General features: G+C 60.3%; 81 protein-coding genes. 39 read left to right on the forward strand and 42 right to left on the reverse strand.

The genetic code is table 11. The annotated features are described in order from the left end of the window. A partial coding sequence (locus IU397_RS18815; protein ID WP_204416748.1) for a hypothetical protein occupies positions 1-180 on the forward strand: 180 nt, incomplete at its 5' end. 203 nt (positions 181-383) lie between these two features. Here the strand turns inward: IU397_RS18815 and IU397_RS18820 are convergent. The 6 genes from IU397_RS18820 to IU397_RS18845 form a co-directional block, all read right to left on the reverse strand. Next, entirely contained in the window at positions 384-1,370 is a 987-nt protein-coding gene (locus tag IU397_RS18820) for an NADPH:quinone oxidoreductase family protein (RefSeq protein WP_204416876.1), read from the reverse strand. Further along, the gene (locus tag IU397_RS18825) at positions 1,370-2,089 is read right to left on the reverse strand and encodes an ABC transporter ATP-binding protein (protein ID WP_239479921.1); all 720 of its coding nucleotides are present in this window, start codon (positions 2,087-2,089) and stop codon (positions 1,370-1,372) included. The genes IU397_RS18820 and IU397_RS18825 overlap by 1 nt, the downstream gene beginning before the upstream one ends. After that, entirely contained in the window at positions 2,086-2,853 is a 768-nt protein-coding gene (locus IU397_RS18830) for an ABC transporter ATP-binding protein (protein WP_204416750.1), read from the reverse strand. Before IU397_RS18830 ends, IU397_RS18825 begins: the two co-directional genes overlap by 4 nt. Continuing rightward, a complete protein-coding gene (locus IU397_RS18835; protein ID WP_204416752.1) occupies positions 2,850-4,118 on the reverse strand; it encodes a branched-chain amino acid ABC transporter permease in 1,269 nt (422 codons plus the stop codon). Before IU397_RS18835 ends, IU397_RS18830 begins: the two co-directional genes overlap by 4 nt. Next, positions 4,115-5,047, reverse strand: a complete 933-nt coding sequence (locus tag IU397_RS18840) for a branched-chain amino acid ABC transporter permease (protein WP_204416754.1) — start codon at positions 5,045-5,047, stop codon at positions 4,115-4,117. Before IU397_RS18840 ends, IU397_RS18835 begins: the two co-directional genes overlap by 4 nt. Before the next feature lie 149 nt (positions 5,048-5,196). Then, positions 5,197-6,432: a branched-chain amino acid ABC transporter substrate-binding protein gene (locus IU397_RS18845; RefSeq protein WP_204416756.1), complete on the reverse strand. Its 1,236-nt coding sequence runs from the start codon at positions 6,430-6,432 to the stop codon at positions 5,197-5,199. A gap of 131 nt (positions 6,433-6,563) precedes the next feature. On the opposite strand from IU397_RS18845, the gene IU397_RS18850 reads away from it, so the two are divergent. From IU397_RS18850 to IU397_RS18915, 14 genes are all read left to right on the forward strand, one after another. Continuing rightward, positions 6,564-7,754, forward strand: a complete 1,191-nt coding sequence (locus IU397_RS18850; RefSeq protein WP_204416878.1) for an acyl-CoA dehydrogenase family protein — start codon at positions 6,564-6,566, stop codon at positions 7,752-7,754. Positions 7,755-7,758: 4 nt separating this feature from the next. Beyond that, on the forward strand, positions 7,759-8,874 hold the full coding sequence (locus tag IU397_RS18855; RefSeq protein WP_370541730.1) for an acyl-CoA dehydrogenase family protein: 1,116 nt from the start codon (positions 7,759-7,761) through the stop codon (positions 8,872-8,874). Between the two features lie 11 nt (positions 8,875-8,885). Beyond that, positions 8,886-9,707, forward strand: coding sequence for an SDR family NAD(P)-dependent oxidoreductase (locus IU397_RS18860; protein ID WP_204416760.1), 822 nt, complete (start codon positions 8,886-8,888; stop codon positions 9,705-9,707). Further along, a complete protein-coding gene (locus IU397_RS18865) occupies positions 9,704-10,195 on the forward strand; it encodes a MaoC family dehydratase (protein WP_204416762.1) in 492 nt (163 codons plus the stop codon). The genes IU397_RS18860 and IU397_RS18865 overlap by 4 nt, the downstream gene beginning before the upstream one ends. Further along, positions 10,188-11,384 (forward strand): acetyl-CoA C-acyltransferase, encoded by a 1,197-nt coding sequence (locus IU397_RS18870; protein ID WP_204416764.1) that lies wholly within the window; start codon positions 10,188-10,190, stop codon positions 11,382-11,384. Before IU397_RS18865 ends, IU397_RS18870 begins: the two co-directional genes overlap by 8 nt. Before the next feature lies 1 nt (position 11,385). Continuing rightward, on the forward strand, positions 11,386-12,393 hold the full coding sequence (locus IU397_RS18875; RefSeq protein WP_204416766.1) for a nitronate monooxygenase family protein: 1,008 nt from the start codon (positions 11,386-11,388) through the stop codon (positions 12,391-12,393). Then, positions 12,390-13,625, forward strand: a complete 1,236-nt coding sequence (locus IU397_RS18880; RefSeq protein ID WP_204416768.1) for an acyl-CoA dehydrogenase family protein — start codon at positions 12,390-12,392, stop codon at positions 13,623-13,625. The genes IU397_RS18875 and IU397_RS18880 overlap by 4 nt, the downstream gene beginning before the upstream one ends. Continuing rightward, positions 13,626-14,276 carry a histidine phosphatase family protein gene (locus IU397_RS18885; protein ID WP_204416770.1) on the forward strand — a complete coding sequence of 217 codons (651 nt, stop codon included), beginning with the start codon at positions 13,626-13,628 and terminating at the stop codon, positions 14,274-14,276. Next, entirely contained in the window at positions 14,257-15,291 is a 1,035-nt protein-coding gene (locus IU397_RS18890) for a phosphotransferase family protein (RefSeq protein ID WP_204416772.1), read from the forward strand. The genes IU397_RS18885 and IU397_RS18890 overlap by 20 nt, the downstream gene beginning before the upstream one ends. Next, entirely contained in the window at positions 15,284-16,045 is a 762-nt protein-coding gene (locus IU397_RS18895; RefSeq protein ID WP_204416774.1) for an SDR family NAD(P)-dependent oxidoreductase, read from the forward strand. Before IU397_RS18890 ends, IU397_RS18895 begins: the two co-directional genes overlap by 8 nt. Positions 16,046-16,057: 12 nt before the next feature. Continuing rightward, entirely contained in the window at positions 16,058-16,855 is a 798-nt protein-coding gene (locus IU397_RS18900) for an IclR family transcriptional regulator (protein WP_204416776.1), read from the forward strand. Then, positions 16,852-17,274, forward strand: coding sequence for a PaaI family thioesterase (locus tag IU397_RS18905; protein WP_204416778.1), 423 nt, complete (start codon positions 16,852-16,854; stop codon positions 17,272-17,274). The genes IU397_RS18900 and IU397_RS18905 overlap by 4 nt, the downstream gene beginning before the upstream one ends. Positions 17,275-17,278: 4 nt before the next feature. After that, complete coding sequence (locus IU397_RS18910) at positions 17,279-17,656, forward strand: hypothetical protein (RefSeq protein WP_204416779.1); 378 nt, start codon at positions 17,279-17,281, stop codon at positions 17,654-17,656. A gap of 70 nt (positions 17,657-17,726) precedes the next feature. Continuing rightward, on the forward strand, positions 17,727-18,170 hold the full coding sequence (locus IU397_RS18915) for a hypothetical protein (protein WP_204416781.1): 444 nt from the start codon (positions 17,727-17,729) through the stop codon (positions 18,168-18,170). A 3-nt stretch (positions 18,171-18,173) separates the two neighbouring features. Here IU397_RS18915 and IU397_RS18920 read toward each other — a convergent pair whose 3' ends face one another. From IU397_RS18920 to IU397_RS18940, 5 genes are all read right to left on the reverse strand, one after another. Next, the gene (locus tag IU397_RS18920) at positions 18,174-19,223 is read right to left on the reverse strand and encodes an acyl-CoA dehydrogenase family protein (RefSeq protein WP_204416783.1); all 1,050 of its coding nucleotides are present in this window, start codon (positions 19,221-19,223) and stop codon (positions 18,174-18,176) included. Next, positions 19,224-20,411, reverse strand: a complete 1,188-nt coding sequence (locus tag IU397_RS18925; protein ID WP_204416785.1) for an acyl-CoA dehydrogenase family protein — start codon at positions 20,409-20,411, stop codon at positions 19,224-19,226. Position 20,412: 1 nt separating this feature from the next. Then, positions 20,413-22,494 (reverse strand): 3-hydroxyacyl-CoA dehydrogenase NAD-binding domain-containing protein, encoded by a 2,082-nt coding sequence (locus tag IU397_RS18930; protein ID WP_204416787.1) that lies wholly within the window; start codon positions 22,492-22,494, stop codon positions 20,413-20,415. 10 nt (positions 22,495-22,504) lie between these two features. Further along, entirely contained in the window at positions 22,505-24,007 is a 1,503-nt protein-coding gene (locus IU397_RS18935) for a class I adenylate-forming enzyme family protein (RefSeq protein WP_204416789.1), read from the reverse strand. A 79-nt stretch (positions 24,008-24,086) separates the two neighbouring features. Next, a complete protein-coding gene (locus IU397_RS18940) occupies positions 24,087-24,773 on the reverse strand; it encodes a D-lyxose/D-mannose family sugar isomerase (protein WP_204416791.1) in 687 nt (228 codons plus the stop codon). A gap of 94 nt (positions 24,774-24,867) precedes the next feature. Between IU397_RS18940 and IU397_RS18945 the strand changes: the two genes are divergently transcribed. The 6 genes from IU397_RS18945 (at position 24,868) to IU397_RS18970 (ending at position 32,176) form a co-directional block, all read left to right on the forward strand. Further along, entirely contained in the window at positions 24,868-25,902 is a 1,035-nt protein-coding gene (locus IU397_RS18945; RefSeq protein WP_204416793.1) for a LacI family DNA-binding transcriptional regulator, read from the forward strand. A gap of 28 nt (positions 25,903-25,930) precedes the next feature. Beyond that, positions 25,931-27,277 (forward strand): ABC transporter substrate-binding protein, encoded by a 1,347-nt coding sequence (locus IU397_RS18950; protein ID WP_239479922.1) that lies wholly within the window; start codon positions 25,931-25,933, stop codon positions 27,275-27,277. Between the two features lie 95 nt (positions 27,278-27,372). Further along, positions 27,373-28,605 carry a carbohydrate ABC transporter permease gene (locus IU397_RS18955; RefSeq protein ID WP_204416797.1) on the forward strand — a complete coding sequence of 411 codons (1,233 nt, stop codon included), beginning with the start codon at positions 27,373-27,375 and terminating at the stop codon, positions 28,603-28,605. Continuing rightward, positions 28,605-29,834: a carbohydrate ABC transporter permease gene (locus tag IU397_RS18960; protein WP_204416799.1), complete on the forward strand. Its 1,230-nt coding sequence runs from the start codon at positions 28,605-28,607 to the stop codon at positions 29,832-29,834. Before IU397_RS18955 ends, IU397_RS18960 begins: the two co-directional genes overlap by 1 nt. 3 nt (positions 29,835-29,837) lie before the next feature. Continuing rightward, positions 29,838-31,106, forward strand: a complete 1,269-nt coding sequence (locus tag IU397_RS18965; protein ID WP_204416801.1) for a trehalase family glycosidase — start codon at positions 29,838-29,840, stop codon at positions 31,104-31,106. A 17-nt stretch (positions 31,107-31,123) separates the two neighbouring features. Then, the gene (locus tag IU397_RS18970) at positions 31,124-32,176 is read left to right on the forward strand and encodes an ABC transporter ATP-binding protein (protein ID WP_204416803.1); all 1,053 of its coding nucleotides are present in this window, start codon (positions 31,124-31,126) and stop codon (positions 32,174-32,176) included. A 79-nt stretch (positions 32,177-32,255) separates the two neighbouring features. On the opposite strand, the gene IU397_RS18975 is transcribed toward IU397_RS18970, so the two are convergent. Together IU397_RS18975 and IU397_RS18980 are read right to left on the reverse strand one after the other, a co-directional pair. Next, entirely contained in the window at positions 32,256-33,299 is a 1,044-nt protein-coding gene (locus IU397_RS18975) for a succinylglutamate desuccinylase/aspartoacylase family protein (RefSeq protein WP_204416805.1), read from the reverse strand. 24 nt (positions 33,300-33,323) lie between these two features. Continuing rightward, positions 33,324-35,786: a penicillin acylase family protein gene (locus IU397_RS18980; protein WP_204416807.1), complete on the reverse strand. Its 2,463-nt coding sequence runs from the start codon at positions 35,784-35,786 to the stop codon at positions 33,324-33,326. An 85-nt stretch (positions 35,787-35,871) separates the two neighbouring features. Between IU397_RS18980 and IU397_RS18985 the strand changes: the two genes are divergently transcribed. From IU397_RS18985 to pgi, 4 genes are all read left to right on the forward strand, one after another. Beyond that, positions 35,872-36,747: an NAD(P)-dependent oxidoreductase gene (locus IU397_RS18985; RefSeq protein WP_204416810.1), complete on the forward strand. Its 876-nt coding sequence runs from the start codon at positions 35,872-35,874 to the stop codon at positions 36,745-36,747. 175 nt (positions 36,748-36,922) lie between these two features. Beyond that, positions 36,923-38,377: a glucose-6-phosphate dehydrogenase gene (gene zwf / locus IU397_RS18990; RefSeq protein ID WP_204416811.1), complete on the forward strand. Its 1,455-nt coding sequence runs from the start codon at positions 36,923-36,925 to the stop codon at positions 38,375-38,377. Continuing rightward, positions 38,374-39,045, forward strand: coding sequence for a 6-phosphogluconolactonase (pgl, locus tag IU397_RS18995; RefSeq protein WP_204416813.1), 672 nt, complete (start codon positions 38,374-38,376; stop codon positions 39,043-39,045). Before zwf ends, pgl begins: the two co-directional genes overlap by 4 nt. A 3-nt stretch (positions 39,046-39,048) precedes the next feature. Beyond that, positions 39,049-40,656 (forward strand): glucose-6-phosphate isomerase, encoded by a 1,608-nt coding sequence (gene pgi / locus IU397_RS19000; RefSeq protein ID WP_204416815.1) that lies wholly within the window; start codon positions 39,049-39,051, stop codon positions 40,654-40,656. 12 nt (positions 40,657-40,668) lie between these two features. Here the strand turns inward: pgi and IU397_RS19005 are convergent, their stop codons facing one another. Continuing rightward, a complete protein-coding gene (locus IU397_RS19005; RefSeq protein WP_204416817.1) occupies positions 40,669-42,321 on the reverse strand; it encodes a VWA domain-containing protein in 1,653 nt (550 codons plus the stop codon). 182 nt (positions 42,322-42,503) lie between these two features. Here IU397_RS19005 and uvrA point away from each other — a divergent pair, with 182 nt between their 5' ends. Then, complete coding sequence (gene uvrA / locus IU397_RS19010; RefSeq protein WP_204416819.1) at positions 42,504-45,368, forward strand: excinuclease ABC subunit UvrA; 2,865 nt, start codon at positions 42,504-42,506, stop codon at positions 45,366-45,368. Between the two features lie 4 nt (positions 45,369-45,372). Beyond that, positions 45,373-46,296 carry a patatin-like phospholipase family protein gene (locus IU397_RS19015; protein WP_204416821.1) on the forward strand — a complete coding sequence of 308 codons (924 nt, stop codon included), beginning with the start codon at positions 45,373-45,375 and terminating at the stop codon, positions 46,294-46,296. 207 nt (positions 46,297-46,503) lie between these two features. Here the strand turns inward: IU397_RS19015 and IU397_RS19020 are convergent, their stop codons facing one another. The 5 genes from IU397_RS19020 to IU397_RS19040 form a co-directional block, all read right to left on the reverse strand. Further along, a complete protein-coding gene (locus tag IU397_RS19020; protein ID WP_204416823.1) occupies positions 46,504-46,698 on the reverse strand; it encodes a hypothetical protein in 195 nt (64 codons plus the stop codon). A gap of 66 nt (positions 46,699-46,764) precedes the next feature. Continuing rightward, entirely contained in the window at positions 46,765-46,902 is a 138-nt protein-coding gene (locus IU397_RS19025) for a hypothetical protein (RefSeq protein WP_204416825.1), read from the reverse strand. Then, positions 46,902-47,774, reverse strand: coding sequence for a 3-hydroxyisobutyrate dehydrogenase (gene mmsB, locus IU397_RS19030; RefSeq protein WP_204416827.1), 873 nt, complete (start codon positions 47,772-47,774; stop codon positions 46,902-46,904). Before mmsB ends, IU397_RS19025 begins: the two co-directional genes overlap by 1 nt. A gap of 1 nt (position 47,775) precedes the next feature. Next, a complete protein-coding gene (locus IU397_RS19035) occupies positions 47,776-48,813 on the reverse strand; it encodes an enoyl-CoA hydratase/isomerase family protein (protein ID WP_204416829.1) in 1,038 nt (345 codons plus the stop codon). Continuing rightward, the gene (locus IU397_RS19040; RefSeq protein ID WP_204416831.1) at positions 48,810-49,949 is read right to left on the reverse strand and encodes an acyl-CoA dehydrogenase family protein; all 1,140 of its coding nucleotides are present in this window, start codon (positions 49,947-49,949) and stop codon (positions 48,810-48,812) included. Before IU397_RS19040 ends, IU397_RS19035 begins: the two co-directional genes overlap by 4 nt. A gap of 165 nt (positions 49,950-50,114) precedes the next feature. Here IU397_RS19040 and IU397_RS19045 point away from each other — a divergent pair, with 165 nt between their 5' ends. Continuing rightward, positions 50,115-50,312 carry a hypothetical protein gene (locus IU397_RS19045; protein ID WP_204416833.1) on the forward strand — a complete coding sequence of 66 codons (198 nt, stop codon included), beginning with the start codon at positions 50,115-50,117 and terminating at the stop codon, positions 50,310-50,312. A 9-nt stretch (positions 50,313-50,321) separates the two neighbouring features. On the opposite strand, the gene IU397_RS19050 is transcribed toward IU397_RS19045, so the two are convergent. From IU397_RS19050 to IU397_RS19065, 4 genes are all read right to left on the reverse strand, one after another. Then, complete coding sequence (locus IU397_RS19050; RefSeq protein WP_204416835.1) at positions 50,322-51,194, reverse strand: DMT family transporter; 873 nt, start codon at positions 51,192-51,194, stop codon at positions 50,322-50,324. 5 nt (positions 51,195-51,199) lie between these two features. Continuing rightward, the gene (locus IU397_RS19055) at positions 51,200-51,613 is read right to left on the reverse strand and encodes a Fur family transcriptional regulator (protein ID WP_204416837.1); all 414 of its coding nucleotides are present in this window, start codon (positions 51,611-51,613) and stop codon (positions 51,200-51,202) included. 56 nt (positions 51,614-51,669) lie between these two features. Next, complete coding sequence (locus IU397_RS19060) at positions 51,670-52,647, reverse strand: ester cyclase (RefSeq protein WP_204416839.1); 978 nt, start codon at positions 52,645-52,647, stop codon at positions 51,670-51,672. A gap of 290 nt (positions 52,648-52,937) precedes the next feature. After that, positions 52,938-53,966 (reverse strand): alpha/beta fold hydrolase, encoded by a 1,029-nt coding sequence (locus tag IU397_RS19065; protein WP_204416841.1) that lies wholly within the window; start codon positions 53,964-53,966, stop codon positions 52,938-52,940. 136 nt (positions 53,967-54,102) lie between these two features. On the opposite strand from IU397_RS19065, the gene IU397_RS19070 reads away from it, so the two are divergent. After that, positions 54,103-55,122, forward strand: coding sequence for an AraC family transcriptional regulator (locus IU397_RS19070; RefSeq protein WP_204416843.1), 1,020 nt, complete (start codon positions 54,103-54,105; stop codon positions 55,120-55,122). Between the two features lie 9 nt (positions 55,123-55,131). Here the strand turns inward: IU397_RS19070 and IU397_RS19075 are convergent, their stop codons facing one another. Continuing rightward, a complete protein-coding gene (locus tag IU397_RS19075) occupies positions 55,132-55,878 on the reverse strand; it encodes a hypothetical protein (RefSeq protein ID WP_204416845.1) in 747 nt (248 codons plus the stop codon). Beyond that, positions 55,829-56,668 (reverse strand): MoxR family ATPase, encoded by an 840-nt coding sequence (locus IU397_RS19080; protein WP_204416847.1) that lies wholly within the window; start codon positions 56,666-56,668, stop codon positions 55,829-55,831. Before IU397_RS19080 ends, IU397_RS19075 begins: the two co-directional genes overlap by 50 nt. Positions 56,669-56,846: 178 nt before the next feature. Between IU397_RS19080 and dksA the strand changes: the two genes are divergently transcribed. Both dksA and IU397_RS19090 read left to right on the forward strand, forming a co-directional pair. Further along, a complete protein-coding gene (gene dksA / locus IU397_RS19085; RefSeq protein WP_204416849.1) occupies positions 56,847-57,269 on the forward strand; it encodes an RNA polymerase-binding protein DksA in 423 nt (140 codons plus the stop codon). A 69-nt stretch (positions 57,270-57,338) separates the two neighbouring features. Further along, a complete protein-coding gene (locus tag IU397_RS19090) occupies positions 57,339-58,508 on the forward strand; it encodes an FAD-dependent monooxygenase (RefSeq protein WP_204416851.1) in 1,170 nt (389 codons plus the stop codon). Between the two features lie 100 nt (positions 58,509-58,608). On the opposite strand, the gene IU397_RS19095 is transcribed toward IU397_RS19090, so the two are convergent. Continuing rightward, complete coding sequence (locus tag IU397_RS19095) at positions 58,609-59,178, reverse strand: YSC84-related protein (protein WP_204416853.1); 570 nt, start codon at positions 59,176-59,178, stop codon at positions 58,609-58,611. Between the two features lie 134 nt (positions 59,179-59,312). After that, positions 59,313-60,308 (reverse strand): porphobilinogen synthase, encoded by a 996-nt coding sequence (gene hemB, locus IU397_RS19100; protein WP_204416854.1) that lies wholly within the window; start codon positions 60,306-60,308, stop codon positions 59,313-59,315. A 237-nt stretch (positions 60,309-60,545) separates the two neighbouring features. Here hemB and IU397_RS19105 point away from each other — a divergent pair, with 237 nt between their 5' ends. Both IU397_RS19105 and mfd read left to right on the forward strand, forming a co-directional pair. Continuing rightward, the gene (locus tag IU397_RS19105; RefSeq protein WP_204416880.1) at positions 60,546-61,070 is read left to right on the forward strand and encodes a component of SufBCD complex; all 525 of its coding nucleotides are present in this window, start codon (positions 60,546-60,548) and stop codon (positions 61,068-61,070) included. A gap of 124 nt (positions 61,071-61,194) precedes the next feature. Further along, positions 61,195-64,641: a transcription-repair coupling factor gene (mfd, locus tag IU397_RS19110; RefSeq protein ID WP_204416855.1), complete on the forward strand. Its 3,447-nt coding sequence runs from the start codon at positions 61,195-61,197 to the stop codon at positions 64,639-64,641. Positions 64,642-64,692: 51 nt separating this feature from the next. On the opposite strand, the gene IU397_RS19115 is transcribed toward mfd, so the two are convergent. Genes IU397_RS19115 through IU397_RS19125 form a run of 3 tightly spaced genes read right to left on the reverse strand, consistent with a single transcriptional unit; the run spans position 64,693 to position 68,105 of the window. Continuing rightward, positions 64,693-65,925, reverse strand: coding sequence for a multidrug effflux MFS transporter (locus IU397_RS19115; protein WP_370541731.1), 1,233 nt, complete (start codon positions 65,923-65,925; stop codon positions 64,693-64,695). Then, positions 65,922-66,566 (reverse strand): DsbA family oxidoreductase, encoded by a 645-nt coding sequence (locus IU397_RS19120; RefSeq protein WP_204416856.1) that lies wholly within the window; start codon positions 66,564-66,566, stop codon positions 65,922-65,924. The genes IU397_RS19115 and IU397_RS19120 overlap by 4 nt, the downstream gene beginning before the upstream one ends. A 51-nt stretch (positions 66,567-66,617) precedes the next feature. After that, entirely contained in the window at positions 66,618-68,105 is a 1,488-nt protein-coding gene (locus IU397_RS19125; protein ID WP_204416857.1) for a class I adenylate-forming enzyme family protein, read from the reverse strand. 78 nt (positions 68,106-68,183) lie between these two features. Between IU397_RS19125 and IU397_RS19130 the strand changes: the two genes are divergently transcribed. Together IU397_RS19130 and IU397_RS19135 are read left to right on the forward strand one after the other, a co-directional pair. Continuing rightward, the gene (locus IU397_RS19130) at positions 68,184-68,804 is read left to right on the forward strand and encodes a helix-turn-helix domain-containing protein (protein ID WP_204416858.1); all 621 of its coding nucleotides are present in this window, start codon (positions 68,184-68,186) and stop codon (positions 68,802-68,804) included. 16 nt (positions 68,805-68,820) lie between these two features. Further along, positions 68,821-69,588, forward strand: coding sequence for an SDR family NAD(P)-dependent oxidoreductase (locus IU397_RS19135; protein WP_204416859.1), 768 nt, complete (start codon positions 68,821-68,823; stop codon positions 69,586-69,588). A gap of 60 nt (positions 69,589-69,648) precedes the next feature. Here the strand turns inward: IU397_RS19135 and xth are convergent, their stop codons facing one another. Beyond that, on the reverse strand, positions 69,649-70,428 hold the full coding sequence (gene xth / locus IU397_RS19140; RefSeq protein ID WP_204416860.1) for an exodeoxyribonuclease III: 780 nt from the start codon (positions 70,426-70,428) through the stop codon (positions 69,649-69,651). A 292-nt stretch (positions 70,429-70,720) separates the two neighbouring features. Between xth and IU397_RS19145 the strand changes: the two genes are divergently transcribed. Continuing rightward, positions 70,721-71,257: a porin family protein gene (locus IU397_RS19145; RefSeq protein ID WP_204416861.1), complete on the forward strand. Its 537-nt coding sequence runs from the start codon at positions 70,721-70,723 to the stop codon at positions 71,255-71,257. A 187-nt stretch (positions 71,258-71,444) separates the two neighbouring features. On the opposite strand, the gene IU397_RS19150 is transcribed toward IU397_RS19145, so the two are convergent. Both IU397_RS19150 and IU397_RS19155 read right to left on the reverse strand, forming a co-directional pair. Then, positions 71,445-72,110: a class I SAM-dependent methyltransferase gene (locus tag IU397_RS19150; RefSeq protein ID WP_204416862.1), complete on the reverse strand. Its 666-nt coding sequence runs from the start codon at positions 72,108-72,110 to the stop codon at positions 71,445-71,447. A gap of 306 nt (positions 72,111-72,416) precedes the next feature. Continuing rightward, complete coding sequence (locus tag IU397_RS19155; protein ID WP_204416863.1) at positions 72,417-72,734, reverse strand: iron-sulfur cluster assembly accessory protein; 318 nt, start codon at positions 72,732-72,734, stop codon at positions 72,417-72,419. 100 nt (positions 72,735-72,834) lie between these two features. Between IU397_RS19155 and IU397_RS19160 the strand changes: the two genes are divergently transcribed. After that, a complete protein-coding gene (locus IU397_RS19160) occupies positions 72,835-73,971 on the forward strand; it encodes a deoxyguanosinetriphosphate triphosphohydrolase (protein WP_204416864.1) in 1,137 nt (378 codons plus the stop codon). On the opposite strand, the gene IU397_RS19165 is transcribed toward IU397_RS19160, so the two are convergent. Further along, the gene (locus IU397_RS19165) at positions 73,960-74,439 is read right to left on the reverse strand and encodes a hypothetical protein (protein WP_204416865.1); all 480 of its coding nucleotides are present in this window, start codon (positions 74,437-74,439) and stop codon (positions 73,960-73,962) included. The two genes, IU397_RS19160 and IU397_RS19165, sit on opposite strands and share 12 nt — an antisense overlap. A 118-nt stretch (positions 74,440-74,557) precedes the next feature. Here IU397_RS19165 and IU397_RS19170 point away from each other — a divergent pair, with 118 nt between their 5' ends. Further along, the gene (locus IU397_RS19170; RefSeq protein ID WP_204416866.1) at positions 74,558-74,962 is read left to right on the forward strand and encodes a SufE family protein; all 405 of its coding nucleotides are present in this window, start codon (positions 74,558-74,560) and stop codon (positions 74,960-74,962) included. Positions 74,963-75,096: 134 nt separating this feature from the next. Here IU397_RS19170 and IU397_RS19175 read toward each other — a convergent pair whose 3' ends face one another. The 5 genes from IU397_RS19175 to IU397_RS19195 all read right to left on the reverse strand — a co-directional run bounded on the left by IU397_RS19175 (position 75,097) and on the right by IU397_RS19195 (position 78,421). Beyond that, entirely contained in the window at positions 75,097-75,729 is a 633-nt protein-coding gene (locus tag IU397_RS19175) for a DUF1638 domain-containing protein (RefSeq protein ID WP_204416867.1), read from the reverse strand. Between the two features lie 6 nt (positions 75,730-75,735). After that, positions 75,736-75,924, reverse strand: coding sequence for a hypothetical protein (locus IU397_RS19180; protein WP_204416868.1), 189 nt, complete (start codon positions 75,922-75,924; stop codon positions 75,736-75,738). Between the two features lie 22 nt (positions 75,925-75,946). Then, a complete protein-coding gene (locus tag IU397_RS19185) occupies positions 75,947-76,564 on the reverse strand; it encodes a glutathione S-transferase family protein (protein ID WP_239479923.1) in 618 nt (205 codons plus the stop codon). A 3-nt stretch (positions 76,565-76,567) separates the two neighbouring features. Beyond that, positions 76,568-77,272, reverse strand: coding sequence for a B12-binding domain-containing protein (locus IU397_RS19190; RefSeq protein ID WP_204416869.1), 705 nt, complete (start codon positions 77,270-77,272; stop codon positions 76,568-76,570). A gap of 285 nt (positions 77,273-77,557) precedes the next feature. Then, positions 77,558-78,421 (reverse strand): SGNH/GDSL hydrolase family protein, encoded by an 864-nt coding sequence (locus tag IU397_RS19195; RefSeq protein ID WP_204416871.1) that lies wholly within the window; start codon positions 78,419-78,421, stop codon positions 77,558-77,560. Between the two features lie 109 nt (positions 78,422-78,530). Here IU397_RS19195 and IU397_RS19200 point away from each other — a divergent pair, with 109 nt between their 5' ends. Continuing rightward, positions 78,531-79,613 (forward strand): PA0069 family radical SAM protein, encoded by a 1,083-nt coding sequence (locus tag IU397_RS19200; RefSeq protein WP_204416872.1) that lies wholly within the window; start codon positions 78,531-78,533, stop codon positions 79,611-79,613. Positions 79,614-79,620: 7 nt separating this feature from the next. On the opposite strand, the gene bmt is transcribed toward IU397_RS19200, so the two are convergent. The 3 genes from bmt to IU397_RS19215 all read right to left on the reverse strand — a co-directional run bounded on the left by bmt (position 79,621) and on the right by IU397_RS19215 (position 83,099). Then, positions 79,621-80,649: a betaine--homocysteine S-methyltransferase gene (gene bmt / locus IU397_RS19205; protein ID WP_204416873.1), complete on the reverse strand. Its 1,029-nt coding sequence runs from the start codon at positions 80,647-80,649 to the stop codon at positions 79,621-79,623. Positions 80,650-80,746: 97 nt separating this feature from the next. Beyond that, positions 80,747-82,711 carry a phosphatidylglycerol lysyltransferase domain-containing protein gene (locus tag IU397_RS19210; RefSeq protein ID WP_204416874.1) on the reverse strand — a complete coding sequence of 655 codons (1,965 nt, stop codon included), beginning with the start codon at positions 82,709-82,711 and terminating at the stop codon, positions 80,747-80,749. A gap of 73 nt (positions 82,712-82,784) precedes the next feature. Next, a complete protein-coding gene (locus IU397_RS19215; protein WP_204416875.1) occupies positions 82,785-83,099 on the reverse strand; it encodes a DUF1476 domain-containing protein in 315 nt (104 codons plus the stop codon). Between the last annotated feature and the right edge of the window lie 649 nt (positions 83,100-83,748).

Consider the following 83,748-nt stretch of genomic DNA (forward strand, 5'->3'; position numbering starts at 1 on the left):
GTAAAACAACCGAGCCGGAGCTTCCTGAACACCCATCATCGTCAAATCCCTCCTCATCCGACAAAAGGAAGTGAAGCAAACGAATTGGCCCAAAACAACAAAGACTTCTTCAACAAAATAAGCTCTTTGAAGACGTTTTTCGCAAGTGCAAAGACCTATCCTCACGCCAGTGGTGGATGAGATGCTCAAGAGGTTAACAAGGCCTAACCGCTCGGTGTGTTAAAGGGGCGTCTCAGCGCAAATCGTATGTATGGTTTGTGCATTGGTTGTGCCTCGCCAAAACCGCTAGGTTTCAGGCGTTTGCCGGTTGGATCGGGGGTAGGCCGTGGCGCCGTTGGCTATGCACCGGGTGCCCCGTTAACGGTGGGGCGCCTTGGGCACCGCTAGAGGGTTAGGACGATTTTGCCTTGGGCTTGGCGGGTCTCGATCAGTTCCAGGGCTGCGGCGGCGTCTTGCAGGGGGAAGGTCTTGCTGATGCGGGGTTTGATCTGGCCCGCCTCGTACATCTGGAATAGCTCTTGTGTGAGCAACTCGTGCCGCGCGGGGTCTCGCCGCACGAAGGCACCCCAGAACACACCGACGATTTGGCAATTCTTCAGGAGGGGGAGGTTCAACGGAATTTCCGGGATGCCCGCCGGGAAACCGACCACCAGGAAGCGACCCTCCCAGCCCAGGCAGCGCAGGGCGGGTTCGGCGTAAGCGCCGCCAACAGGGTCGTAAACAACGTCAACCTCGCGGCTTATGCCTTTGATCTGCTGAGAGAAGTCCTTTTGCGCGGCCTTGTCCATCTGCCGCGGATAAACGATCGTATGATCCGCCCCGAGGTTGTCACAAAACGCCGCCTTTTCGGGGGAGGAGACAGCGGCGATGACCTTGGCGCCCATGGCGTTGCCCAGTTCCACGGCAGAGGCGCCGATCCCGCCTGCGGCCCCCAGGACCAGCAGGGTTTGGCCGTCGCCCAACTGCCCGCGATCCTTTAGTCCGTAATAGGAGGTGCCATAGGTGAAGATGAAGCAGGCGGCCTCGTCAAACGGCATCGCATCGGGGATTTTATGGGCAGAACCGGTGGGAACGCAGATATGGCTGGCAAAGCCGCCAAAGATCGGCAGGGCCAGGACGCGGTCACCTACGGCAAAGCCAGCGACACCGCCGCCCACCGTATCCACCACGCCAGCCACCTCACCGCCTGGCGCAAAGGGACGGGGCGGTTTGAACTGATACATGTCACGGATGATGATCGTGTCGGGGAAGTTGACGCCTGCGGCTTTGACGGCGATCCGGATCTCGCCCTTTTTTGGCTCCGGCATCGGCAGGTCGGTCATTTCCAGCGTCTCGGGCCCACCCACCTGGGTGCTGAGCAAGGCGCGCATCAGACCTCCAGCCATTCGCGCCGGATATCCTCACGGCCCCTAAAGTCGTCCGGCGTGCCGGTGTAAACAATTTCTCCATGCCCCATGACATACACCCTTTGTGCGATCTTCAGCGCGATCGACAGTTTTTGTTCCACCAACAAGATCGACACACCGGCCTGGGCAATCTGGGCAATCAGCGCGCCGACCTGGGTGACGATCTTGGGCGCCAACCCCTCGGTCGGCTCGTCGATGATGATTAGATCGGGGTCGCCCATCAAGGTCCGACAGATGGTGAGCATCTGTTTTTCGCCACCAGACAGGACGCCCGCGGCGGTATCGGCGCGGGATTTGAGGTTCGGGAACATCTCCAGCATGTCCTCGATCTGCCAGCGGCCCGGAGTGTTGACATCCTTGAGGCCCAAAAGAAGGTTCTGGCGGACGGTCATCATGGGAAAGATGTCGCGGTTTTCCGGCACATAGCCGAGGCCCAGATGGGCGATGCGGTGGCTGGGTTGGCCCGCTATGTTATGGCCATGGAACCAGACCTCGCCTTGCGGTGCGACCTCACCCATGATTGCCTTGGCAGTGGTGGAGCGGCCCACACCGTTGCGGCCCAGAAGTGCTGCAACCTCGCCCCGGCCCACGCTCAGGTTCACGCCGCGCAGAACGTGGCTTTTGCCGTAAAAGGCATGCAGGTCGCGGACGTCCAGCATGGGATTTGGGGCGGTGTCCTTCATGCGACCGCTTCCGGCAATTCGGCTTCGTCACCCAGATAGGCTTCCTTCACGCGTGGGTCGCCCCGGATTTCCTCGGGCGCGCCTGTCGCTATGATCTCCCCGTAAACCAGCACGCTGATCCGGTCGGACAGGCCAAAGACGACGCCCATATCGTGTTCGACAATCAGCAGTGTTTTGCCCGCCGTCGCCTTTTGGATCAGGGCGATGGCGCGGTCGGTTTCAGAGTGGCTCATCCCCGCCGTGGGCTCATCAAGCAGGATCACATCCGCGCCCCCGGCAATGGTGATGGCAATCTCCAATGTCCGTTGGTCGGCGTAAGGCAGCAGGGCGGCGGGGCTGTCGGCCTTGTCGATCAACCCAACGGAATCAAGGATGTGTGCAGTCTTTTCCTGCACCAGTTTCAGATTCCCGATATTGCGCCAAAAGCTGTATCCCTGGCCCATGGACCACAGAACGCCGCAGCGCACATTCTCCCGCACGCTCATATTGCTGAAGATGTTCGACACCTGGAAGCTGCGCGACAGGCCCATCCGGTTGATCCGGTAGGGTCTGATCCCGGCAATCGACTGACCGCGCAGGCGGATATCGCCCGCGGTGGGGCGGTAAAGACCCGAGATCAGGTTGAAGAGCGTCGACTTGCCCGCACCATTGGGGCCGATGATGGCATGGCGTTCGCCCTGCGCGATCTCTAGTGAGACACCTTGGATGATCTTGGCGGGGCCGAAATCCTTGCGGACCTCCCGGAGGCTAAGGGCAGTCGTCATGACGCGAACCGTTGGGACAGGTGCCGGATGGCCCAGCCGCCGCCGATCAACAGCGCCAGTCCCAGCGCCCAGCTCAGCGGGCTGGACGGTGGCAGGGGTAGGCCACCCGGCGCAAAGACATGGCCGGACGTGCGGCTGACAGCGACTTCCGTAAGCAGGATCACCCCGGCGAAGGTAACCATCGCCGCGGCGGATAGCGCACCCCAGCGGGTCAGGCGCGGCGCTGCATCGGGTTGGATGATGCCGCGGGCAAAGCCCAGCACCATGCCGAACAGGCCGCCCGGCGCATACATCACGATGGCAATGAACATCAGGCCCAGATACAGCAGCCAGGCTTCGGAAAAGTCTGACAGGTTTGACTGCATCCAGGTCAGAACGATGGCCCCCAGCAGTGGTCCGGCGAAATAACGGATGCCGCCGATATAGGCCATCAACAGGACAAAGCCCGAGGGCAGGAGAGACAGGCTTTCGGGGGTGATAATCTCGTAATTCACGGCCGACATGCCGCCTGCCAACCCTGCGAACCCGCCCGATGCGATGAAGACCAGATAGCGGACGCGCTGCGGATCGTAGCCCACGAATTGCACGCGTTCCGGGTTATCGCGCACGGCTTGGCCCATCTTGCCCAGGGGCGTGCGCGTGAACGCATACATGCCGACGACGCCGATCAGGGTCCAAAAGACGATGAACCAATAGACCTCTGAGATCGGGCCAAGGGACAGACCAAATGCCTCGATCCCGTTCATCCGGTCGGCAGAGATGCCTTCCTCACCCCCGAAAATGCTGACGAACATGAACCCGGCCGCGGCGATCAGTTCCGCGATCCCGAGGGAGATCATGGCGAAGGGCACACCCGCATTGCGGCAAGACGGCCAACCGATGACGGCCCCCGCCAAAGCGCCACCTGCGAAGCCAAGGACGGGCAGCGCAAAGACCGGCATCAGGGCCCAGGTCCCACCGTCGAAACTCGCCGCCTCAATCGCGTTCATCCCATGCATTGCGGCATAGGCGCCAAGGCCGAAATAGACGGCATGGCCGAAACTCAGCAGCCCCGTCTGGCCCAGTAGCATGTTGTAGCTGAGTGCGAAGACGATGTTGATCCCGATGGCGTTGAGCAGCGAATAGGCCGTGCGGGACGGCCCCAGCAACGGGATGATCAGCAGCACGGCAGCGAACAGGATCAGCGGCAACAGACGCGTCGTGAATTTCTGGGCACTGGTTGGGGCCAGGTCGATGAGGCCGGGGTTTTGGGTCTGGTCGCTCAAAACTCACGCTCCCCCATCAGGCCACGGGGGCGCAGCATCAGCATCAGGACCAGCAGCAGAAAGGGCAGCATCGGCGCCAGCGACGCGATGGTGATGCGCCCGACCTCCGACGTAGCTTGTAGGCCAAGCCAGCCAAAGAAATCCGCGAAATTGGCGTCAATCGATATGGCAAAAGTCTGCAGGAACCCGATCAGCAGGGAGGCGATGAAGGCCCCTTCCAGACTTCCCATGCCGCCCACCACCACGACGACAAACACGATGGGGCCGATGGCAAAGGCCATGCTGGGCTCCGTCACCAGGTAGTTGCCGCCGATCACACCCGCCAGACCTGCCAGGGCACAGCCCGCCGCGAAGACCAGCATAAAGATCCGCGGTACGTTATGGCCCAGGTGAGAGACCATATGCGGGTGGGTCAACGCGGCCTGGATGATCAGGCCGATCCGGGTGCGTTTCAGCAGATACCACAGGCCCACCAGCATCAGGATCGAGATCAGCAACATAAAGATCCGGTAGGCCGGGTATTGCGACCCGAACAGCTCAAATAATGGGAAATCCAGCGCGCTTGGCACTTGGTAGGGCACGGCAACCTTGCCCCATGTGATCTTGACGATCTCTTCGATCACATAAGCCAGACCGAAGGTGAACAGCAACTCCGCCACATGGCCATTGGCATGGACGGGCCTGAGCCCCCAGCGTTCCACCGCCGCACCGGCCAACCCCACTAGGATTGGCGCCAGGAACAACGCCACCCAAAAGCCCGTGAAATTGCCCAGGGTGAAGGCAAAGTATGCGCCCAGCATGTAAAAACTCGCATGGGCAAAGTTCAGCACGCCCATCATCGAAAAGATCAGCGTCAAACCACTGGACAGCATGAACAGCAAAAGCCCGTAGATCAGGCCGTTCAGTAGCGCGAAAGCGATGGTTTCCAACGTCTGGGCTCCAAGGGGCGAAGGGTGAGGCCGTTCGAACGATGAGATCGATGGCGGTGACGCGGGCTTTGACGGGGCGATCTCATTGCCCCTCCAAAACACCGCCTGGCCGTTCAGTCAGACGGTGCACTGGATCGATGCGCAGGGCGTTAACTTGGGCGGCGCATCTTACAGGTTGTCGGCGTCGCTGTGGCAGCGGCCGGGATCTCGACATCCGTTTTAAAGCCAAAGCCGGTGCCTTCCACATCGCGCGTCACGTCATCGGTGAAGGTCGAGATAAAGAGCGGTTGGATCAACTGGTGATCATCCGCGCGCATCTCGACCGTGCCATACGGCGTCTCGAACGTCATGCCTTCCAGCGCCATGGCAATGGCGACCACATCTCCGCCGCCCACTTCGTCCGCAGCCTTGTCGAGCATGCCCATCGTGGTGAAAACGCGCTGGTAATAATAGTCGACATCCGGGTGCTTGGCCTCGAACGCGTCCATCTTGGCGATTTGCTCCGGCGTGGTCTCGATGTTTTCGTGAAATTCGGTGATCTGCTTGACCTTGTCGACGCCCGCAGCCCCCATCGCTGTTGGCGTGCCCAGCCCACCGCCGTAATAGGTCAGATACGGCACCTCATGTCCCGCATCGGCAGCGGCCTTGATCAGCAGCGTCATGTCGGTGCCCCAATTGCCGGTGATCACCGCATCCGCCCCGGCACCCATTATCTTTTGGACGTAAGGCGTGAAATCCTTGACTTTGCCGATCGGGTGCAACTCGTTGCCGACAATCTCGATGTCCGGGCGTTTCTCGGTGATCATGCTTTGGGCCGCGGCGGACACCGCTTTGCCAAAGGAGTAATCCTGACCCAGGATGTAAACGCTCTTGATATCGGGCTGTTCGGCCAGCCAATCGGTCATCCCGGCCATTTTCATGTCGACATTGGCGTCGAACCGGAAATGCCAGAAATTGCATTTGTCATTGGTCAAGGCGGGATCCACGGCGGCGTAATTCAGAAAAATCACCTCTTCGCCGGGATTGCGTTTGTTGTGCTTGTTCACCGCATCGGTCAGGGCATTGGCGACGGAGGATCCATTGCCTTGCGCGATGATCCGGATGCCCTGGTCGATGGCCTTTTGCAGTTGAACCAGGCTCTCCTTGGGGTTGGTCTTGTTGTCGAACGGCACAATCTCGACCGTCAGGCCCCCGGCACCGCCATCCGCATTGATCAGTTCAGCGGCATAGCGAAAGTGTTTCAGCCCCGCATCGCCGACATTGCCGAAGGCACCTGACAGTGGATCGATATAGGCGATCTTGAGCGTGTCGACGGCCAAAGCAGGCCCCGCGACCAAGGCGAAAAGCGCCGCAACAATAGCCGATTTGACGGTGGTCCCGTTCATCGCGCATCCTCCCAATTTTTACGATATGACCCGTCTGACGCGGGATTTCATTCTCATTATTGATCCATTCGGTCCGGCTCTTGTCAACCTAAATGTGGAATGCAGTTTTGCATTGCGAAACTCGGCTGGCGATGGTTCAAACAAGGCGGGGAGGGCAGGGCTTGGACGATCTGACATCATTCCGGCAGGAAACACGCGACTGGCTGGCGACGAACTGCCCCGCCGCCATGCGTGGGCCGACCGATGGCGATGCGGATATCTGCTGGGGCGGTTGCAACTGGCAGTTTCAAAGCGATGCGCAGCGCGACTGGATGCACGCCATGGCCGATCAGGGTTGGACGGCGCCCACCTGGCCGACAGGCTATGGTGGTGGCGGGCTGACTCGCGCCCAGGAAAAGGTGCTGACCGAAGAGATGGCGCGGATCGAAGCGCGCTCGCCCCTCGACAGTTTCGGCCTTTGGATGCTGGGGCCAGCCCTTTTGCAATTCGGATCAGAGGTGCAGAAACGTCACCACCTTCCGCAGATCACACGCGGCGAAATCCGCTGGTGCCAGGGTTATTCCGAACCCGGTGCGGGCTCGGATCTGGCCAATGTCCAGACCCGGGCGGAGGATGCGGGCGACCACTATGTCGTCACGGGCCAGAAAATCTGGACCTCCTACGCCGACAAGGCTGACTGGATCTTTGCCCTTGTGCGTACAGATCGGGACGCGCCCAAGCACCAGGGCATCTCTTTCCTGTTGATCGACATGGCAAGTGCCGGTGTCAGCACCAGACCGATCAAGTTGATCTCCGGCGCGTCGGTCTTTTGCGAGACGTTTTTCGACGGCGTGAAAGTACCGAAAGACCAGTTGGTCGGGCAGACGGGGCAGGGCTGGGAGATTGCCAAATACCTGCTCACCCATGAACGTGAGATGATTTCGGGCGGCGCGCAAGGCCTGCTGGGCGGTCGCTCGGTCATGAAGGTTCTGGCAGATGCCGAGGCCGACCTTAAAGATGCCACCCTGCGCGCCGAGGCTTTAGCCTGCGAGATTGACACCCTTGCTGTGGAACTGACCCTTGACCGCTACAAAGACATGGCCGAGGGCGGGCAAGGCGTGGGCGATGCCTCTGCCATGCTCAAATATATCGGTACCGAACTCAACAAGCGCCGCCATGAGGTGATGATGCGGGCGGGCGGCAGCGATGCCCTTGAATGGGACGGCGTGCATGGAACCCTCGCGGCGGAGTGGCTGCGGACCAAGGCCAACTCCATCGAGGGCGGCACGTCCGAGGTCATGTTGGAGATCATCTCGCGCCGCATCCTTGGGCTGCCGGGATAGCGCCGTGGTCAGCCTGTTGCCCACCGAAGACGAAATCATCTTGGCCGACAGCGCCCGGAGCTTTCTGGACGAGGTCGCCCCGGTCTCTCGCCTGCGGGCGATGCGCGATGCCGGGCAGGGCCACGATCATGACCTTTGGCAGGACATGTCCAAGCTGGGCTGGGCCGGGGTTTTGATCCCCAAAGCCGCCGGTGGTGCCGATATGGGCTATGCCGCGGCGAACATCCTGTCTTTCGAGATGGGCAAGACACTCGCCGTGTCACCTTTCATCTCTACCTCCGTCATCGCAGCGACCGTGCTCCGCCAATTGCGCACCGACCGGGCCAACCGCCGTCTGACCGAGATTGCGAAGGGCGATCTGGTCTATGCCCTGGCATTCGATGGGGCCCCGAAGCATCTGCAAAACACCCCGGATGTCATGGCGAGGCCGTCTCGCGACGGCTTTCTTCTGTCTGGGCCGAAAACCCTCGTGATGGAAGGCGGGGTCGCGGACCGCCTGTTGGTCTCAACCAAGGTGAAGTACGGCTATGCCGTATTCGATATCGCGGCCACGCAAACGGGGCTCTCGTCCTCTCCGATGAACCTGATCGATGGCCGCGATGCGGTGCGCCTTGGTTTCAAGGATGTCTGGGTGTCTAAGGATGATCTGTGTGGTGAGATCGACCAAGAAGAACCCATCCTGAAGCGGGCGCTGCTCGCCGGGTATGCGGCCGTCGCGGCCGAGCTTTCGGGCATCGCCGCCGGGGTCTTTGCCCTGACCATAGCTTACCTGAAAGATCGCCAGCAATTCGGGCGGCCCATCGGCAGCTTTCAGGCGCTTCAGCACCGCGTGGCGCATCTGTGGTGCGAGATGGAGGTCACGGCCTCGACCATCCTCAATGCTGGACGGATGCTGGACAGCGATCCGGACAACGCGGATCTGGCCGTTTCGCTGGCCAAGGTGCGGGCCATCCGCACGGCCCGGCTTGCGGTCGGAGAGGCCATCCAGATGCATGGCGGGATCGGCATGACCGATGCGCTGGATCTGGGGTTTTACATGAAACGCGCCCGGGTTGCCTCTGAATGGTTGGGTGATGAAAGCTATCACACGGAACGGGTCGCGCAGCTGCGTGGGCTTTGACAGGGGGATCCATGACGCCAGACACACTCTTTTCGCTTGCGGGCAAAACCGCCCTCGTCACCGGCGGCGCGACAGGCATCGGCCATATGGCCGCGACGGGGCTGGTCGCTGCGGGTGCCCATGTGATGATCGCCAGCCGCAAAGGCGCGGCCTGTGAGGAGGTCGCCGAAGACTTGAATGCGATGGATCTGCCCGGCAGCGCCGAAGGGTTTGCAGGTGATGTTGGCACCGAACAGGGCGTAGCCGATCTGACCGCCAAGGCTGCAGCCAAAACCGACAAGCTGCATATCCTGATGAACAATGCGGGCACCACCTGGGGGGAGCCCATGGGCAAATTCCCTTACCACGCGTGGGACAAGGTGATGTCGGTGAACGTGGCGGGGCTGTTTCACCTGACGCAGTCGCTGCTGCCGCAACTCAGCGCGGCGGGGGAGCGAGGTGACCCGGCCCGCGTGGTCAATGTGGGCTCTGTCATGGGGGAGGTGCCCATGGGTGACGGCGCCTATAGCTATGCCGCCTCCAAGGCTGCAGTCCATCATATGACCCGGATCATGGCCAAGGAACTGGCGGGCCGACAGATCACGGTCAATGCGCTGGCGCCGGGGCCCTTCGTCAGCAACATGACCGCCTTCGCCACCGCGGACGAGACCCGTCGCGCCAAGGTTGGTGAAGGCGTGCCACTGGAACGGGTCGGTGCGCCCGAAGATATCGCCGGCTGCGTGACCTTCCTGACCAGCCGTGCAGGCGCCTATGTCACCGGCGCCATCATCCCCGTGAGTGGTGGCATCAACGTCATGACCGGCCCGTCGCTGTTTGAGCGCGCGTTTCAATGACCGTGACCGTCGATCAACTGGCGGCGCGCGTGGGCGAAGAGGTGGGCATCTCGCGCTGGTTCCCCATCACCCAGGCCATGATCGACGCCCATGCCGACACGACCCTCGACCACCAGTTCATCCACACCGACCCCGCCCGGGCCAAGGCCGAAACCCCGTTCGGCGGCACGATTGCCCATGGGTTCCTGACGCTCAGCATGGTGTCGGCCATGGCCTATGATGCGTTGCCTGACCTGGCGGACGCGCGCATCGGCGTAAATTATGGCTTCAACAAATTGCGGTTTGTCGCTCCTGTCCCCGCGGGGACAGACCTGCGCGCGCGGTTCACGCTCACCGCGCTCGACCGGGGCAAACCTGGCGAAGTGACCCTCACATGGGACGTTACCATTGAGATCAAGGATCACGAGAGGCCCGCCCTGGTCGCCGAATGGATCACCCGCCGTTACCTTGAACAGACAGCCGACCTGAAAGGACATCTCAATGCGTGAGGCCCTGATCGTCTCCACCGCGCGGACCCCGATTGGCAAAGCCTATCGTGGCGCCTTCAACGATACCACGGCCCAGGCGATGGCAGGTCACGCGATCAGCCATGCTGTGCGGCGGGCGCAGGTCGCCCCGGCGGAGGTTGAGGACGTGATCCTGGGTGCGGCCTTGCAGCAGCATTCGACCGGTGGCAATGTCGCGCGGCAGGCGGCGATGCGGGCCGGGTTGCCGGTGACCGCGGCGGGTATGTCAGTCGACCGGCAATGCGCCAGTGGCATGATGGCCATCGCAACGGCGGCCAAGCAGGTCGTACAGGACGGGATGCAAGTGGCCGTGGGGGGCGGGGTCGAATCCGTCAGCCTGGTGCAGACGCCCGAGATGCGCCGCCATGCCGATCCGTGGCTCACGGAACACGTGCCCGCTATCTACATGTCCATGCTAGAAACGGCAGAGACGGTCGCCGACCGCTATGGCGTGACGCGGGAGGCGCAGGACGAATACGCCCTCCGCTCCCAACAACGCACCGCCGCCGCGCAACAGGCCGGGGCCTTTGACGAAGAGATCGTGCCGCTGCCCACCACCATGAAGGTTAAGGACCGAGAAACCGGGGCCATCAGCGACCGCGACATCGTGCTGGACAAGGATGAAGGCAACCGCCCCCAGACGAATGCCGAAGGTTTGGCGAGCCTTGAGCCGGTCTTCAAGGACGGTCTGACCATCGCCCAAGGCGGTTACATCACGGCCGGCAATGCCAGCCAGTTGAGCGACGGGGCCTCCGCCGCCGTGGTCATGGAGGGCAAACTGGCCGAGCGGCGCGGGCTGGAACCGCTGGGTCGCTATGTCGGCGTCACCGCTGCAGGATGCGCACCGGATGAGATGGGGATCGGCCCGATTTTTGCCGTGCCCAAGCTGCTGGCGGCCCATGGCCTGAAGATGGACGATATCGATCTGTGGGAGCTGAACGAGGCGTTCGCGGTCCAGGTCCTGTATTGTCGCGATACGCTGGGTATCCCTGACGAGATCCTGAATGTGAATGGCGGAGCGATTTCCATCGGTCACCCCTACGGCATGTCGGGCGCCCGGATGGTGGGCCATGCCTTGATCGAGGGCAAAAGGCGGGGTGCCAAATACGTCGTTTGCACCATGTGTGTGGGGGGCGGCATGGGGGCCGCCGGATTGTTTGAGGTGCTGTGATATGCTCGATACCCAACGCCAATTGCCGGACATCCTGACCGGGCTGCGGATCCCGGCGGTGGCGGCACCGCTGTTCATCATCTCGGTCCCAAAGCTGGTCATCGCCCAGTGCAAGGCCGGGATCATCGGCAGTTTCCCGGCGCTGAATGCCCGCGAAGCCGAGGGCGAGCCACCGCTGCTGGACGCATGGCTGACCGAAATCCGCGAGGAACTGGACCGACATAACCAGGCTAACCCCGACCGGCCCGCCGCACCCTTCGCCGTCAACCAGATTGTCCACCGCTCAAACGTTCGGCTAGAGCGCGACCTGGAGATCTGCGCCCGTCACAAGGTGCCGATCTGGATCACGTCGCTAGGCGCCCGGGTCGAGGTCAACGACGCCGCCCATTCCTGCGGCGGCATCGCGCTGCACGATATCATCAACAACACCTTCGCCCGCAAGGCCATCGACAAGGGTGCCGATGGTCTGATCGCCGTCGCTGCCGGGGCCGGGGGCCATGCCGGGCCGCAATCGCCCTTTGCCCTGATCCAGGAAATCCGCGACTGGTTCAACGGGCCGATCCTGCTGTCGGGCTCCATCTCAACCGGCAGGGCCATCCTGGCTGCCCGCGCCATGGGGGCCGATCTGGGCTATATCGGCTCGCCCTTCATCGCGACGGAGGAGGCCAACGCGGCGGAGCCTTACAAACAGATGATCGTAGATGGCGGGGCGGAGGATATCGTGACCTCCTCGCTCTTCACCGGCATCTCGGGCAATTACCTCAAACCCTCGATCACCGCGGCGGGTATGGACCCCGACAATTTGGCGGAAGCCGATCCGACCTCCATGAATTTCTCCAAAGGCTCCTCCAAACCCAAGGCCTGGAAGGAGATCTGGGGTGCCGGCCAGGGCATCGGCGCGGTGCAAGCTGTTGAACCTGTCGCCGCTTTGGTAGACCGTCTGGATCGCGAATATACGGCGGCGGGCCAACGCCTGGCCGCCGACTTTACCCAAGGAGTGAGCCCGTGAACCTAGGCATAACAGACCGCGTGGCCCCCCTGATCGACAAGGTGCGCACGATGATCAGCGATGAGATCGCGCCGCTGGATGCCGAGTTCCACGCCGAGGTGGGGAAGCATCCGTCGGGCGACCGGTTCCGCCATACCGACCGGCAGCTTGCGATCCTGGATGGGCTGAAAGCCACCGCCCGCGACCGGGGCCTGTGGAATTTCTGGCTGACCGACAGCGACAAGGGCTATGGCCTGACGACGGTCGAATACGCTTACCTGGCCGAGGAGATGGGCAAGGTCGGCATCGCCGCAGAGGTCTTTAACTGCTCTGCGCCGGACACTGGCAATATGGAAGTGTTCGAGCGCTACGGGACCGATGCCCATAAGGAGCGCTGGCTGAAGCCGTTGCTCGCGGGCGAGATCCGCTCTGCCTATCTGATGACGGAGCCCGATGTCGCCTCTTCGGACGCCACCAACATTTCGTTGAATGCCGTGCGCGATGGTGACGATTACGTCCTGAATGGGGAGAAATGGTGGGCCTCTGGCGCCGGTGACCCGCGTACCCAGGTTTATATCGTCATGACCAACACCGACCCGGAGGCGGCAAAGCATGCGCGCCATTCGATGTTTGTTGTCCCCGCGGGGACAGACGGGATCGAGATCCTGCGCGCCATGCAGGTCTTTGGCGCCGATGACGCGCCCCACGGCCATATGCATATCCGGTTCACCGACGTTCGCGTGCCCGCCGCCGATCTGATCCTGGGCGAAGGGCGCGGTTTCGAGGTCGCCCAGGGCCGCCTGGGCCCGGGCCGCATCCACCACTGTATGCGCGCCATTGGGCAGGCCGAGGCCGCGCTGGAGATGATGTGCCGCCGTGCCGTGAGCCGCGAGGCGTTCGGAAAGCCGTTGGCCCAGCTTGGCGCGAACCACGACATCATCGCCAATGCCCGGATGGAGATCGAGCAGGCCCGCCTGCTCTGCCTGAAAGCCGCCTGGATGATGGACACGGCCGGCGTGCGGGAGGCGCAGCCTTGGATCAGCCAGATCAAGGTGGTGGCCCCGCTGATGGCACTGAAGGTGATCGACGAGGCGATGCAGATGCATGGCGGCGGCGGCATCAGTCAGGACACGCCGCTGGCCCATATGTGGACCCATGTCCGCACCCTGCGTCTGGCCGATGGCCCCGATGCCGTCCACCGCCGCCAGGTCGCGCGCGCGGAGTTGAAACGCTACACCAATGCAGGTGCCTGAATGGGGGAGGTCACGCTGATCCGCCACGGCCAGGCCAGTTTCGGGACCGATGACTACGACCGGCTAAGCCCCCTGGGCCATGCCCAGGCGGAGTGGCTGGGCGACTACATCAATGCCCAGGGATGGCAGTTCGACCATGCTTTGCGCGGTGGGCTTCGGCGGCACAGGGAGACGGCAGAAGGGATCGTCAAGCATCTGGATCTGCCGAAGCTGCAAGAAGATCCGCGCTTTGACGAGATGCATTACGACCCGCTGGAGCAGCAATATGTGCGGGAGACAGGCTCGACCGCCTCGAAATCCCGCAGCGATTTCATCACGACTTTCCCGGAAGTGTTTTGCGGCTGGGGTGAGGGGCGCCTTGGCGAGGGCGAGACCTTTGCCAGCTTTGAGGGCCGTGTCCTGGCTGCCCTGGATGCCGCGACCCAGAAGGACCGCAGGACGCTGATCGTGACGTCGGGCGGGGTGATCGGGGTGATCCTGCGCCGGACGATGGGGCTGTCTTTACGGGCCACTGCGGACCTTTTGTTGAACATCCACAATGCCTCGGTTCATCGGCTGACATTGGAGGAAGGCCGTCTGCGCCTGTCGCTGTTCAATGCCAGCCCGCACCTGGACCCGGAGGAGCGTGCCCATGCCCGCACCTATATCTGACCTGCTGCCGCTGGACCGGCTGACCCCCTACCTGGAAGCCAATCTGCCGGGCTTTGACGGCTTGATCGAGGCAAAGAAGTTTGAGGGTGGACAGTCAAACCCAACGTTTCTGCTGGTCACTCCCGGCAAGAGCTACGTGTTGCGGCGCAAGCCTTCTGGCATGCTGCTGAAATCGGCCCATGCCGTTGATCGCGAATACCGGGTGCAAAGGGCCTTGATCGGGAGCGATGTGCCGGTCGCCGATATGCTTTTGCTTTGTGAAGACGACACGGTGATCGGTGCGGCCTTTTATGTGATGGAACATGTGGAGGGCCGGATCTTTTTCGACCCGCGCCTGCCGGATCAGACCAACGATGAACGCCGCGCGATGGTGGACGAGATGAACCGCGTTCTGGCTGCCCTGCATTCGGTTGATGTCGACGCCGTTGGCCTGTCGGATTATGGCCCGCCGGGCAATTACTTCGAACGGCAAGTCGGGCGCTGGTCCAAGCAATACCGTGCGTCCGAGACAGACAGCATCGCCGATATGGACAATCTGATCGATGCACTGAATGCCCGGATGCCCGAGGATGATGGGCAGCGGACCCTGGTCCATGGGGATTACCGGATCGACAATATGATCTTTGCCCCCGACAGTGCCGATTGCCTGGCCGTGCTGGATTGGGAATTGTCCACCATCGGCCATCCCTATGCCGATCTGGCCGCCGTGATCATGCAATGGCAGATGCCGACGGGGAGCGAGGGGCGCGGGCTGGCGGGCGTTGACCGTGCCGCCCTGGGATTGCCCGGCGATGGCCAGTTCATCAAGAGCTACTGCGAGCGGCGGGGGATCGCGGCGATCCCGGATTTCGGGTTTTACCTGGCATTCAACTTCTTTCGTATGGGGGCGATCCTGCAGGGTGTGAAGAAACGGGCACTGGATGGCAATGCATCGGATCCCGAACGCGGGTTGCGGATGGGGGCCTATGTCGCGGCGTTTGCCGGTGGCGGGCTCAAGGCGCTGAACCATGGCTGACGGCCGGTTCACCGGGCAGGTCGTGCTGATCACTGGGGCGGCCAGCGGCTTTGGCGCGGAGGCGGCGCGCCGGTTCGCGGCAGAGGGCGCGCGGCTGGTCTTGTCAGACCTTGACCCCATCGCCGACCCGCCCATCGATGTTCTGGACCACCCCGCCGATGTGAGTGATGCGGACCAGATGGCGGCGCTGCACGAGGCCGCCTTGGACCGGTTCGGGCAGATCGACGTGGCGATCAACAATGCCGGGATCGGCCATGATCTGGCCCCACTGACGGATATCCCAGTCGAAGCGTTCGACCGGATGATGGCGGTCAATGCGCGCGGTGTGTTCCTGGGGATGAAGCACCAATTGCCCGGCATGATTGCCCGCAAATCGGGTGTTATCCTGAACGTGTCATCGGCAGCCGGGCTCCTGGGCGCATCGCACCTATCGGCCTATGCCGCCTCGAAACATGCCGTTGTGGGCCTGACGCGGGCCGCGGCGGATGAGGTCGCGCGGGCCGGCGTGCGGGTGAATGCTGTCTGCCCGTCCTTCGCCGCGACGCCGTTGTTTAACGAAATGGCGGATGACATCGCGACCAAGCGCGGGATGGACCGGGAGACGGCCTATACCCATATCGCGGCGCGGATCCCGATGCGCCGTGTCGCCCGGGTGGAGGAAGTGGTGCAGGCCATGGTGTGGGCCTGCGATCCGGCGAACAGTTTTATGACCGGGCAGACCATTTCCATTGATGGTGGTCTGACAGCAGTATGAGTGGGATAGGGTATGGATGATGGCGTCGATGCAAAAGATCGTAATTTTGTCAGTGCGTTAGCGCGCGGACTTGATGTGCTCAGCTGCTTTCGACCGAATGAGACCGTCTTGTCGAACCAGGATATCGCCGCGCGCACCGGGTTACCGAAACCGACCGTTTCCCGACTGACCTACACCCTATGTAAGCTGGACTATCTGGCATTGGACCCCAGGACGCGAACCTATCGGCTGAGCGCCGGGGTGCTGTCCCTGGGTTTTGGCGTGCTCTCCGGCCTGCCGGTGACGGACCGGGCGGCGGTTACCATGCGGTCGCTTTGTGACACGGGTCCGAACCGCTATGTCACCTGCGCGTTGGCCGAACGCCACCGGTTCGACATGATCTATGTCGCGGTGCAACGCTCGACCGAGGATGTGTCCCTGACCATGAGCGTGGGATCGCGCCTGCCGCTGTTCTTTTCGGCTATCGGGCGGGCGGTTCTGGTGGCCATGGATGCGGCTGACCGTGACGCGATCTTTAACGCGGCGCGTGAGGCCGACCCGTCGGGTTTTGACCGGATCAAAGCCAGCTTTGACAAAGCGCGCGCGGATCATGAGACCCTGGGCTATTGCCGCGGCTTTGGCGACTGGCGCGAGGATGTGAACGGAATTGCCGTACCTGTGCGCGCCTTGGGCTCATCTGCGATTTACGGGTTGAACATTGGTGGCCCGGCCTTTCATGTGACCGCAGATGAGCTTGAAGCCCGGTACGCGGCACCGTTGCAGGAGGCTGCACGCGTCATCAGCATGAGCCCGGGGCAAGGAACGACATGAAATTTGAGGCGGAAAATACTGATATCCTTGAAGAACCCTATGAGTTTCAAAAGCTGTTGGGGTTTCGTATGGTGGATTGGACGGCAGAGCGGGTGATCATCCAACTGCCGATGCGGGGCGAACTGACCAACCGTTATGGTATTCCCCATGGGGGCGTCCACGCGGCGATGCTGGATACGGTGATGGGCTATGCGGGCTGCTATACCGGCGACCCTGACCATATCAGGCAGGCCATGACGCTGACCCTGAACGTCAACTATCTGTCGCGGCCCAAGGGCGATGTGCTGATTGCCGAGGGGCGCAAAGTGGGCGGCGGCAAGCGATCCTTCTTTGCCGAAGGGACGGTCCGCGATGAGACCGGGGAACGGATCGCAACCGGCAGCGGGGCGTTTCGCTATCGCAGTGACAGTGTGGGATAGTTGGGTGCGGGCCTTTTTGATCGCCTTAATCGTGGTGGGCCTGCCTTCGGTGCTTTCTGCCCAGGCGAGCTGCGCTGAGGCCAAAGCCTATGAGGCGCAGATCCAACCCACGATCCCGCGCATGATCGACAAATATACCGAGATTACCGGCTTTTCCGTCGATTGTGACACAAGGGTCGTGGAGTTTCGCAAGCGGTTATTGGTGTCCTCAGCGGTGATGGAGCCCGGCGTTTTTGCGCGCAAGCAACAGCAGCACACGGCCTTGCACTGCAATCATCAGGGGTTGGCATCGGTGTCTGGCTGGACGGCCGTGGACAAGATCCATGAGCCGACCAATGAATTGGTCTTTACCTTTGTCACCCGGCCCGATGATTGCCCATGAGCGGCGGTTCATTGCCGATCTCGCTGGAATGTCACTGGTCGCGGGACAGGGCATTTGCGATCTTTGCCCCATGAAAAAAACACTGTTGGCCTTGGCCCTATCGAGCTTGTCTTTTGCTGCGCTGGCGCAGGAAACGGATACATCTGAGACTGAAATACCGCAAGATGATGCGGCATTGGCGGAACAGCAATGCACCGAGCTGAAAGCTTTTGAGGCGGACATCAACCCGAAATTGCCCCAGCGGGTGGACAACCTCACGGAAGTGTTTCGGATCCTGGTGAATTGTGAAACAAAATCGGTCACCTATGAAAAGCGGGTGGCGGCGGACCGTCGGAGCATCGCCGTCGGGTTTGGAGCGCGCAAGCAGCCTGAACATACCGCTTTGCATTGCAGTGAAAACGGGTTGGCCCGGGCACAGGGCTGGACGGCCATTGACGTATTGTACGACTCGCAGGCCAGTCGTTTGGCGACCCTTGTGACGGCGCCAAAGGATTGCCCGGCTGTGGAAGAATAGGCGTTAGCCTGCGATGACGCGTTCCAGGTGGGTGTCGGTATCGCCCAGTTGATGATCGATCATGATCAGCCGCTTGGCATAGTGCGAAACCGGATATTCCCAGGTCATTGCGATGCCGCCATGGAGCTGTATCGCCTCTTCTGAGACCAGCTTGCCCGCGCGCCCGATCAGGTTTTTCGCCATGGAGGCATGGCGCGGGCCGTGCGGTGTGCCCAGGCTGTCGGCAGCCTGAATTGTGATGGAGCGGGCCTGTTCGATCTCGATCGTCAGGTCGACCATGCGGTGTTGCAGCACCTGGAAATCGCCGATAGCGCGCCCGAACTGCTTGCGGGTTTTCAGGTAGTCGAGGGTCTGGTCCTTGAGGACCTCCATCACGCCCACCGCTTCGGCACATAGGGCGACGATCCCTGCGGTTTCGGCATGGGCCAGCGCGGGGCCTGCGTCAGCCAGCAGCCGGGTGGCGGGCGTGTTGTCCAGAAACACTTCTGCCGCGCCGCCGCCATCGACCATGCCGAACGGGGTAATCTGGGTATCGGATGCCGCAACCTGATAAAGGCCGATGCCTGCCCCATGCCGCGCGGTGACCAAAAGGGTGTCAGCAACGCCGCCGCCATAGACGACGCTTTTGCGCCCCGTCAGGCGGTCGCCGGTTGCGGTGGTCGCAATGTCCGACGAGCTGTAGGGCGCGTCGAGTTCGCCTGTGGCCAGGGCGATGCGGGTTTCTCCGGCAATGATCGGATCCAGCTCTTGGTCGGTGTGGGACAGGGCGGTCAGGCCCATCAGGGCGGCCAGCATGGGCTCGGGACACAGGGCACGGCCCAACGCCTCGAACACCACGGCGATGTCGAAACCAGTGCCGCCAAAGCCGCCTTTGGCCTCTGGTACCAACGCTCCGATCACGCCCAGTTCGGCGAGTTCGGCCCATTTCGCGGGGTCATGGAACGGGGCGGCATAGGCGACCGTGTTACGGTGTTCGATCGGATATTGATCCGCCAGATACCGCGCGAGCGTGTCGGCCAGCATCCGGCGGTCGTCGGTCAGAGAGAAATCCATTTACAGACCCAAAGCGTGCTTGGCGAGGATGTTGCGCTGGATCTCGTTCGAGCCGCCAAAGATCGATAGTTTGCGGTTGTTGAAGTACCGCGCGGCGCCGTTGGCAAAGTCGGGCGGGACGAGGGCCGCGTTGCCCTCCAGATCTTCGGACGGGAGGGGGGCGGCGGCGGGGCCAAGCGCGCGGCGGGCCAGGTCGTTTAGCGCCTGCCGGATGACCGTCCCTTTGATCTTGAGCATCGAGGTTTCGGCCCCGGGGGCACCCTGTGCCTCAGCCTGGGCCAGCATACGCAGGTTGGTGATTTTCATCGCTTCCAGGTCGATCTCGATCTCGGCCATGCGGGCGGCGAAATGGGGGTTTTCGGATAGCGGCTTGCCACTGCGGCGGACCTGCTGGGCCAGGCGTTTGACCTCGGACAGTGCTGTCATGGAGAAGCCGACGCCGGCGATGTTCGTGCGTTCGTGGCTCAAAAGGAATTTGGCGATGGTCCAGCCCTCATTCTCGGTGCCAACCAGATTGGCGACGGGGACGCGGACATCGGTGAAAAAGACCTCATTCACCTCGAACCCGCCTTCGATGAGCTTGATTGGCCGCATCTCGATCCCCGGCGTATCAAGGTCCAGCAGGACGAAACTGATCCCTTCCTGCGGTTTGCCCTCGGCCTTGGTGCGCACGAGGCAAAAGATGCGGTTGGCGTGTTGGCCGAGCGTGGTCCAGGTTTTCTGGCCGTTGATGACGTAATGGTCCCCGTCGCGCACCGCACGGGTTTTCAAGCTGGCCAGGTCCGATCCTGCGCCGGGTTCGGAATAGCCCTGGCACCACCAGTCGCGGCCATCCAGGATGCGCGGCAGGTATTCGGCCTGCTGATCCGTCGTGCCAAAGGCTATCAGCACCGGACCCAGCATGTTCAGGCCAAAGGGCACGGTGCGCGGGGCAAACGCGCGGCAGCATTCTTCTTCAAAGATATGGCGTTTGACGGGGCCCCAACCCGGGCCGCCATGTTCCGTGGGCCAGGTGACGGCGAGCCAACCGCGCGCGTTCAATATGCCGTGCCAGTTTTCCATCTGGGCCTTGGTCAGGTCGGTTCCGGCACGGACCTTGGCCGACATCTCGGGCGGCAATTCGGCGTCAAGAAAGGCGCGCACCTCTGACTGGAAGGCCAGTTCATCTGCGGAATAACTCAGATCCATCTCAGCTCTCCTTGTTCAGATCGGCAAAAGCGGTCCCATTGCGGGCCATTTGGTGCAGTATATCGGGAACCTGCCAGTAATGCGCGTCCTCTTCGGCATAGGTGTGGATGCGTTCAACAAGGGTCGCGGCGCCGATCTGGTCAGCGTAAAAGAGTGGGCCGCCCCGGAATCGCGGAAAGCCATAGCCAAACAGGTAGACTGCATCGACGTCGATAGGGCGCAAGGCGATGCCGTCTTCGATGACACGGGCGGCCTCACTGATCATGGCGGTCATGTAGCGGTTGACGATTTCGTCATCGGTGAAGTCACGCGGGGTGATGCCAGCGGCCTTGCGTTCGGCCTCAACGATCTGGTCGACGACCGGATTGGGGCTGCTGTCGCGTCCATCATGGACGTAATAGCCCTTGCCGGTCTTGCGCCCGAACCAGCCGTTTTCGCAGATGCGGTCGGCGATGACTACGTCGCGCTCTTCGGGTGGTTTGGTGGCTGCAAGCCGCTTGCGGGTGGCCCAGCCGATATCGAGGCCTGCGAGGTCCGACACGGCGAAAGGACCCATGGCGAACCCGAAATCCTCAAGTGCCGAATCCACCTCCCACGGCGAGGCGCCATCCATCACCAGATAATCGGCGACCTTGCGGTAATGGGCGAGGATCCGGTTGCCGATGAAGCCGTCGCAAACCTCGGCGCGGACGCCGACTTTGCGCAGTTTCTTGGCCAGCGCAAAGCCGGTGGCGACAACGCCGGGATCGGTTTGGGCGCCCACCACGACTTCGAGCAGCCGCATGATATGGGCCGGAGAAAAGAAATGCAGGCCCAGCACGTCAGCCGGGCGGGAGGTCCCAGCCGCGATTTCGTCAATATCCAGGAAGGAGGTGTTCGAGGCGAGGATCGCGCCGGGTTTGGCGATGGTGTCGAGGCGGGCAAAGATCTCTTTCTTGATCTCCATCTCTTCAAACACGGCCTCGATGATCAAATCCGCCGTGTTGAGGGTGGCGAAATCCGTGGCGAGAGTTAGGCGATCTGCCAGGATCGTATCGCGGGTGGCAGCGGTCATCTTGCCGCGTTTGACGGCGCCATCCAGGTTGCCGGTGATCGTGGCGGCGGTTTTGTCCATGGCCTGTTGATCACGCTCGATCAGGGCCACGGGCAGTCCGGCCATCAGCGCCGCTGTGGCTATGCCTGATCCCATGGTGCCGCCGCCGATCACGCCGATGCTGGCGATGTCGCGGGAAGTGGCCGTCGCCTCGGGGATCTTGGCCACGGCGCGTTCGGCGAAAAAGGCGTGGATCAGGCCCGCGCGCTGTGGGCTGTCCATGCAGTCGGTGAAGAGGCGGCGTTCCTCGGCCATGCCTTCCGCGATGGGCAGGGTCGCGGCGGCGACACCATCGACACATTTGAGCGGAGAGATCAGGTTTGGGTGCTTGGCTGCCATCCTGGTGCGCCACTCGGTGATGGCGGCCTCGTCGGGGGTAACGGCAATCTGGCCCGTGCGGCGGGTTTCCAGTTTGCCGTCCAGCACATCCTGGGCGGCGCTGAGGGCAGCGGCCCGGGGCTCCAGATCCACCACCTGGTCGAGCAGACCAATCTTGTGCGCCTCCTCCGTGGGCACGTGGCGACCGGATGTGATCATGTCGAGCGCGGCTGGAACGCCGGTCAGGCGGGGGGTGCGTTGCGTTCCCCCGGCGCCGGGCATAATCCCGATCAAGACTTCCGGCAGGCCGACTTTGACACCTGTGATGCCGATGCGGGCATGGGTGGCCTGTGCCACCTCCAGCCCGCCGCCAAGGGTCGTGCCGTGGAGGATGGAAATCACGGGTGTCGCGCAGTTTTCGATCTGCGTGCAAAGATTGGGCAGGTGCGGTTCCTTTGGTGGCTTGCCGAATTCGCGGATATCGGCGCCGGCAATGAATGTCCGGCCCTTGCCGTAGATCGCGATCACCTTGACCTCTGGATCTGCGTCCAGTGTGGCAATCGCGTCTTGAATGCCGTTGCGCAAGGCATGGCTCGCGGCGTTCACCGGCGGGTTGTCCAGCGCGATCAAAGCCACCGCGCCCACGCGTTCTGTCGTTACCACCTCTGACATCTATCCCCCTTCAGGCGCTGGCCATCGCATCCCGTTCGGCCAACAAATCGGCAAAATGCGCGACCAGTTTGTGTTTGAGTATCTTGCCCGTCGCGGCCACCGGATAGGCATCGACGATCAGAATGTGCTGCGGGATCTTGTAGGCTGCAAGCTGTTCCTTGAGCCATGCGCATATGGTCGCCTCGGTGACGTTGCCGTTGGTGATGACGAAGGCCAGGACCTCCTCATTGCCGGGCACGTGACGCCCGATGACAGCGGCCTGGTAGACGTCATTATGGCGGGTCAGCATGGCTTCAATCTCGGGCGGGTAGATGTTGAAGCCGGAGCGGATGATCAGTTCTTTCAGCCGCCCGACGATATGCAGCGCGCCGTCCGGGCCGATGCGGGCCAGATCGCCAGTGCGGAAATAGTCATCATCGGTCATCACCTCGGCGGTTCTGGCCGGGTCGCGGTAATAGCCTGCCATGATGTTGCGGCCGCGAACCTGCAATTCGCCGATCCCTTCGGCGTTTGGCTGGTCTACCCGAACGTCGACATCGGACAGGGGGTCACCCACGGCGCAATCGCCGCGCGGGCTTGCAGAGCGGGTGACCGAGACGGTGGGCGCGGTTTCCGTCAGGCCATAGCCGTTGTTCAGCGGCAGGCCGAACATGTCTTGCACGCGGGTTTTCAGGTTGGGATCCAAGGGCGCGCCGCCGGTGGCCAAAAGGCGCAGGCGCGGGCAATCGGGGCTTTCGCCGACTGCGTGAAGATGCGCGATAATGGCGGCCAACATCTGCGGCACAGCGGGATAGTGTGTGATGCCGTGGCGCAGGTGGTGAATCGTTTGCACCGGATCAAAGCGGGGCACGAACCGGACCGAAGCACCGCCCCGCATCGTCGGCAGAAAGAGCGACGCGAAACCATAGACATGGGTGCCCGGCAGCACGGCCAATACCTGATCGCCCGGTTGCTGCTTGCTGATCGACTGGCTGCCCTGGGCGTTGAAGATCAGGTTGTCATGGGTCAACATCACACCTTTGGGTGCGCTGGTGGTGCCGGTGGTGTAAAGCAGCGCGGCGACCTGGCTGGCATTCGGTTTGACGGGTTCCACCTGCACATTGCGCACCGGGCTGACGCGGACCGGATGGCGACCGATCGTACCCAGTGAAACGGCGCCCATCCGATCGGCATGGTCCAGGGCGGCGGCAGAGACGACGGTGGTAAAGATCGCGCAGCGGGCCCCGGAATGGGCCAGCACCGCGTCGAGTTCGGTCGCTGATTGCCGGGCATTGACCAGAGTGATCCACGCATTCAACTGACTGGCGGCAAAGATCGCGGCGCCGTAGAGCGCACAATTCTCGGCAACCAGAACCAAACGATCCCCGGACCGGACGCCATGCGCCGCGAGCAGATCCGCAAGGTCAGCCGAATGGTGGCGCAACTCGCCATAGGTGATCTGCGTCTCGTCGAAATCGAGAATGGCCAGATCGGCATCCGGTTTATCCTCGATCAGCTGATGGATGCGATCCATAGCCTCTCCTCCCTGACCCTGACGATAAGAGAGAAGGTGAGGGGCGTCAATTTACGGAATGATGTTTCGCATAGCGAAATTACGCCGTCAGTTTGGCATAGTCTCCGACGAGCAGATGCACCGGGTCGCAGTCCTCCTTAATCTCTGGAAAGCGTCCGATGGGATCGCGAAAGACATTGTCGGTGTGATCGTCGTTGACGGAAGAGACCTCACCAATCAATACATCGCCGCCATCGCCCCAAAAGGCGTGCCAGTTGCCGGGCTCCAGCGTGACGCTCTCCCCCGGTTCCAGCAGCAGAATGTCCCCGGCCTTGAGCGTGCGCAAGATGCCATCGGTTGCAACGGTGACGGGTGCCTGTGCATCGATCTGGCCGTCAGGATCGGAGGCGAACATCTCGATCGCCAACCGTGCGCCACCCCGATTGATGATATCCTCGGTCTTGAGGATATGGCGGTGCATCGGAGAGATCTGGTCCTGGCGCGAGATCATGATCTTTTCGGCATAGCAAAACCCGCGTCCGGCCTGCAGTTCAGACAGGCGGCCATTGCGAACGGTGAACAGGAACAACCCCAACCTGGCGAAATCGCTTTCGCCGTAATCGGTGATATCCCACCCCAAACCGCCATCGATGATCCCTTGAATACCGGCGCGCTGTGCCTGCATCTTGTCGGGCGACCAATGGGCGAAGGGTGGCAATACAAAGCCAAAACCCGAGATAAACTCGATCCCACGCAGAATTTCGGCATTGATCTGTGACCGGAGCATCGGATCTTCCTTCTTTCATCTATGCCGCCAAACGGGATTGATTTTGACGAGCGAAATCGGTTTCGGATATAGGTTGATCCAGCGGGAGGAATCAATGGTCAAGCAGACTGTAGGTCTGAAAACGCTGGCCGCCCATCTGAACGTGACGGTGGGGACGGTCAGCCGTGCCTTGAACGGCTATTCGGATATCAGCGAGGCCACGCGCCTGCGTGTTTTGCGTGCCGCCGATGAATTGGGATATCGCCCGAACCATGCCGCGCGGCGCCTATCGACCGGTGTGGCTGAAGCCGTGGCCTATGTCATGCCGCAATATAGCAGCTCGATCTCGCAACCCTTCGTGGGTCAACTTCTGAAAGGTCTGGGGGAGGCTGTGGCTAAGCGTGGTTGGGATCTGCTGGTGGCCCATGCGGATTCAGCCAAGGATGAGCTGAACCACCTGGACCGGCTTGTGCGGTCGGGGCGCGTGGGTGGGTTGGTGATCTCTCGCCCCGCCAAGAATGACCCCCGGATCCGATTGATGCGATCACTGAAATGCCCTTTCGTGGTGCATGGTCGGACCGCCGATTGCCGCGATTACGCCTGGTATGATGTCGACGGTGCGGATGCGTTTCATACGGCCGTCGATCATCTTGTGACGCTGGGGCATGGGCGCATCGCGTTTGTTGGTGCGCCGCTTCAATACCAGTTCGCCCAGGACCGTCTGAATGGCTACCGCGCCGCGCTTGAGCAAAACGGGCTGCGTGCTGTGCCGGAATTTGTCCAGATTACCGAGTTCAGCGATGATGGCGGCGAATTGGCGACCAACGTTCTGCTGGATCTGGATCAGCCGCCCTCGGCCATTGTCTGTATCTCTGATATGGTCGCGCTGGGCGCGCTTGCGGCGATCCGGGCGCGGGGGTTGACACCGGGGCGTGATATTTCGGTCATTGGCTATGACGGGCTTAAGGTTGGTCAACACGCCAACCCACCGCTGACCACAATGGCGCAACCGCAGGTCCATGCCGGGCGGCGCTTGGGAGATATCTTGTTGGCCATCATCGATGGGGGCGACCCACGGGACTATCAGGATCTGCAAAAGGCGCATCTGCTGCGTCGCAAGACAGACGGTGCTTTTGAGCAAACAACATAACAGACGAAACCGAAATGGGAGGATGACAATGAAACACTTTAGGGATGTTGCTGCCGGGCTGCTACTGTCGACGGCGCTGGTATCGGTGGCCAAGGCCGATACGATTCGGTTTTGGACCATGGAGATCCAGCCCGAGCGCATGGCTGTGCAGGAAAAGATGGTCGCGGATTTTGAGGCCAAATCGGGCCATACTGTTGAGCTGATCCCCATTGAGGAAGCCGACATTCAGACCCGTGCCACTGCTGCCTTTGCCGCCGGCGACCTGCCCGATGTGCTGAACCACACTGTCCAGCACTTGCTGCCCTATGCCGAAGCCGGGCTGCTGGATACGGCAGCTGCAACCGAAGTGGTTGAAAACCTCGGCGTCGGTTCCTTCGCCTCCGGCCCTGTCGAGATGGCCATGTCGGATGGAGAGATCGTGTCGGTCCCCAGCGATGGCTGGACCCAGATGGTCGTCTACCGCGCGGATCTGTTTGAGGAAAAGGGTCTTGCCCCGCCGGATTCCTATGGGGCGATCACCGCCGCCATCGACGCGTTGCATAACCCGCCCGAGATCTATGGCTTTGTCGCCGCTACCAAGATCGACGAAGGCTATATGATGCAGTTGATCGAGCATCTGTCGCTTGCCACCGGTTATTCGCCGATCACCGACGATGGTGCGGTGAACGAGGATACGACCCAACTGGTCGAATTGCTGGAACTTTATAAAAAGCTGGTTGATGCCTCGCCCCAGGGGGATCTTTACTGGTCGCAATCGCGGGAGCTGTACCTGGACGGCAAGGCCGCCATGGTGATTTGGTCGCCCTCGATCCTGGATGAGTTGGGCGGGCTGCGCGACAGCGCGCCGGTCACCATCTCCGACGATCCTACGACCAAGGAACTGGCCGAAGCGACCGGCTTTGTCACCGTCCTGAAAGGGCCCGGCAATGCCGATGGTGCGGCTTGGGCTGACGTCCGCTATCTTGGCATCACGGCGGATGCCAACACCGCTGTCGCCCAGGAATTTGTGGAATTCGTGGTCTCTGAAGGTTACGGCGATTGGCTGAGCCAGGCGCCCGAAGGCAAGTTCCCGGTGCGGCGCGGCGCAGAAGAGGGCGACACCTCCTACGAAGAGATGTGGGCCACCTTGGAGGTGGGCGTCGACCGCAAAGCGCCGCTTGGCGACATCTATCCCAAACAGGTGATCGACGACATCGTGGCCGGCCTGGCCGTGGGTGACCGTTGGGGGGCGGCCTCGGGCCAGTTGGCGACCGCTTCCAAACTGGTCAATGCGCGCGTCATGTCCCGTGTGATCCGCGAGATGACAGATGGAGAGCTGGGCGTGCAGGAGGCCGCGGACAAGATCGTGGCCGAGCATAAGGCCCTGGGCCTCTGACCGACCAGACGGGCGGCAGTATCAAGCCCGCTGCCGCCCCACCAAAGGCCGCACCCACACCGCCCAAGGGCCTTGGCCCGTTGGCCAGGCGTGAGATGCGGTTCGCCTATCTGTTGCTGTTGCCGACCTTTCTGATCGTTCTGTCGGTGGTGTTGTTCCCGCTGCTCGCCAACTTCTGGATCAGTGTCAAACCGGTGCAGTTGGGCGACCTGCGCACGCCCTCCATCCTTGTCAATGAGCGCTTGATGGACAAGCTGGAGGCCGCGGGCGATGAAGGCACGATCCGCTACCGGGCGCGCAACAGCTCTCGTCGCAGTGCCATCACCGACATCACGTTGGTCGATACGGTGCCCGCCGGTCTGACGATCCTGACGGTGGATGAGCGATGCACGTTGCAGGCTACGCAAATCACCTGTGCCTTGGGCAATTTTGAGGCGGGTCAACGGGAGGATTTGCTGGTCACAGTGGCCGCCGAACAGGCATTCATCGACGCGCCCATCAATGTCAAAGACACGGATCCTGTCCTGACCTTTGACCCCGAAAATATCCTGACCAGCTGGCAATTCACGCTCGATAACTTCCGGCAACTCTTTGCATCGAACGATTTCTGGCCAGTGCTGCGTGTCTCGATCTACTACACGGTGTTCGGGACCGTGGGTGCGCTGGTCATGGGCCTTTTCGCGGCGCAACTGATGAACATGGCGTTTCGCGGCCGCACCGTTCTGCGCGGGCTGTTTCTGTCGCCTTACGTGGCACCTGTCATCGCCGTGGCGTTCGCCTGGGTTCTGCTGCTGGATGCCGGGCCGGGAGGCACATTGAACGCATTATTGCAGCAATTGGGTGTCATCGATGGCCCGATCAATTTCCTGGGCCAACGCTCTACCACCGTCCAGGTCCTGGGCTTCAGCTTTGAATTCCCGGTAGCGCTCACCTGGGTGATCTTGTTCGAGATCTGGCGCTATTTCCCGCTGGCCTTCCTGTTCATCCTCGCCCGGATGCAGTCGATGTCGAAAGATATCTACGAGGCGGCAGAGATCGATGGCGCCACGCCCCTGCAACAGTTCTGGTACATTTCATTGCCGCAACTGATTGGCATCATGATGGTTCTGTTCCTGCTGCGCTTCATCTGGACCTTCAACAAGTTCGACGACATCTTTTTGCTGACGGGTGGCGCGGCGGGCACCCGCACCCTGACCGTCAATGTCTATGAACAGGCCTTTGCCGTGTCGAACCTGGGGGCAGGGGCTGCGGTCGCGGTGGTGGTTTTTGCGGTGCTGTTGGTCTTTGCGGTGATCTTTTTCCGGTTCTCACCAAAGGATGACGGCTGATGCGCATCGGAAATATCTTCATCCTCTGCCTGATCGCCGGAGCGATCTGGGGTGCCATCTACACTCTGCTGATCACGCTGTTGGCGCTGCTGGTCACGGGGGTAGAGTTCCAGCCGCAGCTTTGGCAGGGCATGGTGGCTGGTACAGCGGCAGCGGGTGTCCTGGTCTTTCAACGGCCTGCGGGGCGGGATCGCAGGATGCTGGCTATGGCAGGCGGGGTCTTCATCGCGGGATTGTTGTTATTGACGGGGCTGCAACCCTTGGGCACCGGCCTGGGTCGCGCAATTTTGGGCCAGGTCGTCTTCATCGTGCTGCTGGCCTTTGTGCTGGTGCAGACGCTTCATCTGACCGCGCTGGATCTGGGGCCGGGGCATGAAAGCCGCTACAATGTCGAGGTCGTGATCTTGCGGTTTTTCAAGGGGTTCGGGTTGGTTTTCTTCACCATCGCGGTGGCGCTGCCATTCTTTGTCATGGTGATGATGAGTCTGAAAAATCAGCAACTTTTGCTGTCAGACCCGCTCGATTTCTCCCTTGATCTGTCTCAAGGGGCGGCAGCCCTGTTCCGCAGCTATATCGAGCTCTTTGGCCAATACAATTTTGGCACATTCCTGTTGAATTCGGCCATGGTATCGGTCGCGACTGTCGCCATCACCCTGTTCTTTGCGGTGCCCGGCGCCTATGTCGTGGCGCGGTTGAAATTCCCGGGCCAAGCGTTCCTGTCCCGCTCGATCCTGCTGATCTACATGGTGCCGATGATCGTGCTGGTGATCCCGCTTTATGCGATCTTCTCTCAGCTTGGTATGCGCAACACGCTTTGGGGCCTGATGCTGGTCTATCCGGCGACGACGATCCCCGTGGCGCTTTACATGCTGCAAGGGTATTTCCGAGGCATCCCGGCAGAGCTGGAAGATGCGGGCCTGATGGACGGTCTCACCCGGATCGGCGTCATCCGCAAGGTGACGCTGCCGCTGGCCCTGCCCGCGCTCGCTTCGGTTGCGCTTTATGTGTTCATGATCGCGTGGAATGAGTTCCTTTTCGCGTTCATGTTCCTCGACAATGTGCAGCTTTACACCCTGTCGCGCGGTATTGCCGATCTGAATACGGCAGAGGTGCCGCGCCAACATCTGATGGCGGGTGCCGTCATCGCCACCATCCCCGTCCTCGTCTTGTTCCTGTGGTTTGAACGGTTCCTCGTGACAGGTCTGACCGCTGGCAGTGTGAAAGGTTAAGCGATGACCCTTGATGACCAGGCCATCGCCATTCTGCGGGGCAATGACCGCGGTGGCTTCACCATCCCGACGCGGGGTCTTTATCCCTATCAATGGAATTGGGACTCGGCTTTTGTCGCCTTGGGTTTTGCGGCCTTCGACCGCCCGCGCGCCTGGGCAGAAGTCACCACCGTGCTAGAGGGTCAGTGGCCCGACGGAATGGTGCCCAGCATCCTCTTTCGTCGCGACGATCCCGACTATTTCCCCGGACCCCGGCGGTGGGGGGCAAATCTTGGGCCCATCCCCTCAACCGGAGTGTCGCAGCCGCCGGTCCTGAGCACCGCGGTGCGGCTATTGGCGGGCGAGGATGACGCAGACCGCCTCGACAACATCTTTGACAAACTGCTGGCCTGGCACAACTGGTACCACACCGCGCGCACCTTTGATGGTGTGATCGCCACAGTTCATCCGTGGGAGACCGGGCGCGACAATTGCCCCGACTGGAACATCGGATTGGATGCGATGGAGGTTGCGCCTGATCTGGCCCCATACGAGCGGATGGACAACAAGCATGTCGATGCCAGCTTCCGCCCGAGCCAGGCCCAGTACGACCGCTACCTGACGATCATCCAGGCGGGTCAGCAGGTGGGTTGGGATCAGGCGCGACTGACAACCGAGGGGCCGTTCCTCATGGCCGATCCGAATATCAATTTCGTGCTCCTGCGTGCCGACCGGGATCTGTTCACCCTGGCGGAACGGTTGGGCCGCGACCAAACGGTACGAAACAAGATCCAAGGCTGGATTGCCAAGGGCGAGGCAGCCAGCGATAGGCTGTGGAATGACCAATTGGGAGGTTACGCCGCGCGGGATCTCCACTCCGGCCGTTTCTCGGACGGGTTCACGAATGCCAGCGCGCTGTGTTTCTATGCCGGCGTCGGCGCGCCTGAACAGCGCGCCCGCACGCTGCAAAATATCCGCCGCATCGGGGAGCGTGTGCAATATATGTTGCCGAGTTGGGACCCGGATGCGCAGGATTTTGAGCCGCAACGTTATTGGTGCGGGCCGATTTGGCCGCAGATGAATTTCATGATCGCCATGGGCTTGCGTGAACAGGGCGAGGCGCAATTGGCCGATCGCATGCAGTCCGATCTGACCCGCCTGATCGAGGCGTCGGGCTTTTGGGAATGCTTCAACCCGGTCACGGGTGCGGGCTGCGTGGGCTCGGATTTTTCATGGACTGCCGCGATGTGGCTGGCCTGGCTCTCCCCCTCGTGGCTGACCCGCGTTGCCTGACAGGAAGGACTGATCCGATGGGTGCGATCCAGCTTGTGGATGTTGAGAAATGGTTCGGTGATGTGCAGGTCATCAAGGGGATCAACCTTGGGATCCGCGATGGCGAGTTGATCATTTTCGTCGGCCCGTCGGGATGTGGAAAATCTACATTGCTGCGGATGATCGCGGGGCTAGAAGAAACCAGTCGTGGCCAGATCCTACTCGACAGCAATGATGTGACCGACAAGGTCCCCTCCGAACGGGAATTGTCGATGGTCTTTCAATCCTACGCGCTCTATCCGCATCTGTCGGTGGGCGAGAATATGGGTTTTGCCTTGAAAACGGCGGGTCGTTCGAAGGCCGAAATCACCGAGAAAGTGAGGGATGCGGCCCGCGTCCTGAAGCTGGAAGACTATCTCGACCGCCGCCCCAAGGAGTTGTCGGGCGGTCAGCGCCAGCGCGTTGCCATCGGGCGCGCCATCGTGCGTAAGCCAAAGGGTTTTCTGTTTGACGAGCCACTGTCAAATCTTGACGCCGCCTTGCGCGTCGATATGCGGTTCGAGATCGCACGCCTCCACAAGACCCTGGAAACCACTATGATCTATGTCACCCATGACCAGGTCGAGGCGATGACCCTGGCAGACCGGATCGTTGTCCTGAAAGACGGTGAGATCATGCAGGTCGGCACCCCGCGCCAATTATATGAAAGCCCCGATAACCTGTTCGTGGCCCAGTTCATTGGCAGCCCCAAAATGAATGTCGTGCCGTGCAGCACTTCGGGCGATACATTTGTTCTGCAGGATCACGGCACCGGTCCCCTGGGCCACCCCGCGCGCCAGACAGCTGTCCAACTGGGTGTCCGGCCCGAACATATCTCGATCGTCGCAAAGGGGCAGGGCCACTGCGCCGGCATTGTGGAGGTCAGCGAATATCTGGGCGCTGATTACTTCCACTATATCAATTGCGGCTCACTGGGCCTGCTCACCGTTCGCGCCTCCGGTGCATCGGACGAGATCGAGGGGCAAACCGTGGGGCTCCATTTCGACCAGAACCGCCTGCATTTCTTCGACCCCGACGGCACGGTCCTCTGACCTCTCCCATCATGTGTCCGAAAATATCCCCGCCGGAGGCACAAAATCTATAGATGCATCGGCAGCGCCCCAAGCCAAGTCAGATAATTTCGTCCTCATCAAACATCGGATCACCTTCTAACTGGGCGGTTAGATCCTCGATGCTTTCCTGCGCCACGGCATTGGACTGGACGGCGGCCAGGTGAAGTACTGCGTCGCCTTCATTGACCACGGGCATCACGGCGCGCCCCACGACGATCCCATCGCCGGGTGCTGCAATCTCGGCATCTGTCTGCCCGAAGGGATCAGATACGGCAGCCAACAGATCGCCCTTTGAGACCACCTCACCTTCGGCCTTGAACATCCGCAGCAGCCCGCCAACGGGCGCGCGGACCCAACTGCTGGAAGTGGACAGAACCGGCGTTGCCGTGGGTTTGGCAATGCCTTTGGCCGGTAACATCTCCATGCTGCGCAGGACCCGCAGGATACCCGCGACACCGGCACGCACTGCAAGCTCATCAAACCGCAAACCTTCGCCCGCTTCATAAAGCAGAACATCAATGCCCAGCTTCTTGGCCTCACCCCGCAACGATCCGTCGCGTACAGCAGATCGCATGATGACCGGCGCCCCGAAATCGCGTGCCAGCTTCATCGTCTGGGCATTCTTGGGCGAGACGCGGATTTGCGGAAGGTTGGTGCGGTGAACGGCGGCAGAATGCAGATCGATCCCCAGATCACAACGCGCCACGACATCATGCAGGAACAGATGCGCCAGCCGCGCCGCGAGCGAACCAGAGGCGCTGCCCGGAAAGGACCGGTTCAGATCGCGCCGGTCCGGCAGGTAGCGGGAGTGGTTCAAAAAGCCGAACGTGTTCACAATAGGCACAACCAGCAAAGTGCCGCGAAGGGATTTCAGGTTGGGCGCGCGTAGCAGGCGGCGCACAATCTCGACCCCGATCACTTCATCGCCGTGTACCCCCGCGCTGACAAAAACGGTCGGCCCGTCCGTGCGACCATGGATGGCCTGAAGGGAGAGGGTAACCGGGGTGTGATCCGACAAGACACTGACCGGCAGGTTGACCGTTTCGCGACGACCGGGGGCCACGGTCCGGTCGCCGATGGTGAGGCTGTTGCGTTTTGCCATGTTCCTCTAGCCCAGGTTACACGGTCAGCGGGGGGACAAACGGGTGATACCGACGGCGGCGGCGCGGGCAAGGTCGGGATCAAGGCTCATACGGATATATTCGCCGCGCCGCCACAGCACGCCAAGGTCGTCATAGTGACGGCTGAGCGGATGCCCGGATTGCCCGGTTGCCGTGACAAAGAGCGAGCTGTCCGGATCTGCGAAATCATAGACCCCGCGGTAACCGGCGCCGTGTACATTGGTGAACGGGTCCGGCATCTCCCCACTGGTTTTGCCGCGCATTAGCGTATGATCACCGCCTGATGTGGATTGTCGAATATTGACCAGCCATTTCAGGATGGGCGTTTCGCCCAGAACAGGGTGGTTATGCTCTGCGGCATGGGCATCGCCCCAGCGGAGCGATTCCAGTGCGGTGCCATAGGTCTGTCCGATCCAAAGCAGCGCCTCGTCCAGCGCGATGCGGCTGATATCGACGCAGCTTTCCGTGATGGTCGATTGGCGGATATCGCACCAGACGCCCGCCCCGTCGATGTCACGGAACACCCGTTCGATAAAGATCGGGTCGGCATGGGTGAAATGATCGGCAAAGGGTCCCAGATCGTCGCGGATCAGTTTGTCATGGAGTTGGCGCAACCAGGCCGCATAGATCAGGGGCTCCGGCAGGTGCTCATTCATCTCCCCGTTCCAGTTCGCCAGCAGATCCAGGGCGCGATTGCGCTGGGCTTCGGGCGTGCCGGGTTGTGCGGCCTCTCCGGTATACCACAGGTCGCGGGCCATCAACGGCAGGAGCCCCCGCGCCGTGGTGGAGACCGTGTCAAGCTGGGCATCAATGAAGCTTTCGCGGGTATGCACCTCCCGATCCTGCATCAACTTTCGCCACCGCTCGATCCGCTGCGTGTCGCCCCAGTGGTAGCTCAGGTGATCGGGGAAGGGTCGGTTGACCGTCTTGTTGTTGGTGTTGCCCAGCAACCCGCCCTCGGGATCCAAAAAGCGGGGATTGCGATCAAAGGCCAGCCGCCCGTCCCATCGGTTTTGCGCCTGCCAGCCCAAGGCGGGCAACCGGCCCTTCTGGACATTTCCGGCCGCGCGGGCAGGGACCGCGCCGATCACCTGCATCGCGATGCGTTCGGCATCGATCAGGGTCAGGTTCTGCGAGGGCGCGACATAAGGTTCCATCGCATCCGCAGCCTCGGTCACGCTTTTGGCGCGCATCAGGTCCAACCCGGCCTTGATGGAGGTATCGGCAGGGTCCAGTGCAGTCCATCCGATTGCCGCGACATGGCCGGGCGGGGTGACGGATGCCAACTCAAAATGCGTGCCGGGCAGGACCGGGCCGTTTTCAGTGTTGCGCAGGGTGATGGTGACGGGCGCTGCATCCTTGACGCGGATGATTGTGCGTTCGGTCTTGAATGGCGCCCAACCGGATGGTGTGCGATATTCCTGTCGGTTGGCGGGGTTCAATTCCTCCATGAAGATATCTTGATCGTCCAGGTAGGATGAGGTGATGGCCCAACCCAGTGCATCGGAGCGCCCGGCTAGGATGGCGGGCATGCCCGGGATCGTTGCGCCGATCACGCCACCCTCTGACAATTCCATCCGCGCCAGATACCAGATGGATGGTGCGGAAAAGCCCAGATGCGGGTCATTGGCCAGAAGGGTGCCGCCCGCCGCCGACCGTTTTGGTGCAGCAGCCCAGGCATTGGACGCCCCCGCCAGTTCCCGTGTCTGAAACGGGGACAGCCAGTTCTGATCCGGCGGTATCGCCGCCATGGTCACCTGATGCCCCCTGGGGAAGAGATCGGTGTAGTCGGGCAGGTCCACGACCCCGGTGCCGGGCGCATCTGGCATCAGATCCTGAACCCGCTCAGGCGGCAAGGCGAGGGAGACCTGGGCGCGCAACACCTCGTTTTGCAGATGGCCGGAGAGCTGGAATGCCATCAGTTTGGTGACGGCGATGCTATCGGCGGGGCGCCATGGTGCAATCTGGCGTGAGAACATGAAAAATTCAGGCGCACCGCGGCCCAGGGCTTGGGTATTCACCGTCTCGATCCAGGCGTTTACCCCCGCCGCATAAGCGTTCAACGCCACCATCGTTTCGGCGTCCTGGGCGCCGACAGAGCGTTCGGCGGCACGGTAAAGGCCGAACCGGCGCATCAGTTCATCGGTACGGACCGTGCGCTGCCCGAAAAGTTCTGACAGACGACCCTGAGCTGTGCGGCGCAGCAAGGTCATCTGCCACAGCCGATCCTGCGCATGGGCGAAGCCGAGACCAAAGAACACATCGCTGTCTGCCTCTGCAAAGATGTGCGGAACATTCGCGTTGTCGCGCACAATCTCGACCGGGCTGGTCAACGCGGACAATTCGTAGGTCGCGTCATAGTCCGGCAATGAGCGGGAGGCGAGATAGTAGACGAACACAACCGCCAGACCGACGAAAACGGCCATCACCATGAACAGCCGCATGAGCCAACGGAAGATAAGGGCCATGATCGTCCTGTCTGTTGACGCCTCGAACCTATCGGTTAGTTAGCTTTGAGCTGAAATTCAAGGAACACACCGGGGAGTGGGCATTATGGCGACAGTTGCATTTTTGGGGCTTGGTGTAATGGGGTATCCGATGGCTGGGCACCTGGCCAAGGCGGGCCACACTGTGACTGTATACAACCGGACGGCTGCCAAGGCACAGAAATGGGTGAATGACAACGGCGGCGCGTCAGGCCGCACCCCGGCTGAAGCCGCCAAAGGCTGTGACTTTGTCATGGCTTGCGTCGGCAATGATGATGACCTGCGCTCTGTCTGCATCGGTGAGACTGGCGCATTTGCTGGGATGGCTCCGGGTTCGGTATTTGTCGACCATACGACCGTTTCCGCAGCCGTCACCCGAGAGATGTATTCAGCGGCAGACAGTCACCAGATCAGTTTTGTGGATGCCCCGGTTTCCGGCGGTCAGGCCGGAGCCGAAAACGGTGTTTTGTCGGTCATGTGCGGGGCCGATCAAGGGGCTTATGATCGCGCGAAGCCCATCATGGATGCCTATGCACGGACCTGCAAACGCCTGGGTGCAAGCGGGTCGGGGCAATTGACAAAGATGGTCAATCAAATCTGCATCGCAGGACTGGTCCAGGGGCTGAGTGAAGGGTTGCATTTCGCCGAAAAGGCCGGGCTGGATGGCAAGGCCGTGGTCGAGGTGATCGCGGGGGGGGCTGCGGGCAGTTGGCAGATGCAAAACCGGTACGAGACCATGCTTGATGATCACTTTGATCACGGTTTTGCCGTGGACTGGATGCGCAAGGATCTGGGCATCTGCCTGTCGACGGCTGATGAGAATGGCGCCAGCCTGCCCGTCACGGCGCTGGTCGATCAGTTTTATAAAGATGTGCAAAAACTGGGCGGCGGGCGGTGGGATACATCATCGCTGGTGAAACGCTTGCGCGCCCTGGATGGTTAAGGACACCTGATGGTGCGCCCGGCGCTTTAGCGCTTAATCGTTCCGTCATCAGGCGGGGTTAGGCCCGGTGATGTGGGAATTGGTGCAGCGATACTGGACAGGGTGGGGGCTGACCGCTATCGAACGTGGCGTTGGCGCGTTATCGCTAACAGTCGGATTGCAAGGGGGTATTTTGATGGTGTCGCGTGTTATTCCGGTGGACCCATTTGATCTTGTGATCTTTGGGGGAACAGGCGATCTGGCCCGTCGCAAAATTCTGCCGGGCCTGTATCGCCGCATGGCCGCGGGGCAGATGCCTGACACGGCGCGGATCATTGGTGCGGCCCGCGGGGAGATTGATGATAGCGGATATCGGCAGATGGTGCGCGATGCGATCCAGACCTTTATCCCCAAGGACGCCATCGACGCAAAAACACTCGACAGTTTCCTGGAACGTTTGGGTTATGTCCAGATCGATGCCAAGGGGGATGGCGGCTGGTCCGACCTGAAAGCCAAGATGCGGTCCGGTATGGTCCATGCCTTTTACTTTTCCGTCGCGCCCAGCCTGTTTGGCACCTTGGCCGAGCGGCTTCATAAATTCGATATGGCGGGGCCGGATGCGCGGATCGTCGTCGAAAAACCGTTTGGTCACGATCTGGAGAGTGCGCGGGCCTTGAATGACAGCCTGGCCGCCCATTTTGACGAAACCCAGATCTACCGGATCGACCATTATCTGGGAAAAGAAACCGTTCAAAATCTGATGGCGGTCCGGTTTGGCAACGTCTTGTTCGAACCGCTCTGGAATGGGCAATATGTGGATCATATCCAGATCACTGTTGCGGAAACCGTGGGTGTCGGTGGCCGGGGCGCCTACTATGATCGATCTGGCGCCATGCGGGATATGGTTCAGAACCATCTGATGCAGCTTTTGTGCCTGATCGCGATGGAGCCACCGTCCCGGTTTGATCCCGATGCGGTGCGTGACGAGAAGCTGAAGGTGATCCGCGCCTTGACGCCGGTTGAGCCGCATCATCTGGTCCGAGGGCAATATGATGTCAGCGGGACGGAGCCGAGCTACCGTGATGATGCCGAAAACCCACGATCCCGGACCGAGAGTTTCATCGCGCTGAAAACCCATATCGCCAATTGGCGGTGGGCGGGGGTGCCGTTCTATTTGCGCACCGGCAAGAAGTTGCGGGCGCGCACGTCCGAGATTGCGGTGATCTTCAAACCGACGCCCCATTCGATCTTTGGCGAAGCATCGAGCGCGCATCGTAATATCCTGTCGATCCGTCTGCAGCCGAATGAGGGGATCGAGATGTTTGTGACTATCAAGGAACCGGGCCCCGGTGGGATGCGCCTGGTGGATGTGCCCTTGGACATGAGTTTTGCCGAGGCTTTGGGCCCGGATGGGGAGGATGTGCCGGATGCCTATGAGCGGCTGATCATGGATGTCATCCGGGGCAATCAAACCCTATTTATGCGCGGCGATGAGGTCGAGGCCGCCTGGGCCTGGACCGATCCGATCATTGCCGGTTGGGAGACGCGGGGAGATGTGCCCAAGACCTATGATGCCGGATCAAATGGTCCGGAAGATGCGCTGATGCTGCTTCATCGCGATAATCGCCGCTGGCGGGAGATCCGCGGATGAAACTGATCGAATACGCTGACCGCGACATGATGATGATCGATCTGGCCGATACGCTGGCCGGTGAGTTGAAATCTTGCCTGCTGACCCATGATCGTGCGAGTTTCAGCGTTCCGGGTGGAACGACCCCCGGTCCGGTCTTTGACACGCTGAGCGGTGTTGATCTGCAATGGTCGCGGATCTCTGTCTTTCTGAATGATGAACGCTGGGTGCCACAGGACCATGCCCGATCAAATGCGCGGCTGGTGCGGGAACGGCTGTTGGTGGATAAGGCGGTGGGGGCGGATTTTCTGCCATTCTACGACGGGTCTGACCAACCTGAGACCGCGCTTCCCATGCTCAAGGCACGGATTGACCCGCTTTTGCCGATCTCGGTCCTGTTGTTGGGCATGGGGGCAGATCTGCATACCGCATCGCTTTTTCCCGGCGCCGATCTTTTGGAAAAGGCGCTCTCCTCCGATGCGCCTCCCGTCATGGCCTTGCGAGCCGACGCTGCCGGTGAGCCGCGTTTGACCCTGACAGCGCCGGTGCTGAAAGGCGCGCTTTCCACGCATGTGGTGATCACGGGGCGGGAAAAGCGTGACGCCCTGGAGGCTGGTCGTCATGCCCCGGTGGTGCAGGCTCCGGTGCGTACAGTATTGGACACGGCAACAGTTCATTGGGCGGAATAGCGAATGTGGGATCAGATTAGGGAACATTACAAAAGCGTCCGCGGTCGATCCATGGCCGGGCTGTTTGATGTGTCCAAGCGGCCCGAGCGGTTTTCGGTGACGTTTGGCGACCTCCTTTTCGATTTCTCGAAGACGAATCTGGATACGGAAGGTTTGTGGCTGCTGTTTCAACTGGTGGAACAATACAAGCTGACAGAAAAACGCGCCCGCATGTTCCGAGGTGACCCCATAAACGAGACCGAGGGGCGCGCCGTTCTCCATACCGCACTGCGTAACCTGGATGGCGGTCCGGTGCATGTGGACGGTGAGGATGTGATGCCGAATGTGCGTGAGACCCTCGCACGGATGGGCGATTTTGCCGAGAGCGTTCGGGATGGCAGTTTCAAAGGGGCCGGCGGGCAGATCACGGATGTGGTCAATATCGGCATTGGTGGCTCTGATCTGGGGCCTGCCATGGCTACCCTGGCCCTGTCCCCGTACCATGATGGGCCGCGCTGTCATTTTGTATCAAACGTCGATCCGGCCCATATCTGTGACACGCTGCGCGGGCTGGATCCGACGACGACGCTGGTCATCGTGGCGTCAAAGACGTTCACCACGATTGAGACAATGACAAATGCCGCGACCGCCCGCGCATGGGTTGGGGAGGCGGTGAACGAGCCGTCAGCACAGTTCGTGGCGCTGTCCTCGGCGGCAGAAAAGACGGCGGATTTCGGCATTCCGCCCGAGCGGGTTTTCGGATTCGAGGATTGGGTGGGCGGGCGGTATTCGCTTTGGGGGCCGATTGGGTTATCCCTCATGATCGCGATTGGTCGCGAGGCGTTCCACGCGTTTCTGCGCGGCGCACAATCCATGGACAACCATTTTCGTGCAGCCGATGCGCGCGACAGCATGCCCGTCCTGCTCGCCCTGGTCGGCATCTGGCATCACCAGATTTGCGGTTACCCGACCCGTGCCGTGCTGCCCTATGACCAACGCCTGTCACGATTGCCTGCCTATCTTCAACAGTTGGAGATGGAGAGTAATGGCAAATCAGTTGTGATGGATGGAAGCCCGTTGGGTTGTGCCGCAGGTCCGATTGTTTGGGGTGAGCCGGGCACTAATGGCCAACACGCATTTTATCAGTTGATCCACCAGGGCAAGGCTGTTGTGCCCTGTGAATTCATGGTCGCGGCCCGGGGCCATGATCCCGATCTGGCCCATCAGCATAATCTGCTGATCGCCAATTGTCTTGCACAGTCCGAAGCATTGATGAAAGGGCGCTCCCGTAAAGAAGCGCTGGATCTGGTGCGCGGCAAGGGCGTGGCTGAAGACGATGAGGCGCGACAGGCCAGCCACCGCGTGTTCCCAGGCAATCGCCCGTCAACCACCCTGATTTACCCAAAGCTGACGCCCGATGTGCTGGGCCAGATCATCGCGCTTTACGAGCATCGCGTTTTTGTCGAAGGCGTGTTGTTGGGCATCAACAGTTTTGATCAATGGGGCGTCGAATTGGGCAAAGAACTGGCGACAGCCCTTGGCCCAATTGTCGACGGGAGCAAAGACGCGCCAAGCCAGGATACCTCGACCGGCGTGTTGGTGAATTACGTCCACCGCCACGGGGTGCGTTAACGCGGTCTTGTGTCAATCGGTGACGGTTATGGGGTGCGCCAACACGATTTCCTTATCCCGAAACTTATAGCGCACCTCAAACGATCCTGCCTGATCTGGCGCCTTAAGCGTCACCGGATTACCCCGTTTGGTATAGGCGTAATTGGTGTAGCTGCTTTCGCCCACAGGGCCGATCTGGATGTTGTCGCCGTTTTGATCTGGTCCGGTCCATGTCACCTCAAAGTTCTCTCCAGCCTTGACCTGTCGGGGAAAGTCCAATGCGAGGGGGGTTGCGGTCACCTCAATGGGTTGGATCAGGATCACCTCGCGGTCGCGGAACTTGTATCGCACCTCGTACGGGCCGGGTTGCGCCGGTGCAATGAGGCTTAGCGGGTTTTGTCCCTTGGTGTAGGCGTAGTAGCTGTACCCGTTTTCGCCGACCGGCCCGATCTGGATGTTGTCACCATTTTGATCCGGGCCCGTCCACGTCACGTCAAAACTGCCACCGGCGGGAACCTGAGCCGGGAACTCCAGGGACAGGTCAGACGGCGTGACCGTAATCGGGCGGGTGGCAATGACGGTGCTGTCGCGATGTTTGTAACGCAGTTCATAGATGCCTGGCACCGCGGGAAGAATAATCTCAACCGGGTTCCCACTGTCCACGTAAGCGTAATAGCTGTATGCGCCGTTGCCGGGTTGACCGACCTGAATGTTGTCTTGCCCCTCATCTGGTCCGGTCCAGCTGACCAAGAGTGTGGATCCGGCTGGCGCTTCGTCGGGCGCGTCAAGGGTGGCTTGAGCCAACAGGTCAGGTAGCGATATGACCACCTCCATCGCTTGATCACCAACGGTAAAGGCGCCCTCTGCGGTAGCCTCATCCTGAGGGCGTAAGACTTCGGCCATGAAACTGCCACTGGTCATGCTGATCCCGAATGAGGCCGCGGATCTATTCGTCACAACAGGTTGATCGCTGTTTCGCACGGTCCAGATGAGGTCATCGGTGATCGTCTCTCCGTCCGGGCCATTGGTGGCGCGGAATGTCACCTCCACCGGGATGGGGTCCGGCTCCGGTTCGACGATGACAAACATCGCCTCGGCCAGTTCGCTGGCATTGGCAGCGGTTCGGAACGTACCCCCGGTTTCATCCGCCAGGCATTGCAGTTCGGCCTGATCGGCTGGGTCGGTGACATCAAAACCGATGACATGGGCGGTGAAATCAACGCCCGATTGCTCCAGCTGTCGCCCGACGGCGCAGGGATCCATCTCGCATGTCTCACGCCCGTCAGAGACCAGGATGACCGTGGCTTTCTCCTCTATAAATCGCAAGGCCTCGGCGGCCTGGATCACCGCCGCTGACAACGGTGTCTTGCCTTTGGGCTGAATGCCATTGACCGCCGCTGAAATCGCGGCACGGGTGTCACCGCCAGGCAAAACCAGGGTCTGGATATCTTCACAATCCCCTTTGACCCGGTGGCCATAGACCGTCAGGCCAATGTCCTGATCCGCAGGCAGATCGGCGAGCAGGCTACCGATCACCTCTTGCGCAATAGTGATCTTGGCCGCGCCGTCGATCTGACCCCACATGGAGCCTGAACCATCCAGGACCAAAATCGTTTGGGGCCGCTCTTGCGCCATGGTGGAGAGGGGGAGCAGGCAAATGCCCAACGCCAATAAAGTTTTATGCATCATCATGAACTCATATTGCTTCAATCTTTGCATTGGCGCATACGCCCGGCGATTTGACCAGATCTGCGTCACAGTGCAGGAAGTGTCAGCATCGGATCGTAAGTTTACCTTTTGTTCTCATTTTCTGATTGGAGACTCACCGCCGCTCCCCTACTTTAGGATCATAAAAATGCGAGGGTGGTATGGCCGAACAAAAGTTTATCGAGGTCCGCGGCGCACGCGAGCACAATCTCAAAGGCGTCGATGTTGATATCCCCCGCGACGAACTGGTTGTGATTACGGGGCTTTCCGGCTCTGGCAAGTCGTCGCTGGCGTTTGACACGGTCTATGCCGAAGGGCAGCGGAGGTATGTTGAATCGCTCAGCGCTTATGCGCGGCAGTTTCTCGATATGATGGAAAAACCGGATGTGGATCACATTACGGGCCTCAGCCCCGCCATTTCGATTGAACAAAAGACGACATCGAAGAACCCACGCTCGACCGTCGGGACCGTGACCGAGATCTACGACTACATGCGCCTTTTGTTTGCGCGTGTCGGCACGCCCTATTCGCCCGCCACCGGCCAGCCGATCGAGGCGCAGCAGGTTCAGGACATGGTTGACCGCGTTATGGCAATGGCCGAAGGGACGCGTGCCTATTTGCTGGCGCCCATCGTGCGGGACCGCAAGGGCGAATACCGCAAAGAGTTTTTGGAGTTGCGCAAGCAGGGGTTCCAGCGCGTCAAGGTGGATGGCGATTTCCACGATCTGGACAATCCGCCAACACTGGACAAGAAGTTCCGACACGATATCGACGTTGTGGTTGACCGGATCGTGGTCAAGGAGGGGATCGAGACGCGACTGGCCGACAGTTTGCGCACCGCCTTGGATCTGGCCGATGGCATCGCAATTTTCGAGAATGCAACCAGTGAGGACGGTGCCGAACCGGAACGTACCACGTTTTCAGAAAAATTCGCCTGTCCCGTCAGCGGGTTCACGATCCCGGAGATTGAGCCGCGTCTGTTTTCGTTCAACGCGCCGTTCGGGGCCTGCCCGGATTGTGATGGCCTAGGGGTCGAGTTGTTCTTTGACGAACGGCTTGTTGTGCCTGACGCCACGCTGAAGATCAGCGATGGTGCGCTGGCGCCCTGGCGAAAGGGCAAGAGCCCCTATTTCCTGCAAACCATTGAAGCCATTGCCAAACATTACCAGTTTGACAAAAATGACCGGTGGAAAGACGTACCGCCCCATGTCAAGCAGGTGTTTCTATACGGGTCGGGCGAGGAAGAGATTTCGTTCCGCTATGACGAGGGCGGACGTGTCTATCAGGTGAGCCGCCCATTTGAAGGCGTGATCCCGAATATGGAGCGCCGCTATCGCGAGACAGACAGCAACTGGATCCGCGAAGAGTTTGAGCGGTACCAGAACAATCGCTCTTGTGGGACCTGCGGCGGGTATCGCCTGCGACCCGAAGCCTTGGCCGTCAAGATCGCCGGTCTTCATGTCGGTGAGGTCGTGCAAATGTCGATCCGCGAGGCATTTGAGTGGTGCGAGAAAGTGCCCGGAGCCTTGAGCGCCCAGAAGAACGAGATTGCCCGCGCGATCCTGAAAGAGATCCGCGAGCGACTGGGATTTCTGAACAATGTCGGCCTGGAATATCTGACGCTTAGCCGCAATGCCGGGACATTGTCTGGGGGCGAGAGCCAGCGGATCCGCCTGGCCAGCCAGATCGGATCGGGCCTGACCGGGGTGCTGTATGTGTTGGATGAACCCTCAATCGGGCTGCACCAGCGCGACAATGATCGGCTGCTGACGACGCTGAAGAACCTGCGCGACCAGGGCAATACCGTGATCGTGGTAGAACATGATGAAGAGGCCGTGCGGGAGGCCGATTACGTATTCGACATTGGCCCCGGTGCGGGTGTCCATGGTGGGCAAGTTGTGGCGCACGGCACGCCCGATCAGATCATGGCAAACCCGGATTCTGTGACCGGTGACTATCTGGCGGGGCGGCGTGAGATTGCGGTGCCTGCCACTCGCCGGAAAGGGAACAAAAAGAAGGTCACGGTCAAGAAAGCCAGCGGAAACAACCTTCAAGACATCACTGTCGATTTCCCATTGGGGAAATTCGTGTGCGTGACGGGCGTATCGGGTGGCGGCAAATCCACCCTGACGATTGAGACATTGTTCAAAACGGCCTCGATGCAACTGAACGGCGCGCGTCAAACCCCGGCCCCGTGCGAGACGATCCGGGGGCTGGAGCATCTGGACAAGGTGATCGATATCGACCAACGGCCCATCGGGCGCACGCCACGCTCGAACCCGGCGACATATACCGGGGCATTCACGCCGATCCGGGATTGGTTCGCCGGCCTGCCCGAGGCCAAGGCGCGTGGCTACAAGCCCGGGCGGTTTAGTTTCAACGTGAAGGGTGGTCGGTGTGAGGCGTGCCAGGGTGACGGTGTCATCAAGATCGAGATGCACTTTCTGCCTGATGTTTACGTGACCTGCGAGACCTGCCATGGGGCACGGTATAATCGCGAAACGCTGGAAGTTTTGTTCAAAGGCAAAAGCATAGCAGATGTTCTTGATATGACCGTTGAGGATGCGCAGGAGTTCTTCAAGGCCGTGCCCAGCATCCGGGAGAAGATGGATGCGCTGATGCGGGTGGGCCTTGGCTATATCAAGGTAGGCCAGCAGGCGACGACCCTGTCTGGTGGCGAGGCGCAGCGGGTGAAATTGTCAAAGGAGCTGGCCAAGCGGTCCACTGGGCGGACGCTTTACATCCTGGATGAACCGACAACGGGTCTGCATTTCGAAGATGTGCGGAAACTGTTGGAGGTTCTGCATGAGCTCGTCGATGGTGGCAACACCGTTGTGGTGATCGAACATAATCTGGATGTAGTGAAGACAGCTGACTGGATCATAGACATTGGCCCTGAAGGTGGAGATGGCGGCGGCACGGTCGTGGCGACCGGAACGCCGGAGAAGGTGTCCGAGGTCGCTGAATCTCATACCGGGCATTACCTGAAACCGATGTTGCAGCCCAGAAAAGTCGCCGCGGAATAGTCCGATGCGGCCTAGGATCGGAGTGGCACTCGGCAGCGGTGGGGCACGGGGTTTTTGCCATATCGGCGTTTTGCAGGCTTTGGTGGAACGACGGACGTCGCCTGATGTGATAGCCGGAGCCTCGATCGGGGCTTTGGTCGGGGCAGTTTATGCGGCGGGCAAGCTGGAGGAATTGGAAGCCTGGGCGCGCAGCCTGACCCGGGTCAGCTTTGCCCGGCTGTTGGATCTGAACCTTGGATCCGGTGGTTTGGTTCATGGGCGTGCGTTGGAGCGGCTTTTCGGCGATATTGGTCTGCCCGACCGGATCGAGGATTTACCTTTGCCCTTTGTCGCAGTGGCCACTGACATGGTGACCGGAGCAGAGCACTGGTTCAAAGAGGGGTCCCTGTTCGATGCGGTGCGCGCATCGATTGCGCTGCCGGGTGTGATCAGCCCCCATTTTGTCGGCGGGCGCTGGTTGCTGGATGGCGGTTTGGTCAATCCGATCCCGGTGAGCGCGGCACGGATGCAGGATGCGCAGATCATTATCGCGGTTAATCCGAATGCCCGGCTGGACGGTGTGATCTGGCGGTCCAGCACCGAAGCCGCGCAGAAAGGGGACTTGGTGGAGGGTGACAATTCGCAACAAGGTTTCTTTGCGGCCTTGCCAGAGCAGATGCAGACAGCCTTGCTGAGCTTGTCCTCTCCGATCAAGGGGCCCGTCCCGCCGAGTTACATGCAGGTGCTGACCGCCTCGATCGAGATCATGATTGACCATATCCAGCGGTCGCGTCTGGCCGGTGACCCACCCCATGTGCAGCTAAACGGGACGTTGGGAGCGATGTCGATTTTTGATTTTCACATGGCTGCCGGGGCTATTGCCGAGGGGCATGAGATGGTTCGACGCAACGAGGACTTCATTGAAGCGCTGACAGATCCCGGCGTGTGATGGGGGTGCAGGCCGCCCTTGGGGGCATCGAGCCCCCGCGCGGGCGGGCGCGGGTTTCATCGCGCGGAACGGATGGTGAGGGTGACTGCTGGGGCATGCGTTTTTGGCGCCTTTGGCTTATGATGGAGGGCGGAAGAACCGCTCGCGAATGCGTGACCAGTTGCCGGGGCACCAGTTTCCCAAAATACGCACCGATCCCAACCGCAGTTAGAAATTAAACACCAAGTCGGCCAAGGCGACGGTGATCGCGACCACCAGAATGACACGTATCATGATCCGGATCGTCTGGAGATGTACCGGATAGGGTTGCAGGATCACCTTGTACGAGAGACGCGGGATTAGATCCGTTCCAGGATTGAAGTTTATTTGAACAGTCTGCGTGGCGCTGCACAACTCCAGCATGCGCGACGGCAGACCTGTTCCGGCTTGATACAGCGTCGCCGCGGTGATCCGGTTGTGGGGCAGGGTCTACTGCCCGATTGTGACGCGGTCATCCCAGATCTCGAACTGGGTCCGTTTGCTGAACGCCCAGGCGAGGGACGCTTTAGGTGGCCCACTCAGCTTATCCGTGGCCTTGACGAAAGCAGAGAAGAGCGGTTGTTTCATCATCTGTGTCCGCGTTTTTCAAACCGGGGAAGCATGGCGGAGAAGTCACGGCCTTGGCCATTTTCGTCTTCGACGAATTGTCGGTAGAGGGCGGTTGCGTGCTGGCCCAGGGGCGTGTCGGCATCCACGACTTCGGCCGCGTGCTGGCTGAGGCGGAGGTCCTTGAGCATAAGATCGGCTGCGAAACCGGGCTGGTAATCGTTGTCGGCGGGGCTGTGCGGGCCGATGCCTGGCGCGGGGCAGTAGGCGTTCATCGACCAGCTGTAGCCGGAGGAGGTGCTGACTACGTCGAACATTTTTTGCCGGTCGAGACCCAGTTTGTCGGCCAGGGCAAAGGCCTCGCATGTCGCGATCATCGTGACGCCAAGGATCATGTTGTTGCAGATCTTGGCAGCCTGACCCGCACCAGCCTCGCCGCAATGGACGGCCTTTTGACCCATGATCGCAAAAAGAGGCTCGACCTTCGCAAAGGCCGCCTCCTGTCCGCCAGCCATGAAGGTCAGGGTGCCTGCAGCGGCCCCGCCGACGCCACCCGAGACCGGAGCATCGACGGCCAGAAGGGTGTATTTCATCGCCTGTTCGGCCACGGCGCGGGCGCTTTCGACATCGACGGTGGAGCAATCCAGATGGACGGCTCCGGTGGCCATGGCGGGGTGGATCTGGTCGGCGACGGCACGCAGGATCTCTCCGTTCGGGAGCATGGTGATAACGACATCTGCGCCATCCGCGACTTCGGCAGCATCGGCGGCTGTTGCGATACCATCGGCGCCGGGGACCGCCATGTCATAGCCGGTGACCTGGTGACCCGCCGCAGCAAGGTTGGCGGCCATGGGTGCGCCCATATTGCCCAATCCGATGAAGCCAATTTGCATGTCAGTCCTCCCAGGTGAGTGCGCTTTCCCCCAACGGGAGCAGCATTTTTGTAATATCCGCCTGCGGTACGGCTGTCGGGCCGTCATGGTGCCAGTGGGGGTTTTTGTCTTTGTCGATGATTGCGGCGCGGATGCCTTCGATGAACTCCCCATGTTCGGCGGAGCGAAAGGTGAAGCGGTATTCCTGTTCCAGCGCATAGCGGATGTCATCAGGGCCGCGCACCCTGCGGATGACCTCGATCGCGCAGGCCATGGCGAGCGGAGAGGGTTTGCCAAGCTTCGCCAGCGTTTCATCGGCAAAATCGGTTCCAGCAGCAGAAAGGCGGTTGGCGATTGAGGCAAGATTATCGCAACCGAACATATCGTCGATCTCGGCGCGGTGATCGTCCAGTAACGGCGGCCCGGGATCGGATGTGGCGGTATCGATCAGAGTCAGGTCGGCAGTTTCGAGGAGCTGTTTTTTGAGGCTGTCCCACTGATCCTGTGGCACGAAATAGTCGGCAAAACCCGCAAGGATGGCATCGCTGGGCCCCATGCGATGGGCCGTGGTGCCCAGGTATTCGCCCAGGTAACCCGGTGCGCGGGCCAGGATCAGGGAGCCGCCGACATCCGGGACAAGGCCGATGCCACATTCGGGCATGGCGATGCGGGAGGTTTCGCAAACAATCCGGTGGGAGCCATGGCACCCGACGCCGACACCGCCACCCATAGTGTAGCCTTGCAGGAAGCTGACCACGGGTTTGGGAAAGGAAAACAGCCGCGCATTCATCCGGTATTCATCGCGCCAGAAGCGGCGGCCATAGGTGTAATCGCCTGCCTTTCCGGTCGCGTACATTTCCGCAATGTCGCCACCAGAGCAAAAGGCGCGGTCGCCCATGGCGTCGAACACCAATAGGGCGATGCCGTCATCGTCGGCCCAGCGTTTCAGGGCCCCGTCGATGTCGAGACACATCTGATGTGTCAGAGCGTTCAGCGCATCCGGGCGGTTCAGGGTGATATGGCCGACCGCACCGGTCTGGCGGATATGGATGTCGTTCATGAAGTCAGCATGTGCCGGGCTGTGATGACGCGCATGATCTCGTTCGTGCCTTCCAGGATCTGGTGAACCCGCAGATCGCGCACGATCTTCTCGATCCCGTAATCGGCCAGATAGCCGTAGCCACCGTGGAGTTGCAGGCATTGGTCTGCGACGCTGGAGCCAGCCTCGGTCACGAATTTCTTGGCCATGGCGCAATGCTGGCCGGCATCAGGTGTTTTACGGTCAAGCTTCCAGGCGGCTTGGCGCAGGAAGGTGCGGGCGGCCTGAAGTTCGATCTCCATATCAGCGAGGCGGAATTGCAGCGCCTGGAAATCGTGCAGCTTGCGGCCAAAGGCTTGCCGTTCGTTCATATAGGCCATGGTTTGATCAAGCGCGGCTTGGGCAGCGCCCAGGGAGCAGGCGGCGATGTTCAGACGCCCACCATCCAAGCCCGCCATGGCGTATTTGAACCCCATGCTTTCTTCTCCCAACAGGTTCTCAGCGGGTGCTTTGCAGGCATCCAACTGGACCTGCCGGGTGGGTTGGCTGCGCCAGCCCATCTTGTCTTCAAGGCCGCCAAAGCTCAGCCCCTCCGCCCCGTCGCGCACGATGATCGCTGACACACCGCGTGGGCTGTCATCGCCCGTGCGGCACATCACGATGTAGGCATCCGAATAGCCACCGCCCGAGATGAACGCCTTTGTGCCCGTCAGTTCATAGCCCGCATTGGTGCGCACAGCCTTGGTTTTCAACGCCGCCGCGTCTGAGCCGGAACCGGGTTCGGTCAGGCAGTAGCTGTAGATATCGGCCATGGTCAGGGCGTCTGGCAAGAGCCGGTCGCGCATCGCCTCATCACCGAAGCTGTCGATCATCCAGGCGCACATATTGTGGATCGAAAGGAATGCAGCAACAGAGGCGCAAGAGCGGCTGAGCGCCTCAAAGACCAGCGTGGCATCCAAACGGGTCAAACCGGATCCGCCGCTTTCTTCGCGCACGTAAAGCCCGGCAAAGCCAAGTTCAGCCAATTTCGGCCACAGATCCTTGGGGATTGTCCCGTCGGTTTCCCATTTGCGGGCATGTGGCGCGATTTCACCCTCACCAAAGGCGCTGGCCATGTCAAAGATGGCGGTCTGTTCCTCGGTCAGCTCAAAATTCATGGGCCGTATCCTGTCTATTGCGGTTGGAGCACAAAAGAATTGAACACTTGTATGATTCCGTGCGGCGCGTTTGTCTAGCCGTGCTTACCGTAGCCATCACATCCCAAGCATTCGGAACTTTGGAGAGATCGGCTGCGTTGTGCCTCCAACCAAAAGGAGAAACCCATGTCTGCCCCCGATACCAATCTCGAAAAGCAAGCTGAACGTCATGGTCCGTCCCTGTTCGGGATGGCGGCTGTCGTTGTGTTTGCCCTGCTTCTGCTGGCTGGTTTGACGTCCTGGCTGGCCTATAATGGAAATGTCCCAGAGCAGAACGGCGCGATGATTGACGGGCGGACGGGAGTAACCGTTTCGGTAGATTGACCGCTTTGATCAATTCTGTGGGGTGTGCCGTGTCCTGCGGTCGCGGGCTAAGGTGTAAAGCCCCGATCCCAATATCAGCGCGGCACCGGCATAGGTCAGCAGATCGGGGCGTTCGTTAAACGCGATGATCCCGATCAACAAGCCAAACAGCAGCCGGGCATATCGGAACGGCGCCACCGCCGCGATATCCCCGATCCGCATCGCGGCGGTGATGGCGTAATACGCGCAGGCCGTAAGAATGACTGCGAGGATCATTAACGTCACACCTGTGGTTTGCCACGCTGTGCCGCCGGGATCGACGGCGATGCCGATCATGCCCAGCGGTGCGATGACGGCAAAGCCATAAAATGCCAACAAGAGGGAATGGACCGAACCGGGAACAGCGCGCGTCGCCAGATCCCGAGCAGCCAAGGCTATCGCAGCAGCCAAGGCAAAAAGAGCGTTGGGATCGAATCCTTCCAGGCCCGGTCGCAAGATCAGCAGAACACCAACGAAGCCAAAGCTGATCGCGCTCCAACGTCGCCACCCAACCTGCATGCCGAATACCAGAACGGCGCCGGCTGTGACTAACAGGGGCGTGGCTTGCAAGATCACCGTCAGCGTCGTGAGAGGTACACGCGACAGGGCGGTGATCATGCTCAAGGCCGCCAGCATCTCAAAGCCGTTGCGGACCAGAATGGCGCGGTTCCAGAATACCGCGTTGATCAACGGAACACCGCGCAGGATTGCCAAACATGCAAATATTGCGGAACCACCGCCGCCCAGCAGCAACAGGATCTGCCAGTTGGTCAACGTGGCGCTGGCTTCCTTGATCAGCGCGTCGCCTGCCGCGAACCCGGCCATGGCCAGGGTCATTAGGGCCGCGGCCCGCACGGTATCCATGGATGTCAGCCTTTTTTGAGCGGAACCCCGTAAAGTTCCAGCCGGTGCCCCTTTAACCGGTAGCCGAGCTTTGCTGCGATCTTTTCTTGCAGTGCCTCAATCTCGGGGTCGCAAAACTCGATGACCTTGCCGCTGTTCATATCGATCAGATGGTCATGGTGATCGCGTTCGGCATCCTCATACCTGGCACGGCCATCGCCAAATTCCAGCCGGTCGAGTATGCCCGTTTCCTCGAAAAGTTTGACGGTCCGGTAAACCGTCGCGATGGAGATCTTGCTGTCACGGGCAGAGGCGCGGTGGAACAGTTCTTCGGCATCTGGATGGTCGCTGGATGCTTCCAAAACCTCTGCAATGACACGGCGTTGGCCGGTCATGCGCAATCCCTTTTCCTCAAGCCGGGCAATGATGCTATCGGCCATGGCTCCTCCACACCTGAGCCCTGTTGGTATCTTAGAACGTCGGTCAGGAAAAGGGATCAGACATCGCCGGTTGCCAGCAATATCTGTTTTAAGATCGCGGTCTCATCGATCAACGTCCATTCCTTGGTGATGCCGCGCGGCCCAAATTCGACATGTGTGATGCCCATGACATGGATCTGCGCGTGACTGGGCTTTCCAAACATGCCCCATCCATCGTGACGCCCGTTAAGCGACCACCGGATTGCGGCACGGGGGGGCAGCAGTGGATCGTTTCGGCCAATGCGATGGGCAATCTGAAATCGGGCGGACGGGAAGGCTGAGCGCAGAGACAGCCAAAACCGATCAGCAACACCGTGGCCATAATCGGTGACGTGGCCGGGATAATGCAGCGCGCAGGCCCGGTCATAGCGTTCGGTGATAATCGCGAAATCCGCCTGCATGATCTGGGTGAGGATGTCGGCGAGCGCTTGACCCATCTCATGGTCATTCCCGCGACCGCGATAGGGGCCCTCCAGATCCGTTTCGGGCGTCAATGGTAGCGTGCAATGGTTGGGCCCGCCCTCGCGTCGGATCAGATCGCGGGTCCACTCCGTTAGGTCAAACCCCATCTGCCGAACAATCGCGCCCTGATCACGGACGAGCCATTCATCGCGCACCTGATTCTCGGCACAGTAACAATCGGCCAGAATACGATAGGTTAGGCGCTGGCCGGTCGGGGGGCCGTAGCGCCCCGCACCACTATGGGTTGCGGTACACAACAACCGATGGGAGCTCATCAATCCGTCGTCATCGCACCAGATCACATCTTCCCCCGGCAGTTGCCGGTCCGGAAATTCCGCCAATGTTTCCCGTGTGGCCGCGATAATACCATCATTGCCCACCACGACGGAGGCCGGGGAGCGCACCACAAGATCTGGTCCGTAATACTGTTTGAGCGTGGCGATACCGCGATCTTCCCAGATCTCCCGGGTCATGCCGAGGATGAAATCTGGAAACGTCTTCCACTTTGGGTCGAAACCTGGGGCAATCGTCATGGGGTATCCATTGCACGCTGGTTGTCTAGGCGCACATGATTTTTGTCTAGCGAAATTGGATCGGCAAATGCCAGCCATTTCAATTGTCTGGGGCTTGTTTTCTGACCCGTGGATCGGCGAGCTCTTGCGCATTGTGCTCGGTGATGCAGAGGATCTGGCCGAACAATAACCTTGAGCCCGTCGAACCATAATATGGACCGGGCATAAACCACAAACCCCAAGTGGCGGGCCAGATCGGCCCGCCACTACATCACTGCGATATCAAAGCGTCGCAGAGGATCGGTATCGCCCTAAAGCTTTAGAAAGGCCGAGATTTGCGCGATGATTTCATCATGCACTGCATTGCGGTCTGTGTTTTGCGGATCGGTGCAGATCGGGTCATCTTCCTGCTCCTCCAGAAATGCCGCACCGTTGGGTTTGCAAACCGCCAGAAAGGTGAAGTGATTGGCGGGGCTGATCGCGTGATACGTCACATCAGGCATCTTGTTCATCAGATCACTGCCGTTTGGCGTGACATCCGCCGCCTGCCAGGGTTCCGGCGCTCCCAAGTTGAGGAACAGGGTCGGTTGGTCCATAGCCCCAGCACTCGCGGCGGTCACAGCATGGGTCCAGCCCGGATCGATGGCAATCGTCGCGGTAATGCGGGGGTCGCGTATGGACTGTTCCCATGTATCGGGCAGCTTACCCAGATCGACACCACCTTTCGCCAGGAACAGACAACCTGCATCGGTTTCCGGCTGGGTCTCGCAATAAGTTTTGTAGCTATCGCGCTCAAACGCCGCTCCGCCCAGTTTCAGCACTGTCGACCCCCCCAATGAAAAGCCGACTGACGCGATCCGACCCGGGTCGATGAAGGGCCCGAAATGTGGATCGTTCAAAAGCGTATCTAGGGCCGCCGACAGATCCGCCGCCCGTTGCGTCAACTGAACCGACCGGCGGGGAGAGCTGTCACCCGACGTGCTGCCCGGGTGATTTACGGCCAGCACAATGGCGCCTTCCAGGGCCAGCCTTGATGACAGCCAACTAATGGCATCCATGTTACCGCCGGATCCGTGGGAGAGCACGATGACCGGATAAGGGCCGGGGGCAATCGCGGCCCCGATATAGGCGGGTGAGCCCTCAAAGATTGCGCTATCGCCGATCACGTTGCGATAGGTGGCCCGGCCCGCTGGATACCAGACAGATGCCGCCAGGGGCATTGACCGATGCGCGGCACTTATATCGAACCGGTCGTAGCCGGGAATATCCTGGGCCTCGGCGGGGCTGACGATCTGGGCCAGCCCGATCAGGGCGGCAAGGGTCAGAGGGCGGCATGTCATGATCTTGATCTCCGTTTTCAGTGAAGTGATGACGGCGGTTTTGGCGAAACACGCAGATCTGCGCGTCCTGAAACCGGATTGAGGTCGAGCAAGACCGGTCTTGGGCCTACGTCGGACCCATCAAAGAGGACCAACCATGCTTGTTTTACCCATTCCGATGATCGCCGCGCTCACCCTGGGCTTTTTGTTGGTCCAAACGCAGATGCGCCGCGACCGGCCGCTCATGTTCTCGATCCTGCTGGGTGGGTGTGCCCTGCAGGCGGTGATCGTCTCGCTGACCCAGTATTACGGTGTGACGGCCTTCCGCTTGGTGCAGCCCGTGACTGCGGTGGCCTTGCCTCCGCTGGCATGGGTTACATTCCAGACCACAGCCGTGCGCCAGATCGATCTGGCGCGAGACCTGCCCCATGCGGCAATCCCCGCCTTTGTGGCGTTTTGCGTGGCCTTTGCACCGATTGCCCTGGATCCGGTCGTGCCTGCCATCTTTGCCGTTTACGGGGCAGCACTCCTGTGGGCTTTGAAACCAGGGTCGGATGAATTGCCGCGGATACGATTGGAAACCGGCAATGTTCCCCGGCTGATCTGGAGCGGCATTGCCTGGGCCCTGCTTCTGTCCGCCATCAGCGATGTGCTGATCGCGATCGTGCAATTCTACGATCAACCTCAATGGCAACCCTTGATTATCAGCGTCGGCTCTTCGGTATCGTTGCTTTTGGTGGGGGTTCTGAGCTTGTCGAGTTCATTGGATACGGGCGAACCGGATGACGTGCCCAAACCGGTCACGCGAGAGGTCGATGCCGAACGCAACTCGGCCCTGATTGCGCAGTTGGATGACCTCATTCAGGGCGAACAACTGTTTCTGGACCCCGATCTGACGCTTTCGCGGCTGTCCAAGAGGATGCTCGTGCCAGCAAAGCAGCTTTCATCTGCGATCAATCAGGCGACTGGCGATAATGTGTCCCGTTACGTCAACGGATTTCGAATACGCCATGCCAGGGACCTCCTGCTTAACGGCCAAAGCGTGACAGCAGCCATGCTGGACAGTGGCTTCAATACCAAATCCAACTTCAACCGAGAATTCCTGCGGGTGATGGGAGTTCCCCCAAGCGCATGGTTGACCAAGCAGCTTGCACATCCGCCAAACCCGAGCGGGTGAGGCGGCGGATCAGTGAAACAGTCTTGTCATCAGTCCGCGCATTCCCCTTGGTTGGCTTTGACGCTCCAAAAACACCAATTCCCGCAATTCAGCGACGACTTCGCGGGCAAAGGCGTTGGGGTATGTGAATTTGATCGATCCCTTGGACCGGACCCTAATGGCGATTGTTTTCATGAAAAAGAAACAGGGGCCATTACCCGGCTGGTAGAGGATCCGTGAATCCGGATCGTCGTTGGTAATTTTGATCAGTGTTATATCGTCAAAATCAAAGAGATCCGTCCGCTTCACTTCGCCTCGGCGCCAGCGCTCAACCCCCAGTCGCCGTTGGTCAGGAAAGACGACTAATGCCCGCCGGGACCGGAAAAACGCCGACCGTAAGTATTCCTGGGCAAAGAAGAACGGGATCAAGCCAACCAAAAACAACAGCTCTGCCCCACCGTCAAAGGCGTGACGGAGTTGCCTCCAACTGTCGATATCCAGTGCGTGCCACACCGCTTTGCCGAACAGGACAGTCACCCCCAGGAAAAAGAGACCGACCAGAGCATGCAGCACGGATGCATGGCGCGGGACGCAGTGCTGGGCATATCGAAAGCCGCCATCGATCGGGTGCTTGTGGTACGCTGCCATGGCGTAGAGGTCGCGGGACAGTTTGTCATTTTCGTGGCGCGGCGGCGTGTCGCCAGAAATTTTTAACCCCGCTTTGGGATCAACGCTGACCCCGCGCCATGAAGGCCAGCCGTTCGAACAGACGTACATCCTGTTCGTTCTTCAAGAGCGCACCGTGCAGCTTGGGCAGGGCTGAGGCACCATCGCGTTTCAGGTCATCAGCCGTCAGATCTTCAGCCAGGAGGAGTTTCAACCAATCCAGCACTTCAGATGTGCTGGGCTTCTTCTTCAGACCTTGCTGGTCACGAATTTCGTAAAACTGGGTTAATGCCGTCGTCAACAACGCGTCCTTGATCCCGGGATGATGCACGGCCACGATTTTGCGCATCGTGTCCATGTCAGGGAATTGGATGTAGTGGAAAAAGCAGCGGCGCAGGAAGGCGTCCGGCAGTTCCTTTTCATTGTTCGATGTGATGATCACGACGGGGCGGTTGTAGGCACGGATCGTCTCGCCCGTCTCGTAGACATGGAACTCCATCCGGTCGAGCTCTTGCAGCAGGTCATTGGGAAATTCGATATCGGCCTTATCGATCTCGTCGATCAACAACACGACCTTGCCGGGCGCAGTGAAAGCCTGCCAAAGTTTCCCTTTTTTTATGTAGTTAGCCACATCATGAACGCGGTCATCACCCAGTTGGCTGTCGCGTAGGCGGCTCACCGCATCGTATTCATAAAGGCCCTGTGCGGCGCGTGTCGTTGACTTGATATGCCACTCGATCATTGGCAGATCCAGGGCGCGGGCGACCTGTTTGGCCAGTTCGGTCTTGCCGGTTCCGGGTTCCCCTTTGACGAGCAGGGGGCGTTCCAACGCTACCGCGGCATTGACGGCAACCGTCAGGTCCTGTGTGGCGACGTAGTCTTCGGTACCTTCAAATTTCATTAAACTTTCCCGGTTGTTGGGCAGGGCGCCAATGGCGTTCACAATCGTCAGATCCAACCATTTACAGTCTATTAGAGACGTGACAAGGGGAGGTTCTTCCAGTAGGTCAGCGGCGAGAGGGTACCGTATTATGATTGCACCGTCACACGTAGATGCCGGTCTGCAGGAGGGAGCAGATATGAAGCAGGAAGTTTTCTTACCAGACGATTATCGCCCTGCGGAAGACGAGCCGTTCATGAATGAGCGCCAAGTCGAATATTTTCGCCGGAAGCTGAACAACTGGAAGAACGATCTGATGGCCGAAAGCCGTGACACGATCGAGGGCTTGCAGGACCAGACCCGCAACATCCCCGACGTGGCCGACCGCGCCAGCGAGGAAACCGACCGCGCGCTGGAGTTGCGGACCCGGGACAGGCAGCGCAAACTGGTCGCCAAGATCGACAGCGCACTGCGCCGCATAGATGAAGGCGAATACGGGTATTGCGAGGCGACCGGGGAACCGATTTCGCTGAAACGCTTGGATGCCCGGCCCATCGCGACACTGAGCCTGGAGGCGCAGGAGCGTCATGAGCGGCGTGAAAAGGTGCATCGCGACGACTGACCGCGGATTGCAAGATAGAAATTACCGCCGGGGTTCGCTGCCCCGGCGGTTTGCGTTTGGGAGAGGCTCATGCTGATCGGGCAACAGGTCACGGTTCTGGGGGCAGGCATCGGTGGTCTGGCCGCAGCACGCGCCCTGGCGTTGCGTGGGGCACATGTGACGGTGCTGGAGCAGGCGCCCGAGATCTGTGAGGTCGGCGCGGGGATCCAGATCTCGCCCAATGGCATGGCAGTCTTGCGCGCCCTGGCACTGTGGGATGCGGTGCGGGATGTGGCGGTGGCCTCCCAAGGCGTCGTGTTGCGAGATTACGCCCGCGGGCGACAGGTAACCCGCCTTGATTTTAAGGGGCGCGGAGCGTTTGCGTTGGTCCACAGGGCCGATCTGATCGGTGTTCTGTTGGAGGGAGCCCGGCAGGCGGGGGTGCAGATACGCCTTGGCCAACGGGTGACAGTCGTGGCACTGGACGGTGAGCGCGCGTCGGCTGATCTCGACGGCGGCGAAACCATTGAGATGGCAAAGGTCGTGGGAGCGGACGGGTTGCAGTCTGTCGTGCGCCAGGCCCTTGCTGAGCAGGAGACGGCGCCCTTTTTCACAGGGCAGGTCGCCTGGCGCGCGCTGGTGCCGGGGTCGCCGGACGCGGATCCCGTCGCTCAAGTGTTCATGGGCCCCGGCCGACATCTGGTCGCCTATCCCCTGCGTGGTGGGGCGCTTTTGAACCTTGTGGGGGTGGAGGAGCAGGACGATTGGGTCCGGGAAGGTTGGACCCACACAGATGACCCCGATAATCTGCGCCACGCCTTTGCAAGCTTTGGCGGACCGGTTCCCGCTTGGCTGGCAGGCGTTGAGTCCTGTCATCTCTGGGGTTTGTTCCGGCACCCCGTGGCGGAGCGGTGGTTTGGCCCCGCCGCGGTTTTGCTGGGGGATGCGGCGCATCCGACATTGCCGTTTCTTGCCCAAGGGGCCTGCATGGCGCTGGAAGATGCCTGGGTCCTGGCGGATGCCCTGTCAGGAGCCGAAGACTGGCAAACGGCATGCGCCATTTATCAACAGCGCAGGATAGACCGGACACGCCGGATCATCGCGGCGGCCAATGCAAACGCGCGCAAATACCATTTGCGGCATCCGGTCGTTCGTGGTGTGGCCCATGCCGGGTTGAGGATGATTGGTGCCGCAATGCCGGGATTTCTGGCCGACCGGTTTCGCTGGCTTTACGATCACGATGTCACCCAAAGCAGGTGATGTTCGGTGCCGCTGTTAAACGGCGCGGGTCCTGGCAGACCCGCATTCTTTTTCGCGCGTCCCGCGCCGCGGGTCCCATCACTGCGTGATGCGACCTTTGTCACGGAATGATGCGCGTGTATTTTGTGCCTTCCAACGTCGCACCAACCAGCAACCCGGCCTGGCCAAAGATGACAGCAACCACCGGAGATGTGGCGGTCAAGGTTTCGGCCGACAGGTTGCCACCACGATCATTTAATGCATATTCAGCATCGGCTCCGACCGACCATCCGGTGGATGTGCGGAAATCGGTCAATGCGGCCTGGGTGATGAAGAACAGCGCATGGGCAAATTGTTGGGCACCGATCTGAAAGCCGATCGTGGCCTGGGCGGCTTGATAATAGTCAACCGTCGCGCCGTTGATCCGCAGCGCTCCCCGCCCATAACTGCCCCCTACACCAAAGCCTGCTTTGGTGATCAACGGCATGTAAAGCACGCCTGCCGACTTATCGGCCAGGGATCGTGTTTCGGGATAGCGCGAGAACAGGAAATTACGGGTCGCATCCACGCGCTGGTCGATCCGTGTCCCACCATCAGAGCCCACACCGTTACCGCATCCGGCGGCCAAGGTAACTGTTGATCCAGCGCCAAGGAGAAACCCCCGGCGGCTTAATGTGGATGGGATACGCATGACTGTACTGCCCTATATTTTGTTTCGCGCCTCGGAAAATCCGGCTTATGTCGCCAGTTGCGGTCAAGATAGGGGAATCAATCGGCCTTGTCACTATATATGCGCCGGTTCCGCATATTTGTGAGCGGTCGATTTTAGGACAAAGCCTTCGCGATGCGGTGCGCAAAATATGTGAGAACACCGTCACATCCCGCCCGCTTGAACGCCATCATGCTTTCCATCATCACGGCATCTCCATCGATCCAGCCATTCGCGGCGGCGGCTTCGATCATCGCGTATTCGCCCGACACCTGATAGGCGAATGTCGGGGCGCCGAAGGTCTGTTTCACCCTGTGGCAGATGTCCAGATAGGCAATACCGGGTTTGACCATCACCATGTCGGCCCCTTCGCTGAGGTCGCGTTCGATCAAGCGGAGGGCCTCGTCGGTGTTGGCGGGATCCATCTGGTAGGTTTTCTTATCGCCCGTCAGCGCTCCCGATGCGCCGACAGCATCGCGAAACGGGCCATAAAAGGCGGATGCATATTTGGCGGCGTAACTCAGGATGGTGACGTTCTGGTGGCCTGCCGTTTCAAGCGCCGTCCGCATCGCGCCGATCCGGCCATCCATCATATCAGAGGGGCCCAGGATATCCGCGCCGGATGCAGCCTGGGCCAGCGCCATTTTCACCAATGCCTCGACACTCTCATCATTCAGGATCTGACCGTCGCGCACGATCCCGTCATGACCGTTTGCGTTATAGGGGTCGAGCGCGACATCGGTCATGATCGCAAGATCCGGAACCGTTGCCTTGACCGCACGTATCGCACGATTGGCAAGATTGTCAGGGTTCCACGCTTCCTCGCAGGCATCTGTTTTCAGCGCTGGATCCGTATAGGGAAAGAGGCAGATCGCCGGTATGCCAAGCGCCTGTGCCTCCCGGGCTGTCACGACGATCTGATCAACCGATCGCCGCACCACACCGGGCATCGAGGCGATCGGCTGGGTCACGCCGTCGCCGTCGCAGACGAAAAGCGGCCAGATCAGATCCGCCGGTGACAGGGTCGTTTCGCTGACCATGGCGCGGAGGGCCGGCCCCTGACGCAGACGACGGTGCCGGGTGGCGGGGAAGGCGGCTTGGGTCGGTCGCACGGGCGATCTCCTGGCGGTCGGTGGTCAGGGGAGGTTGCATGGATCACACGGCTTTCTCAAGGCTTACAATTCCGGATAACCCGCAATAAGGTGCGTCGATATCGCTGTGGGTCGCGAAATGATCTGTGGCTAAGATCCGGCCAATTTGCCTGCCGTTAACCTGCCTATGACATGGGTCACAGTGGGATGCCTCGGGAGACTGGCGCAGGACAGACAAAACGGGGCAGGCCATCCGTGCTGGATTGGTATGAAACAGTATTTGAATTGATCGATCTCAGGTCGTTCTCAAACCTTTGGTATTGGATCGCGCTGGCCGTGGTTTGGTCTTCGGCGAGCCATTATGTGTTGGGTGTTCCCTATGATATGGTCGCCCGTGCGCGACGCTACGGAGGCGAGGCAGAGGATGACCTGCGCGATATCGTCCGGGTTAACGTAAACCGCATCATTTATATCACCGATCTATCCGGGCTCTGGATCCTTGCCTTTGGCTCTTTCGCCCTGACGGCGTTGGCTACAATGGGGTTCCTCTATGGGGTTGAGTTTGCGCAGGCCGTTTTTTTGCTGGCTTTTCCGCTGAGCATCGTTCTGGCCCTGACGATCCATACGGCGCGTGGCATCCTGCAAGCAGATGGACAGGACCTGTATCCGCGCTTGTCCAAACACCGCTTCATCACCCAGGTGATCGGGATGATCTCGATCTTCATAACGTCGATCTGGGGCATGCTGCAAAACATGGCCCTTGGCCCGTGGGGCGGGTTTTGATCTGAACTTGGCTTTGGCCAGACGGTTCATTCAAGACGCCAGCAGACCGTTTTCTGACAATCGGCAACAGGCTGGCACGATCAGCGGTTGACTTGATCCGCCGGAACGGTAGGTGACAGCCTCCATGACCGATCCAACCCATATTACCGTCTCCGGTGCGCCCGAAGGTTTCGACGCCCAAGTCTTGGCGCGCGAACTGGGAAAAGGGGTGCCGGTCATCCATGTAGCGCGCGATGATAAGCGGCTGGCCGCGATGCGGTCCGGTTTGGCGTTTTTTGCGCCCGATGCCGTGGTTCTGGATTTTCCAGGCTGGGACTGCCTGCCCTTTGATCGGGTGTCCCCGAATCCCAATGTCTCTGCCACGCGGATGGCGACGTTGGCGGCCTTGGCCAAAGGTGTGTCGGGGCCCTTCATCCTGCTGACCACGTTGAATGCGGCAACGCAACTGGTGCCTGCGCGGGATATCTTGCGGGCGGCTTCCTTTGCCGCTGACGTGGGGGGACGCGTCGATGAGGCCGCCTTGCGCGCCTTTCTGGTCCGCATGGGGTTCACCCAGGCACCGACCGTCATGGAGCCCGGCGATTATGCCATCCGCGGTGGTATCATCGACATCTATCCACCTGGTGACGGCGGTCCGGTCCGGCTCGACCTGTTCGGCGATGTGCTGGACGGTGCGCGACGGTTCGATGCCGCGACCCAGCGTACGACCGAAAAACTGGACCGGATTGAGCTTGCGCTAGTCAGTGAAGTGATCCTGGACGAAGCCGCCATCACCCGGTTTCGACAAACCTACCGGATCGAGTTCGGCGCGGCAGGGACGGATGACCCGCTTTATGAGGCGGTCAGTGCGGGGCGCAAGCATCAGGGGATCGAACATTGGTTGCCGTTTTTTCATGAGCGGCTGGAGACCCTGTTCGACTACCTGCCCGATGCCACCATCATGCTGGATGATCAAAGTGACGCCGCACGGAACGCGCGGTGGGACGGCATCGCCGATCAGTATGACAACCGCCGGGAGGCGATGACCGCCAAGGGCCGGATGGACACGGTCTACAAACCTTGCCCGCCAGAGCTGCTGTACCTGGACGATGCGCGGTGGGCCAAAGCAGTTGCCCCGCACCGGGTGATGCAACTGGTGGTTTTACCCCAGGGTTCTGGCCCCGGTGTGATCGATGCCGGCGGGCGGATCGGGCGAAATTTTGCGCCGGAGCGTCAGCAAGAAAACATCAGTCTGTTTGGCGCGCTCGCCTCCCATATCCGGGATCGCTTGCCCAAGGGGCCGGTCGTGGTGGCCAGCTATTCCGACGGTGCGCGCGAGCGGCTGAAAGGCCTGATGGAGGATGAGGGACTGGAAGGCACCTGCACCATCACGGATGCCCGTGATCTGAAGGACGGGATCAATCTGGTCGTCTGGGCGCTGGAGCACGGTTTCGCGGCCTCCGACCTGACGGTTATTTCCGAACAGGACGTTCTGGGCGACCGCCTGATCCGCGCACCGCGCAAGAAACGCCGGGCTGACAACTTCCTGACCGAGGCGCAATCGCTCAGCCCCGGGGACCTGATCGTCCATGTCGATCACGGCGTAGGGCGCTACAAGGGCCTGGAAACCATCACAGCCATGGGCGCGCCCCACGAATGCATCCACCTGGAATATGCGGATGCGGCGCGCCTCTATTTGCCGGTCGAGAATATCGAGCTGCTCAGCCGCTTTGGCCATGAAGAAGGCCTTTTGGATAAGCTTGGCGGCGGCGCCTGGCAGGCCAAAAAGGCCAGAATGAAAGAGCGGATCCGCCAGATTGCGGATAAACTCATCCGGATTGCAGCGGAACGGGCCCTGCGCTCGGCCCCCATTCTGGAACCGCCCCCCGGTGCGTGGGATGCGTTCAGCGCGCGGTTCCCTTACCAAGAAACCGACGATCAAATGAAAGCCATCGAAGACACGCTGGCAGACATGACAGCAGGCACGCCCATGGATCGGTTGGTGTGCGGGGATGTGGGCTTTGGCAAGACTGAGGTTGCGATGCGTGCGGCCTTTGTCGCTGCCCTGTCGGCCGTGCAGGTTGCCGTGATCGCACCGACGACGTTGTTGGCCCGCCAGCATTACAAAAGCTTTGCCGAACGGTTCCGCGGCTTTCCCGTTCAGGTTCGCCAGCTGAGCCGTTTTGTCAGCGCCAAGGAGGCGGCTGCGACCCGCAAAGGCATCACCGATGGCACCGTCGACATCGCCATCGGCACCCATGCACTGCTGGCCAAGCAGATCCGGTTCGACCGGCTGGGCCTTTTGATCATTGATGAAGAACAGCATTTCGGCGTGACCCACAAGGAACGCCTGAAGGAGATGCGCAGCGATATCCATGTGCTGACGCTGACCGCCACGCCGATCCCCCGAACCCTGCAACTCAGCCTCACCGGGGTGCGTGATCTCAGCATCATCGGTACGCCGCCGGTCGACCGGTTGGCCATCCGCACCTATGTCGCGCCGTTTGATACGGTCACGATCCGCGAGGCGCTGCTGCGCGAACATTATCGTGGAGGGCAATCATTCTTTGTGGTCCCCCGCATCAGCGATCTGCCCGAAATCGAAGAGTTCTTGAATGAGCAGGTCCCGGAAGTCTCTTACGTCATCGGCCATGGTCAGATGGCGGCGGGCGAATTGGACGAGCGCATGAATGCTTTCTATGATGGCAAGTATGATGTGCTGCTGGCCACAACGATTGTGGAGTCGGGCCTCGATATTCCCACTGCCAACACAATGGTTGTGCATCGCGCCGATATGTTTGGCTTGTCGCAGCTTTACCAGATCAGGGGCCGGGTAGGCCGGGCCAAGACCCGCGCCTATGCCTATTTGACGACGAAGCCTCGCAAACCACTGACAGTCACGGCGGAAAAGCGATTGCGTGTTCTGGGATCCCTCGACAGTCTTGGCGCTGGTTTTACCCTGGCCAGTCAGGATCTGGACATCCGCGGCGCCGGCAACCTAGTGGGGGAGGAACAGTCCGGCCATGTTCGCGAAGTGGGTTATGAACTTTACCAATCCATGCTGGAAGAGGCGATTGCAAAGATCAAAGCGGGTGAACTGGAAGGCTTGTCCGATAGCGACGGTCAATGGGCCCCGCAGATCAACCTTGGCGTGCCCGTTCTGATCCCCGAACCCTATGTGCCCGACCTTGATGTACGCCTTGGCCTTTATCGTCGCCTCTCTGGCTTGACCACAAAAGTGGAGCTTGAAGGGTTCGCTGCAGAGCTGATCGACCGCTTCGGAGAGCTCCCGAAAGAGGTCAACATGCTTCTGCTGGTCGTGCGGATCAAGGCGATGTGCAAACGTGCGGGCATTGCCAAGCTGGACGGTGGTCCCAAGGGGGCCACGATCCAGTTCCACAACGACAAATTTGCCAATCCGGCCGGACTGGTCGAATTCATAAATGCGCAAAATGGCCTGGCCAAAGTCCGCGAGAACAAGATTGTCGTCCGCCGCGACTGGGCCAAGACCAAGGACAAAATCCAGGGTGCCTTCGCCATCGCCCGCGACTTGGCCGAAAAGGTCAAGGACGGAAAGAAGGTCAGCGCCTAACGGGCACCTCCATCATGTGTCCAAAAATATCCCCGCCGGAGGCATGAAATCTTAAGTTGCGTCCGCCCGGCCCAACCGTTGCATGAACACCACTCCGGTGACGGCACAGGCCAAGGTCCCGGCTGCGATCGGTGTCGCAGTCCCATCAAAGGCCTGGCTGATCGGTGCGGCCAAGGCCACGGCGATCACGGTGGAAACGGCCCCCAGAACCGATGAGGCCATACCGGCGATATGGCCCATAGGTTCCAACGCGATGGCGTTGATGTTGCCCAGGGTGAGCCCGGCCTGAAAAAAAATCGACAGGGTCCAGATGAGGAACACCGCGAACGAGAGCGCTGCACCAACCCCGGCCCAGTTCCACAGGATCAGGGCGGTGGTCGAGATCACGATCTGTCCGATCAGAGTGGCGGTCACCATGAACCGCATCCCCATCCGCTCAACCAGGGTCGCATTCACAATCGATGCGCTCGCGGCCAGAAGAGCGATCATTGCAAACCACAGGGGAAAGGTTTCTCCCGCACCGTAAGTCTGGTCAAATATGGGCTGGGTGCCCGACAAGACCGAAAACAGCATTGTCAGGCACAGACCCTGGACCAGTACCGATAATCGGACCGTCCTGTTGCCCAAAACCTCGACCAGACCAGCCCAAAGCTGGGCTCCGCTGAACGAGCGTCGCTTGGCCTTTGGCAGGGTCTCGGGCAGGCGCAATGACATCCAGATCATCGCGAGGATTGCAAAAAGGATGAAGGCGCCAAAGATCCCGCGCCATCCCGTGCCCCAAATGATCACCTGACCCAAGGCTGGCGCCGCTGCCGGCACGAGCGAAAAGACGATGAAGACCAGCGACATGATGCGGGCCATCCGCCGCCCGTCGTAAAGATCTCGCACAACTGCAAGGGCCACGACCCGTGGACCTGCCGCACCAAGCCCCTGGATGATCCGCGCCGCCAACAGCAATTCCAACGAACCTGCGACCGACGCCAGAAACGCCCCGACGCAGTATAACAACGCGCCGCCCAGGATCACCCGCTTGCGGCCGAATGCGTCCGATAGCGGACCCGTGAAGAGTGTACCAATCCCCATTCCCAAAACAAAACTCGTCACGATCAGCAAAGCCCGGTTCGGGGCTTCGGGCGAAAGCTCCGTGGCAATGCTGGGCATGGCGGGCAACATCGCATCGATGGAAAAGGCGATGATCGCGAACAGCATCGCCATCAGGGCGACAAACTCGACTTGCGACAGGGCGGGAGGCGTGTCCGATGACGGACGCGCCGCGTCGCTCACGCCGTTCCCTCAAGCTGTTCGTTAATCTCGTCGATCAGTTTGATCCACAATTCGGGCTGTTGCGCGCCGGGTACCACATGCTGGTCGGCCACAATGAAGGTCGGAACGCCAGTGACACCCCGCTCCCGGGCATGGGCGTCGCGGGCGCGAATATCGTCCAGATCATTATCGCTGTCCAACAAACGGCGGATCGCAGCGGCGTCCAAACCGGCACTGTCAGCGATATCCGCCAACACATCGCGGTCTCCGATATCGCGGCCTTCATTGAAATAGGCGTCGAACAACGCGTCGTAGACGATATTCTGCTTGGCCTCGATCCCGGCCCAATGGACCAGCCGGTGCGCGTCCAACGTGTTGGGCGTCCGCTCAATCGCGCCTAGATCCATTGTCAGACCGGAAGCCTCACCGGCCTCGGCGATCCGGCCATAGACTTCGACCGCTTGTTTCTTGCCGCCGAACTTGCCTTCCAGATAGGCGCGCCTATCCATCCCGTCGCGCGGCATGTCGGGGTTCAGCTGAAACGGATGCCACTGCATGGTGAAAGGATGATCCGGGCGTTCCGCCAAAGCACGATCCAGCAGCGTCTTGCCAATGTAACACCACGGACAGATTGGGTCGGACAGAATATCAAGCTGGATCATCGGACGCCTCCGCCGGTTGGTGTATCAGACATCGCGCCGGGGAAAAGGCCCTTATTGGCGCAGCGCCTTGCGGTTGATCTTGCCATTGCCGGATTTCGGCAGCGCATCGATATGGGTAAAGATCCGCGGGCATTTGTAACGCGCCAGGTTCGCCGCAGTGAAGGCTGTCAGATCATCGTCAAGCAGCGCAACAGGACCGGTATAGTAGGCAGCAATCACGGTCACATCTGCCTTGACCCGATGCTCCACCACCGCCGCTTCGGCAATGCCGGGGTGACGGGCCAGCGCCGCCTCGACCTCAAGCGGAGAGACGCGAAAGCCCCCCGCATTCATCATGTCATCATCCCGCCCCAGATAGGTAATGCTGTCATCTTGGGCCATTTCCACGGTGTCACCCGTCACAAACCAATCGCCGATGTAACGGGCCGCAGTCTCGTCCTCGGCCCCCAGATATCCCAGCATCAGCCCCGGATCGTCGCGGTGAATGGCCAGCGTCCCGGGCGTGTGTCGGGCAACGGGCGTGCCCTCGCTGTCCAATACGGCGACGTGACGGCCGGGTTGGGGGCGGCCGGAGCTTCCCTCCGCTGCCGGTTTCGCAGGGCTGCCAGAGATGAAGGTTGAGCATTCCGACATGCCCAAAGCCTCATGCACCGCGCATCCTGTCGATGCCCGAAAGGCCGCGCGGATCCGATCGGGCAGTTTCTCTCCGGCAGACAGGCCATGGCGCAGGGTCGGTACGGTCACCGGTCCCTCGCGCAGCATCTGGCGGTACACCCCGGGGGCCGCGGCAAAGATCGTGGCGCCATAGCGCACCATCAGGGTGGGCAATGCGCTGGCCTTCGTTCCTTCGACCGGGATTAACGCAGTAGCGCCGCATGCCCATGGATCCATCAACCCGGTGCCCAACGTATATGTCCAGTTAAAGGCTCCGGCATGCAACACACGGTCATGGGGCGTCAGCCCGTACCAGCCGTCCCACATCATCCGCCGGGCCCAAACCGCGCGATGGGCGTGGATCACGCCGCGTGGTTTGCCCGATGTGCCTGACGTGTAGATGATGTAGGCGGGCCGGTTCGGATCCCCCATCAGCGGCGCCATGGCGGTCTCCCCAACCAACGCTGTGTAATCCAGGATCGGGCAATCTGGCCCATCCGGTATACTCACAGCCCCTGACCGGATGACCATGGCGGGGCGCAATTCTGCGGCAATCGCTGTGATCTCGGGCACCGTCAGCCCGGCTGACGCAGGGACGGGGACCAATCCGGCCCAAAGTGCCGCCAGATATACGAGCGGAAATTCGGCGGAATTTCTGATCCGCATCAGCACCCGGTCTCCGGGGGTCAGCCCCTGGTCAACCAACGCGCTGGCCAACCGCGCCACCTGATCGCGCATCGCACCATAGGTCCAGTCCGATGATCCCTCGGCTGAGATCACGCGCAACGCCAACTGGTCCGGGGCGCCTGTACCCAGAACATAGGCCGCCATGTTGAACGGCGCTGGGCAGGGCGGGGCGGAGGTATCCAAGAAAATAGAAAGCATGTCGCCGGGGTAAGCCCAGGGCCCCGCTGCCGCAACCCCGGCTTGCGGGGCTACCGCCCGCCCGCTAATACATCGCAGATGGAGGCCGATCCCAAAACACTGATCCGCATCGCCCGTGAAGGCGGTCATGACGAGTTGGCAGAGCCGCTGGACCTGGGCCAGCGCGTCCGCGATCTGCGCAAGGCACAAGGTTGGACGCTGGAACAGGCGGCAGGCCATGCCGGTTTGGCCCGGTCCACCCTGTCCAAGATCGAGAATGGGCAGATGTCGCCCACCTATGTTGCGCTGAAGAAACTGGCCGAAGGATTGCAAATTAGCGTTCCGCAGCTTTTCACGCCCCCTTCCAAGGCGGGGATAAACGGCCGTATGGGCGTGACTTTGTCAGGTGAGGGGGCAGCCCATGCGACCACGACGTACGAGCATGAGCTTCTGGCCGGCAGTCTCAAGCAAAAGCAGATGCTGCCTTACCGCGCCCGGATACGAGCCCGCGACATGGGTGAGTTCGAGGGCTGGATCCGCCATGACGGCGAAGAGTTCCTGTATGTCCTCACTGGTATTGTTCGGCTCTATACCGAGTTTTATCAACCGGTTGAACTGAAACGCGGGGACAGCGCCTATTACGATGGCACGATGGGCCATAACGTGATTTCCATCAGCCAGGATGACGCCACGATCCTGTGGGTCACCTCGCTCATTTAAAGCTTCGGAGACAATTATGGCAGAGTTCGCCATCTATCCCAGCCTGAAGGGCAAAACCGTTTTTGTAACAGGCGGAGCTTCGGGTATCGGCGCCGATATCCTGCGCGGCTTTGCTGATCAGGGCGCGCGTTTGGGCTTTGTCGATTTAGACGCGACGGGATCCGCCTCCCGCGTGGCCGAACTGGAGGAAGCCGGGTCAGAGGTTGCTTTTGCACAAGCGGACCTTCGGGATATTGCGGCCCTGAAAGCGGCGTTTGCGAGCCTGATCAAAACCTTGGGAGCCCCATACGCATTGGTCAACAACGCTGCTCGCGATGACCGCCATGGGTGGGAAGACGTGACGGAAGAGTATTACGACGAACGCATCGCCACCAATTTGCGCCACATGTTTTTTGCAACCCAAGCCGTTGCTCCTGCGATGATCGAGGCGGGCCAAGGAGGTGCTATCGTCAACATGGGCTCCAACAGTTGGTGGGAAGCATCAGGCGGCATGCCTATCTACACAACCTCTAAGGCGGCGGTCCACGGTATGACCCGCTCCTTCGCCCGCGACCTTGGCCCCCACAGGATCCGCGTGAATACAGTGGTGCCCGGCTGGATTATGACTGAGCGGCAGAAGGAACTTTGGGTGACCAAAGAAGCGCTAGACCGCCACTTGGCCCGGCAATGCCTGAAGAACCCGATCGCACCTGAATATGTGGCCCGTACCGTCATCTGGTTGTGCTCCAAAGACGCCGCAATGTGCACGGCCTCCAACTTCTTTGTGGATGGAGGATCCGTTTGAAAACAATTCATTAGACGGCATTAGAACCTTGCCAACACGTAATGGAGTGGGAGGGGCGCCCTAGGCGTCTAGTTGCACCCAGACCGGAACGTGGTCTGACGGTTTTTCTCGCCCGCGGATTTCGTGGTCAATCTGCGCATCTTCCAAAAGGTCGACGGCCTGCGGTGTGAGCAGTAGGTGGTCGATACGTATCCCATCGTTTTTGTCGTATGCGCCTGCCTGGTAGTCCCAAAAGCTATAGTGGCCGGCCCCCGGATGTCGGGCGCGGAATGCTTCGGTGAGGCCGAGATTGAGAAGCCTACGAAATTTCTCCCGGCTGTCCAACCTGTGGAGGGCATCTTGGCGCCAGACTTCGGGGCGGGCTGCATCTTCCGCCTGTGGGATGATGTTGTAATCGCCAGCTATGACAACCACTTCTTCACTTGATATCAGTGCTTTGGCGTATGTTTCTAATCTATCCATCCAGGCCAGCTTATAGTCGTATTTGGGGCCAGGGGCGGGGTTGCCGTTTGGAAGATAAAGACCACAGACACGAATGGCGCGCTTGCCCACGACGGATGCCTCGATCCAGCGGGCCTGTTCGTCGCTGTCATCGCCCGGCAAGCCGCGAGAGACATCTTCGAGGGGAAATTTCGACAGGATAGCCACGCCGTTAAATCCCTTTTGTCCATGGGTTTCAACGTTGTAGCCGCGTTCTTCGAAGAGTTCGCGCGGGAAGCCTTCATCGACCGACTTGATCTCTTGCAGCAAGGCCACGTCGGGTTGCGCCTCATCCAGCCAGGCGCACAACGCGGCGTGGCGCGCCTTGATCCCATTGATGTTGAATGTCGCGATTTTCATCGGCGTGGCCCCCTATTCACCCCCGTTTTGCCTGATGCACAATCCATACACAAGCGATGCATATTCCATACATATCCCGTACATACGCGGCGAACGCGCGGTTAGGGACGACTTAACGATCCATTTGGTGCGGAAAGCTGCCGAAGCCTCAACCTTGATCCGGCAACAAATCAACCAAAGTTCACAACAGGTTACGAAAGCTGGAGCGCCCCTTGATCGGCGATATCGGATACCCCATTTGCCCCAAATGAACAGTTCGGTTCAGATAATTGATCCCACAAGGAGCAGACACATGCGGGCATCTCTATTCATTCTTCCGCTGGCAGCGACATTGGCAGCAGGACCGGTTTTGGCGCAGGACCTGAGCGGCTTTTACCTGGGCGGAGATCTTGGTGGCTTTGACACCGAGTTTGACGGCTCTGGCGATGAGGCCGAAGGCACGGCCTATGGTGTCCACGGCGGGTATCGCTACGGTTTCAGCCCCAAGCTGTTTGCCGAGGGTGAGGTGTTTTACTCGGTCCTCGACGGAGAGACCGACAATGACGCCGTCGAGTTTGAGAACTATTACGGCCTGAGTGTCGGCTTGGGTTACTACTTCACGCCAGAGGTCTATTCGACCGCATTTGTCGGGGCGGCGCAGGTTGAGACCGACAGCGATGCTAACGGATCCTCCACCGATGACGGAACGATCTATGGGGTCCAGGTGGGTTACGACCTAACACCAGTCGACTCCCTGGCCGTTCGGTATTCACGGATCGATGTCGAGGCCGACGATATCGACGATTTCGACACTGACGTCTTTGCCCTGCGTTATTCGCGCCGGTTCTAAGGCAAAACGGGCAGGGTGGGTCACGACCCGCTCTGCCTTCTAACCGTGAGATCCCTCTGATTTTCTGACAAAGCCTCGACCCAAATGCGGAGAGCTTGCGGTCTTTTGGTTTCTGATGACCGCTCTGGCCCCATGATACTTGATGCTGCAACTCGTATGAACGGCCCCTTTGACGAAGTGTCACACTTTACCGAGCGTTTCGGAGAACACCCGCATAGAATGGCCCACCGGCCGGTCCGATGCGCTCGACGGTCCATCCGGCGGACCGGGCCAAGCGTGCCAATTCATCTGGTTCGGGATGGAACCATCGCACCCATTCCCCCGTTGCTCCTTGGTACTCGAAACGCATCTTGATCTCGCCGCGTGGCCGCCCCTTATCCAAGTTGCGCCGGTGGTATGCGAGGTGGTGCGGTTGGTTGGTCTGCGCGATGTCCAGCCCGGTCACCAACGCCTGCCCACTTGGCATCACGGCGCAGGCGAGCCGATGCAGGAGCGCTTCCGCCCCTTCATATGTGCCGCCAATTCCCATGTTGTTGCCGAAGACCACAACGGTCTGGAACATATCGTCTCCGAGGATCTTACCCTTGGGATCCATCACATCGCCCAGTCGAACGTCCCGGCATCCCCTGTCTTGGGCAACGTTGACCGCCCCAGGTGACAGGTCGACCCCCACGGCTTCCACGCCCTTTCGGTCCAGCCACAGAAGCGTCCGTCCTGCTCCCGAGCCAACGTCGAGGACCGGCCCTTCGACGTCTTGAAGCAACGAAGCCTCGTGGGCAAACGGGTCAGGCGCGAAGTAGATGCCAGGGCCATGCGTATCGATGTGGCCGTCGTCGCGGCGGATAGTGAGCATCCGACCAGTCCGACCAGCATGGTGGTCGCGGAGAGAATCGCCGAAGAGATCCATGACTTAGTAGTAACTGTTTCACCGAGCGGTGGCATCGGCCCAGACGTCTCATCAAGCGCCGAGCGCCAGGCTGCACCTTATGGAGCAGGGCATTCAGGCGCGTACGGCCAAGGTCAGCAAAACCCGCCGAGTAGCGGCTGTAGCATTGTCTGCTTGGGTTACTGTTGTTTAGCGATGGGGCCTCAACATGCGTGGGCCCGGCGGTACTGGAATTGGGTTCTTTGGCGCTGTGAGCGGTGCGTCTGATGCCTTTTACATCGAAAAGCTGGTGCCGCAGCCGCAGGAGCTGGTGGCGTTGGGATTCTCGATGGTGAAGCGAGCGCCGATCAGCTCTTCGGTGAAATCGATGATGGCGTTTTCCAAGAAGGGCAGGGAGACGCTGTCGATGACGACCTTTTGGCCTTCGGCTTCCAATACCAGGTCATCGTCGTCCGGCGCGTCCAGCTTGATCTCATATTGAAAACCGGAGCAGCCGCCGCCTTCGACGGCCACGCGCAGGGCTTGGGGGGCGGCCGCGATCTCGGCCAGGCGGGCAAAGGCGCGGGGCGTGACAGTGGGAGGCAGGATCATGTCGGGAAACCTCGTCGCATTTCTGACAGGCTCCACATATATGGGATGCGGGGCCGCGGGACAAGTTTGCGCGGTCCTATGATGGGAAAAGGAGCCGCCCATGCTGGCCGCTTATGCGTGTAACCCGGCCGCCTCGCGCGGGCGGCATTGTTTTGAAGAAGAAAGTGCGTTCCGGTCATGCTTTCAGCGGGACCGCGATCGGATCATCCACTCTTCGGCATTTCGGCGGTTGAAACATAAGACACAAGTCTTTGTGGAGCATGAGGGTGATTATTTTCGCACCCGGCTGACCCATTCGATCGAGGTGGCGCAAGTGGCCCGCACCATTGCGGGTGCGTTGGGGCTGAACGGTGAGCTGACCGAGGCCGTGGCGTTGGCCCATGATCTGGGCCATCCGCCGTTTGGCCATACTGGGGAGGATGCGTTGCAGGCACTGATGGCGCCCCATGGTGGGTTTGATCACAATGCCCAGGCCATCAAGATCGTGACCTCTCTGGAGCGCCACTATGCGGCTTTTGACGGGTTGAACCTGACCTGGGAGACGCTGGAAGGGATTGCCAAGCATAACGGCCCGGTGACAGGCGATCTGCCCTTTGCGCTGGCGGATTACGATGCGCGCCACGATCTGGAATTGGGCACCCATGCCAGTGCCGAGGCACAGGTGGCGGCGCTGAGCGATGACATCGCCTATAACAACCATGATCTGATGGATGGATTGCGCGCGGGCTTGTTCACCGATGCGCAGATTGTTGACTTGCCCATCGTTGGTCCGGCCTTTGCGGAGGTGGACGCGTTGTATCCTGCGTTGGATCCCAAACGGCGGCGGCACGAAGCATTGCGCCGGGTCTTTGGTGCGATGGTACGCGATGTGATCGACGCGTCGCGTGCGATATTGGACGCGGCGGCTCCCGTGGATGCGGCGGCTGTGAGAGCGTTGGGCGCCCCGGTGATCCGGTTTTCAGACGCGCTTTGGGCAGATCTGCAGGAGATCCGGGCTTTTTTGTTTTCGCGCATGTACCGGGCCCCGGCGGTGATGGAAAAACGGGGCGAGGTGACGGCGGTGATTGAGGCGCTGTTTCCCTTATACACCGCCAGTCCAGAGCATTTGCCGGCCGAATGGCAACGCGACGTGACAGAGGCGCGGGGGGCCACGGCCCTTGCCCGGATCGTGACCGACTACATTGCCGGTATGACCGACCGGTTCGCGTTAGAAGAGCATGGTCGCCTAGCGGCGTAAGCTGCGCTGGGTCCGCTGGCCACGCACAAGTATCGTGCGCACCCGCTCAAGCCTGACATTGGAAATGAAGTGCCCTACCGAGACTTCGCGTGATGGTTGGGTGCTGACACGCTGGCGTTCAAAGGGCCGGGCAATCCGGAAATCATACACCAGCACGCCATTGGCATCCGGGGCCTCGTCCCGGGTGGTGGGCACCAGTTCCGCATCCCAAAACCCTTGGGTCGGGGGCACGCCTATGGCCGACACCAAGGCGCCTTCCGGCGTCCGATCGATCCGCAATGCGATGACGTCATCCACAAGGATGCGGCGATCCGCGATTTGCTGTTCGGCATCGTCCGGGAGCAGCGTGGTCGGTTGCGCCTGGCTGCGGCCAAACCAGTTGAACGGGTTCAGGCGCGAGTCCCGGACCGTCGCACAGCCTGTGACCAGCATGAGAATGGCCAGCCCGGCCAGCAACGATCTATTCATAACGCTCCCTCGTACTTTGGCTCAGGCGTAGCGGAAAGGGCGGGCGAAGAAAAGAGCGCGCCATGGGGCTGGACGTTTGAGGTACACCGCCATACCTCCTGACCCGAGGAGATCTGCCATGGCCAGCGCTGCGTTTGAGGACATTGTCGAGACATTCGAGTTTCTGGATGACTGGGAAGACCGGTACCGCCATGTCATCGAGTTGGGCAAGGGGATGGACCCCTTGGACGAGGCCTTATGCATCCCAGCGACCAAGGTTGACGGTTGCGCAAGCCAAGTGTGGCTGGTGCCCGAGATCGAGGGGGATGTCTTCACCTTTCGCGGGGAAAGCGACGCCATGATTGTGCGCGGATTGATCGCCATTCTGATCGCGCTTTATTCCGGCCTGACCCTGGCAGAAGCCCGACAGGTCGACGCGCCCTCAGAGCTGAAACGGTTGGGTTTGGACGATCATTTGTCCTCCCAACGCTCGAATGGGTTGCGGGCCATGGTCGACCGTATCGGACTTTTGACCCGCGGGTAAATCCGGAGCCCTAAATCCCGCTCCATCATGTGTCTGAAAATATCCCCGCCGGAGGCATAAAATCTGTTGTCCCGAGATTGGATTTCATGCCTCCGGCGGGGATATTTCCAGACACATGATGTGATAAGTGGGTGTCAGCGGCGGGCGAGTTCGGTTTCAAGATCCCCGTAGCCTGTGAAGCGGCGTTCGAATGGCAGGCTGAGCCGGGTGGCGCAGATCTTAGCTTGATCCGTCAGGGCGGGATCATTGGTTTGAGCCTGGTAGACCAGCTTGGTGTAGTTGCCGAAATACATGTCCCGCAATTCCGGGTGGCGATCGAGGCCAAGCGGATGCCAGACGAAGGCCTCGAACTGCCGGACAAGAAAGTCAGTCAGGTAGAAGGCCGTCATCTCATCGCGGTCAGCAAATGCGGCATTCCCTTCAAAGAAGCTGTAGCAGTGCGGCCCGGCGATCATCTGGATGCCGAGGCTTTCGCACCGTGCCTGCAGCAGTCCACCGGTACCGCAATCAGCATAGACCACAAAGATGGTTTGATACGTGTCACCGTACGTTTCCACGGCCTGTTCTACACGATCGGGGATGTCCTTGGGTGTGTTGTGCAAGAGCGCGGGCAGGCAGTGGAGATCGAGATGGGTCCATCCATTGGCGCGGATCAAGGCCAGGATTTCGTGGGCCAGGGCACCGCAGGCGAGCAGCAGGACTTTTCCGTGCCCTGCCGGAGCCAGCCCTTGGGCGGTGAGCGTGACATCATCCGGGGGCCTGTCCATGGTGGCCTAACGGTCCGCGCTGGGAGGCTTTCTGGCGACGACCCATGTCAGCGCGCGGACGCCCATCCCCAACACGACCAGGAGGGTCAGGCCGCCTGCTGCGGCTTCGACGTTTACGGCTGAGGCCAACCAGATTGTCAGACCGGCGGCCACGATCACGCCAGTGATCAGAGTGAGGAAGGTGGGCAAGGGCATCGACATCTCCAATTCCGCTTCCTCAGGATATATGGTGACGCATCACGTTTTGCACGGCCGACCGCTGCATCATTGCCGTATGGTGCACCGTGAGTGCCGGGAAGGCAGACATGTCGACTCCGTCACCGGCAAACCAGCGGGCCACGGTAAAGAGATAGATGTCGGCGGTTGAAAACGCGTCTCCCAGCACCCACGGGCCGGTCAAAAAGTGGTCCTGCAGCAGCGCCGCATTCGCTGTCATATTCTGTGGGACCTTGGCCGCCATCGCAGTATGGGCTGCCGGATCATTTGCCCAACGGGACCCTCGCAATTTATGCGCGTGGTTCACATGCACGGTCGCCGCAAGTGTCAGATGCAGTTCGTGAACGCGGGCACGTTGGAACGGATCGGCTGGCATCAGGCTGGCGGCTGGATGCGTATCGGCGATGTAGGTCAGGATTGCGGCGGCTTCGGTCAGAACACCATGGGGTGTTTCGAGCGCGGGAACCCGGCCCTTTGGATTGACCGCCAGATAGTCGGGGTGCGTCTGGTCGCCCCTGGTGAAATCGATCCAGTTCAGCGTGTACTCCGCGCCAGCCTCTTCAAGCGCGATATGCGGGGCTACGGCGACCGTGCCCCGCGCAACATGTAGGCGCAGCATGATCTATCCGACAGCCAGTTGGTTATGTTTGCGCATCATGAAATCCTTGGCGGTTTCCACAGCGACCGCGGCATCCCGGCAATAGGCATCCGCTCCGATGGCGCGGCCAAATTCTTCGTTCAAGGGTGCGCCGCCGACGAGCACGATGTAATCGTCGCGCATCCCATCCTCGACCAGCTTGTCGATCACGACTTTCATGTAAGGCATCGTTGTCGTCAGCAAGGCGGACATGCCCAAAATGTCCGCTCCTTCGGACTTCAGCGCGTCAAGGTAGCTTTCAACCGGGTTGTTGATGCCAAGGTCAACCACCTCGAAACCGGCCCCTTCCATCATCATGCTGACGAGGTTCTTGCCGATATCGTGGATATCCCCCTTGACCGTACCGATCACCATCTTGCCCATGCGTGGCGCGCCGGTCTCAGCAAGCAGAGGTTTGAGGATCTTCATCCCCGCCTTCATCGCGTTGGCGGCCAACAGCACCTCTGGCACGAAAAGGATCCCATCGCGGAAATCATTGCCGACAATGGTCATCCCCGCCACGAGCGCCTCCGTCAGAACGCGGTAGGGTTCCCAGCCACGCCCCAGCAGAATGTTGACGCCGTCCTCAATCTCTTCTTTCAGGCCATCATAGAGGTCGTCATGCATTTGCAGGACAAGCTCATCATCCGGCAGTTCGGACAGGATGATATCGTCTTCTTCATCGGACATGTCGCCGTTTCCTCATGCCTGCAGCCATCTGCCGCTTTTCAACATCTTTGCGGACAGACACAGGATCAGACAATGTCAATCGCGACGTTGCCTGTCTTGGTTCCGACCCCGCACACGCAATTGAGGATAACTTGTCCACCTTACCCGAAGATTGCCGGAGGAGCCCAATGCGCGCATTACGGTGTGATGTCGTATCCCTGGCCTGTTCGTCAAACGACGTTTTTTCAAGAAGATCATGAGGTGCGTTGGTCCACGGCCAAATTCAGCGGCCGTGGACCCTGTGGATCAGACCGCGTTGGACTTGCGGCGGATCAGGAACACAGTGCCGCCCAGCATCAGCCACAGGCTGGCGGGGAGGGGCACGGTCGCCGGTGCCGGTGACACGGCGGCCAGGATGCTGTCGGCGACCAGGGCATGGGCCGCGGCGGTCGGGTGGATGTCATCCCAGAACAGGACGCCATCGCAGGGCATCGCGCCCCGGTCGCATGTGCCTGTGACATCGGAGAAACCAAACGTGCCGGGATCGGTCTGGATGCCATCGAAGAGCCCCTGGATATCGACATAGCTCAGATCAAGGCCAGGGCCGCCCGACTGGGCATAGCTGTTAAGGGCCGCGTTGAACGCATCCGATGCCGCGGTCGCGCCGGGCCCTTTGGGTGAGGTCGAGAACCGCGGGATAAGGCCCAGGTCCGGCAGTCCGGCAATGGCAAAGCGGTTCAATCCAAACTCTGAGGCCAGTTGACCAATGCCGGTCTTGATCGCGTCAACGGCGCCGCTGACCGCTGCGATGTCACCGGCTTTGAGCAGATCATTGCCACCCAGCCAGACCACGACCAAGGGATCGTCGCCAAGATCCGGTGGAGCGGCCCGGAACGCCGTCAGTTGATCCTGAAAATCGATCCGATTCGAATCGTTGGCAGCCGTCGCGCCAAGCACGGCATAGTTCGCACCACCGGTGCGGGCCGGATCTGCGCCTAAAACCTCGGCCCAGGTTTTCCCGTTTGTGGCGACTGCGCCTGGCCCGGTATTGCCCTGATCGCTGAGACTATCGCCAAAGACCACCAGGTCTGTCCAAGGCGGATCGATCGGAGCGGCAACCGCCAGTTGCGCCAACGCCGAAAATACGGCGGCAAGGCTGAGAATACGCATGGGATATGTCCCCCTGTTTCCATGAGTAGATAAATGAGAGTGATGCATAAGGTGGTAGTTTAGACAACTATCCCTTTTAAATGTTCCACATTTGTTCTAATGTCTTCCTATGGATGAAAGACACCAGGTGGATCCCCAGCGGCGCAAAGGGCGGGGGGCGATCACGAACCATACCAACCGTTTTGAGCGCAAAAGCCGCGTGGCGGTCCATGACGGATGGGATCTGGACGAGGATCTGCCGCCATTGCGCACAGAGGTTTCGATTGAGCGACCGCGGAGCATGATCAGCCGGAACACCTCCCCTGATTTGTCATTCGACCGCTCGATCAATCCCTACAGGGGGTGCGAGCATGGATGTGTTTATTGCTTTGCGCGGCCCAGCCACGCGTTTCTGGGGCTGTCGCCGGGTTTGGATTTTGAAACCAAGCTGATCGCGCGCCCCGCGGCGCCACAGGTTTTGAAGCGTGAACTGGCGCGCAAAGGGTATCGGCCGCAGCCCATGGCAATCGGCACTAACACTGATCCCTATCAGCCGATTGAGGGGCAATACCGGATCATGCGCGCGATTTTGCGGGTTCTGGCCGATTACTGTCATCCCGTCACCATCGTGACGAAGGGGACCTTGATCGAACGTGATATCGACATTCTGTCAGAGATGGCTGGGGATGGGTTGGTGCGCGTTGGCCTGTCTATCACGACCCTAGACCGGGACCTGTCGCGCCGGATGGAGCCGCGCGTGCCTGACCCAGCGCGACGCTTGCGCGGGATTGAACGGTTGGCTGCGGCGGGGATACCAGTGCGTGTTTCTGTTGCGCCGATTGTGCCTGGATTGACGGATCATGAGATGGAACAGGTTTTGACCGCTGCGCGCAATGCCGGTGCGGTCGCTGCCACCTGGTCTGTCTTGCGTTTGCCGCGGGAGGTGAGCCCCCTTTGGCGCGAGTGGTTGGAGGCGAACTATCCCAACCATTTCAACAAGGTGATGGGCCATATTCGTGCGATGCATGGGGGTGAAGACTACGCTGCCGACTGGGGAAAGAGGATGCGTGGCGCTGGGCCATACGCGGTTTTGCTGGCGCACCGGTTCAAGGTCGCTTGTAAAAAGCTTGGGCTGGTTAAGGATCTGCCGCCATTGCGGTGCGATCTGTTTCAGGTACCGGCAAAGCCGGGAGATCAGCTGACCCTGTTTTAAGTTTCCGTCAGCTTCTGCGACGACGACGGGGCCGGTCTGGTTTGGTTTGTCCGCCACTTTCTGTTCCGTCGGAGAGGGAAGAAAATCCACCAATTGCCGCTTCGACTGCGCCCAAAGTTGGTCGCGGTGCCGGGGGGCGCGTCTCTAACGCGCGGCGCATTTTTTCCAGATGCTCCGGGGTGGTACCACAGCATCCGCCGATGATCCGAGCTCCGGCATCCCGGGCGAGGCAGGCATAGTCCGCCATCAATTCGGGTGTGCCGTCATAGTGGATATGACCGTCGACATATTTCGGGATGCCAGCATTACCTTTGGCGATCAGCGGTGTTTGCGTGCCCACGGCGCTGAGCCCCAGGACAGTGCGCAGCAAGTCCGATGCGCCAACCCCGCAATTTGCTCCGAACGCCACGGGCGGATGGTCGAGGCTGTGTATCACGCCATGTAACGCGGGGGAGGTCGTGCCCATCATCGTGCGGCCTGCCGTGTCAAAGCTCATGGTGACACACCAGGGCATGTCGGCCAGTTTCGCAGCTTCGCCGGCAGCGCGCAGTTCTTCGGGTGCTGATAAGGTCTCGACCCAAAGCACATCGGCGCCGCCCTCCTTGAGCCCTTCGGCTTGCTCATGAAACATATCGACCGCATCCGAATGTGTCAGCGGGCCCATCGGTTCCATGATTTCACCGGTTGGGCCCATGGAGCCTGCAACGACAACCGGGCGATTGGCGCGGTCGGCGACATTGCGACCGATCTCTGCCCCGGCGCGGTTCAATTCGCGAACGCGGTCTTGGGCGTTGTGCAATTTGAGCCGCGCTGCATTGCCCCCGAACGTGTTGGTCAGGAACAGATCACTGCCTGCATCGACCGCGCCGTTGTACAGGGTGTGGATGCGTTCGGGATGATCGATATTCCAAAGTTCCGGCGGATCACCGGCTTGCAGTCCCATATTGAAGAGCGCCGTTCCGGTGGCCCCATCGGCCATGAGCCAGTTTCGGGTGGATAAAAGGCTGCTGAGCAGATCGGTTTGGGATGCGGACATGGGGGCGGCCTCCGGCTATGCGCCCCGCATGTGGCATGGTCGCTGACTATGAAGCAATTTCATATTGGTAATAATGATCATGAGGTAAGCTTGTATTTCAGGCAGCCCGCTTTTCCAATTGTTGTGCTTGATGTGGCGTGATCTCATCCTCCGGCAGCGCGCGATCGGGCAGGGTGCCGGGCCGCGCAATGGCGCGTGTGATATCCCACACCGCGATCAGGAGGCCGGACCAGGTTGGTGCGGCCATGTAGAGTGGTTGATATTTTGGGGCGAAGCAGGTTTTGAACTGGCGCAATCCGTCAGCACGGGATGCGGCGTTGAACATACGTCGAGCCAGGCGGCTAAGCGTGTCGGTCTCGGTCGTTTCGGCCACGGGAAGTGCCGCCAAAGTCAGACGGGGGCAGTCCAAGGCAAGGGCATCTTCGATGGCAGCCCAAATCAGGGCATGCATGGTGCCATCTGGAATGCCCGGCAAGTGACGCATGAGGTCCAATGCCCATTCCTCCTGAATCGAATGGAATGTGGCAAACGCCACAACCCGGCCTTTATGGTAAGCCACGTAGCGACGTTGCCAGGCGACATAGGTCCGGTCATATCGCCCCATGGAGAAGCCGCGCGCCGTTCCATGGGCCTCCTGCCAGGCCCGATCAATAGCGGCGAAAGCCACGGCCTGACGGTTCGACAGGGGGCCACGTTCGGCGCGAATATCGATCCCGGCCTTCATCGACTGGCGGAGTTTGCGACGAAGCTGCCGATATACCGGCGTTTGCAGGTCTATCCCGTCTGGGTCAATCACCGCTTCCTCTGCGATTTTCACGACACGAAAGCCAAGCCCTCTGGCCCGTGCTGCCATCCGGGATGCGCATTTATACACAACCGGTACCCTGCCCGAGTTTTCGCCCGTGGCGCAAAGATCCTTGAGGCTTTGACCGTAGACTGCTTCCGGGCCGAAGGGATCTGTTAGGCCGACCAAGCAGGCGTCGGTTTCGTGCATAAGCCAGCCGCGGCGAGGGCGCGCCGCTTGTAAAACGCCATGGGTGCCCTGATGGATGAGCCCTAGTTCAGCGCGCGGTCCCTGGGCCAGGGCGGCCTGTAGGACCGAGGGCAACACGGTTCCAGGCGCAAAGTGCTCTGGATGATCTTGCTTGGTCCGTGTTTTAGGCCCCGCGGCCAAGGCGATGGCAGCGATGCAAGCCGGGATGAGGTAGTAAACAATTCGAAACGCGACCATTGCGACCACCAATTGCGGTGCCGCCGCTGCGGGCAACAAGCCCAGCATGGTCACTTCGAATGGGCCGAGCCCGGCAGGGGTCGACGCAACCAATCCAGCCGTAAATGCCAACAGGTAGGCAGGCATCAACATTGCAAAATCGATGGGACTGCCAGCGGGCAACAGGCACCAAAAGGCGAGACTTGCCGCTGTCAGATCAATCGCCGCCAATCCAACCAATGTGAGCGATATCGGCAGATTTGGCACTGAGATCCTGAATTTACCCACGGTGAGTTTTGGTTGGTAAAGCGCCACAATACCGTATCCTAACGCCGCGAGCACGATCAGCACGCCTAGAACGCGCCCGTACGGCAACGTAGCGGGAAAAAGCATCAGTGTGATGCCTATGATAACGGTCCAACCAGCGAGAAAGCACAGACTGATCACAGCGGTGAGGGCCAAAGCGCGGGACAGGGAGGTATCTGGAAGCATCCTCCATCGGGCCAGCGTGCCGACGATGATGCCAAACCCCATGCATTGCGACAGAGAAATGCTGACGATGCCCGCGGCCCGCGCGGTGTGCTGGTCGGTACGGCTGTTCATCAAGCGGTGAACCGCGCCGTCATATCGCCCGATGGCCCAATAGCTGACACCGGTTAGACCCACCGCCGCGAACCATTGCCAGACCGACAGGTCATGCAACGCATTTGCGGCGACATGCAGGTCAATATCAGCCAGGCCCTTGATCAGAAGCGGGGCTAACGCGGCCATCACCAGCAATGGCATGACCTGTTTCAGGCACAGTCTTCCCAGATTGGCCCGGATCTGGGACCGTGATTTGGCCGACTGCATTTTTGGTCTCCTCCCCCACACCGGGGAAGGATGTACGCAATAGACCCTACCAAGCCATTAAGTCGGCCGCTCTCTAAATCTCTTCCATCAACTGCGCCTTGGCGACAGCCATCAATTCAACCATTTTGGTTCGGATAGTGGCTTCTTCCGCTTTGTTGCCCAGATCGCCGGACACCTTGCGATAAACATCCTCATCGCCCGCTTCTTCGAAGTCCGACGCGATGACTTCCTTGGCATATGCGGCGGCGGCCTCACCGGTCTTGCCCATCAGGTCTGCGGCCCAAAGCCCCAACAACTTGTTGCGACGTGCCTCGGCCTTGAACTGCATCTCAGCATCATGGGCAAACTTGTTTTCAAAGGCATTTTCGCGTTCTTCGAAGGTCGACATCAACGGTCTCCGTTCAGCAGAGTTTAGGTTGATTGTTACGTAGGGTTTCTGACGCGAAATGGCCAGACGGAACCGAAACGAGGCCGCCGAAAGCCTGTAACATCGAAGGGCCTTTCCAATCAGATGTGTCACGCTGAAGGGGCTTTTTGCATAAATCTTGGTTTGTATGCATTTCCGGTTTCCCGAACGGATTTGTGCCCGGTGCTCTTTGAGGGTGTGCCAAGATCGGTACAGCGGTTGCGCAGTGCGATGCGGATGTGGAGCTTAGCGAGATGCCGGTCAAAATGTATGGTAAGACTTTATCCAAGTCGTTTGGGGCAGTTCATCCACTGACCGGCCGCGCATTGGGAAGCAATGTGCCGAGAGGGGATCAGCAAAACCCAGATGCGCGACCGTGCTTGCCGGTCGCAGGCGGATGCCAAACCATCCTTGTGTGAAAGCAGATCGATCGCGGGCCGCTGCTCCAGCGCGACAGAGGTGGTTCGGTTCGTTTGAACAGTTTGGAGCCGTTTCTTAGTTGGATTTTCCGCTCGTTTATGCCGCCACCGGGATTGGTTTCGACGGGTTGAGATATGCCTGATCGGGGGGTTGCCCGTCCAGCGATGAGTGTGGTCGCCTGCTGTTGTAGAATGCCAGATACAGGCGCAGG

It is taken from the genome of Actibacterium sp. 188UL27-1, from assembly GCF_016901225.1.
Classification (GTDB): domain Bacteria; phylum Pseudomonadota; class Alphaproteobacteria; order Rhodobacterales; family Rhodobacteraceae; genus 188UL27-1.

Excerpts from the sequence above, each read along its gene's own strand:
- IU397_RS18820 (WP_204416876.1), bottom strand. The coding sequence starts at position 1,370 with ATGCGCGCCTTGCTCAGCACCCAGGTGGGTGGGCCCGAGACGCTGGAA.
- IU397_RS18825 (WP_239479921.1), bottom strand. The coding sequence starts at position 2,089 with ATGAAGGACACCGCCCCAAATCCCATGCTGGACGTCCGCGACCTGCAT.
- IU397_RS18830 (WP_204416750.1), bottom strand. The coding sequence starts at position 2,853 with ATGACGACTGCCCTTAGCCTCCGGGAGGTCCGCAAGGATTTCGGCCCC.
- IU397_RS18845 (WP_204416756.1), bottom strand. The coding sequence starts at position 6,432 with ATGAACGGGACCACCGTCAAATCGGCTATTGTTGCGGCGCTTTTCGCC.
- IU397_RS18850 (WP_204416878.1), top strand. The coding sequence starts at position 6,564 with ATGGTTCAAACAAGGCGGGGAGGGCAGGGCTTGGACGATCTGACATCA.
- IU397_RS18860 (WP_204416760.1), top strand. The coding sequence starts at position 8,886 with ATGACGCCAGACACACTCTTTTCGCTTGCGGGCAAAACCGCCCTCGTC.
- IU397_RS18865 (WP_204416762.1), top strand. The coding sequence starts at position 9,704 with ATGACCGTGACCGTCGATCAACTGGCGGCGCGCGTGGGCGAAGAGGTG.
- IU397_RS18870 (WP_204416764.1), top strand. The coding sequence starts at position 10,188 with ATGCGTGAGGCCCTGATCGTCTCCACCGCGCGGACCCCGATTGGCAAA.
- IU397_RS18875 (WP_204416766.1), top strand. The coding sequence starts at position 11,386 with ATGCTCGATACCCAACGCCAATTGCCGGACATCCTGACCGGGCTGCGG.
- IU397_RS18885 (WP_204416770.1), top strand. The coding sequence starts at position 13,626 with ATGGGGGAGGTCACGCTGATCCGCCACGGCCAGGCCAGTTTCGGGACC.
- IU397_RS18890 (WP_204416772.1), top strand. The coding sequence starts at position 14,257 with ATGCCCGCACCTATATCTGACCTGCTGCCGCTGGACCGGCTGACCCCC.
- IU397_RS18895 (WP_204416774.1), top strand. The coding sequence starts at position 15,284 with ATGGCTGACGGCCGGTTCACCGGGCAGGTCGTGCTGATCACTGGGGCG.
- IU397_RS18900 (WP_204416776.1), top strand. The coding sequence starts at position 16,058 with ATGGATGATGGCGTCGATGCAAAAGATCGTAATTTTGTCAGTGCGTTA.
- IU397_RS18905 (WP_204416778.1), top strand. The coding sequence starts at position 16,852 with ATGAAATTTGAGGCGGAAAATACTGATATCCTTGAAGAACCCTATGAG.
- IU397_RS18915 (WP_204416781.1), top strand. The coding sequence starts at position 17,727 with ATGAAAAAAACACTGTTGGCCTTGGCCCTATCGAGCTTGTCTTTTGCT.
- IU397_RS18920 (WP_204416783.1), bottom strand. The coding sequence starts at position 19,223 with ATGGATTTCTCTCTGACCGACGACCGCCGGATGCTGGCCGACACGCTC.
- IU397_RS18925 (WP_204416785.1), bottom strand. The coding sequence starts at position 20,411 with ATGGATCTGAGTTATTCCGCAGATGAACTGGCCTTCCAGTCAGAGGTG.
- IU397_RS18930 (WP_204416787.1), bottom strand. The coding sequence starts at position 22,494 with ATGTCAGAGGTGGTAACGACAGAACGCGTGGGCGCGGTGGCTTTGATC.
- IU397_RS18935 (WP_204416789.1), bottom strand. The coding sequence starts at position 24,007 with ATGGATCGCATCCATCAGCTGATCGAGGATAAACCGGATGCCGATCTG.
- IU397_RS18940 (WP_204416791.1), bottom strand. The coding sequence starts at position 24,773 with ATGCTCCGGTCACAGATCAATGCCGAAATTCTGCGTGGGATCGAGTTT.
- IU397_RS18945 (WP_204416793.1), top strand. The coding sequence starts at position 24,868 with ATGGTCAAGCAGACTGTAGGTCTGAAAACGCTGGCCGCCCATCTGAAC.
- IU397_RS18950 (WP_239479922.1), top strand. The coding sequence starts at position 25,931 with ATGAAACACTTTAGGGATGTTGCTGCCGGGCTGCTACTGTCGACGGCG.
- IU397_RS18955 (WP_204416797.1), top strand. The coding sequence starts at position 27,373 with ATGCGGTTCGCCTATCTGTTGCTGTTGCCGACCTTTCTGATCGTTCTG.
- IU397_RS18960 (WP_204416799.1), top strand. The coding sequence starts at position 28,605 with ATGCGCATCGGAAATATCTTCATCCTCTGCCTGATCGCCGGAGCGATC.
- IU397_RS18965 (WP_204416801.1), top strand. The coding sequence starts at position 29,838 with ATGACCCTTGATGACCAGGCCATCGCCATTCTGCGGGGCAATGACCGC.
- IU397_RS18970 (WP_204416803.1), top strand. The coding sequence starts at position 31,124 with ATGGGTGCGATCCAGCTTGTGGATGTTGAGAAATGGTTCGGTGATGTG.
- IU397_RS18975 (WP_204416805.1), bottom strand. The coding sequence starts at position 33,299 with ATGGCAAAACGCAACAGCCTCACCATCGGCGACCGGACCGTGGCCCCC.
- IU397_RS18980 (WP_204416807.1), bottom strand. The coding sequence starts at position 35,786 with ATGGCCCTTATCTTCCGTTGGCTCATGCGGCTGTTCATGGTGATGGCC.
- IU397_RS18985 (WP_204416810.1), top strand. The coding sequence starts at position 35,872 with ATGGCGACAGTTGCATTTTTGGGGCTTGGTGTAATGGGGTATCCGATG.
- zwf (WP_204416811.1), top strand. The coding sequence starts at position 36,923 with ATGGTGTCGCGTGTTATTCCGGTGGACCCATTTGATCTTGTGATCTTT.
- pgl (WP_204416813.1), top strand. The coding sequence starts at position 38,374 with ATGAAACTGATCGAATACGCTGACCGCGACATGATGATGATCGATCTG.
- pgi (WP_204416815.1), top strand. The coding sequence starts at position 39,049 with ATGTGGGATCAGATTAGGGAACATTACAAAAGCGTCCGCGGTCGATCC.
- IU397_RS19005 (WP_204416817.1), bottom strand. The coding sequence starts at position 42,321 with ATGCATAAAACTTTATTGGCGTTGGGCATTTGCCTGCTCCCCCTCTCC.
- uvrA (WP_204416819.1), top strand. The coding sequence starts at position 42,504 with ATGGCCGAACAAAAGTTTATCGAGGTCCGCGGCGCACGCGAGCACAAT.
- IU397_RS19015 (WP_204416821.1), top strand. The coding sequence starts at position 45,373 with ATGCGGCCTAGGATCGGAGTGGCACTCGGCAGCGGTGGGGCACGGGGT.
- IU397_RS19020 (WP_204416823.1), bottom strand. The coding sequence starts at position 46,698 with ATGCTGGAGTTGTGCAGCGCCACGCAGACTGTTCAAATAAACTTCAAT.
- IU397_RS19025 (WP_204416825.1), bottom strand. The coding sequence starts at position 46,902 with ATGAAACAACCGCTCTTCTCTGCTTTCGTCAAGGCCACGGATAAGCTG.
- mmsB (WP_204416827.1), bottom strand. The coding sequence starts at position 47,774 with ATGCAAATTGGCTTCATCGGATTGGGCAATATGGGCGCACCCATGGCC.
- IU397_RS19035 (WP_204416829.1), bottom strand. The coding sequence starts at position 48,813 with ATGAACGACATCCATATCCGCCAGACCGGTGCGGTCGGCCATATCACC.
- IU397_RS19040 (WP_204416831.1), bottom strand. The coding sequence starts at position 49,949 with ATGAATTTTGAGCTGACCGAGGAACAGACCGCCATCTTTGACATGGCC.
- IU397_RS19045 (WP_204416833.1), top strand. The coding sequence starts at position 50,115 with ATGTCTGCCCCCGATACCAATCTCGAAAAGCAAGCTGAACGTCATGGT.
- IU397_RS19050 (WP_204416835.1), bottom strand. The coding sequence starts at position 51,194 with ATGGATACCGTGCGGGCCGCGGCCCTAATGACCCTGGCCATGGCCGGG.
- IU397_RS19055 (WP_204416837.1), bottom strand. The coding sequence starts at position 51,613 with ATGGCCGATAGCATCATTGCCCGGCTTGAGGAAAAGGGATTGCGCATG.
- IU397_RS19060 (WP_204416839.1), bottom strand. The coding sequence starts at position 52,647 with ATGACGATTGCCCCAGGTTTCGACCCAAAGTGGAAGACGTTTCCAGAT.
- IU397_RS19065 (WP_204416841.1), bottom strand. The coding sequence starts at position 53,966 with ATGACATGCCGCCCTCTGACCCTTGCCGCCCTGATCGGGCTGGCCCAG.
- IU397_RS19070 (WP_204416843.1), top strand. The coding sequence starts at position 54,103 with ATGCTTGTTTTACCCATTCCGATGATCGCCGCGCTCACCCTGGGCTTT.
- IU397_RS19075 (WP_204416845.1), bottom strand. The coding sequence starts at position 55,878 with ATGTACGTCTGTTCGAACGGCTGGCCTTCATGGCGCGGGGTCAGCGTT.
- IU397_RS19080 (WP_204416847.1), bottom strand. The coding sequence starts at position 56,668 with ATGAAATTTGAAGGTACCGAAGACTACGTCGCCACACAGGACCTGACG.
- dksA (WP_204416849.1), top strand. The coding sequence starts at position 56,847 with ATGAAGCAGGAAGTTTTCTTACCAGACGATTATCGCCCTGCGGAAGAC.
- IU397_RS19090 (WP_204416851.1), top strand. The coding sequence starts at position 57,339 with ATGCTGATCGGGCAACAGGTCACGGTTCTGGGGGCAGGCATCGGTGGT.
- IU397_RS19095 (WP_204416853.1), bottom strand. The coding sequence starts at position 59,178 with ATGCGTATCCCATCCACATTAAGCCGCCGGGGGTTTCTCCTTGGCGCT.
- mfd (WP_204416855.1), top strand. The coding sequence starts at position 61,195 with ATGACCGATCCAACCCATATTACCGTCTCCGGTGCGCCCGAAGGTTTC.
- IU397_RS19120 (WP_204416856.1), bottom strand. The coding sequence starts at position 66,566 with ATGATCCAGCTTGATATTCTGTCCGACCCAATCTGTCCGTGGTGTTAC.
- IU397_RS19125 (WP_204416857.1), bottom strand. The coding sequence starts at position 68,105 with ATGCTTTCTATTTTCTTGGATACCTCCGCCCCGCCCTGCCCAGCGCCG.
- IU397_RS19130 (WP_204416858.1), top strand. The coding sequence starts at position 68,184 with ATGGAGGCCGATCCCAAAACACTGATCCGCATCGCCCGTGAAGGCGGT.
- IU397_RS19135 (WP_204416859.1), top strand. The coding sequence starts at position 68,821 with ATGGCAGAGTTCGCCATCTATCCCAGCCTGAAGGGCAAAACCGTTTTT.
- xth (WP_204416860.1), bottom strand. The coding sequence starts at position 70,428 with ATGAAAATCGCGACATTCAACATCAATGGGATCAAGGCGCGCCACGCC.
- IU397_RS19145 (WP_204416861.1), top strand. The coding sequence starts at position 70,721 with ATGCGGGCATCTCTATTCATTCTTCCGCTGGCAGCGACATTGGCAGCA.
- IU397_RS19150 (WP_204416862.1), bottom strand. The coding sequence starts at position 72,110 with ATGCTCACTATCCGCCGCGACGACGGCCACATCGATACGCATGGCCCT.
- IU397_RS19155 (WP_204416863.1), bottom strand. The coding sequence starts at position 72,734 with ATGATCCTGCCTCCCACTGTCACGCCCCGCGCCTTTGCCCGCCTGGCC.
- IU397_RS19160 (WP_204416864.1), top strand. The coding sequence starts at position 72,835 with ATGCTGGCCGCTTATGCGTGTAACCCGGCCGCCTCGCGCGGGCGGCAT.
- IU397_RS19165 (WP_204416865.1), bottom strand. The coding sequence starts at position 74,439 with ATGAATAGATCGTTGCTGGCCGGGCTGGCCATTCTCATGCTGGTCACA.
- IU397_RS19170 (WP_204416866.1), top strand. The coding sequence starts at position 74,558 with ATGGCCAGCGCTGCGTTTGAGGACATTGTCGAGACATTCGAGTTTCTG.
- IU397_RS19175 (WP_204416867.1), bottom strand. The coding sequence starts at position 75,729 with ATGGACAGGCCCCCGGATGATGTCACGCTCACCGCCCAAGGGCTGGCT.
- IU397_RS19180 (WP_204416868.1), bottom strand. The coding sequence starts at position 75,924 with ATGCCCTTGCCCACCTTCCTCACTCTGATCACTGGCGTGATCGTGGCC.
- IU397_RS19185 (WP_239479923.1), bottom strand. The coding sequence starts at position 76,564 with ATGCTGCGCCTACATGTTGCGCGGGGCACGGTCGCCGTAGCCCCGCAT.
- IU397_RS19190 (WP_204416869.1), bottom strand. The coding sequence starts at position 77,272 with ATGTCCGATGAAGAAGACGATATCATCCTGTCCGAACTGCCGGATGAT.
- IU397_RS19195 (WP_204416871.1), bottom strand. The coding sequence starts at position 78,421 with ATGCGTATTCTCAGCCTTGCCGCCGTATTTTCGGCGTTGGCGCAACTG.
- IU397_RS19200 (WP_204416872.1), top strand. The coding sequence starts at position 78,531 with ATGGATGAAAGACACCAGGTGGATCCCCAGCGGCGCAAAGGGCGGGGG.
- bmt (WP_204416873.1), bottom strand. The coding sequence starts at position 80,649 with ATGTCCGCATCCCAAACCGATCTGCTCAGCAGCCTTTTATCCACCCGA.
- IU397_RS19210 (WP_204416874.1), bottom strand. The coding sequence starts at position 82,711 with ATGCAGTCGGCCAAATCACGGTCCCAGATCCGGGCCAATCTGGGAAGA.
- IU397_RS19215 (WP_204416875.1), bottom strand. The coding sequence starts at position 83,099 with ATGTCGACCTTCGAAGAACGCGAAAATGCCTTTGAAAACAAGTTTGCC.